Here is an 82,324-nt window from a genome sequence, read left to right on the forward strand (position 1 = left end):
TAATCAGACGAGCCTCGTGAGTAGCAGGTAAATCCCAAGCAAGATTTAATTCCAAACTTAACTGATTTGTGTTATACTGTTTATACATTTTCATGCCTTTCTAGTTGTTTTGTCGTTATTATAATTATAAAGCATGAAATGGAAAACGAGCAACTCCTAATTGGAATTGCTCGTTTTTTTATATGCGAGAAGCTAGTTTTTGCCCAGCCTCTTTTCGTATTATTCTAAAATAAGCTTAGTTTTTATGCCATCCACATCAACAAAGGCTGCGCTATTGTCTAGTCTGTGAAGGTTTAGGTTTGCAGCGATGGCACGATTCAAGGTTGCTTCAAAAGCTTCTGGATTGGAATAGAGGAGCGTATAGTAGGCAAGTCCTGGCATGCCTTCTTGTCTGGTTTTCAGATTTTTTCCTCCCCATTCATTGACAGCCAGGTGGTGATGGTAGTCGCCAGAAGCTAACCAGGCTGCAGATGGAACGGAAAATTTATCCTCGATAGCTAGGACCTCTTGGTAAAAACGGCTAGAAGCTGCGCTTTCTCGGACAGATAGATGGACATGGCCCATGCGACTGCCAACTGGCATCTGATAGGTTGCGTCAGCCTTTTTTCCTAAAGCATAGATCGTTTCAGTATCCATTGGCTCAGATTTTCCAACAATTTGACCGTCAGCTCGAACATCCCATGCATCTTGTGGCAGGTCACGGTAAACTTCGATGCCATTGCCTTCGGTGTCGGCTAGGTAAATGGCTTCGCTGTAACCGTGGTCGCTGGCGCCTTGGAGGGGAATCTTATTGTCGATAAAGTGACGGAAAATGGTGCCCAAGTCCTCACGGCTAGGTAGGACAATAGCCAAGTGGTAGAGACCGTAGCTGTGGCTGACTTCGCCTTTCTGCTCAGTTTGAATCAGGCGGACAAGGGTGGTTTTTCCAACACCAAGGTCAATCTGGTTCGGGCTTTGGGAGAGGACTTGGAGCCCCAAGACTTGTTGGTAAAAGAGACTTTGGAGTTCAAGATCACGGACGTTGAGGGCAACATGGCCCAGTTCAAATTGGGAATTATACATAGGAATACCTGGCTTTCTAATTTGGCTTGAATAAATTCATAAGGTAAATAAATGATTGTATAATCATTATAACACATACAAACTATTTTACAAGTACGTAATTTTTGGATAGCCACTATCTTATGGTGAAGTTTTGTATCATATCAAGGGAGAATTCGATTGATTTTTAAAAAAACTAGAACCGAAGTTCTAGTTAGTGTTGGTTATTCAATCTTAATTTTGTAAAGAAAGGTTGTGTTAAGCTTCCAACAATGCTTTTGCTTGTGCTTGCAAACCAGCAATAGCTTCCTCTGACAATACCAACTGTCCATTTCCCCATGCTTCTGGATTGACAGTTGTACCTGTAAATTCACCAACCACTTGCATACGAACAAACGGTAGGAGTGCATGGTAGCTAGCGAACATTGGCTCATGTCCAGCATTGGCAACAGATGATACAGTAACAATTTTATCTTGTAGTGCAGATGGGCCACGTGTTTCTGACAAGTCTAGGGCACGGCTGAGCCAGTCAATCAAGTTCTTCACAGTACCTGGAATAGCAAAGTTGTAAACTGGTGAGAAAATCCAGATAGCATCTGCAGCCATAATCGCATCGCGTGCAGCTTGGACAGCTGGCAAGACTGGTGTTTCAAAATCTTGGTTCATAAGCGGGATTTCTTTATAGTTAAGATAAGATACAGTTGCTTGACCTCCTAAGATGCTTTCAGCTTGCTTGGCCATTTGGTGATTGAATGAACCTTCACGTAGTGAACCGACGATAAATAGAATGTTTTTCATGATGTTATACCTCTAACAATTTTTTCTTCCCTGCTCTCGCAGTTTATGGTATTATTGTATCAGGTACTAAAAATAAAACAAGTACGTTTTTTTTGAATAGTCACTATCTTTTTGTGAAGTAATGTGTAGTATCAAGGGAAAATAAAGGAGAATTTATGGCAACTTTCACACAACATACGGTTCCGGAGTGTCCTTATGTGACCACTCAGAGTGTCTTATCTGGGAAATGGAGTATCTTATTACTACATCATATCGAAGAAGGTCCCATTCGGTTTAATGAAATGCACCGTCGATTGACAGGGATTTCCCAAGCAACCCTGACCAAGCAGTTACGTCAATTGGAGGATGATGGTTTAATCATTCGGAAGGTTTATGCACAGGTTCCGCCAAAAGTGGAATATGAACTGAGCGAGATTGGTCAGGAATTTAAGTTGGTTTTGGAGCAAATTGAAGTTTTTGGGGATAAGTACATCGAATTTGTCAAAGCAAAAAAATCTGAATGAGTTAGAATCTCATTCAGATTTTTGTCTTTTATAGTTCGTCATCCTTAACTGCATTTAACCAATCGGCAGCAGCCTTGGCTGTGCTTTCAAGGGCACCTTCTTTGAACGGTGATTGGAGGTTTGCGGCTTCAACCACTTGCAAGAAGGACTTGGTGCCACCCAAATCACAGATGCGGATGTAGTCTGCCCAAGCTGTTTCATCGTGGTCCACCTGCGTGCGTTTCCAGAATTGAAGGGCACAGACTTGAGCCAAGGTATAGTCGATGTAGTAGAATGGGCTGGCAAAAATATGCCCCTGACGGTACCAGAAGATACCACGGTTGAGGGCTTCTGACTCAGAATAATCACGGTCTGGCAAGTAGAGGTCTTGGAGTTTCTTCCAAGTCGCCTTGCGTTCTGCTGGTGTCATCTCGGGGTGTTCATAGACTTCGTGCTGGAAGTGGTCTACCAAGACACCGTAAGGCAAGAAGAGTAGAGTGCCAGCCAAGTGGCTGAATTTATATTTATCAACTTGTTCCTTGAAGAAACGGTCCATCCACGGCCAGGTCATAAATTCCATAGACATGGAATGGATTTCACAGGTTTCGTAGGTTGGCCAGACAACTTCTGGACTTTGAATCCAACGCGAACGATAGACTTGGAAAGCATGACCTGCTTCGTGGGTCAAGACATCAATATCACCGCTGGTACCGTTGAAGTTGGAGAAGATGAATGGGCTCTTGAAATCAGGGATATAGGTGCAGTAGCCACCGCTATCCTTGCCAGTTTTGGCAACTAGATCAAGCAATTCGTGTTCCACCATGAAGTCGAAGAACTCGCCTGTTTCTGCGGACAATTCGCGGTACATGTCTTGGGCTTGGCTGACGATAAAGTCAGGGTCACCTTGAGGAACAGCATTTCCGTCTAAGAACTCAAGATTGAGGTCGTAGTGTTTGAGGCTTGGTACCTGCAAGCGTTTGGCTTGGCGTTGACGAAGATTTTGTACAATCGGTACGATATGTTTGAGGATTTCCTCACGGTAAACTTTGACCATATCACGATTGTAATCAAAACGGTTCATCTTGAGATAGCCGTATTCTACGTAGTCCTTGAAGCCAAGTTTGTGGGCGATTTCCGTGCGGACTTTGACCAATTCATCGTAAACGCGGTCGAAATCAGCTTCCTTGCTTTCAAAGAAGGCAGTTGTAGCAGCAGAAGCAGCCTTGCGGACTTCACGGTCGGTTGATTGACCGAATGGCCCCATTTGTGCCAAGTTGTAAGTCTGTCCTTGGAAATCAATCTCTGCTCCAGCAATCAGTTTGCTGTATTCATCAGATAATTCATTTTCTTTTTGCAGTAATGGAATGACGTCTGATGAGAAGGTTTTGAGCTTGTTCTCAGCCAGCATGAAGAAGGTTTTAGGCAAGATATCTGACAACTCTTCCTTGTAAGGCGTCTGGACGATGACACGGTAGTAGTTGGTGGTCAATTCTTCAAAAAGTGGCGAATATTCATTCCAAAACTTGGTTTCTTCATTGTAGAACTCATCGTTCATATCAATAGAATGGCGAATCATCCAGAGGTTGTACTGAGTGTCGACCAAACTGAGCAGTTTGGTGATGTCTGCTACAAGTGTGCGAGTTGTTTCCAAATCTCTAGCCGCAGCCAACTGGTCTGTCAGGTCAGAAAATTGAGCCTTGATAGCTGCATAATCTGGACGAACGTAGGTATAGTCTGAAAATTTCATATGGTTCTCCTTTTGCATTGTTATCTACTATCTTACTCTTTTTGAAAACGTTTGGCAAATCCTGACCTATCTATGTTCACAAGTCATCAGTTTTGTGGTAAAATGTAGGAGATTATTAGAAAAATGAGGTTGTAGACATGTCTAAATTTTTAGTTTTTGGTCACCAAAATCCTGATACAGATGCCATTGCATCATCATACGGTTGGGCTCACTTGGAGCGTGAAGTGTTTGGTCGTGATGCGGAAGCAGTTGCACTTGGAACGCCAAATGAAGAAACAGCTTTTGCACTTGACTATTTTGGTGTGACTGCACCGCGCGTGGTTGAGTCTGCTAAGGCAGAAGGCGTTAGCCAGGTCATCTTGACAGACCACAATGAATTCCAACAATCAATCGCAGACATCAAAGATGTAGAAGTGGCAGCTGTTATTGACCACCACCGTGTCGCAAACTTTGAAACGGCAAACCCATTGTACATGCGTTTGGAGCCAGTAGGTTCAGCATCATCAATCGTTTACCGTGCCTTCAAAGAAAATGGAGTAACACCTCCAAAAGAAGTGGCTGGTCTTCTCTTGTCAGGTTTGATTTCAGATACCCTCTTGCTCAAATCGCCAACTACTCATGCAACAGATCCACAAGTAGCAGCTGAATTGGCTGAAATTGCTGGTGTGAACTTGGAAGAATACGGCTTGGCACTCTTGAAAGCAGGAACCAACCTTGCCAGCAAGTCAGCAGAAGAATTGATTGACATCGACGCAAAAACCTTTGGTTTGAACGGAAATGACGTACGTGTAGCCCAAGTCAACACTGTGGATATTGCAGAAGTCTTGGAACGCCAAGCAGAAATCGAAGCAGCTATGACAGCAGCATCAGCAGCAAATGGCTACTCTGACTTTGTCCTCATGATTACAGACATCGTTAACTCAAACTCTGAAATCCTTGCGCTCGGTAGCAACATGGACAAGGTAGAAGCAGCCTTCAACTTCAAGTTGGAAAACAACCACGCCTTCCTTGCAGGTGCCGTTTCACGTAAGAAACAAGTGGTACCGCAGTTGACTGACGCTTTCAACGCCTAATGAATTTTTCTATCGACATCGAACTTGAAGTCGGTAGGATGGTCTTACCTAGCACCTTCGGGTGCTTTTTTTCATTATCGTCATTTAGTTTATCTTTTATTACGTCGACGATCGAGGGAAGAAGGATAAGCAAAAAGAGCGAGGAGTAATCCGTCGCTCTTTGTTTTATAATTTTATTTGCGTGTTTGTCTCAATTTAAATTTCTTTTTTAGTCCAACTTGAATCAAACGAAAACCGATAAATCCCGTTGCAGTTGCTAGAACCAAAGCAAGAAAAACAGGTAAACCTACTGATAGATAGACATAGGCAGATATAACTGTAATCAAGCTAAATAGAACAATATTCACAAAGAATAGTAGTTCATTGATGCGTTCTTTTTTTGTATTTTTTACCTGATAGGCTTGAACAGTGGTTTGCTTCTCTTTCGGGATATACTCTTCGTACTGGTATTCGTGGGACTGATAGTGTCTTAATGCCATATCGTCTCCTTTTCTGCTTCTTAAGCATACCATAACATTTATGAAATTTTATGACATTTATATTACAATAAGGTTACAAGAGAAAATGAGAAAAGTCTGAACATTAAAATACCAGAGGTGACTTACCATACAAATCTCTTTTTGATATAATTATCTTTATGGGAAAAATTATCATTACAGCAACAGCTGAAAGTATTGAACAGGTTAAAGAACTGCTAGCTGCAGGCGTTGACCGTATTTATGTTGGTGAAGCGGACCATGCCCTCCGCATCCCGACAAACTTTACCTATGATGAACTTCGGGAAATAGCAGAGCTGGTTCATGGTGCAGGTAAGGAACTGACCGTTGCGGCCAATGCCCTCATGCACCAAGATATGATGGACAACATCAAGCCTTTTATGGAATTGATGAGAGAAATCAAAGTGGATTATCTGGTTGTCGGTGATACAGGTATTTTCTATATCAACAAGCGGGACGGCTATAATTTCAAGTTAATCTACGATACATCTGTCTTTGTCACCTCCAGTCGCCAGATTAATTTCTGGAAAGACCACGGGGCAGTGGAGGCTGTTTTAGCACGGGAAATTCCGTCGGAAGAACTCTTTGATATTGCCAAAAATTTGGAAATTCCTGCGGAAATCTTGGTGTACGGTGCTTCAGTTATCCACCATTCCAAGCGGACCTTGTTGCAAAATTATTATAATTTTACCAAGGCTGACGAAACAGACTTGTCACGTGGACGTGGACTTTTCTTAGCAGAACCGAGTGATCCAGATAGTCACTACTCTATTTTTGAAGACAAGCACGGTACCCACATCTTTATCAACAATGACATTGATATGATGACCAAGTTATCGGAGTTGGATGAGCATGGCTACCATAACTGGAAACTGGATGGTATCTATTGTCCAGGACAAAATTTTGTTGAAATCGCCAAGCTCTTTGTACAAGCTAGAGATTTGATTGAAAAAGGGGAGTTTACCTACGACCAGGCCTTCCTCTTAGATGAGCAAGTTCGCAAGCTCCACCCAGCCGAGCGAGGTTTGGATACAGGTTTCTACGAATTTGATCGTAATAAAGTCAAATAAGTCTCAGTTTAATCATATATTTATTATTATTTTACTTACTCTATCCTGGCAGAGTTAGCTCTGTCACTTACTATGTAAGGTCAGAGCACGAAAACGCCTTTGGGCGATTTTCTAAACTCTGCACTAGGTTTCCACATGAAAAAGTATCGTTTTCACGTGGAAACCGTCGCAAATAGAAAGAAGTTTATTATGTCAAAAACATTAAAGCGTCCCGAGGTCTTGTCACCTGCTGGGACATTGGAAAAATTAAAGGTAGCCATTGATTATGGTGCCGATGCTGTCTTTGTCGGTGGCCAGGCCTACGGTCTGCGTAGCCGAGCTGGTAACTTTACCATGGACGAGATGCGGGAAGGGATTGAGTACGCCCATGCTCGCGGTGCCAAGGTTTATGTAGCTGCCAACATGGTTACCCACGAGGGAAATGAAGAAGGAGCAGGAGCCTGGTTCCGTGAATTGCGGGATATGGGCTTGGATGCCGTTATCGTATCCGACCCAGCCCTCATCGTTATCTGTGCGACAGAAGCACCAGGACTCGAAATCCACCTGTCAACCCAGGCATCATCTACCAACTACGAAACCTTTGAGTTCTGGAAGGAATTGGGCTTGACCCGCGTTGTTCTGGCCCGTGAAGTGACCATGGAAGAAGTGGCTGAAATCCGCAAACGGACAGATGTTGAAATCGAAGCCTTTGTCCACGGTGCTATGTGTATTTCCTACTCAGGCCGCTGCGTCCTCTCCAACCACATGAGCAAACGCGATGCCAACCGCGGTGGTTGCTCTCAGTCTTGTCGCTGGAAGTACAACCTCTACGACCTACCTTTTGGCGAAGAACGCCGTTCGATTAAGGGGGAAATACCAGAGGAGTTCTCCATGTCTGCGGTGGATATGTGTATGATCGACCATATTCCAGACATGATTGAAAACGGGGTCGATAGCCTGAAAATCGAAGGCCGGATGAAATCTGTCCACTACGTATCAACCGTAACCAACTGCTACAAGGCAGCGGTTGATGCCTATCTGGAAAGCCCTGAAAAGTTTGAAGCGATTAAACAAGACCTGATTGATGAAATGTGGAAGGTTGCCCAACGCGAATTGGCAACAGGTTTCTACTACAGCCCACCGAGCGAAAACGAACAGCTCTTCGGTGCCCGCCGTAAAATTCCAGAGTACAAATTCATCGCGGAAGTAGTAGCCTTTGATAAGGAAACCATGACAGCCACCATTCGCCAACGCAATGTTATCAACGAAGGCGACCAAGTAGAATTTTACGGACCAGGTTTCCGCCATTTTGAAACGACTATTCAAGACCTTCGTGATTCAAATGGAGAAAAGATTGAACGTGCCAACAAGCCGATGGAACTTTTAACTATTAAGCTGGACCGAGAAATCTACCCTGGCGACATGATTCGTGCCTGCAAATCGGGCCTCATCAACCTCTACCAAGAAGATGGGCAATCATTAACCATTCGAGCATAAAATAAAAGGCTGGATTTCAGCCTTTTGTTTGTTTTTGGGAGGTTTTTACACTTTCGGGAACCAGGGTGATTTTTTTAATATCTTGAACTTTGATGATACTTGTCACGCGTCGTTTGAAATTTTTCATGATCAGTCGTTGACGCTCGGTATCGTATTTGATAATATCCCCTGTAAAACTGCGGTCCCCATAGATAACATGGATGGCTGCTTTCTTATAGAGGGCAAGCTCCAAATTGTTTTTTATCTCTTCCTTGCTGTCTGGCTCGATGGTCTTAGGAGCTTTGCTATTGCCCAAAAAGATATTGACCTGCTCTAAAATCACTTCCAAAAATCTCTTCATGGCATTATCCTTTCAAACTTGGTATAATTATAGTAACGAATTTTCGCAAAAATGACAAGTTTTTTCGAACAAATAAGTGAAGGAGGTAACAAATGGCAGAATTTACATTTGAAATTGAAGAGAAACTTTTAGTCCTGTCTGAGAATGATAAGGGCTGGACCAAGGAGCTGAATCGTGTATCCTTTAATGGTGCACCAGCCAAGTATGACATCCGAACTTGGAGTCCCGACCATACCAAGATGGGTAAGGGAATCACGCTCAGCAATGAAGAATTCCAAGTGCTCTTGGATGCATTTGCTAATAAATAAAAGAAGCCTAAGCGAAAAAGGCTTCTTTTTTTGTGATGGGTTGGAGGAGGCGGTGGCAGACAGTAACCAAGGCAATTTTTGCCAAATCAGGAAGGATAAAGGGTAGAACCGTCCATGCCAATGTATCTGACCAGCTAGCACCTGAAACAAGCTTAAAGACCAAGAAACCGATAAGGAAACAGACAGCAGTTCCTAGTAGACAGGCTAAGAAAACCGTCACTGGTGAGGAATCTGATCTGGTGAGGGCAGAAGTAAGCGCAGCATAGACTAGGAAGCCCCATAAAAAGCCTGCGGTTGGTCCGACAAGGGCAGCAAAACCACCTGAAAATCCAGCAAAGACAGGAAGTCCGACAGCTCCCAAGGTCAAGTAGAGAGCTACGCCAGCAAGAGCTTCTTTTGGTTTGTAGAGACAGGCGATTAGTCCAATAGCTAAGGTCTGAAGAGTAAAGGGAACAGGGCCGATAGAGAGGCTGATTTGAGACAAGGCAGCAATAAGAGCTGTTCCGATAGCGATGTAAACAAGAGATTTAGTAGAATGGTTTGTCATTTTGTTATCCTTTTTATTTTTCTAGGTTAACAAAATTATAGACATTCTAGCCATGAAAGTCAATGCTTCCACCATCGGCTGTCACAGTGTTATAGTTTTTACTTATAGGTGTAGATAGAAAATTTATATTATGCAGGCTTAGTCATTCATGCTAAAATGATAAAAAAAGAAAGCGAGCCTAACTATGTCAGAACTACTTGAAATTTACCGTACACTTAAATCCAAAACTTGGGTGGATTTGACCCATCAAATCAATGAGCATAGCCCTCATTTTCCAGCCCTTCCAGCCTTGGAGAAAAAGGCTTTATTTACCCATAAAGATGGATTTTTTGTAGAGCAATTTACAGTTGTTGGGCAATATGGTACCCATATCGATCCACCTATTCACTTTGTTGAAGGGGCTCGCTATCTGGATGAGATTGACTTGAAAGATTTACTTCTACCGCTTTATGTGATTGATAAGTCCGAAGCGGTTGCTGCCAATAATGACTATGAGATTAGCAAGCAAGATATTTTGGATTTTGAGGCTGAGCATGGCCCAATTGCACCAGAATCTTTTGTCGCTTTTCGTTCAGATTGGTCAAAACGTTGGCCAAGTCAGGATGCTGTGCGAAACTTGGATGATCAAGGTGTGCAACATACACCAGGTTGGAGCCATGAAGCCCTAGAATATTTGATTGAAGAACGCAAGGTAAAAGCTGTTGGTCATGAAACCTTGGATACGGATTCAGGTCTTTCCGCTGCCAAAAACGGTGGTAGCCTACCAGAAGAATATTATCTCTTGTCCAAAGACATCTACCAGTTGGAAGTCTTGAATAATCTTGATCAGGTGCCAGCAAGTGGAGCCTTGATTTCCATTGCCTTCCCACACTGGGAAAAGGCATCAGGTTCGCCAGTGCGTGCTATTGCTATTTTGCCATAAGGAAAAAAAGACCAGACAGTGTACTTACTTACACAAGTCTGGCTTTTTTCTTATACTCAATGAAAATCAAAAGCAGACTAGGCGACGCAGATGCAGATAGAACTGAAGTTCATCAAATCAAGTCAACAACGTTTGCTTTTGATTTTCGAAGAGTATTAACGCATGGTAACAAATTCTTCCGAGCCAGTTGGATGGATGGCTACAACGGCATCAAATTCTTCTTTGGTTGCTCCCATCTTGATGGCAACAGAAAAGCCTTGAATCATTTCATCAACTCCATAGCCAATTCCGTGTAATCCGACAACCTGTTCATTTTCTCCGACAGTTACCAATTTAAACTTAGCCATTTGGCGATTGCTTGCTAGGGCAGTGTACATAGAAGTAAAGGCTGAAGTATAGACTTTTACATTGTCCTGACCATATTGGGCGATGGCTTCTTCTTCGGTTAGACCGACTGTTCCGATAGCGGGATGAGAAAAGACAACAGTTGGGATGGTTGAATAATCCATTTTGGCAGTTGGTTTGTTGTTGAAGAGGCGTTCAGCCAACAAGCGACCTGCCTTGATGGCTACTGGGGTCAATTCTTTTTCCCCTGTCACATCACCAAGGGCGTAAATGCCTGGGATACCAGTTTCTTGGTATTCATCAACGACGATATGACCAGATGGTGCGAGTTGCACACCAGCGGCTTCAAGGTTGAGTTTGTCCACATTTGGCTTGCGTCCGATAGCCCAGAGAACCTGTTGAGCAGTATGGCTACTTCCATCTTCAAAGTTGATTTGAATGAGGCCATCCTCCGTTTTTTCTAGGCTGACAGGTGTTTTCCCTGTATGGAGAGGGAGGTTGGTACGCTCCATTTCTTCCATCAATGCTTGGATGATGTAGCTATCAAAATTACGAAGGGGGCGATTGCCACGGACAAAGAGGTCAGTTTTGACACCAAGTCCGTGGAGAAGTCCAGCCATTTCGACAGCAATATAGCCAGCCCCGATGACTGCTACAGATGTAGGCAATTCTTCCCAAGCAAAGACATCATCCGATACGATGCCGAGCTCACTACCTGGAATATTTGGCACAGCAGGCTGTGCCCCAGTGGCAATGACAATGTGCTTGGCACGAATGAGTTGCCCATTGACTTCCACCGTTTGGGAATCAACAAAGCGAGCAAAACCCTTGATCACTTCAACTCCGTTATTATGAAAGGTATTCCCATAGGAAGTACGGGAACGTTCAATGTAGGCTTCACGGTTTTTACGCAAGGTAGCAAAATCAAACGTCACTTCCTGGCTGGTAAATCCATACTCTGGACCATAGTGATGAATGGCTTCCGCCACTTGAGAACCGTACCACATGATTTTTTTAGGAACACAGCCAAGATTGACACAGGTACCGCCTAGATTGCTCCCCTCGATAACAGCCGCTTTTGCCCCATACATAGCAGCACGGTTCATGGTAGCAATACCTCCGCTACCTCCCCCAATGGCAATGATATCAAATTCCTTCATGAGTTTTTCCCTTCTAAATAATAACCTATCTTCATTCTACCCTTTTTTTATTTTTCAATCAAAAATCCGCTACGTTGGCTTACAAAATTGTAAGTTGGAAAAATGCCGAACTTTTTATAAAATGTTTAAGAAAACACTTGCAAATATCTGTGTATTCGTGTATTATATAGACAATACAAAATAAATATGTTTTGAATAGAGAAGGAGTATCCATATGTTAAAGACAAAGAAAGCTAAAATTGCTTTGTTTAGTGGTCTTGGTGTTGCGGCTGTCGCCTTAATCGGTGGTGCCTTGGTATTTGGAGGTGTACTGGGCGGTTCGACAACTGGCACAGAACAAGTAGCCCCTAGCTTGACCTACACCCTTGCAAAAGAAGGCTCTATTGCCTCATCAACCTTATTGACAGGAACCATCTCTGCTGCGGAAGAACAGTATGTTTATTATGATGCTTCCAAGGGAGATTTGAGTGAGGTCTTGGTTGAACCAGGTGCCCAGGTAGAAGTTGGTACTCCTTTGGTTAGTTACGATGCAACAGAATTGCAAGCGGCCTTAGATACAGCCGTGCGTGGTCGGGATAAGATTGGGCGTCAGATTTATGACTTGAAAAACAATGGTCAAACTGTTCAAGCAACAGGCGATGCTGCAACGGATGAGGCAGCCACTGCAGCAGCTCAACGTTCAGTGGATTCCCAATTAGCTGACTTGAATGATTCTTATGCAGATGCGCAAGCAGCAGTGGACAAGGCCTATACAGCTTTGACAGAAGCAACTATCTATAGCACGGTCGCAGGTACAGTAGTGGAAGTCAATAAATCGGTTGCCAAAAGTTCGGCGACTAGTCAGACCGTTGTTCATATCGTCAACCAAGGTAGCTTGCAGGTAACAGGTAATTTGACGGAATACGACTTGGCCAATATTGCCGTAGACCAAGAAGTCAAATTGACCAGCAAGGTTTACCCAGATAAGACATGGACTGGTAAGATTACCTATATTTCTAACTATCCATCAACTGAACAAGCAACCAGTGTAGCAACAGGAACTAGTGGTGGTTCAGGTGCCAAGTATCCTTTTAAAGCTGCCTTGACCAGTGAATTGGGCGAATTGAAACAAGGTTTTACTGTCAATATTGAAGTGGTCAATACTACCAACCATATTTTGATTCCTGTAACAGCAGTTGTACCAGAAGGCGATAAAAACTTTGTGTGGACCATTGTTGAAGGAAAGGCTAAAAAAGTAGAGGTCACTCTTGGAAATGCAGATGCTCTCAATCAAGAGGTGACAGCAGGTATTGCAGCAGGGGATCAGGTCATCACCATTCCAACTCCAGACCTTGAAGAAGGAAAAGAGGTTGAAGCCAATGAAGAACCAGCTAATTAGATTAACCAATATCAATAAATCCTATAAAAACGGTGACCAAGAACTTCGTGTCCTTAAAGATATTGATTTAGAAGTGGAAGAAGGGGAATTTCTAGCCATTATGGGTCCTTCGGGTTCAGGGAAATCAACCTTGATGAACATTATCGGTCTTCTTGATCGGTCAACAACAGGAAATTATTGGTTGGAAGGTGAAGAAGTCAGTCAACTGTCTGAGAAGAAATTAGCTTCCGTTCGTAATGACCAAATTGGTTTCGTCTTCCAACAATTCTTCTTGCTTTCCAAACTCAATGCCCTTCAAAATGTTGAATTGCCCTTAATTTATGCAGGAGTTCCAGCCAATCAACGTAAAAAATTAGCCAAGCGTTATTTGGAAAAAGTAGAGTTGGCAGAACGGATGACCCACCTACCGTCAGAATTATCAGGTGGACAAAAACAGCGGGTTGCCATTGCGCGTGCATTGGTCAATACACCAGCTATTATTCTGGCGGATGAGCCTACTGGAGCCTTGGATACAAAGACAGGTGAGCAAATTATGGAACTCTTGACAGAGTTGAATAATGAAGGCAAGACCATTATTATGGTTACACACGAGCCTGAGATTGCAGCCTATGCCAAACGTAAAATAGTCTTGCGTGATGGAATTATTACGGAAGATAGTAGAAGGGAGGAGGTATAGATGGAAAACTGGAAGTTTGCCCTAAAATCTATCCTAGCCCACAAGATGCGTTCCCTCTTGACTATGTTAGGTATTATCATTGGTGTGGCTGCAGTGGTTATCATTGTGGCATTGGGAACAGGGATGTCCAAGAGCATAGAAAAGGCACTGGCAGGTGACCAAAATAATGTTCAGGTCTATTTTACTTCCTATATTGCTCCAGAAGGTGCAGGATCAACTGGAATCTTCGGTGGTATTGTTGGCGGAGAAGTGTCAATGGAAGAAGAACCAGATTTGACAGACTCCATGCTGCAAGGACTCTTAGAGATTGATGGGATTAGTAACTACTATATCAGTAATTCAAATATGGCAGAGGTTTCATTTGGAAACAAAAAGGCTGAAAATGTTAACATAAATGGGGTTAGCCAGTCATACTTTACTGTCAAGGAATTTGAAATCTTAGCAGGTCGTCAATTTACTGCCAATGATTATAGTCGTTTTTCTCGCATCATCATGTTGGATGTTGCCTTGGCTGAAAAATTATTTGGGTCCATCGAGTCTTCTCTAAACCAGACAGTTAGTGTCAATGACAATTCATACCTTGTTGTCGGTGTTTACAAAGATCCAAAAGCGGGTACAGCCCTCTACGGGATGAATTCTGGAGGAAATGCTGTCATGACCAATACGCAGTTGGCTGCTGAAATGGGCATGAAAGAAAATAGTGGTCTGTATGTTCATGTTGATGATGTGAGTCGAGCTGGTGAACTCGGTCAAGCTGCTGCAGATTATTTAACGAGAGTCACTGGCTTGAAAGAGGCAAGATACAACATCTATGATATGTCGGCTATGTTGGATTCCCTTAGGACAGAAATGGCAGGGGTCACCATGTTTATCGGTGCAGTTGCTGGTATTTCGCTTTTAGTCGGTGGTATTGGTGTAATGAACATCATGCTGGTATCTGTGACTGAGCGGACTCGAGAAATCGGTCTCCGTAAAGCTCTTGGAGCAACCCGAGGAAATATCTTGATGCAGTTCTTGATTGAAGCTATGGTATTGACTACTTTGGGCGGAGGAATTGGACTAGCTATCGCTCAAGCTATTGTGTTTACTCTCAACGCTACAAAGGTTATGGGAGAAATGACGGCTGAAATTTCAATTCCAGTTGTTCTGGGAAGTCTGGCATTTTCAGCAGCAGTCGGTATTGTCTTCGGTGTTCTTCCTGCTAATAAGGCATCTAAGTTGGATCCGATTGAAGCATTACGTTACGAATAAGATGTAAAACGATTAGGTTTGCCTAGTCGTTTTATTTTTTGAGCAAATGCCTTGACTGTATCACTAATTAGTAATAAAATAAAACCATCAAATAAGTAATGGATGTAAAGGAGAACACATCATGGTAGAATTAGGTATTTCCACATTTGGCGAAACAACTCCACTAGAAAAAACAGGGAAAACGTACAGCCACGACGAGCGGATCCGTCAGCTAGTCAAAGAAATCGAACTAGCTGATGCGGTGGGGCTTGATGTATATGGGATTGGGGAGCATCACCGAGAAGATTTTGCGGTTTCTGCACCTGAGATTGTGCTGGCAGCTGGTGCCGTCAATACCAAGCATATCAAGCTAACATCAGCAGTTTCAATCCTTTCTTCCATGGACCCTGTACGACTTTATCAGCAGTACACCACCATTGATGCTTTGTCAAATGGCAGAGCGGAAATCATGGCGGGTCGTGGTTCCTTTACGGAGTCATTCCCCTTGTTTGGCTATGATCTCCATGATTATGAAGAACTCTTCGATGAAAAGTTGGATATGCTTCTGGAAATCGATAAGGAAACCAATCTCAAGTGGGATGGGCATTTTACCCAGTCAGTCGATAATAAGCCAGTCTATCCACGTCCTGTCCAAGAAGATTTTCCCATTTGGGTGGCAACTGGGGGCAATGTAGAATCCACTATCAAGATTGCTAAGAAAGGCTTGCCGATTGTGTATGCAGTCATTGGTGCAGGTGCCCATCGCTTTAAACCTTTAGTCGATGCCTATCGCAAGGTTGCCCGCAACTCAGGTCATGATCCAAAGAAAACGAAAGTTGCAGCTCATTCTTGGGGTTGGATTGCAGACGACCATGACAAGGCTGTGGAAGAATACTATCATCCAACCAAAGTAATTACGGACAATATTGCCAAAGACCGTCCACATTGGAGCGAGATGACCAAGGCGCAATATCTCTACTCCCTGACAGACGAAGGGGCAACCATCGTCGGAGATCCAAAACGAGTTGCTGAAAAAATCATCAAGACCATTGAAACACTTGACTTGGACCGTTTCTTCCTCCATCTCCCAATAGGCTCAATGCCGCATGAAGATGTTCTCCGTGCCATCGAACTCTACGGAACAGAAGTCGCGCCAATCGTCCGAGCATATTTTGCTAAGAAAGAAGAGAATCAGTCTCAAGACTGATGAGATAGTTGATAAGATGAGCTATACTATAGTTAATCCTAAATATTTTTCATAATCTCCTTAAAAGCTTGGTCAGTTGACCAGGCTTTTTTGCGTACAAAAATACTCTTGGAATTTCCAAGAGTATGTTCAGTAGCAGTGGTGAAAAAGTTTGTTGTCACCTATTTCATAGTAGGGAACAATAGTACATCCCGAATAGTAGTGGTGTCTGTCAAGAGCATGCAGAGGCGGTCGATACCGATTCCTAAGCCGCCTGTTGGTGGCATACCGTATTCAAGGGCTTCGATATAGTCGTAGTCAACGCCTGTCGCTTCGTCGTCACCGAGTTCTTTAGCCTTAGCTTGGGCTTCGAAGCGTTCCAATTGGTCGATTGGGTCGTTCAATTCTGTAAAGGCGTTTCCGTATTCCTTGGTCATGATGAAGAGCTCAAAGCGGTCTGTGAAGCGTGGGTCTTCATCGTTTTTCTTAGCTAGTGGAGATACGGCTACTGGGTGACCATAGACAAAGGTTGGTTGGATAAGAGTTGCTTCAACGTATTCTTCAAAGAAGCTGTTGATGATTTGACCAACTTCTGTATGGTGTTTTTCCACAGGGACCTTGTGCTCAGCTGCAAGGGCTTTTGCTTCCTCGAAGCTCATCTCTTGCCAGAAGTCCACGCCAGTTTGTTCCTTGATAGCATCGACCATGTGGATACGCTTGAATGGTTCGTGGATGTTAATGATAGTATCCTGATAAGTCACAGGACCATCACCGACAACAGCCTTGGCAGTATGCTGGATAATTCCTTCGGTCAAGTCCATGATGTCCAAGTAATCCGCATAGGCTTGGTAAACCTCAATGGAAGTGAACTCAGGGTTGTGGGTCGCATCCATACCTTCGTTACGGAAGATACGGCCGATTTCATAAACGCGTTCCATACCGCCGACAATCAGGCGTTTGAGGTGGAGTTCTGTCGCGATACGAAGGACCATGTCAATGTTTTGGGCATTGTGGTGGGTGATGAATGGACGAGCTGCAGCACCACCAGCTTCGTTGTGAAGGACAGGTGTTTCCACTTCCAAGAAACCAAGTCCGTCAAGGTAACGGCGGATTTCTGAGATAATTTTTGAGCGGGTCACAAAGCGATCAAAGCTCTCACGGTTGGTAATCAAGTCCAAATAACGCTTGCGGTAGCGGGTCTCGATGTCTGTCAAACCGTGGAATTTTTCTGGCAATGGGCGGAGCGCTTTAGACAGGTGAGTTAATTTGCGAGCGTGGATAGACAACTCACCAACGTTTGTCTTGAAGACATCTCCCTCGACACCGATAAAGTCACCAAGGTCTGCTTTTTTGAAGATTTCATAATTTTCTTCGCCAACATCATCCTTACGAACGTAGATTTGAATCTGGCCTTCGCGGTCTTGAATGTGAGCAAAACCTGCTTTACCCTTACCACGCTTGGTCATAATACGGCCTGCGATGATAGCTGTTTGGCCCAATTCTTCCAAGTCTTCTTTTGATTTGTCTTCGTACTGGGCCTTCAATTCAGCTGAATTTGCAGAACGCTCAAAACGTTTTCCAAATGGGTCAATGCCCTGTTCAGCAAGGGCCGTCATTTTTTCACGACGGACAATCTGTTGGTCATTTAATTCTTCAAAATGTTCAGTTGACATAAAAATTTCATTCCTCCAAAGTCTGTTATTTCTATTTTATCATAGAATAGGCAAAAAATCAGCAAAAAAGAAAGCAAGAAACTGCTTTCTTAGTGAGATTTGTAGCTGGTATCATTCCAAGCTAATTCTGTAAAGTGTTCAAAGTCTGTCGTTTCCAAAATGGAAATGGAGGCATTGTCCAAACCACCTCTGTGACGCAGTTGGGCAGGTGAAAAACCAAGCAGGCGATGGATAGAAGCGGTTAGAAAGGCACCATGGCTGACGATGAGGATTGTTTCCATGTCTTGCCCTTTCAGCGATTGGACAAAGTCCACCATTCGTTGAGTTACCTGGCGAACGCTCTCAGCTTCAAATAGGTCATTATCAAAAAGAGCTAGATTATGTTTGAGAGCCCGTGCTTGCTTGGGATAGATAGAACGAAAAATCGACATCTTGCTTCCTTCCAATTTTCCAAAACTCCATTCCCGTAATTGAGGGCTAGTCTGGACGGTTTGACAATATCGATTGGCTTTGGCAATCTGTTCAGCAGTGATTGTTGCACGTTGTAAATCACTAGAATAAATAGCATCGAAAGGCAGGTCTGCCAAGTGTTTTCCTAGCAATTCCAGCTCTTCAAAAGCTTGTGGCAAGAGAGCCGAATCTCCAGAAGCGCCTTGAAAGCGTCCCTCCAAATTCCATTCGGTTTTACCGTGACGGACAAAGTAGATTTTCAAGTCTAATCTCTCCCTTCAATCAAATCAGAAAAGTCAGCCTTTACAAAATCAGCTAAAACCTGGCTATCGATTTTTATCGAACGACCAATTTCACCTGCTGAGACAATCAAGTGACCGAGTTCAAGGGCAGATTGGTCAATGTAGATTGGGAAATTATGCTTCTGACGAATACCCACGGGATTGTTGGCACCGTGAACATAGCCAGTTGTCTTTTCCAAGTCCTTTTGCGGAATCATGCTGACTTTTTTATTGCCAGAAATCTTGGCTAATTTTTTCTCAGATAGGTGCTCAGTGATTGGCACGATTCCAATGACAGGCCCTGTTTTATCTCCTGTCAATGCCAGTGTTTTGTAAATTTCGTCTTCTTCAATTCCTGGTGGTAGTTGGCCATCGAGGGCATTTAAAACAAGGCTATCATGATCGATCTTAGCCTTGTCTAAAATTTGGTCCACCAAGGTTTTCTTTATTTTAACCTTTTTAGCCATTATTTATATTTTTCCTCAAGTTTACTCATCCAAAGTCCCAACCATGCTCCTAAGACAAATAGCACAAGAGCAGCAATCCATGTCATAAAGTTGGCTCCTGCATAAGAAATTGCCTCTTTATTTCCTGCTTGTGGAATTAAAATCAAGAGAGTTGAAGACGATACAATACCAATAATAAAGTGATAAACACGTGAATGGTATACTTTCAGAGCATGGTCCATGGCTTTTGAAAAGGCAACCATTGCAAGAAGGCCACCGATAGCGATGGGTAGGAAGGTACCGAATAAATCAAGTGATTTGAACCCATTGAGCATTGGCGTGTAAATGCCCAAAATTAGCAAGAGGTTTGACGGGCTAAGTCCAGGGACGAGAATGCCTAGCGCAATCAAGGCACCTGCCAAGACAAAACTTGCAAAGTTTGCTGGAAGAGTTCCTACAAGGCTATTTAAGTTATAGAGCAAGAGCCCAGAAACCACAAAGGTACCAATCAACCAAGCCCAATCAAGGCTATCCCGTTGACTTTTGAGTGTTGACTCTTTGACCAAGCTGGGAATGGTTCCGACGATTGCTCCTGCAAAGGCCCACAAAACTGGAACTTGGAAATGTTGCAAGAGATATTCAACTGGAAATGAAAAGAGTGCTATCCCCAAAATACCACCGATTCCGACAGGTACAAAGAAAAGAAAGTTTTCTTTAAAATCCTTGCGAATATTGGCCAAAAATCCAATTAAGCGTTCGTAAATTCCAAGGATAGCAGCCAGTACTCCCCCAGAAACACCAGGTAAGATAAAGCCAAGGGCGATAATCATACCTTTAATTATTCTTGCAATCCAAGAAGCCATAATGTCCTCCAAATGTATTTATAATGTCCCCATTATAGCACAAACCCTCTGAAAATCTTCAAAAAGAGTGCCTGAAAGACAAAATCTCACAGGCACGATCTATTACATATGATAAAAACTTGGTCTAGCTTTGTAGAGTAAAATGAGTAGGACACAAGCAATGATGGTCGAAGGAAGAATGTAGCTAATATTATAGGTAAAGGAATAGAGCCAGACAGGTGTACCAGCAGGAGCATAGTCAGCATAGAAGATAATTCCAGAGAGGAAGGTGGCAAGCAGTCGAATGCTGCCTCCTAGAAGACTCGCCAGACTAATGACAAGAGTGGCTTGTTTTAGCTCTTTTTGTTTGGTAAGGAAGGGAGCCAAGAATCCTGCTAATCCAATTCCAGCATAGGAGAGGGCATAGTCAAGGAAGACTTGGAAGACATTCAGAAAATAACCGCCATAGAAAAGCTGAGTAGTGCCTACAATCCCACCTGCAAGAATGCCGATACTCCATCCATGACGTAGGGCAAGAAAAAGAATAGGCAACATAACGAGAGAAACAGAGCCGCCTTGTGGCATGGTAAAGAGAGGGAATTTGTCAAAGACAAGGGCGATGGCAGAGAAGATTGCGATTTCGGCTAATAGACGAATGTTTGATTGATACATAAAAAGCTCCTTTGTTTTTAATGAACAAAGGAGCAGGTCTGATACTGTTGATATCAGATACTTACACAATCCCTACGCTAGTCTTAACTAGATCAGGTTCGAGGATTTCGCAAAAGCGATCTCAGCCGAAGCACTCCTTTGTGGTAGATATTTAATTTTATTCAGGGACTGTGAACAGTTTTTGGTAGACCTGATTTGGATCCTTCAGGGTTGTGATAAGGTTAAGGTCTAAATGATTGGCAAAGCCATTGACGTAGCCTCGAGAGGTGTACTGATGAAGGTCGTAATCGAGATCGGTACTTGGCGCGGCGTTATAGTAGCCTGAGTCATCGCCGTAGGTAGGTATCCAGATGGCATCAAACTTATCAACCTTAATGCTGTGATCTTCCATGAAATAGGTTCCGATATAGATACCGATGTTCTTGGCGCCCAAGGTTTCTAGTTCCTTACGGAAGGCTTCGACCCCAGCATTCATATCGTCCATGGTATATTCTTCAACATCTAACCAATAAAATGTAGGATTATATTGGTTGGCAGCCTTATAGAAACTACGAGCCTCTTCTTTCATGTTTTCAATGCTGTTACCTGTCACATAGGCGTAAACTGCAACGGGGACATTTCGAGCTTGAAATTCTTTAATGTGGGTTGCATAGGATTTATCTAGACCATTCTTGTCAGTGGCTGTATTTTCATTTTTTGTATGTGAGCCACTTTGGATACGGACGATAGCACCTGAAATATTTTGACTCAGTGTATCATAGTCAATCTCTGATGGTCTTTGCCAGGCAGAAACATCGATGATTGGTTTCATTTCAAGGGCATTTGTGATATGGTAGCTAGGCTTGGTACCTGTGTTTTTAGAGCTAGCGCTAGTGCTTGATTGGGCTGTTACGGTTTCTTTTTTATTGGCAGCATTTCCAAGAACACCAGTGATGGAAATGAGAATAAAAAAAGATAGGAAAAAACCAATAACAACCATTGGATTCAATTTCTTTCTCATCCCTATTATTTTATCTTAAATAGCAAAAAAAATCAAAAAAATAATATTGAAATGTGTGAAAAGCAGAGGCTCTTGACAGACTGGCTATAATAGGGTAGTCTAAACTTGTATGGATAAATATCATGATAGTGTGAAACGGCTGAGTCGAATTGTCTTATTGGTCGCTCTAGCCATTGTATTACGCCTTGCTTTTGGAGCATTTCCCAATATAAAACCTTTGACAGCCATTTTTCTGGTTGCTCTCTCCTATATGGGTTTGATGGATGCTTGGCTAGTCATGGCTCTGACCATGGTTGTTAGTGGTTTATTATTTGGATTTGGTCCAGTAGTCCTATGGCAAGTGTTGAGTTTTGGTCTTGTTCAGTTGCTTTGGTGGGGCTTGGTCAGACCTTTCCTACATAAGGAGCATTTTGCTATCTGGCTACAGTCCTTGCTAGCTGCTGTCCTGGTCTATGTTTATGGGTTTGTCATCAGCATCTTATCTGCTTGGCAATTTGGCCTAGCACCATTCATTTTTTGGCTCAACGGCTTGTTTTTTGACAGTCTTCATGCTGTTTCGACCTTCTTGTTTTATCCCATCATATACCATATTTTTAGGAGATTTTATAAATGAAACGGATCCTTCTGATTGTTACTTTTTTCTTGACAATGGTTCTGGCTGCCTGTCAAGCAAATCCTGTCGAGCAAGCTGAAACCAAGATTACAGTCACTTTGCAAATTACCAAAGACGGAAAAACAGCCAGCCAGGAAGTAGCGGCTGAGCAAGGTGATAGTGTTATGGATGTTTTGGAAGACAACCATCAAGTAGAAGAAGATAATGGCTTGGTGACAGCTATCGATGGGGTTAGTCAAAATCCAAGCACCAATACCTATTGGATGTATAAGGTCAATGACCAAATGGCTGACAAGGGAGCGGAAGAGCTGAAAGTGGCAGCTGGCGATAAGATTGAATTCTATCTGGAAACATTTGAATAGACAGGGGAAAGGGGCAACCCTTTTTCTTTTTGTCTGGTCAGCAGACTGCAATTCCGAATCTTGTCCCCTACTTTATGGACCATGCTGGGTAATTTAGTGTAAAGTATGCTATAATAGAACCCAGTACTCGAAAGAAGGTTGGATTAGAAATGAAGATTGACAAGCGGCACTTATTGAACTATTCCATTCTCATACCCTATCTCATCTTATCAGTGATAGGCTTGATTATCGTTTATTCAACAACCAGTGCCACGCAAATTATCAATGGGGGTAATCCTTTTAGAACGGTGATTAACCAGTCGCTGTTCTGGGGTGTCAGCCTCTTTGCTATCTATACGATTTACCGTATGAAATTAAGCTTCTTGAGAAGAAAGGCTGTTATTTACTCGGTTATTTTGTTTGAAGTATTTCTCTTAGCCATTTCTCGTTTGTTCCCGCCCATCAATGGTGCACATGGTTGGATTCCCTTACCTGGAGCGGGGAATTTACAGCCTGCCGAATACCTGAAGTTGATTATCATCTGGTATTTGGCCCATGAATTTGCCAAACAGCAGGCGGACATTCGGACCTATGACTACCAGGCCTTAATCAAAGGAAGTTGGATTCCGCGAGAATTTACTGATTGGCGCGTGGTCAGCCTTCTCTTGTTAGCCATGGTAGCGACCTTGCCTGACTTGGGAAATGCTACCATTGTCGCTCTGATTATGGTTGTCATGATTAGTGTCAGCGGTATCGCTTATCGATGGTTTGTGACGGCGGTCTTGAGTATCATCGCTGTATCTGGCTTTGTTTTAGGAACTATATTTATTTTGGGTGTCGAAACAGTTGAGAAAATTCCTCTGTTTGGCTACATCGCCCGTCGTTTTGCAGCCTTTTTTGACCCCTTTGGAAATGCCACAGGTGCAGGCCTGCAGTTGACCCATTCCTTCTATGCCATGAGCAATGGTGGCTGGTTGGGTCGTGGTTTGGGTAACTCTATTGAGAAAAAGGGTTATCTACCAGAAGCCCAGACAGACTTTGTGTTTTCAATCGTTATAGAAGAACTTGGCTTTGTTGGAGCCAGCTTGATATTGGCCCTGCTTTTCTTCCTCATCATTCGCATCATCATTGTTGGTGTACGGGCTCGCAGTCCCTTTAACTCGATGATGGCCTTGGGGGTTGCAGGAATGCTTCTGATTCAGACATTTATCAATATTGGTGGGATTGCTGGTATTATTCCTGCGACGGGAGTTACTTTCCCCTTCTTATCACAAGGAGGGTCTAGCCTACTCATTATTTCGATTGGTATTGCATTTGTCCTTAATATTGATGCTAATGAGAAGAATAAATTGATTGAAGAAGAGCTTGAGCGCACAATCGGCTAAATAAAGGAAAGAGAGTAAATATGTCTATCCAAAAATTAGAAAACTATAATAACAAAGAAACCATTCAAGAAGAAATTGCGATTTTAACCACTATCCTTGAAGAAGTAGCGGCCCAGATGATGCCTCAGGAAACCTTCAAGAAAATCCTTGAATTGTCCCAGCTCTCTCGTGAGGATGATTACCAGGCCTTGATTGAGATTATTGGTCAATTAAATAACGAAGAATTAGCAGTTATTTCTCGTTACTTTGCTGTTCTTCCTCTCCTAATCAATATTTCAGAAGATGTGGATTTGGCCTATGAAATCAACCACCAAAACAACGTTGACCAAGATTACCTGGGGAAAATTTCAACGACGATTGATATGGTGGCCAAGCAGGAAAATGCAGCAGAAATCTTGGAGAAGCTCAATGTTGTTCCCGTCTTGACAGCCCATCCGACCCAGGTTCAACGTCAATCCATGTTGGATTTGACCAAACATATTCATGAATTGCTTCGCCGTTACCGTGATGTGAAAATGGGCTTGCTTAACAAGACCAAGTGGGAAGACCAACTTCGTTGCTACATCGAAATTATCATGCAGACAGATATGATTCGTGAGAAGAAGTTGAAGGTAACCAACGAAATCACCAACGTTATGGAATACTACAACTCTTCCTTTATCAAGGCCGTGACCAAGTTGCAAGGTGAGTATAAGCGATTGGCAGCTGAAAAAGGTATTGTGCTCAACAATCCTCGTCCCATTACCATGGGCATGTGGATTGGTGGTGACCGAGATGGCAATCCCTTCGTAACAGCAGAAACTCTGAAATTGTCAGCCTTGACCCAGTGTCAAGTCATCATGAATTACTATGATGAGCAACTCCATAAACTCTACCGTAATTTCTCTCTCTCGACTTCTATTGTGAAGGTTTCGACAGCTGTAAAAATCTTGGCTGAAAAATCAGAAGATAGTTCAGTTTACCGCGAAAATGAACCATATCGCCGTGCCTTCCATTATATTCAAATGAAATTGGCCAATACGCGCGATTATTTGGTGGATAATAAGCCGTCGGATGTTCGCTACGCCAATGTCACTGAATTTAAAGAAGATTTGCTTGCCATTAAACAGTCCTTGATTGACAATAAGGCAAGCGCCTTGATCAAGGGTGATTTTACAGAATTGCTGGAAGCAGTAGAAGCCTTTGGTTTCTATCTGGCAAGTATTGACATGCGCCAGGATTCTTCTATTCACGAGGCTAGTGTTGCAGAACTTTTGGCGTCGGCCCGCATTGTAGAAAATTATTCTAGTCTGTCTGAAGAAGCCAAATGTCATGTTCTTTTGAAACAGTTGGAAACAGATCCCCGTATTTTATCTGCTACCCATGTTCCCAAATCAGAGCAGTTACAAAAAGAATTGGCTATCTTTGCTGCAGCGCGGGAATTGAAAGATAAGCTGGGTGAGGAAATTATCAAACAGCACATTATCTCGCATTCTGAAAGTGTTTCTGACTTGTTAGAACTGGCCGTGCTCTTGAAAGAAGTTGGGCTGGTCGATATGGACAAGGCGCGTGTGCAGATTGTTCCACTTTTTGAAACCATTGAGGACTTGGATAATGCAGCTGCTACCATGCGCCAGTATCTACAACTTGATTTGGCAAAACGCTGGATTGCAGGCAACAAATACTACCAAGAAATCATGTTGGGCTACTCGGATTCCAATAAGGATGGAGGCTATCTTTCATCTGGTTGGACACTCTATAAGGCCCAGAACGAGTTAACTGAAATTGGTCGAGAATTTGGTGTTCATATTACCTTCTTCCACGGTCGTGGAGGGACAGTTGGCCGAGGTGGAGGTCCATCCTATGATGCCATCACTTCCCAACCATTTGGTTCCATCAAAGATCGCCTTCGTCTAACAGAACAGGGGGAAGTGATTGGTAACAAGTATGGTAACAAAGACGCTGCCTATTACAATTTGGAAATGCTGGTATCGGCAACCCTTGACCGCATGATTACCCAGATGATCACCGATCCGAATGAAATTGACGGCTACCGAGAAACCATGGATGCCATTGTGGCAGACAGTTACTCTATCTATCGTGACTTGGTCTTCAATAATCCGCATTTCTACGATTACTTCTTTGCAGCTAGTCCAATTCGTGAGGTGTCTAGCCTCAATATCGGTTCACGTCCAGCTGCTCGTAAAACCATCACGGAAATCGGTGGGCTCCGTGCTATTCCTTGGGTATTCTCCTGGTCGCAAAACCGTGTCATGTTGCCAGGTTGGTATGGTGTTGGTTCTAGCTTTAAACGCTTTATCGATAAGGAGCCAGGAAACTTGGCAAAATTACAGAAAATGTATGAAAGCTGGCCATTCTTCCGTTCTCTTCTATCGAATGTGGATATGGTCTTGTCCAAATCCAACATGAACATTGCCTTTGAGTATGCGAAAATGTGTGAGAGTGAAGAAGTACGAAATATCTTCCATATTATCTTGGATGAATGGCAGTTGACCAAGGATATTATCTTGGCTATTGAGCAAAATGAGGAGCTACTTGCAGAACTTCCTTTCCTCAAAGCCAGTCTGGACTACCGTATGCCATACTTTAATGTCCTCAACTATATTCAAATTGAACTGATTAACCGTCTTCGTCGTGGTGAACTCAGTAAGGAACAAGAAAACCTCATCCACATCACCATCAACGGTGTGGCGACTGGTTTACGAAATTCTGGTTAATAATAACTCAGCAACTTCTTCGGAGGTTGCTTTTTTAATACGGTAAAGGATATAATATTTAAAAAAATGTAACCAAATAAGTTCTCGTTCGTTTTATTTGTGAAAGGAGGAGATGAGCATCAAATTAGATGAATATGAAAAAGAAGTCATCGGTATTGCCGAGGAAATTTCCTACTACCTGCAAAAATCTGGCGCCACATTTGCTGATAGTCAGGATATAGCCCAGGATATACTAGTGAAAATCTTAGAAGCAGAACTTGTCCTTCCTTTCGACAAATTACGAGCCTGGCTTTATCGTTCGGCAGTTAGAGCCTACATCGATAAATACAGGAGGGACAAGCATTATCACGAAATCTTACAAAGAGAGTTTTTTACCAGTGAGAATGTATTAACTTATGACATAGAAAACTATGAAGAGCTCTATCAGGCGGTTGCAGACTTGCCAACCAAGTATCAGCATGTCATTGACCTTTATTATTTTCAGGATATGAGTGTCAAAGAGATTGCCCATATCTTAGGTTATAGTCAGAGTTTGGTGAAAATCAATCTTTACCGTGGTCGAAAACTTCTAGCAAAAAACTTAAAAGGGAAAGGGTATGAATATGAAAACTTTTGAAATTGCAACCAAGAAAAGTAAGAAAAAACAATTATGGAAAACAGTTGGTATATCTACACTAGGGCTCTTGTTTATAACGGGAGTGACCTTGAAGACCTTGCAGATTTTAACTGCTAATAATGGAGAAAAAATCTATCAAGAACATGAATTATTGTCACAGGTTGCCTATCCAAACATTGAATATTCAACCTACTATTATAAAGCGACCTCTCTATTTGCTGGTGCTGTCCATGCAGATCGCCACAAAGATTTGGCAGGGGTTCCAGTAGCATTTGGTGACTATGAATATCACTATGACTGGATGGGAACGTATTTGGATTTTTCTCAGGATGGTCCATCTTATAAAGGAAATATCGCCTATGATCGCCAAACTTGGTCAAAATTGCCACTCTTCTATAATACGGAGATGATCGACACAGATGACTTTGCAACTGTCCCTAGTCAAGAACTTTCTCTAGTGAAAGAAATGTCCAATCAGCTAGTAGAAGTTGCCATCACTTTTGACAAAAAATATAGTTTAGGCGAGTTGCAGACCATGTTACCCCAAAATTTGAAAAAGAATTGGTACTGGATTGGAACAGCTTCTAAGATGAACGCGGCAGATTTTCGCATGGATCAGTTGTTTGGTTTTCAAGGAGATGACTTAAAGGTTTATAAACCAGATGCTGATTTACCAGCAGAGGCGACTGCATGGAATCCTTTAACACCTATGAAAAAAATGGCTGAACAGTATAATCATTATTTAGGGGAATATGCACTTGTTACAGATATGCAAATCTTTTTAGACAAGTTTGATCATACCGACTTCACCAAACAAGAAGAGATTGACCAATTGGAGTTCGCAGGCATTATCCTAACAGGCAGAGCAGAAGACTTTGCCCAGCTAGAGGGCAAGGACTGGATTTATGCTTCGAGTATCGGAGCTTCTGTCCAAAACCAGCCTTATTATCAGTTAGAAATTCCATAATAGATGAATAACTACCTTGCTTGAATTGCTTTCAGACAAGGTTTTTCATTTATTTGGAAAAATTTTTAAAAAATTTTCTTTTTTCATGACTATTTACGAATAGTATAAGTAAGGGAAAGAATATTACTTTCTCAATACAAATATTACAAAAATGTTACAATTTTCGTTCAAAATATGACATATATAGTTATATTATAGGAGTGAAAAGGATAACAGAAAGGTAGGATATGATTTATGCGCCGCACAAGATTTGGTCAAGAAAAACAAAGTTTCTCTATTCGGAAGTATTCCTTGGGTGCTGCTTCAGTACTGATAGGAACTAGTTTGGTCTTTGGGCTACAGGATGTAAAGGCTGATGAGCAGGTAGGGACAGCTGCATCAAGTAACCTATCGCTGGTACAAGTAGGAGAGAGTAACCAGGCTGTTCAGCTAAAGTCTGAACCAGCTCAGCTTGTAGATGAGACACAAAAGGTTGCTAGCCAGACAGAGGGACAGGCGTCTGGTGTGGAGAGCAGTCATACTCTGACTTCGGAAAGTCAAGTTTCTCCAGTAGCTTCAAGTCAAGAAAAGCCTAGCACTACTACCAGTCAGGAACCCTCCCCACAGGAAACTTCGGTAGTAGAGGCTACTCGAACTTTACCAGTAACAGTTACCAGTCCACCAGCACAGGCAAGTACTCCGACAGGTCAGTTGACAATCCAAAATCAGACAAGTACAGGTTTTGATATCGAGGTTTCTAATGTATCGGATAGCCAGGGAATCAAAGCGGTGAAAGTGCCGGTCTGGTCAGAACAGGAAGGTCAAAATGATATTGTTTGGTATGATGCCGTCCGCCAAGCCAACGGAAATTATAAGGTATCGGTTTCTCTAACTACGCATAAGAATGAACAAGGAGTCTATCACGCTCACCTTTACTATGTAGAAAACGATGGAAAGCTAGTTGGTGTAACCACAACTCAAACCAAAGCATCAGTTGCGGGTTCATCCCAAGCGACACAGGTAGAGAAATTAGCAGACCAAGGAACTTATCATTTTACCAAACAGGTTGCTGTAAAAAATGAAGCTAAGGAAGGTGCAATAACACAGTTCACATTTGAAAAGGGAGAGAAAGTCAATTACGATAAAAAAATAGAATCAGACGGTCATCAGTGGATTTCCTATTTGTCTTATAGTGGTGTTCGACGTTATGTCGATTTGGGAAAACTTTCAAGTTCAGTTCAGTCTGTCGCTGGTCAGCCAGTAACAACACAAACAAGTACTCCGACAGGTCAATTGACAATCCAAAATCAGACAAGTACAGGTTTTGATATCGAGATTTCTAATGTATCGGATAGCCAGGGAATCAAAGCGGTGAAAGTGCCGGTCTGGTCAGAACAGGAAGGTCAAAATGATATTGTTTGGTATGATGCCGTCCGCCAAGCCAACGGAAATTATAAGGTATCGGTTTCTCTAACTACGCATAAGAATGAACAAGGAGTCTATCACGCTCACCTTTACTATGTAGAAAACGATGGAAAGCTAGTTGGTGTAACCACAACTCAAACCAAAGCATCCGTTGCGGGTTCATCCCAAGCGACACAGGTAGAGAAATTAGCAGACCAAGGAACTTATCATTTTACCAAACAGGTTGCTGTAAAAAATGAAGCTAAGGAAGGTGCAATAACGCAGTTCACATTTGAAAAGGGAGAGAAAGTCAATTACGATAAAAAAATAGAATCAGACGGTCATCAGTGGATTTCCTATTTGTCTTATAGTGGTGTTCGTCGTTACGTCAAAATTGATAACTAGAACCAGCTAGTTACTGATATAACTGACTCGTCAGCAGGACTTGCTGGCGAGTTATTGCTGGTCTGGGAAGCTAGAAAAAAGGACTTTCTGGCAATAAATAACAAAAAAGATAGAAAATGCTTGCATTTCTGCTACAATTTGATAGAATAGTAAGGTAAAGTTAGACCGTATTGCCTACTGTCTATCTATAAAATATATTTTATTGGAGGCTTTTACCAAAATGGCAAAAGAAAAATACGATCGTAGTAAACCACACGTTAACATTGGTACAATTGGACACGTTGACCACGGTAAAACTACTTTGACTGCAGCTATCACAACTGTATTGGCACGTCGCTTGCCTTCATCAGTTAACCAACCTAAAGACTATGCGTCTATCGATGCTGCTCCAGAAGAGCGCGAGCGCGGTATCACTATCAACACTGCACACGTTGAGTACGAAACTGAAAAACGCCACTACGCTCACATCGACGCTCCAGGACACGCGGACTACGTTAAAAACATGATCACTGGTGCCGCTCAGATGGACGGTGCTATCCTTGTAGTAGCTTCAACTGACGGTCCAATGCCACAAACTCGTGAGCACATCCTTCTTTCACGTCAGGTTGGTGTTAAACACCTTATCGTCTTCATGAACAAAGTTGACTTGGTTGACGACGAAGAATTGCTTGAGTTGGTTGAAATGGAAATCCGTGACCTTCTTTCAGAATACGATTTCCCAGGTGATGATCTTCCAGTTATCCAAGGTTCAGCTCTTAAAGCTCTTGAAGGTGATGCTAAGTACGAAGACATCGTTATGGAATTGATGAACACTGTTGATGAGTACATTCCAGAACCAGAACGCGACACTGACAAACCATTGTTGCTTCCAGTCGAGGACGTATTCTCAATCACTGGTCGTGGTACTGTAGCTTCAGGACGTATCGACCGTGGTACAGTTCGTGTCAACGACGAAATCGAAATCGTTGGTCTTCAAGAAGAAAAATCTAAAGCAGTTGTTACTGGTGTTGAAATGTTCCGTAAACAACTTGACGAAGGTCTTGCCGGCGATAACGTTGGTGTGCTTCTTCGTGGTGTTCAACGTGATGAAATCGAACGTGGTCAAGTTATCTCTAAACCAGGTTCAATCAACCCACACACTAAATTCAAAGGTGAAGTTTACATCCTTACTAAAGAAGAAGGTGGACGTCACACTCCATTCTTCGACAACTACCGTCCACAGTTCTACTTCCGTACAACTGACGTAACTGGTTCAATCAAATTGCCAGAAGGTACTGAAATGGTAATGCCTGGTGATAACGTTACTATCGACGTTGAATTGATCCACCCAATCGCCGTTGAACAAGGTACTACTTTCTCTATCCGTGAAGGTGGACGTACTGTTGGTTCAGGTATGGTTACAGAAATCGAAGCTTAATTCGATTGAGTTCCCAGAAATAACAATTATAGTCAGACAACTAAATTGTAACTCTCTACTCTCGGGTAGAGGGTTTTTTCTGTAACAAATACCGATACTATTTCTAGCTCCTATCTGTAATACCAGTATAGATCATTCGGTTTTATGTAGATTTTGAGTTCTTAATATACTTAAGAGAGTGCTTCTATGCGCAAGTCGATAAATGTAGATAGATTTATAAAAAATTAGTAGGAAAGGCTTTCGTTATAGATTACTATTTTTCGAAAACATTTCATGATCTATGAGAAGGTATGATACAATAAAGTGAAAGGAGAGATATTATGAGAAAAATACGTTTTTACTTTATGCTATTATTTAGTTTTTGTAGCCTTTCTCTATTTTCTTCCCATATGGTCTTCGCTCTAGATAATCAGTCGGGAACAGCAGGAGAGAGTCATGCTATTTACAGATTATATAATTATGAAAATGGGGAACATCTTTATACAATCGATGCTAACGAAAAAGATGTACTGTATCAGCAACATCATTGGGGCTATGAGGGAGTAGCCTGGTATGCTCCTAGTTCGGGAAATGCTGTTTATCGCTTATATAATCATGGACTGCAAAATCATTTATATACAATGGATTTAAATGAGGTAAGGGTATTGACAACCTATCATGGGTGGCAGTTAGATAATGCTGGGAATCCAGTTTTTTATTCTGGGGGTAGCACACCGATTTATCGTGTTTATAATCCTGCATTACGTGGTTTACATCATTGGACTACTGATTTTAATGAGTATAGTATCTTGCCAAATCATGGTTGGAAACAAGAAGGTGAGGCATTTTTTGCCGAGAGTTTAGGGAATCCGATGCAGACCCAATATGTATCGAATGTCTTATATAATGGTTATTACTATTATGTAAGAGGTAAATATGGGTATGTTCCAATTGTCAACAAAAAATATCCTGTCAACAGTCAATATAGCCCGGGTGAAAACGCTGAGGCAAAGGCAGCTTTCCTAACTCTGACTAATCAAATGCGTCAGCTCGGATTTTCAATAAGTCATTCTTATAGTGGTTTTAGAAGTTATAGTCTACAGGATTCCCTATATAATAATTATGTTGCTCAGGAGGGACGATCGGCAGCGGATCGTTATTCTGCTCGTCCTGGGTATAGTGAGCATCAAACTGGTCTAGCTTTTGATATTTTGAATGGTCAAGGGGAACTTTTGCAGGGAGAAGCAGCTCAATGGTTAGCCAAACACGCTCATGAATATGGTTTTATCATAAGGTATCTTCCTGGAAAAGAAGCGATAACAGGTTATATGCATGAGGAGTGGCATGTTCGATATGTTGGTCAGGAAGCGGCTGATATTTATCATTCAGGTCTAACGCTTGAGGAATATTTTGAGATTACAGGTGGAGATTATCAGTAAACAAGAGTAGAAGTCCGTAGTCTCAGGTTGCTAAATACGGGCTTGGGAATTCCATATTGTACTTTAATCTTTTTTAAAAATATGCTATAATAGGGACTGTAAAAAATTTTAAGAAGAGGTATGTGAAATGTCACGTAAACCAATCATTGCAGGAAACTGGAAAATGAACAAAAATCCTCAGGAAGCACAAGCTTTCGTTGAGGCTATTGCAGGAAAATTGCCTGCTGGCGACAAAATTGAAGCAGCTATCGCAGCACCAGCTGTAGATTTGAACGCTCTCTTGTGGTTCGCTAAAGATTCTGAATTGAAAGTTGCTGCTCAAAACTGCTACTTTGAAGATGCTGGTGCCTTCACTGGTGAAACATCTCCAAAAGTATTGGCTGAAATGGGCGTTAACTACGTTGTTATTGGTCACTCAGAGCGTCGTGATTACTTCCATGAAACTGACGAAGACATCAACAAAAAAGCTCACGCTATCTTCCGCAACGGTTTGACTCCAATCATCTGCTGTGGTGAGTCACTTGAAACCTATGAAGCTGGTAAAGCAGTGGAATTCGTAGGTGCGCAAGTTTCTGCAGCTTTGAAAGACTTGACTGCTGAGCAAGTTGCATCACTTGTTATCGCTTATGAGCCAATCTGGGCAATCGGTACTGGTAAGTCAGCTACTAAAGATGATGCACAAAACATGTGTAAAGCAGTTCGTGACGTTGTTGCAGCTGACTTCGGTCAAGAAGTGGCTGACAAGGTTCGCGTTCAATACGGTGGTTCTGTAAACCCATCAAACGTTGCTGAATACATGGCTTGTCCAGACGTTGACGGTGCGCTTGTTGGTGGAGCTTCACTTGAAGCAGAAAGCTTCTTGGCTTTGTTGAACTTCTAATAAGAGCATAGAAAAAGACATCGGGTGCAACAATCCGATGTCTTTTTTTTGTGACTGTAATAGGTTATTTGAGTACCCATTCTCTGAGAGCATGGGCGACTCCGCTCTCGTCATTGGATTTGGTAATGTATTTGGCAATTTTTTTAAGTTCTGGATTTCCGTTTTCCATGACCACAGGGTTACCGACAACTTCAAGCATGGAACGGTCATTTTCTTGGTCACCGATGGCCATGGTTTGGTCCATGGTCAGCCCCAATTTTTCAGCTAATTGGATGATAGCCTGTCCCTTGTTAACTGTTTTAGGGGTGATTTCCAAATAAAATGGTGCAGATTTGGCAACATTGTATTTGTCAGTTAGGCTAGCAGGCAGTTGTGGGATGGCAGCGTCAAGAATGTCTGCCTCGTCTACCATCATGACCTTAATGATTTCCTTGTCAGCCATCTCCTCTGGAGTTCGGTAGAAGACAGGCGAGCTGACTAGCATGGATTCATAAATGGTATATTTCCCAATATTGCGGTTGGCAGTATACATGCCCTCTTTTGTACTGGCATGCATAGGAAGCTTGAGTTTGCGGGCAGCTAATTCGATGTCCAGATAATCGTCGTAGGACAAGGGATCTTTGACAATATCCTCACCAGTGGCAGCGTCTTGAACAAGACCACCGTTAAAGGTAATAACATAGTCGCCAACCTCATTTAGATGGAGTTCTTCCAAAATTGTACGAACACCAGAGATGGGGCGACCTGTGGCAATGACAATTTTCACACCTGCTTTTTTGGCATCCTGGATGGCTGAAAAGACCTCAGGTGTGATTTCGTGTTGGCTATTTAAGAGGGTACCATCGATGTCGATGGCGACGAGTTTAATTGACATGGTTTTCTCCAGTTGTAAATTGATCGTTGTGAATATGGCTGATAAAATCAGCAGTTTGTGGGCTGAAAATCCCAGTATCTTCCAGCATTTCTTTTGGGAAATAGAAGCGGCTATCACCATGGATGGTTCCAGAAAGAGAGTGGACAATAGGCGATAAGGTGGATAGTTCGACCTTGGTGTCATCCTTGCGATAAATCTCAATCTGCGTCCGTTTCTTTTCAGCATGGGGACGGTAAATATCGTAAGGCAGGTCAAAATTATGATGGATGGCTGTATAATATTCAGGGTCAAAGCCAACATCGGCGACCAAGCTACGAAGTTGATTGAGTTCTTCTTCGTTTTCTACCTTAAAGGTGATGGATTTGAAGACTTTTCGGTTGATGTAGCGCTGGGCCAGGTCGGATAAAATATGATCGGGACCATCAATCCAAGATTGGAAATAGGTATTCATCACTCCGTCATCCAGGGCTAGATAGTCAGACAAGCTGACACGGTGTTCAAAAAAGGGCAGGAGACGGGGAGAGGTTCGAGCAAAAAAGTCTTGCTCGCTCTTATAGAGTAATTTTGCCCGATTGAGCAAGTTCTGTAATAAAACTTCCATAGAACGACTGGCAGGATGGAAGTAGACCTGCATATACATTTGGTAACGGCTAAGGACATAGTCTTCCACAGCGTGCATACCGGATTCCTTGAAGGCAATGCCGTTTTCTGTGGGTCGGATAACACGCAAAATGCGGGTCAAGTCAAATTCGCCATAATTTGCTCCTGTAAAATAGGAGTCTCTCAATAGGTAATCCATACGGTCAACGTCAATTTGACTGGAAATCAGTTGAACCACCTGTTTATTGGGATAGGTGTGGTTGATGACGGAGGCAATTTTATCAGGGAAATCAGGTGCAATCTGTTTCAATAGACTATTGACTTCCGTTTCAGGACTGGTAATAATGGCACAGGTCATTTCTTCGTGGTCGGTATCAAAGAGGCGCTCAAAGGTATGGGAGTAGGCGCCGTGTCCAATATCGTGCAAGAGGGCAGCGACCATGGTTATCAGGCTTTCTGAAGGGTTCCAGAGCTGGGGATACTTCTCTTCAAATTTTTCTGTAATTCGTCGGGCAATTTCATAGGCACCCAGGCAGTGCGAAAAGCGGCTATGCTCGCCACCATGGAAGGTATAGGAAGTGGTTCCTAGTTGCTTGATGCGGCGTAGTCGCTGAAATTCCTTTGTATTGATGAGTTTGTAAATCAGTTCATGGTCAACATGAACATAATTATGGACGGGGTCACGAAAAACTTTTTCTATCATGCTTTTATTATACCAAAAATTGTCAGAATTTCGGATTTTTTCTCATAAAACAAGGATATTGCTATGTACCAAAGACTGTCTTTTGAGTATAATGGAGAAATGACAAATAAACTTATTTTACATGCTATCCAGTTCATCCTTGTGGGGATGATTGCTTGGATGCTTTACTTGATTGTTAGCTATGCTCGGAAGAATAAGATTTCCTTGACGGACAGATTTTGGACAGGCTTTGCCATTGGTTATGTGACAGACTTGTTGGATACCTTGGGGATTGGTACCTTCGCTACAACCACAAGTTTGCTGAAGGCGACAAAATTGATAGATGACGACCGACGGATTCCAGCAACCATGACGACGGCCCATATCATTCCTATCTTGTTGGAAGCATTGCTCTTTATCACCATTGTAGAAGTGGAGATGACAACCCTGATTTCCCTTGCTATCGCGGCCTTTACAGGTGCTTCGGTTGGTGCCCGTGTGACGCAACATTGGGATACACGAAAAGTTCAACGTGTCTTGGGGATTTTGCTAATCATTGCAGCAGGAATTATGGTTTATCGGATGCTGACCAATCCTGGTGCGGATTTGGCTAATGATGTCCGCGGTTTGACAGGTTGGAAGTTGCTAGTCGGGATTGTCTTTGACTTCTTTATCGGTATGCTTTTGAGTATGGGCTTGGGCAACTATGCGCCAGAGCTGATTTTCTTCTCACTGATGGGCATTAGTCCAGCTGTGGCCCTTCCTGTTATGATGTTGAATGCTGCCATGATGTTGTCTGCTGGTGCCAAGCAATTTATCCAGTCTGGTCGGGTCAACTGGCCAGGGGTGCCAGGTATTATTGTAGGTGGTGTTTTAGGGGTTTTAACAGCAGCCTTCTTCCTATCCAACCTAGACATCAATAATTTGAAAATCTTGGTTGTCTTTATCGCAGCCTATACAGGTCTGACCCTACTTCGTTCATCATTCATTACTAATATTAAAAAATAATAGGAGGAGCCATGCAGATTCATCTACGGAATGAAATTGATTTAGATGGACAGTTGGAAGTGATAGACCAGACTTTTCCTGTAGAAGTGAAGGAAAAAGAAGGCAAAGTCTATCTCATTTATCAGAATGATGAGGCTGAAAAGGTTGTCATCAAGTGTGATGAAAACGAACTGATAATGACACGTTTTTCCAATCCCAAGTCTATCATGCGATTTGTGAAGGAACAAGAAGCTATTGTAACCATTCCCACACCTATGGGGATCCAGCATTTTGTCACACAAACCAGCCTATATCAGATGAGTGCTGAACTGCAAGAACTAGCCCTCCATTATGACTTAAAGGGGCTTGAACATCAGCAGAAATTTGCTAGCTATAGGATGATGATTGCTTGGAAATGAAAAACGTTTTCATAGAAAATATTCTTTGAAATTCCCTAGAAATTTGTTATAATAGTTAGCAAATCGAGGGAGTAGCTAACGGATTTTTCCGTGGTAGTGTCGTCATTCCGAAAATCGTTTCCGGCACTATCTTAAATAGCGAGACTTGTTTTAATAAAACAGGTCTCTTTTTTATTGTAAAAGGTAGAGAAGGGGCCGAAAAGGAGAAGGAAATTGTCAAAAGAACAAAAACGCGATTTGTTTTATACACAAAGCGAAGAGCAAGTATTGTCAAGCATGGAGTCTTCTTTAGATGGTTTGTCTAGCAGCGAAGCTAGCAAACGTCTAGCAGACTATGGTCGTAATGAATTGGATGAGGGTGAAAAGCGTACACTCTTGGCAAAATTCTTGGATCAGTTTAAGGACTTGATGATCATCATCTTGATTGCAGCAGCACTCTTGACGGTGATTACAGAAGGTTCGCACGGTTTGACGGATGCTATCATCATCTTAGCGGTGGTTATCCTTAACGCTGCCTTTGGTGTTTACCAAGAAGGTCAAGCAGAAGCAGCTATTGAAGCGCTGAAGAACATGTCAAGTCCTGTCGCACGTGCCCTTCGTGATAGTCACGTTGTTGAGGTTGATTCGAAAGACTTGGTTCCAGGTGATATCGTCTTGCTTGAGGCAGGTGACGTTGTTCCAGCGGATATGCGCTTGCTAGAAGCCAACTCCCTCAAAATCGAAGAAGCGGCCCTTACAGGTGAATCTGTACCGGTTGATAAGGATTTGTCAGCAGTTTTGGCTGAAGATGCACCAATCGGTGACCGTGTCAACATGGCCTACCAAAACTCAAACGTGACTTACGGACGTGGTCTTGGTGTGGTTACAAACACAGGTATGTACACGGAAGTTGGTCACATCGCAGGCATGCTTGCCAATGCAGATGAGACAGACACACCATTGAAACAAAACTTACACCAGTTGTCTAAGGTCTTGACCTATGCAGTATTGGTGATCGCTGTGATTACAATGGCTGTTTCAGTATTTGTACGTGGTGAAGGTATCTTGCCTGCCCTTATGACATCTGTAGCCCTTGCGGTTGCGGCTATTCCAGAAGGTTTGCCAGCAATCGTAACAGTTGTCCTTTCTCTTGGTACACAGGTCTTGGCTAAGCGTAACTCCATCATCCGTAAGTTACCAGCGGTTGAAACACTTGGTTCAACTGAAATCATTGCATCAGATAAAACTGGTACTTTGACTATGAACCAGATGACTGTTGAGAAAGTCTATACAAACGGTCAATTAGTGGATGCTAAAGAAGCTTTGGACGCAAGCAATACAACGCTTCGTGTTATGAACTTTGCCAACGATACTAAGGTTGACCCAACTGGTAAATTGATTGGTGACCCAACTGAAACAGCACTTGTTCAATTTGGTTTGGATCAAAACTTTGACGTTCGTGAAGTCTTGGTTTCTGAGCCTCGTGTGGCAGAGTTGCCATTTGACTCAACACGTAAATTGATGTCAACTGTTCATCAGCAAGCTGCTGGAAACTTCTTCGTAGCTGTTAAGGGTGCTCCAGACCAGTTGCTCAAACGTGTAACGCAAATTGAAGAAAACGGCACAATTCGTCCGATTACAGATGCGGATAAGCAAGCTATCCTTGCAACCAACAAGGAATTAGCTAAACAAGCTCTTCGTGTCTTGATGATGGCTTACAAGTATGTGGATGCTATTCCTGAATTGGAATCTGAAGTCCTTGAAAATGACCTAGTATTCTCAGGCTTGGTTGGTATGATTGACCCTGAGCGTCCTGAAGCAGCAGAAGCTGTTCGTGTCGCTAAGGAAGCGGGTATCCGTCCAATCATGATTACAGGTGACCACCAGGATACAGCTGAGGCGATTGCAAAACGTCTTGGTATCATCGATCCAAACGATACAGAAGACCATGTATTTACTGGTGCAGAGCTCAATGAATTGACAGATGAAGAATTCCAAAAAGTCTTCAAGCAATATTCTGTATATGCGCGTGTATCTCCAGAACACAAGGTTCGTATCGTTAAGGCTTGGCAAAATGATGGTAAGGTTGTTGCCATGACTGGTGACGGTGTAAACGATGCACCATCATTGAAGACAGCCGACATCGGTATCGGTATGGGTATCACAGGTACGGAGGTTTCTAAAGGTGCCTCTGATATGGTCCTTGCAGATGACAACTTTGCAACTATCATTGTGGCGGTGGAAGAAGGACGTAAGGTCTTCTCAAACATCCAAAAAACCATCCAATATCTCTTGTCAGCTAACACAGCTGAAGTATTGTGTATCTTCCTTGCAACCCTCTTTGGTTGGGACGTATTGGAGCCAGTTCATCTTCTTTGGATTAACTTGGTAACAGATACACTGCCAGCGATTGCCCTTGGTGTTGAGCCTGCTGAGCCAGGTGTTATGCACCACAAACCTCGTGGACGTAACTCAAGCTTCTTCTCAGGTGGTGTATTGAGTTCTATCGTTTACCAAGGTATCCTTCAAACCGCTCTTGTTTTGGGTGTTTATGGCTTTGCCCTTCTTTATCCAGAGCATGCGGGTGACGATCACGCTATCCACGCAGATGCTTTGACCATGGCTTACTTGACGCTTGGTTTGATCCAGTTGGTGCATGCCTTCAACGTTAAGTCTGTATACCAATCTATCTTTACCGTTGGTCCATTTAAGAATAAACTCTTTAACTGGTCTATCGTAGCTGCCTTCTTGCTCTTGATGGCAACCTTGGTAATTCCAGGATTCAATACCTTCTTCAAGGTTTCAATCTTGACTCCAACTCAATGGTTGGTAGCCATTATTGGTTCAGGCCTCATGGTTGTCGTTGTTGAAATTGTCAAATTTGTGCAACGTAAGTTGGGCTTAGATGAAAAAGCTATCTAATATAGTTATTCAGTTTATCTTTTATTACTTCGTTAACTCGCCTTGCCGTACTTCAGTACAGCCTGCGACTCGTTGCCTTGTACTAAAAGCAAACTGAAGACTATATCATTTGAAAAAGCTCAGATTTAGTGGTCTGAGCTTTTTTCTGTACTGATAAGGTATTTTGGGAAGATTACTTGTCCCAACAAAGTGATGACTAGTGCCAGGATGAGGAGCGTAGTTTTGACAAGTGTTGGTATGTTAAATAATATGGTGATTGGTAAGATAGCCAAGCTGAAATAGTAGAGAATGAAGTATTTACTATTTTCCTTGATTTGAACTCTGTCATTTTCTTTTACTTGAATGGCTGACTTTTTATCTCCTCCTACACTGATTGTAGCTGTTGGATGTTGAAGGGGTAGGCTGAGAATTTTTCCTTGGGTAAGGGTTCCAGCGATCTTTCCATCCATTAGAATGGGAAGTTTGTTAGTAGCAGCTTGTTTGGGATTTTTTGGATAAGAAATCGTTACACGCATAGGACACCTCTTTTCAGTTTCTATGTTTATTGTAGCAAAATGACGGTTTCTTGTAAACGATTTCTAAGCTGAAAAATTGGTCGGTGCTTGCCTGTTCACCAAGAAACTGCTATAATTTTTTAAGAGGTGAGATGGATATGAATTATCTGCAAAATTATGTATTTAGTAAGAGTAGTTATTTACCCTCTGACAAGTTGATTCTTCTTCAGAAAGAATTAGAGGATTTAGACGAGGGAGCTTTGAACGCACTGATGATGGTTGAGTTGCGCCAACCCCTAATAGCCCTTATCTTAGCCATCTTTTTTGGAGAGTTCGGTGTAGACCGTTTCTATATAGGGGACAAACGTTTGGGTTCGGTCAAGTTGATTATCTTTGGAGTAGCCTTTATTACCCTTTTTATTCTGGTGGGGATACTCTTGTTTATGGGTTTGTATCTATGGAAATTCATTGACTGCTTTTTGATTATGAAGGCTTGTAAGGAAGCGAATTACCAACGGCTTATGGCTCAGATTCAGCAATTCAAAGCCTTTCAGTATGGCAATCGAACATTTTCTTAATAGAATGAGGAAGGAGGTTTGTTAGACCTTCTTTTTCTATCCTTGCTTGAAGAGCTACAGACAAGGAATTGAGGTGCAGGTTGCCATAGTAACTTGTCCTTTTCTTAATTCAAACCACCATAATTCAAATGACTATATTTGGGGCTGGCTTGTAAAGTGCCTGTAACATGGTGTGGGCTTTGTCATAAAAGTGTTATTTTTTAAGCTAGCTTTTATGGTATAATGGTAAAATATGCTGGAGAGGAGGTTTTTTATGCAGACTAGAAAAATCAGTATGTTTTTATTTTTAACCTACCTCCTTTTACTGACCTGGATGATTGTCTTTAAGATGGACTTGTCCATCCTAGCTGGTCGCTACACTACTGCTCAGATAAATCTGATACCACTGGCTGGAACAGCTGTCTATGATGGAGTATTAAATTTTCCAGAAATTCTCTTTAACGTTGTCAGTTTTATTCCCTTTGGCATTTATATGGAAATACTATTTCGTAAGGCTTCTTGGACAGTAAATTTACTTGTTATTCTACTTGTTAGTTTGGCCTTTGAAGTTGTACAGTATATTCTGTTGCTGGGGATTGCAGATATAACGGATTTACTGGCAAATGGTTTGGGCGGTGCCATCGGCATCAATATCATGTATGTATTGACAAGTATTTGGCATGAGAAAACTTACGCCCGCATGAATGTTTTTTCTTTGGTTCTTACAATCTTTGTTATATTAACAACTTATTTTCTTGTGTAATCCTTGCCAAAGATGAGAATGTTTTGTTAAAATTAAGAAAATGAATATCAAAGAAGAGATTATTAAACTATCTCAGGAAATAGGGATTTCCAAGATTGGCTTTACCACGGCGGATGATTTCGATTACTTGGAGAAATCCCTTCGGGCTAGTCAGGAAGAGGGGCGTTCGTCAGGCTTCGAACACAAGAATATCGAAGAACGCATTCGACCCAAATTGTCCTTGGCATCTGCAAAGACCATTATTTCCATAGCAGTAGCCTATCCTCGCCACCTGCCCACCAAACCGCAGAAGACCCAATTCAAACGTGGAAAAATTACACCTAGCTCTTGGGGGTTAGACTACCACTATATCTTGCAAGATAAGATGGAGCGTTTGGCACGGGGGATTGAAAAGCTGACGGATGGCTTGGAATACAAGGCCATGGTGGATACGGGTGCCTTGGTGGATACTGCTGTTGCCAGACGAGCAGGCATTGGCTTTATCGGTAAGAATGGCCTGGTCATTTCTAAGGAATTTGGTTCCTATATGTTTTTGGGCGAGTTGGTGACCAACCTTGAGATTGAGCCTGATCAGCCAGTGGACTACGACTGTGGTGATTGCAATCGTTGTGTTGCGGCCTGCCCAACCTCCTGTTTGCTAGGGGATACGACCATGAATGCCCGTCGTTGTCTATCCTTTCAGACACAGGACAAGGGCATGATGGACTTGGAATTCCGTAAGAAAATCAAGACGGTTATTTACGGTTGTGATATTTGTCAGATTTGTTGTCCTTATAACAAGGGGATTTCCAGTCCTCCTGTGGTAGACATTGATCCAGATTTGGCTGAGCCTGAGCTAATTCCCTTTTTGGACTTATCAAATGGGCAGTTCAAGGAAAAATTTGGCATGATTGCAGGCTCTTGGCGGGGGAAAAATATTCTCCAGCGCAATGCCATCATAGCCTTGGCTAATAGTAATGACCGCTCCGCCATTCCCAAACTCCTAGAAATCATCGATAAGAAGCAAAATCCCGTCCACATGGCGACGGCTATCTGGGCTTTGGGACAGTTAGTGAAAGAGCCTAATGATGAGATGATAGATTTTATCGCAGGCATTCAATCAGATAACGCAGATGTCATAGCGGAGCAGACAGCATTTCTCAACTTGGTAAATAGACTACAAATGTGATATAATACAAAGATAAATAAAAAATGAGGTGTATATGGATACAGCAGAAATTCGCCAAAAGATTGAAGAACTTGGCAAAAAATTAACTTCTTTTAGGGGGTCTCTTTGACTTAGAAGGTCTGGAAGAAGAGATTGCCATTCTTGAGAACAAGATGACGGAGCCAGATTTTTGGAATGATAATTTGGCAGCCCAGAAGACGTCTCAGGAGTTGAATGAATTAAAAAATACCTATGGAAATTTCCATCAGATGTTGGATTTATTTGATGAATCTGAAATTCTTTTGGATTTCTTAGCAGAAGATGAGTCCGTACGAGAAGAGTTGGTTGAAAAGTTGGCAGACTTGGACAAGTCCATGACGGCTTATGAGATGACCCTGCTCTTGTCAGAGCCTTATGATCACAATAATGCCATCTTGGAAATCCATCCAGGTTCGGGTGGTACAGAGGCTCAGGACTGGGGAGAAATGCTTCTACGGATGTATCAGCGTTTTGGAAATGCCAAAGGCTTTGCGGTAGAAACCTTGGATTATCAGGCTGGGGATGAGGCTGGAATTAAGTCTGTAACCCTTAGCTTCACAGGTCCAAATGCCTATGGTTTGCTCAAGTCAGAAATGGGAGTTCACCGGTTGGTACGTATCTCACCATTTGACTCAGCTAAGCGTCGTCATACTTCCTTTACTTCGGTAGAGGTCATGCCTGAATTGGATGACACCATTGAGATTGAAATCCGAGATGATGAGGTGAAAATGGATACCTTCCGCTCAGGTGGTGCCGGTGGTCAGAACGTCAACAAGGTATCGACTGGTGTTCGTTTGACCCACATTCCAACAGGTATTGTCACCCAGTCAACTGTTGACCGAACCCAGTATGGCAACCGAGATCGTGCCATGAAACTCTTGCAGGCTAAATTGTATCAATTAGAGCAGGAGAAGAAGGCGGCAGAAGTGGACTCACTCAAGGGAGATAAGAAAGAGATTACTTGGGGAAGCCAGATTCGTTCTTACGTCTTTACGCCTTATACCATGGTCAAAGACCACCGTACTGGTCACGAGGTGGCCCAAGTCGATAAGGTGATGGATGGAGATTTGGACGGCTTTATCGATGCCTATCTAAAATGGAGAATTAGCTAAGAACCGATATGTACAAATGAAGTACTGGTATATAAGAGATGTTTTTTCGCTCATCAAGGAAGTTTTTTGAGAAAATACTGACTGTATTTTGAAAAAACGAAGGATGAGTAGTTGAAAACTAGCCTTAGATGCAAGTGCTGAACTGTGAATACAGGTTCTCAAATCTAAAGAAAGGACTGTCTGAGACAGAAAATCCTATGAGAATTATTGAAATGAAGAACGTTTCCAAGAAATATGGAAACGGAACGACGGCCCTTCGAGGAGTATCCGTCAATGTTGAGGCCGGAGAATTTGCCTATATTGTTGGCCCTTCAGGTGCGGGTAAGTCAACCTTTATCAAACTTTTGTATCGCGAAGAAAAGCTTGATAAGGGGAGTTTGACAGTTGGAAAGTTTGACCTGGCTAAGATTAAGAAAAGGGATGTTCCTCTCTTGCGTCGTAGTGTAGGTGTGGTCTTCCAGGACTACAAACTTCTTCCTAAAAAGACTGTGTTTGAAAATATTGCCTATGCTATGGAAGTTATTGGTGAGAAACCGCGTAATATTAAAAAACGTGTGATGGAAGTATTGGACTTGGTTGGTCTGAAACATAAAATCCGTTCCTTCCCAAATGAACTTTCGGGTGGTGAGCAGCAGCGTATCGCCATTGCCCGTGCGATTGTCAACAATCCGAAAGTATTGATTGCCGATGAGCCGACTGGTAACTTGGACCCAGAAAATTCCTGGGAAATCATGAACCTCTTGGAGCGTATCAATTTGCAAGGGACAACAGTTTTGATGGCAACCCACAATAGTCAGATTGTAAATACCCTCCGCCACCGCGTTATAGCGATCGAAGACGGTCGAGTGGTACGGGATGAAGAACAAGGAGAGTATGGATACGATGATTAGACGATTTTTTAGACACTTTATTGAGTCGCTCAAGAGTTTGAAGCGCAATGGCTGGATGACGGTTGCGGCTATTTCCTCTGTAACCATTACACTGGCCATGGTTGGTTTATTTGCTTCAGTTATTCTCAATACTGCTAAACTGGCTTCTGATTTGGAACACAATGTTCGTATCAATGTTTACTTACGGGCCAATTCAACAGATCAGGCTGAAACGATTGTCAATGAGGCTGGTGAAACAGTAGCCAACCCTGATTTTAATAAGGTTTACAACCAAATCACAGCCCTTCCAAATGTGCAAACCGTTACTTACTCAAGTAAGGATGAACAGTTGAAAAAGCTGACCGACACTCTTGGTGAAACCTGGAATCTCTTCCAAGGAGATGCTAACCCGCTTTACGATGCCTATATCATTGATACGACTGAGCCTCAGTACGTAAAATCGGTTGCGGCAGAAGTTGCAAAAATTGACGGTGTTACAGAAGTCCGTGATGGCGAGGTGGAAACGGAGCGTATCTTCAAATTGGCATCAATGGTGCGCACTTGGGGACTAGCAGCAACTGGCTTGCTCTTGTTTACAGCTATATTCTTGATTTCTAATACCATTCGTATTACGATCATTTCTCGTAGCCGTGAAATTCAGATTATGCGCTTGGTTGGTGCAAAGAACAGCTATATCCGTGGTCCCTTTCTTTGGGAAGGTGCTTGGGTAGGCTTGCTTGGTGCGATTTTACCATCTGCCTTGGTTTATTTCTTGTATCAGATGTTTTATAATTCAGTTAATGCTAGTCTTGCTAGCCAGGACTTGTCCTTGATTAGTCTAGATATTTTCATTCCAAGCATGGTTGGAGCCCTATTTGTTATCGGCATCCTCATCGGTTCACTCGGTTCAGTTATTTCCATGAATCGTTACTTGAAAATTTAAAAAATGAAAAGGTCCGCACTGATGCTAGTGACGGACCTTTTGTATTGATTATGAGTGAGAATGATGGGACTTGTCGTCCATATTTTGCTTAATGGCACAGTCACAGGAACATTCTCCACAGGAACTTTTTCCTTTTACTAGGCTGCGAACGGCTAGAATAAATAGAACTGCAATGATAAGAAAGAGGATAAGTGTTGGCATTAGTATTCTCCCTTTTCAAGTTTTTTTAGGGTAACAATGGGTAGAAGAGAGGCAGGTTTTTTCAGCAAGCTATAGATGGCTGCTAGTAGCAAGATAAGAGCGATAAAAGTCCAAGCTGTTGGAGTTTGTCCATCAATTAGTACGAGCCCCAACTGGTAGATAATTAGGCTGGTTGCATAGGCCAGACCCGTCTGGAATCCGATAGCAATCCAGGTCCATTTGGCCTCTCCCATTTCACGATGAATAGCACCGATTGCTGCGAAGCAGGGGGCACAGAGGAGGTTGAAGACCAAGAAGGAATAGGCTGACAAGGCAGTGTAGTCTTGTTGTAGCAGTCCCCAGAGTTCAGGATTTTCTTCAGTAGTCTCTCCTAATCGGTAGAGAATACCAAAGGTGGCAATGACGGTTTCCTTGGCTAGTAGTCCTGTGATGGCCGCAACAGTTGCCCGCCAATTGCCAAATCCAACCGGCTGGAAGAAGAGGGAGAAACTGCGTCCAATAGAAGCCAGAATGCTCTCCTCTGTTTCAACCATCTGCAAACCCCAGTTATAGGAACTAGCAAACCAGATGACGATATTGGTTACAAAAATGATGGTACCAGCCCGTTTAATAAAGCTCAGAGCCTTGTCGAAGGCATAGCGACCGACAGTTTTAATTTCTGGTAGATGATAGGATGGTAATTCCATGATAAAGGGGCTAGCTACTCCGCCCAGTTGCTTGGTCTTTTTAAGGGCCATGCCAGATAGAACAATGGTTCCCATGCCGACAAAATAGGCACTTGGAGCAATCCAGGGATTGTCTGGGAAGAAGGCTCCGGCAACTAAAGAAATGATGGGAAGTTTGGCAGAGCAGGGCATAAAAGTAGCTGTCATGATGGTGATTTTTCGGTCTTGTTCATTTTCAATGGTCCTGCTGGCCATGACTCCTGGAACACCACAGCCAGTGGAAATCAGCATGGGAATGAAAGATTTTCCAGATAAGCCAAAGCGTCTAAAAATCCTGTCCATGACAAAGGCAATGCGGCTCATGTAGCCAATGTCTTCTAAAATTCCAAGACAGAAAAAGAGAACAAAAATTTGTGGAACAAAGCCGAGTATGGCTCCACAGCCGGCTACAATTCCATCGAGCACCAGAGATTGAAGCCAATCAGCAATGTCAAAAACATGCAGATAATGTTGGATATAGTTTGGAACTAGCTCTCCGAATAAGACCTCATTGACCCAGTCTGTTCCCATGGTTCCAACAGTTTGGATAGAAAGGAAGTAGGTCAGCCACATGACAATGGCAAAGATTGGTAGGGCAAGAAAGCGGTTGGTGACAACCTGATCGATTTTGTCAGAGAGGTTAAATCTTGTATCGCTCTCTTTGGTGACTAGCTCAGCGATATTCTCAATCAATTGGTAGCGTTGATTGACGATGATGGCTTCCATATCGTCTGCGTATATTTTTTCTAAAATCGTAATAATTTCCTGTAAATCGAGTAGGGATTGTTGATCTAAAGGACATTGCTCCAAGATAATCGGATCTTGTTCTAGCAACTTAATAGCATAGAAGCGTTTTTGATGGTCTGGGACGGAGTCGGGCAAGAGGTCAAATACTTGTGACAAAGCAGCTTCGAATTGCTTGTCATACTGAGGAAAGATTGGTTCGATGTGCTGATGGCTACATTTTTCAACCTCGTGAAGGAGTTGGGGAATGCCTAGTTTCTTTAAGGCACTGATTGGCTGAACTGAAACACCTAGTTGATAGGCGAGTTGTTCACTGTTAATGGATTTTCCCTGGTTTTTCAGACTATCAGTCATATTGAGAGCGATTACAGTTGGAAGACCCATTTCTAATAATTGCAGGGTTAGATAGAGGTTGCGTTCCAAATTTGTCGCATCAACGACATTAAGAATAGCAGCAGGCTGGTCAGTCATCAGATAATCTCTGGCAACAGCTTCCTCAGTTGTGTAGGGTGATAGGGAGTAGATTCCTGGTAAATCCTGTAGAACTAGATGTTTGCGATTTTTTATCAGACCTGATTTTTTCTCAACCGTCACTCCTGGCCAGTTTCCGACACGCTGGTTGGTACCTGTCAAGAGGTTAAAAAGGGTTGTTTTTCCACTGTTGGGATTACCTACAAGAGCGATTTGGCTTATCATTTTACTTCCTCCGTCAGACGGACCTGCACCATTTGTGCCTCGGATTTACGCAAAGTCAGTTCATAGCCACGCAAGGTGATTTCGATAGGGTCACCGAGGGGGGCAACTTTTTTGAGAAATAGCTGCGTGTTCTTGGTAAGACCCATGGCCATCAAGCGACGGCGAAGGGCACCAGTTGCGCAGATTTCTAGAACCTTGGCAGAGCTTCCAATCGGTAATTGATCGAGGGAGAGTGTCTCATGCTTATCTGAAATTTCCTCAAGGACTAAACTTTCAATGACTGCCTGGTCCAGTGCCAAACGACTGGCCTTAATCTGAATAATAGCATTGGTCTTAGTCTTTGAAATCAAGCGGATTTCTTGCCCCTCTTTCAAACCCAGATGGGCTAGATGTCGTCGAATATCTTCATGGGCCAGACATTCGATAATGGTATAGGTCTGTCCAATGTGGAGTTCTTCAAGCTTCATAATCTATCCTTTGTGATTTTTATAACAATAGTATAACATATTTGTTTAAAAAAGTCAGACAATTCTAGGAAGAATATTACTTTTTTAAATAAGTGTTGACAAATAGATAAAATATGGTAAACTAATAAAGTACTGCTGGTTTAGCTCAGTCGGTAGAGCGCATCCATGGTAAGGATGAGGTCGCCGGTTCAATCCCGGCAACTAGCATAAAATAAGCTGAAAAACCCTTGAAACACAAGGGTTTTTGTTATGTCTGCCTCAAATTCTCCCCTGATATCAAAAAAATCTTGACTTGTCAGTTTATTATGTTAGAATAGGGCTTAGAAAAAAGAAAGGAGTAAAACAAATGAACACACAACTTGTCCTTCAGCAAGCTATTTTTTATCATACACTCCTTTCTAAGCAGGAAAACAGGGCTCATTGAACGACTGTTGAAGTTTTTCGTGGGGCATACTCTGGAATAGTGGGAAAGTCAAGCATGTCTTATCATGGTCAGGTGGGCTTTGTCATGGCTATTCGGGAGTTGGTCTATTTTTGTGGACTGAGCTATGCCTAGGTGGAGTGATAGACACCTGGGCTTTTTTGTGCTTAGAAAGGGATAAGTATATACAAAAAGGAGATATATGTTTCGATTGATTTTTGACTATGTCAAGCAACACAAGTGGCTCTACTTGGTAGTTGTTGTGACTTTGATTATTTATGATGTCACCCTCTTGATACCGACGCAGATTATTCAGAGGATGGTGGATACGCTGACTAAGAATGGACTGACTGAGCAGGTTTTACTTCAAGAAATGGGCCTTTTGCTCTTAGTAACCTTTCTCAACTATGGGATGGGCTTTATTTGGCATTTGAAACTTTTTCAGGCTTCTGTCAATTTCAAATTTGATATGCAACAGCGGGCCTTTAAAAAGATGGTCACCATGCGGACGCCCTTTTATGAAAAATTTCGGTCTGGTGATGTCATGACCCGCTTTTCAACGGATGTTGATGGTCTGATGGAGATGGTTGGCTACGGGCTGATGATTGTGGTCTATGCAGGTGGAATGTTAGCTTTTATTATTCCGACCATGTTTTTCATTGACTGGAAGATTTCCTTCCTGGCTATCTTACCGATGATTTTTATGGCAGTTGCTTTCTTTTTCATTGGTCGCAAGCAGGATTTGGCTATTGATGCCAACCGTGAGGCAGTTGCACAGCTCAATAATGAGGTCTTGGAAGTTGTCGAGGGTATTCGTGTAACCCGAGCCTATAGCAAAAAGGTAACTCAAAAGGGGCAGTTTCAGGCTCGAACCAAGGAATTGGCGGATGGTGGGGACCGGATTACTACCCTACAATCCCTTTATAACCCGTTGGCTACGGTCGGTCTGGGTTTGTCGACTATCCTGGTCTTGGTACTTGGAGCAGGGGCAGTCAAGTCTGGTCAGCTCAGTCTGGGGCAGGTCATCGCCCTGCAACTCTATGTCAGTTCCCTCCTGGAGCCTTTCTGGACCCTGGCGGATTTCATACTAGTTTATCAGACAGGTAAGACTTCATTTGAAAAACTGCAGGAGCTGATTGAAACAGGAGATGACTTGGAAGTGGATGGCTCGGTAGAAATAGCCGAGCTAGATAGTATTTCTTTCAAGAACTACAGCTTTAGCTATCCTCAGTCGGACCGTCCGAGTTTGCAGGAGATTAACTGGACCTTGAAAGCCGGTCAGACAGTCGGGATTGTTGGAAAAACGGGTTCCGGAAAGACCAGCTTGGTTAGACAATTGTTACGTCAGTATCCAGTTGGGCAGGGTGAGTTTCTTGTTAATCATCAGTCTGTCCTTGACTTCAAACGCTCTAGCCTAGAGCGTAAAATCGGCTATGTTCCCCAAGAACACATTCTCTTTTCAAAATCTGTTGGGGAAAATATTGCCTTTGGTAAGCGTGACAGTAGTTTGGAAGAAATTGAAGCGGCTATCGCAACCGCAGCCTTTAGCCAGGACTTGGAGCGGATGAGTCATGGACTGGACACCATGATTGGCGAGCGGGGTGTGTCTATTTCTGGCGGTCAGAAACAACGGATTTCTATTGCGCGTGCCTTTTTACGAGAGCCAGACTTGCTCATTTTAGATGATTCCCTGTCAGCAGTTGATGCTCGAACAGAAGGTCAGATTATCCAAAATATCCAGAAAGAACGTGCTGGTAAGACCAATGTCATTGTGACCCACCGCCTGTCTGCTGTCAACCATGCGGACTGGGTACTGGTCTTGGATGAAGGTCGCATTGTAGAAGAAGGCCGACCGGCAGACCTGCTAGCCCAAGAAGGCTGGTACTATGAACAATACCAGCGCCAACAAAGTCAGGAAGGAGGAGAATAATGAAGGTTTTAGGATTTTTATTGAAGCAAATTGGTCGCGTCAAGTGGCTCTTTACGTTTGCTGTTATCTGTTACTTAGCAGCTTCTAGTCTTTTGCGATTTGCCCCTCTCATTATTCAAAAAGCCATCGATGGACCTTTACGGGCCTTGAGTGAAGGCCAACCCTTCCAAGAAGCCCTTTTCTTGCAGATGGCAAGTCAATATGTGGCCATGATTTTCTTGGGTGCACTTGGCTATTACCTTTCCATGCGGATCTTGATGCACTCGGCCAATAGGATCGCAGAGTATTTGCGCAACCAGGCCTATGATGTTATGCAGCACCTGCCCATTTCCTATTTTGATGACAAACCTGCCGGGAAGATTGCCACTCGTATTGTTAACGATACTGAAACCTTGCGCAATCAGTTTTACGGTACTCTTGTTAATGTCTTTAATAGTTTTATTCGCTTGCTTCTTACCTACGGGATTGTTTTCTACATCAATCCTAGTCTAGGTTTTGCTCTCTTGCTACTAATTCCAGTCTTTATCGGTATTCAATTTGTCTATAAAAAAATGACAGATAAGCCGATGAAAGATTTCTATGATGCTCGTAGTGAGGTCAATACGCAGGTCAATGAGACCATGAACGGAGCTAGCCTTATCCAACTTTACGGACAGGAAGAGAACATGTTGGCAGAGTTTGAAGCGACTGCTGATAAAATGCGGCGGGCTGACAATCAAATTATTTGGGCTCAATCCAGTGCAACTTGGACCTTGCTAGAGTTTCTGAAATTCTTGGTTTTGACGGGGATTTTGACGATTGTCGGTTATCAATTTTTACAAGGCCAATCTAGTCTATCACCGGGTAAGTTATTTGTGTATATTGATTACATTGAAGGGATTTTCGTTTCACTAGGGGCCTTGGTCAAGCAGTTTCCCAATCTCCTTCGGTCGATTGAAACAGGTAAGAGGTTGATGGGCTTGCTGGAAGAAGAAACGGAGCCCGATAGTAGTGCTGAATTGACGGTGACAGACGGTCAGGTGGTCTTTAACCAAGTGACCTTTGCCTACGAAGTTGGCAAGCCTATTCTCAAGGACATCTCCATTCAGGCTGACAAGGGAGAAACCATAGCTCTGGTGGGCCACACAGGCTCAGGCAAGTCCTCCATTATGAACCTCCTCTACCGTTTCTATGATCCTCAGGAGGGTCAGGTTTTGATTGATGTGAAAAACATCCGTGAATATTCCCGTGAGAGCCTGCGCAGTCACATGGGGATTGTCCTTCAGGATCCCTATCTCTTCACTGGGACCATCGCTAGCAACGTGGCTATGGATAGGGAGAAGATGGATAGACCGGCAATTATAGAAGCCCTGGAAAAAGTTGGAGCAGGTCCAATGCTTGCTCGCCTGGAACAAGGTATCGATGAACCAGTATTTGAAAAGGGGTCAACCTTCTCAAGCGGTGAACGTCAATTGATTGCCTTTGCCCGCACCCTTTACTCCAATCCCAAAATCTTGATTTTGGATGAGGCGACTTCACATATCGATACGGAAACGGAAGAAATTATCCAGCACGCTATGGAAGTGGTCAAGGAAGGTCGCACCACCTTTATCATTGCCCATCGCCTGTCCACCATTCAAAATGCAGACCAGATTTTAGTCCTGGACCAAGGTCGGATTATTGAACGTGGCAAACATGAGGAACTGCTTGCCTTTGGCGGTGTTTATGCACAGATGCATGAGATACAGGCTAGGGTGTAGGAGAAGGGGGAGTATAGTCATTTTTTATAGGATGGATAAATAATATATATTAGTAAGGATCTTCTTTTTCTGATAGGATAGGGGTAACTCGTTTAAACTTGTTACAATCAGTCATCATATCCATCACGGAGGTCCAATATGAAAAGAAGTTTAGTCCAAGTCCCCCTAGCCCTTTCAGGTCTGCTACTGGCTCTGGTAGCTTTGGCCAATCTATTAGCTCCAGTTCATCCCCTTATCAAACCCAGTCTGCAAGCCTTAGTCTTGCTGGGCTATGGTCTGCTGTTTTCCAGAATTTTTGCTGTCTGGTCAAAAACTAGGACTGAGCTAGGTCAGCCCATTGTTGCTTCTTGTTTTGCTACGCTTTTTATGGGCTTGTTATTGCTGATAGCCAGCCTTCCTCCTCTACCTTTGGGAATTGGTAAAGGAATTTGGCTAACTCTGGTTTTGCTTTACGGTGCCTATATCGTCTATTTCTCTATTCGTTTTATCAGTCAAAGGAAGTTGGAGTTAGTTTTTCCAAGCTGGTTTATCGTCTATGTAGGTTTTGCCATGGTTGGGGTGACTGCGCCAGTCTATCAAGCTTTTAGACTGGGATGGTTTTCTCTGATTTTTGCGGGAATTTCCTTTGCTATCTTGTTGCCAGTTGTAGTGTATCGTTTGCTACATGTCAAATTGGTTCAGGCTCAATTTCCCCTGCTAGCTATCTTTGCAGCTCCGACTGCCCTGCTCTTAACTGCCTATCTTCAATTGGCAGAGCAGGTAGATTTGCGCTTGCTTGTGTTTTTGTTAGTCTTGTCCCAATCCTTCTATCTAACAGTGGTTCTCTCGCTCAGACGATTGACCAAAAATGGTTTTAGTCCTCTCTTTGCAGCCTTTACTTTTCCGTTTGTCAGCTCTGCTATTTCCCTAAAACTGACCCTAGGGAAGTTGGTGGGACTTCAATCCCTCCTGTCATTTGTTTTGCAAGTGGAGATCATCCTGGCGACGCTTGTGATTGCGGGAGTAGCTTTTCTGTATGTCAATCACCTGTCAAGAGAGTTAGTCAGTGTTTGGTCCTCGGCTGAGGAGAGTGTGTAGGTCTATGGAGGGTTCTGGCAATGATTCAAAGTAGAAAATCTAGTCAAGAGGCTAGGTTTTTTGTTATAATCAAACCATGAAAGCAGTGATTTTTGATTTAGATGATACCTTATACGACCAAATCCAGCCCTTCAAAAAGGCTTTGGATAGGCATTTGCAGGTGGATGATGAGCTAGTCGGTCCCCTTTATCTAGCCTTTCGTCATCATGCGGATCAGGTATTTGAAGCAGCAGCGACTGGCAAGATGAGTTTAAAGGACAGCCATATCTATCGGATGAAAGCAGCCCTAGCTGATTTTGGATTTCAGGTATCGGATGCTCTAGCTTTGACCATTCAGATTGATTATGATTATTTCCAAGGACAGTTGGAGCTTAGTCCTATGTTTCCAGCGATTTTTTCACATTGTAAAGAAAGGGGACTTGCGCTTGGGATCATAACCAACGGTCCTCATCGCCACCAATTGCGGAAGATACGCACTTTGGGCCTTTTGGAATGGTTTGATCAAGATCTAATTCTTATTTCAGGTCAGCTTGGGGTTGCAAAACCGAATTCGCAGATTTTTCAGGTTATGGAACAGCGTTTGGGACTTTCCTCCGATGAGATTTGCTATGTGGGCGATTCTTTTGAGAATGATGTCATAGGGGCCAAGGCTTGTGGTTGGCAGGCTGTTTGGTTTAATCATCGCTTGCGTCCAGCCCCTGAAACAAGTGTTAGTCCTGATAGGATAGTGAACAGGTGGGAGGATTTAGCAGAGGCAATCATCCAGATGGCTTAGCCATTATTTATGGGTGTGATAGATAAAATATATTAGCAAGTTCAATCGTATTATGATAGGATGATACTATATCATATGGGTCTTTTTTAGACCTGTCTATGAAATATCATGAAATGGAGTATCCTATGACACAAGCATTTTTCCCTATTCATACCTTGGACACGGTTAGACCTGATTTGAGAGAAAATCTGGAAACGGTCAAGAAAAATAACGGTGGCTACATTCCCAACCTGATTGGTCTTTTAGCCAACTCTCCAACTGCCTTGGAAACCTATCAGACAGTCGGTGGTATCAATCGCCGCAACAGCCTGACACCTACTGAGCGAGAAGTGGTGCAGATTACAGCAGCAGTTGCCAATGGCTGTGGTTTCTGTGTCGCAGGTCATACCGCCATCTCCATCAAGCAGGTCAAGATGCCAGATGAGATTTTGCAGGCCCTCCGTCAGGGAACACCGATTGAGGCGGATGCAAAATTGGATAGCCTAGCCCGCTTTACGCTGGCAGTTATTCATGAAAAAGGCAAGGTCGGCGACCAGTTGTTGGAAGAATTTTTCCAAGCTGGCTATACAGCAGAAAATGCCCTAGATGTCGTCTTGGGAGTTAGTCTTGCGACCCTCTGTAATTATGCCAATAACCTCATCAACACCCCAATCAATCCCGAATTACAGCCCTATGCTTTGGAGGATTAAAAAATAGAGAGAACCAGTCGGAATAGTCGGCTGGTTTTTCAGTTGGAGCAAGTATCGTCATTTAGTTTTTCTTTTATTACTTCGACGTACGAGGAAACTTCGTTTCCTTATTTCCAGCTTCAAACACTCCACAGGAGTATTTGAACTCGCCTTGCCTGATTTTGTAAAAGTGACTTGCTTTGCAAGTATTATCTCCAACCTTGCACAGTCCATTGACTGTGCAAGCAGTCTGGGGGATACGAATAGTCCGGTGGACTATTCGTACCTGAGCCTGAAAACAAAAAAGCGAAGTACATCAGCTGGTCACCTATAAATAAGAAAGCATTGAGTTATGCCTGCGGCTTTTGACGTGAACATCGTTCACTTTATCCCCAGCCTCCAACTATCTCCCAGATAGTTGGAGCGAGTACTAAAAGTAAACTAAAAGACTATAAAACTATTTTTATAAAAAAGTTAGAAAATTGAAAGTAGTTTCAGAAACACGTGATTTCTTTCTCAGGATAGAAATTAAAATTTAAATGTTAAAGTCTATTGAAAAGATGTCAATATATTGTATAATGATAATGTAAGCGCTAACTCGGATCCGGTAATAGAAAGGAGATATTGATGGTTCACATCAGTAAAGACGTTTTAAAAGAACAGATTAAAGATGGCATTATTATTTCCTGTCAAGCTTTACCAGGAGAGCCTTTATATAGAGAAGAGGGTGGGGTTATGCCCCTTCTGGTCAAAGCCGCTCAGGAGGCAGGTGCTGTAGGTATTCGAGCAAACAGTGTTCGAGATATTAAAGAAATCAAGGAAGTAACCGATTTACCAATTATCGGAATTATCAAGAGAGACTATCCTCCTCAAGAACCCTTCATTACAGCAACGATGAGAGAGGTTGACGAGCTAGCAGCCCTAGACATTGCAGTTATCGCTTTGGATTGTACCAAACGCGAGCGCTACGATGGTCTGGCCATAGCTGACTTCATCAAGCAAATCAAGGAAAAATATCCACAGCAGCTCTTCATGGCAGATATTTCTACCTATGAAGAAGGTGTGGCAGCCCACGAGGCAGGTATTGATTTTGTTGGGACAACTCTTTCCGGCTACACTTCTTATAGCAGACAGGAAGATGGTCCAGATATTGAGCTGGTTGACCGCCTCTGTCGGGCAGGGATAGATGTGATTGCAGAAGGTAAAATCCATTACCCAGATCAGGCTAAAACCATTCACGATTTAGGTGTAGCAGGGATTGTCGTCGGCGGTGCCATTACTCGTCCAAAGGAAATAGCAGAGCGATTTATCAAGGCTTTGCAAACATAATAGTTATATTGTCCAAGAAAACTCCCAATGGGATAAAAAAATAAAGGAGAAGAATGATGAAGAAAATCATACATTCATTGTTAGCTGGTGTGGCAGTTTTGTCACTCGCAGCATGTAGTGGTGGTAGCAGTAATACAACTGCTGAAAAAACAGCTGAATCAAGTGCTTCTGGTAAGACAGAAATCACTTGGTGGGCCTTCCCAGTATTCACACAAGAGAATACAGAAGACGGTGTTGGTACCTATGAGCAAAAAATTATTGCTGCTTTTGAGGAAGCTAACCCAGACATTACTGTCAAACTGGAAACCATTGACTTTACATCTGGTCCAGAAAAAATCACGACTGCTATCGAAGCAGGTACTGCTCCAGACGTTCTCTTCGATGCACCAGGTCGTATCATTACCTACGGAAAAAATGGTAAATTGGCTGAATTGAATGATCTCTTCACAGATGAATTTGTCAAAGATGTGAACAACGATAACATCATTCAAGCATCTAAGGCTGGTGATACTGCCTACATGTACCCACTCAGCTCTGCTCCATTCTATATGGCCTTCAACAAAGCGATGTTGAAAGATGCTGGTGTTCTTGACCTTGTAAAAGATGGCTGGACAACTGACGACTTTGAAAAAGTCATCAAGGCTTTGAAAGACAAGGGTTACAACCCTGGTTCCCTCTTCTCTAACGGTCAAGGTGGTGACCAAGGTACTCGTGCCTTCTTGGCAAACCTCTACAGCGGTAGCATCACTGATGAAGGCGTAACCAAATATACAACTGATTCTGAACAAATGATCAAGGCTTTGGATAAGGCAGCTGGTTGGATTAAAGACGGCTACATGATGAACGGCTCTCAATACGCAGGTGGCGATGACATCCAAAACTTTGCAAATGGTCAAACTTCTTACACTATCCTTTGGGGACCTGCTCAAAATGGTATCCAAGGACAATTGTTAGAAGCATCTAAAGTAGAAGTTCTTGAAGTACCATTCCCATCTGAAGATGGTAAAGCAGCTCTTGAATACCTTGTAAACGGCTTTGCAGTCTTCAACAATGGCGACGAAGCTCGTGTAGCAGCGTCTAAGAAATTCATCCAGTTCATCGCAGATGACAAAGAATGGGGTCCTAAGAACGTTGTTCGTACAGGTGCCTTCCCAGTTCGTACATCATTTGGTGCTCTCTATGATGACGAACGTATGGCTACTATTGACAAGTGGACTGGTTACTACTCACCATACTACAACACAATTGATGGATTTGCTGAAATGAGAACTCTTTGGTTCCCAATGCTTCAAGCTGTATCAAATGGCGAAAAAGAAGCAGAGGCTGCTTTGAAAGAATTCACTGAGCAAGCAAACGCAACCATTAAATAAATGAATTGAATGAGGCTCCTTTTCTCTGTTAGCTATTCAATAGATATGGAAAAGGAGCCATTCCTTTCATGCTTTGTGAAAATCAAGAATTATTTTTTCAGTAGGTATTTTGATTTTCATAAAGAATGATTACGAATAGAATTGAGGTGTTCTAAGTGCAGATAAATAAGATTAGAATGCGGGAAACCATTGTATCCTATACCTTCTTGGCTCCTATTCTCATTTTCTTCACCATTTTTGTACTCGCTCCAATGATCATGGGATTTGTCACCAGTTTCTTTAACTATACCATGACAGATTTCACCTTTGTTGGACTGGATAATTATGTACGGATGTTTAATGATCCGATCTTTATCAAATCTCTGATTAACACATTGATTATCGTGGTTGGTTCAGTGCCAGTAGTTGTTTTCTTTTCAGTCTTTGTCGCTTCGCAGACCTATGAAAAGAATGTCATCGCTCGCTCTTTCTACCGTGCAGTTTTCTTCCTGCCTGTTGTAACGGGTTCCGTTGCTGTAACGGTTGTTTGGAAATGGATTTACGATCCCCTGTCAGGTATCTTGAACTTCGTTTTGAAATCTGGCGGCCTTATTGAACAAAATATCAGTTGGTTAGGGGATAAACAGTGGGCCTTGTTAGCCATCATCATTATCCTCTTAACAACTTCAGTTGGTCAGCCGATTATTCTTTACATTGCAGCTCTTGGAAATATTGATAATTCCTTGGTAGAAGCAGCGCGTGTGGACGGTGCCAATGAGCATCAGGTTTTCTGGCAAATCAAATGGCCAAGCCTCTTACCAACCACTCTTTATATCGCAGTTATTACTACCATTAACTCCTTCCAGTGTTTTGCCCTTATTCAGCTCTTGACCTCAGGTGGACCTAACTATTCAACATCCACCCTCATGTACTACTTGTACGAAAAAGCCTTCAAGCTGTCTGAGTATGGATATGCAAACACCATGGGTGTTTTCCTAGCAGTCATGATTGCACTGATTTCCTTTGCCCAATTCAAGATTTTGGGTAACGATGTGGAATACTAGAAAGGAGGAAACTATGAAAAAGAAAACCATTACACCCTTTGGTGTTATTTCAACGATTATCTTGCTTTTGTTGACCATCCTTTTCATATTCCCTTTCTATTGGATTATGACAGGTGCCTTTAAGTCACAGCCGCATACCATTGTCATCCCCCCTCAGTGGTGGCCAACCCAGCCAACGCTAGAAAACTTTACCAAGTTGACGGTTCAAAACCCAGCCTTACAGTGGCTATGGAACTCAGTCTTTATCTCCTTGGCGACCATGATTTTGGTTTGTATGACCTCTTCTCTAGCTGGTTATGTCTTGGCTAAGAAACGGTTCTACGGACAGCGGATTTTGTTCTCAATCTTCATCGCTGCCATGGCTCTTCCTAAGCAGGTTGTGCTTGTGCCTCTGGTACGGATTATCAACTTTATGGGAATTCATGATACGCTAGCGGCAGTTATTCTACCCTTAGTTGGCTGGCCATTCGGGGTTTTCTTGATGAAGCAATTCTCAGAAAATATTCCGACAGAATTGTTGGAATCTGCTAAAATTGATGGTTGTGGAGAAGTGTCTACCTTCTGGAATGTTGCCTTTCCAATTGTCAAACCAGGTTTTGCAGCCTTGGCTATCTTTACCTTCATCAACTCTTGGAATGACTACTTCATGCAGTTGGTTATGTTGACTTCTCGTCAGAATTTGACTATTTCGCTAGGTGTTGCAACCATGCAGGCTGAAATGGCAACCAACTATGGTGTCATCATGGCGGGGGCGGCTATGGCTGCAGTACCAATCGTTACTGTCTTCCTTGTCTTCCAAAAATCCTTTACTCAAGGTATCACCATGGGAGCGGTTAAAGGCTAAGAATTCGGATAGTTGGTGGAGAAAGATACATGATTTATGATCATATTGACAATTGTTCACAATATAAGGGACTACATCCCAATTTGGATCTTGCCTTGGCTGTTTTGGAAAAGGGTGATTTTCGCGAGCAGGACCTAGGCAGGTATGAAATCGCTGGTCAGGCTGTCTATTACTTCCTTCAGGAAAATACTCTTTCAGAAGAGTTCAAGGAGGAATTCGAATACCATCGTTCCTACGCAGATATCCATTTTGTTATCAGTGGACAGGAACAAATTTCTTACGGTTGTCGTCTGGTTGGAGAAGATACTGGTTTTGATCCAGCAAGTGATATCGGTTTTGTTCCGAGTGAAAAATGGGTGGATAGTCTACTTGATGGGAATTACTTTGCCATTTTCCTACCTGGTGAGGTTCATCAGCCAAACCAATGGGCAGGTGGACAAAAGACTGTCCGCAAGTTTGTCATTAAAGTCTTACTAGACGATTAGTTCTCAACTACAATAGAAAGGGGAAGATGTAAATGAAAGGAAAGGGTGGTAGAACACTGGTTCAGTCCTTGTTTGATGTTAATCATCCAGCATGGCAACTGGTAGAAAAACTCTTTGATCTCATGCTCTTAAATGGCTTAACTGTTTTGGCAAGTCTTCCTCTTTTTACCTTGGGAATTGCCAAACTAGCTCTCCAAGCGAGTTTATGGGACATGAATGAAGAAGGGAAGGTCAAGGTCTGGTCGACCTACTGGGGTCATTTTGGTCGCCAGTGGAAACAGGGCTTGGTCTTGTCACTGGTAGAAATTGGGTTAACGACATTTTGCCTCTTGGATCTATATCTGATTTGGGGACAGGTTGGTCTGGTATTTGACAGTTTTCGTGCAAGCTGTATTGCCATCCTGCTCTTTAGTCAGCTACTTTGGGTCTATATCTACCCGTTAGCCAGTCGATTTGATTTGCAGTTGAAAGACTTATTCCTAAAAGGAATTTTATGCCTGGGGAATATGTTGTCCTTGACTGCTATGGTTGGTCTGGTCTTTCTACTTGTAGCTACTATCCTCTTTTATTCAGACCTGACATTTTTAATCGGTCTGGTTTGTCTGCTATTTTTTGCCTACGCTGGCCTATCCTTTCTATTTATTAGAGAATTTGGGTCAAGAATAAAAACAGTTAAAAGGAATTAGAATGAAAGATTTATCGAAATATCATGGAATTATCCCAGCCTTCTATGCCTGTTATGACGAGGCTGGTGAGATTAGTTCAGAACGTGTAAAAGCCCTGGTTCAGTATTTCATTGACAAGGGTGTTCAAGGGCTTTATGTCAACGGTTCGTCTGGTGAATGCATTTACCAAAGTGTGGCAGACCGCAAGCAAATTCTTGAAGCGGTCATGGAAGTTGCCAAGGGTAAATTGACCATCATTAACCATGTTGCCTGCAATAATTTGAAGGACAGTGTGGAGCTAGCGCGCCATTCGGAAGAATTGGGTGTTGATGCTATTGCAGCCATCCCACCGATTTACTTCCGTTTGCCAGAGTACAGCATTGCTGCTTACTGGAACGGTATTAGTGCAGCTGCACCAAACACCGATTTCATTATCTACAATATTCCGCAACTGGCAGGTGTGTCCTTGACACCAAGTCTTTATAAGGAAATGTTGAAAAATCCACGAGTGGTCGGGGTGAAAAATTCCTCTATGCCAGTTCAGGATATTGATACCTTTGTCAGTCTAGGCGGTGAAGACTATGTGGTCTTCAATGGTCCAGATGAGCAATTTCTCGGTGGTCGCCTCATGGGCGCTAAGGGTGGAATTGGGGGTACCTATGGTGCTATGCCAGAACTCTTCCTGCGTTTGAACCAATTGATTGCGGACAAGGACTTGGAAACAGCCCGTCAATTGCAGGCGACTATCAATACTATTATTGGTAAACTGGTTTCCGGTCATGGTCATATGTACGCTGTCATCAAGGAAGTCATCCGTATCAATGATGGCTTGGATATTGGTTCTGTTCGTGAACCTCTGACAGCCTTGACGGAAGCAGACTTGATCATTGCCCAAGAAGCAGCTCAGGTCATTCGTGATGCTAAGGAAAGATTTGGTGCCTAGGAGGTGTCTATGAAAACCTATCTTGCTATTGATATTGGCGGAACTCAGATTAAATATGGTCGTCTGGATGAAGCAGGTCAGATTCTTGAAAGTTACAAGATGGACACGGAAGCCCACAAGGGCGGCCCCCATATCCTAGCGACAGTCAAAAAACTTGTGGCAGATTTCCATGCCCAAGCCCCCCTTTCAGGTGTAGCTATTTCATCAGCTGGGATGGTTGACCCTAACAAGGGAGAGATTTTCTATTCAGGGCCACAAATTCCAAACTATGCTGGTACCCAGTTTAAGTCTGAAATTGAAACAAGTTTCGGACTTCCTTGTGAGATTGAAAATGATGTAAACTGTGCGGGCCTAGCAGAAGGTATTTCAGGTGCTGGTCAGGGCAGTCAGATTTCCATTTGCTTGACCATTGGCACGGGCATTGGAGGTTGCTTGCTAGTGGATGGTCAAATCTTCCATGGCTTTAGTAATTCAGCCTGTGAGGTCGGCTATCTCCACCTTTCAGATGGTGCTTTCCAAGACCTTGCTTCAACGACGGCTCTTGTCCAAGAGGTGGCTCGCTTACATGATCAGGATCCAGCAGACTGGAACGGCTATAAGATTTTCCAGGAAGCCAAGGCAGGAGATGCTCACTGTATTGCTGCCATTGACCGAATGGTCAACTATCTTGGTCAAGGTATTGCCAATATCTGCTATGTAGCCAATCCAGAAGTGGTCATTCTTGGCGGTGGTATTATGGCGCAAAAAGATTATCTTTATGAGAAAATCCAAGCAGCTCTTAAGGCAAACCTGGTTTCAAGTCTAGCAGACAAGACCAAGCTGGCCTTTGCTGAGCATGAGAATGCTGCTGGTATGCTGGGAGCCTTCTATCACTTCCAACAGAAGCAGGGGCTACTATAATATACGATAAGATGGAGAGCTTCCTTCCCTTTCTCTTCTCCTTTAGATTTGGAAGCTTTCCGTCTTTTTTCTAGTTGTAGAGAGGTTGAATGATGATTGATAATATGACCTTGCAGGATATGCTGACCTATCGTGGTCGGCAGGAAGTCCCTGCAGATTTTGATGCTTTCTGGCAGAATGAAAAAAATCAGTTGACTGGTCTAGCAGACCATGTATTACTTGAAAAAGAATGTGGCTTGCCTCATGTAGCTTGCTACGAACTGACCTTTACGGGTACAAATGGCTCCAAGGTTTTTGCCAAGTGCCTCTTTCCAAAGAGTGAGCAAGCTGTTCCAGTCCTCTTTTATTTCCATGGTTACCAAGGTCAAGGACCTGACTGGTCTGAGAACTTGAAATTTTTAGCAGCTGGTTATGGGGTAGTAGTTATGGATGTCCGTGGTCAGGCGGGGCGTTCTCAGGATTTGGGGCAATTTGATGGTCTCACTGTTAAGGGGCAGGTTATTCGAGGGATGCTTCAAGGACCAGACCACTTGTTTTATAAGGATGTCTATCTGGATGTCTATCAGCTGATTGAGATTATTGCCAGCTTGGACTTTGTTGACCAGAAGCGCCTGGTGTCTTACGGTGCCTCACAGGGAGGGGCCTTGGCCTTGGTGGCTGCTGCTCTCAGTCCCCACATCAGTAAAACGGTAGCCATCTATCCTTTCCTATCTGACTTTAAACGGGTCTTGGAACTTGGCAACAACAGTGAAGCCTACGACGAATTGTTTCGTTATTTCAAATTTTCAGATCCGTTTCATGAAAGGGAAGAGGAGGTTCTTCGAACCCTATCCTATATTGATGTAAAAAATCTGGCTCACTTGATTTCATGCCCGGTAGCTATGGTGACGGGCTTAGAAGATGGAGTTTGTCCTCCATCAACCCAATTTGCTATCTACAATCGACTGGAAGTTGAAAAAGAAATGAAAATCTTACCAGAATATGCTCACGATGCCATGCATGTAAAGGTTAATGACTATGTCTATGATTATTTAATCGGGACACGTTTTTTGGCTAACTAATTAAAGGCAATACTTGAAATACAGTAGTGCCTTTTCTGCTTATTCCTTGATGGTTTGTTTGAAAATACTTTCTTTTCTGTCCTTGTCGATGGATAAAAAATAGGCGTAGATAACATCAAGCATGATGAGGAGGGGAATTTGAGGGGAAATGCGGTTGCCATAGTTGAGATGGCGGACAGAGGCGACTGGAATGACTTGGTCAAAGGGGGATTGAGAAGGTGTCTTTGTGGTCAGAAGGGCAGTTGTGCTCCCTTTCTGAGCAGCCAAGTGTAAGTGTTCGATGACTTCTTCTGTCTGACCGGACAAGGAGAGTCCAATGACCAAGCAGGTCTGATCTAGGATATTGGTTGTCCAAATGAGGTTGTTTTTATCTGTAATGGCATCACAAACGACACCCAGTCGCATAAAACGGGATTTGATTTCCATGGCCACTAAGCCAGAACTGCCTATACCATAGAAGTAGACACGTTTGCTACTGTCAATGAGCTTGGCAATTTCTTCCAATTTTTCTTCATCCACTAAATTGTTGGTGGCAGTCAAGATTTCTTCGTAGTCGATCAAGACTTTTTTCGTCAGGCTGCGCTGCAATTTCTCAAAATGCTTATCCAAATACTGCTGGTTATTTTGAAAGGCGAAAACAAATTCCCTGTAGCCAGAAAATCCACATTTTTTAGCAAACCTGGTCAGAGCAGATGGGGAAATATGCAGGGTTTGGGTGGTGTTTTCAAGGCTGAGATCAGCACTGGCAGGGTCCAATTGGGTAAAGTAGCTGGCTATTTGCTTTTCAAGCCTTGTCATTTGGTCCAAATGAGCTTCGATAATTGCTGTAATATGTTTCGGTGTTTGTAACATTTTCCATTCCTTTGATAGCTTCTGAGGATATTATACCACTAAAAACTCCTCATTGATAGGTTTTGTGTTATAATGGAACTGTAAAGGGAACGTAGTGTTATGTATATTGAAATGATTGATGAAACGGGGCAGGTTTCTGCTCAGATGCAGGAGCAGATTACGGATTTGCTCCAGTTTGCTGCCGAAAAAATTGGCAAGCAGAATAAGGAAATGGCTGTGACCTTTGTGGACAATAAGCGTGTCCATGAAGTGAACTTGGAGTACCGTGGGATTGACCGTCCTACAGATGTCGTTAGCCTAGAGTATAAGCCAGAAAACGAGATTTTCTTCGATGAGGAAGACTTGCAGGACAATCCTGAATTGGCTGAAATGATGGAAGATTTTGATGCCTATATTGGTGAGTTGTATATTTCTATCGAAAAGGCGCGTGAGCAAGCTGAAGATTACGGACACAGCTACGAGCGCGAAATGGGCTTTTTAGCTGTACACGGTTTTCTGCATATCAATGGCTATGATCATTATAGACCAGAAGATGAGGCAGAAATGTTTGGTTTACAAGAAGAAATTTTGACAGCTTATGGACTTACAAGAGAATAATTCAAAAAATCGGTGGAAAAATAGGGAATTGATGGCCAGCTTGGACTTTGCTATGTCGGGGCTTTTGACGGCTTTCAAGGAAGAACGCAATATGAAGAAGCACCTTGCTTCTGCTATTCTTGTTGTACTCGCAGGACTGATTTTCCAAGTATCTGTGACGGAATGGCTCTTCCTCTTGCTCAGTATCAGCCTGGTTATTGCTTTTGAAATTATGAACTCAGCTATCGAGAGTGTAGTGGATTTGGCGTCAGACTATCATTTCCATCTATTAGCCAAGAATGCAAAAGATATGGCAGCAGGGGCAGTCTTGTTCGTTTCAGGTTTTGCCCTGTTGACAGGACTGATTATCTTTGTGCCGAAAATTTGGGACTTTATTTTTTAGAAGTTAAGGAGAATACATGACATTTAAGTCAGGTTTTGTGGCGATTTTAGGTCGTCCAAACGTTGGGAAATCAACCTTTCTCAACTATGTAATGGGGCAAAAAATTGCCATCATGAGCGATAAGGCTCAAACCACCCGTAATAAGATTATGGGGATTTATACAACAGAAGAAGAGCAGATTGTCTTCATTGACACACCAGGAATTCACAAGCCCAAGACAGCTTTGGGTGACTTTATGGTGGAGTCTGCTTACAGCACTCTTCGTGAAGTGGATACGGTGCTCTTTATGGTGCCAGCCGATGAAAAACGAGGCAAGGGTGATGACATGATTATGGAGCGGCTCAAACAGGCCAAGGTTCCAGTTATTCTCGTTGTTAACAAGATTGACAAGGTTCATCCAGACCAGTTGCTTGAGCAGATTGATGACTTCCGTCATCAGATGGACTTCAAGGAAATTGTACCCATTTCTGCTACCCAAGGGAACAATGTCAACCGCCTTATGGAAATTCTCAAGGAAAACTTGGATGAAGGCTTCCAGTATTTCCCTGCGGACCAAATCACTGACCACCCAGAACGCTTCTTGGTGTCTGAGATGATTCGGGAGAAGGTTCTACACCTGACCCGTGAAGAAATTCCGCACTCTGTGGCCGTTGTCATCGAGTCCATGAAACGTGATGAATTTACCGACAAGGTCCATATCCGAGCGACGATTATGGTGGAGCGGGATAGCCAGAAAGGTATCATCATCGGCAAGCAAGGAGCCATGCTCAAGAAAATCGGTTCCATGGCCCGTCGTGATATTGAATTGATGTTGGGCGACAAAGTCTTTCTCGAAACCTGGGTCAAGGTCAAGAAAAACTGGCGCGACAAAAAACTCGACCTCGCCGATTTTGGCTATAATGAGAAAGAGTATTAGAGCCTGGGGATAGGCTCTAATAGCCCGCCGACCTAAAAACAAGAAAGAGGCGGTACAGTGTCCAGTGGACGTTTTTAACCCGAGCCAAGAAATTGAAAAGCGAGGTAGTCCGGGGGAGTGAAACAGTCTGGGAATAGACTGTTTCAGCTGGTCACCTAGAAATGAGAAAGTGACCATTTGAAAAACCGAGCCTAGAAATTGGAGAGCGAGGAAGTTCGGGGACTTTCTTCAACAGAATAGAATGAATTAATTTCAAGCGTGAAGCACCACTTTTGTGGTGTTTTCCGTAGTTACGGTGAGATATTATGACGATTAGAGCAGTTAATGAACAGACTCTTTCTATCTGGGCTTCTTTTGCAAGTCAGGTTTGGCAGACAAAAGAGCAAGTTTTGATAGAAGAATTTTCAAATAATGAGTTTCCTTTTGAATTTTTGTATTACTCTCAAAGTGAGGAGCCGATAGCGTGGATTAGTTTGTCGCTTCGCCACGACTATGTAGAAGGATGCCAGGCGAGTCCAGTTGCCTATTTAGAAGGGATTTTTATTAGCCCGAATTACCGTAGTCAAGGGATTGCGAAAGAACTGTTGAATTTTGCTGAGCATTGGGCTAAAAGTCAAGGGATATGCCAACTAGGATCTGATGCGGAACTGGATAATCTACTGAGCCAGAATTTTCATATCAAACATGGCTTCCGAGAAGTTAGCCGAAACGTTCACTATGTTCGAGATTTGAATAGTGAATAAAAGTATGTTTATCAAAAATTTAGTTAAGAAAGGAAAGCCGATTAGGCGTTGTCTTGAATTCGCCTAGGCCTCTTTGAAAATCACAACTGTGACCTAGGTTCCGAAGCACCATCGGTCAGGTTCCTATTTTTCTTTTATTTTGTAATTTTATTAGAAAGGACGAGTGTTTGCGTACTTGAAGCCGAGCTAAAAGCTCGGAAAATAGATAGAGCTTCTTGTGTGCAAGTCACACAGCGTCGCTCTCCTTTTGTCTTGTTATCATTATTTAGAAAGGAAAGCCGATTAGGTGATGGAATTGAACACGCCTACGACCCTTTGAAAAAAGACAACCGTGACCTAGGTGTCGACGCACCGTCGGTCAGGTTTCTATTTTTCTTTGCGTCGCTTAACGGCTTAGTATCTTAGTATGCCCGAATTACCTGAGGTTGAGACGGTTCGTCGTGGTTTGAATCGGTTGGTCAAGGGAAAGGTCATCAAGAAGGTAGAGGTGACCTACGCTCCTATGATTAAGACTGGTGTGGATGCCTTCTGTCAGGACTTGATTGGTCAGGAGATTTTAGATGTGAGACGTCGCGGCAAGTATCTCTTGATTTACCTGACGGATCATGTCCTCATTTCCCACTTGCGGATGGAAGGTAAATACAATTTCTTTCCTGATCAGGTGCCTGCCAACAAGCATTTTCATGCCTTTTTTACTTTTTCAGATGGCTCGACCTTGGTTTATCAGGATGTCCGTAAGTTTGGGACCATGGAACTGCTGGGCAAGGCAGCTGTGGAAGTCTATTTTATCAGTCGCAAAATTGGTCCTGAGCCGACGGAGGAAGATTTTGTCCTAGAAGAATTTGCACTCAAGTTAGCTAAGTCGAGAAAGCCCATTAAGTCGCATCTTTTGGACCAGTCTTTAGTGGCTGGTTTGGGAAATATTTATGTCGATGAGGTCTTATTCAAGGCCCAAGTTCATCCTGCTCAAGCAAGTAATCAGCTATCGGCAGAGCAGGTGGCGGACCTCCGTCAAGCCACCATTGAAGTCCTGCAACTGGGAATTGAAAAAGGTGGTTCAACCATTCGAACCTATAAAAATGCCTTGGGCATGGATGGAACCATGCAGGATTATTTACAAGTTTACGGAAAGACAGGGCAGGCCTGTCCCCGTTGCCAGACAGAGATTGTCAAAATCCAGTTGGGCGGACGGGGAACACATTTCTGTCCCAAGTGTCAGGTGAAAAATGGCTAAAGTTATCGGTCTAACAGGTGGCATTGCCTCTGGAAAATCAACCGTTACAGCTTTTCTGAGAGAACAAGGTTATCCAGTCATCGATGCGGATGCGGTCGTGCATGAATTGCAGGCCAAGGGGGGAAAACTCTATCAGGTCTTACTTGCTGAGTTTGGGGAAGCTATCTTGTCAGCTGATGGCAGTCTAGATAGGGCTAAGCTAGGTCAGGCTGTTTTTGCGGATAGCAAACTGCGGGCTCGTCTGTCTGAACTGCAGGACCAGATTATCAGGCAGGAGCTGTTGACCAGAAGGGATGCCCTCAAGCAGACCGTTCCAGTGGTTTTCATGGATATCCCCCTGCTCTACGAGGCGGATTATAGCGGAGAGGTGGATGAAGTCTGGCTGGTCTATGTCGATAGAGCGCAGCAGTTGGAACGGCTGATGAAGCGCAACGGTTATTCAGCTCAAGATGCGGAAAATCGTCTGGCAGCTCAGCTTTCTTTAGAGGAAAAACGGGGCAAAGCCCAAGTGGTGATTGATAATAGGGGAGCAGTGGAGTCGACCTTGATGCAGGTTGCTCGGCTTTTGGAGGAGTTATAGGATGGAAGAAGGTAGTAGTTACTGGCAGCGAAATATGAAAGTGGCCTGGCTAGGGAATTTTTTAGCTGGAGCTAGTTTTACCTTGGTCATGCCCTTTATCTCGGTCTTCGTGGAGGAGTTGGGAGTGGCTGCTGGTCAGGTAGAATACTATGCGGGGCTGGCGGTTTCGGCCAATGCCTTTGCGGCGGCAGTAATGGCTCCTATCTGGGGTAGTCTGGCAGATCGTTACGGTCGCAAGCCCATGATGGTACGGGCGGCCTTTGCCATGATTTTTACCATGGGAGGTATGGCCTTTGTGCCCAATGTTTTTTGGCTGATTGTCCTGCGGGTCTTGAATGGTATTTTTACTGGCTATATTCCCAATGCGACAGCCTTGATTGCTAGCCAGGTGCCAAAGGACAAAACAGGTTATGCACTGGGAACCCTGTCAACGGGTGCGGTTGCTGGAAACTTGATTGGACCAACGCTGGGCGGTATTCTAGCGGAGATGTTTGGTGTCCACAATGTCTTCTTGCTGGTTGGTTTGCTTTATGCCTTGGTTGTCGTGCTAACCGTTTTTTACATTCGGGAGGATTTTGTTCCTGTTAAGAAGGAGGATGCCTTGTCTATCCGACAAGTTTTTGAGCAGGTCAAAGATAGGCAGATGTTGGTAGGGCTTTTTGTAACTTCTATGATTATCATCGCGGCTGCTCAGGCGGTGGTGCCGATTTTGACCCTCTATGTTCGGCATTTGGGTCAGATGGACAACCTGCTCTTTGTGGCTGGCTTTATCATCTCCCTACCTGGAATGGCCTCTTTAGTGACTTCAGGATATTTAGGAAAGTTGGGTGATAAGATTGGTAACCACAGGCTTCTCTTGATGGCTTTGACCTATAGCCTGCTGATCAACGTTCTCTGTGTCTTTGCCCAAAATCCATTTCAGCTTGGACTTTTACGTTTCCTATATGGCTTTGGAACAGGAGCCCTCTTGCCGTCAGTCAATTCGCTCTTGACCAAGCTGACGCCCAAGGAAGGGATTTCCAGGATTTTTTCTTATAACCAGATTTTTAACAATCTAGGTTCTGTTGTGGGGCCAATGATGGGGTCAGCGGTGGCTGCTCAACTGGGCTATGACTGGGTATTTTACTTATCTAGTGGTCTGGTCTTGTTCAATTTACTTTGGTCCTTGACCAATTTTAGAAATTACTTGAAAGTAAGGGATGTTTCGTGAGAGTTAAAATCAATTTGCAGTGTTCAGAATGCGGGAGTAAAAACTATCTGACTAGTAAGAATGCCAAGACCCATCCAGATAAGATCGAGGTTTTGAAATACTGTCCAAAAGAGAGAAAAGTAACCCTTCACCTTGAAACCAAATAGGTATTGTGGTATAATATGCTAAGTTATTGTAGAAAGTGAAATCATATGTATCAACTATTATTAACCATTCTTTTGATTTTATCTGTTATTTTGATTGCGGTGATTTTTATCCAACCAGCCAAGAACCAGTCTAGCAACGTCTTTGATTCAACGAGCGGAGCCTTGTTTGAGCGTACTAAGGCGCGTGGTTTTGAGGCTGTGATGCAACGTATTACGGCTATTCTGATTTTCCTATGGATGTTGGATGCGCTAGCACTTGTTATCATTTCAAGTAAATAGATAAATCAGACTGGGACTTGTTCTTGGTCTATTTTTTTAGGAGTAGACCGAACTGTTCAAGGGTAAGATGCTAGGAAGGGTTGAAAGTTGGAAATATGGAAATGCAGACATGCAGTTTCTTCTCTTGTCTAACCAATAAAAGAAAAACTAAGCAACATTAAGAGAAATTGTGCTAGGCTTGAGCCCAGCACTTGGTAAACATTAAAATGAAAAACGATATTATTAACTATATTAAAGAAGTTGGTCCTGTGACCATGGACCAGCTGGCTGATCAGTTTGGAGCTAGCTTTGCTAAGAGTTTTACAGACTTGGTCAAGCTGGTTTCCAGCATGGAAGGTAGCCGTCAGCTTGTCTTTGACAATGCTGGCCGGATTGCTCTGCCAGCACCCAAAGTATCCAAAAACAAGGTGACCTTGCAGGGTATTTTCCGTGCCCACAAGTCAGGCTTTGGTTTTGTGACCATTGATGAAGAGGAAGATGACCTCTTTGTCAGCCGTGATGATGTCAACTTCGCTATCGAGGGCGACCGAGTGGAAGTGGCCATTAAGAAAGTGGCGGACAGGCTCAAGGGAACGGCTGCGGAAGCGGAAGTCATTGATATTTTGGAACATAGCCTGAAAACAGCGGTGGGCTTGATTGTTTTTGACGAAGATAAGCCAGAGTATGCAGGCTACATCAAGTCTAAAAACCAGAAAATCGCTCAGAAGATTTACATCAAGAAGTCACCTCTGGTATTGACCGGAACGGAAATTCTCAAAGTTGACATTGAAGCCTATCCAAACAAGAAACGGGACCACTTTATTGCGACCATTCGGGACGTGGTGGGCCACAAGGACGATGTGGGGATCGATGTCTTGGAAGTTTTGGAGTCCATGGACATCGTGTCGGAATTTCCAGATGAAGTCTTGGCGGAGGCCAATCGAGTGCCAGAAAGTCCTTCAGAACAGGACTTTGAAGGACGCTTGGACCTGCGGGATGAAATCATCTTCACCATTGACGGTGCGGATGCTAAGGACTTGGACGATGCGGTCCATATCAAGCAACTCAAGAACGGTAATCTGGAACTGGGTGTCCATATCGCCGATGTCAGCTACTATGTGACCGAAGGCTCTGCCTTGGACCAGGAAGCTGTCAAGCGTGGGACCTCTGTCTATGTGACGGACCGTGTGGTGCCAATGCTACCAGAACGCTTGTCAAACGGCATTTGTTCCCTTAATCCAAACGTGGATCGCCTGACCCAGTCGGCTATTATGGAAATAGACCGCAAGGGAAAGGTTGTCAAGCACTGGATTGGCCAAACGGTTATCAAAACCACCTTCCGTATGACCTATTCCGATGTCAATGACATGATTGCAGGAAATCAGGAAAAGCTTGCTACATACAAGGCAATCGTACCGAGTGTGGACCTTATGGTTAAGCTCCATGAAACCCTGGAAACCATGCGCTACAAGCGTGGGGCTCTCAACTTTGACACGACTGAAGCCAAAATCATCGTCAACAAGGACGGTCTGCCCGTCGATATCCAGCTGCGTCAGCGGGGCATTGCCGAGCGGATGATTGAGTCCTTCATGCTGGCTGCCAATGAGTGCGTTGCTGAGCATTTTGCCAAGCTGGACTTGCCTTTCATCTATCGGATCCACGAGGAGCCCAAGTCGGACAAGCTGCAGAAGTTCATCGACTATGCGACTAGCTTTGGTCTGACGGTCTATGGTACGGCCAGCTCTATCAGTCAGGACGCCCTTCAGGACCTCATGGAGAGGGTCAAGGATGAACCCTATGCGGATGTCCTCAACATGATGTTGCTTCGCTCCATGCAGCAGGCACGCTATTCGGAGCACAACCACGGCCACTACGGACTGGGTGCGGAGTTCTACACCCACTTCACCAGTCCTATCCGCCGCTATCCCGACTTGCTGGTTCACCGCATGGTGCGGGAATATGGTCACAATCCTGCGGAAAAAGCAGAGCATTTTGAGCAGGTTATTCCTGAGCTTGCCAAGTCTTCGTCCAGTTTAGAACGCCGTGCTATTGAGGCAGAGCGGGAAGTCGAAGCCATGAAGAAGGCAGAGTTCATGCAAGAATTTGTCGGGCAAGAGTTTGATGGTGTTGTGTCTAGCGTGGTTAAGTTTGGTCTCTTTGTTGAGTTACCAAACACGGTTGAAGGTCTGATTCACATCACCAATCTCAACGAATACTACCAGTTCCACGAACGGACTCTGACCTTGCAGGGGGAAAAATCCGGTCGTGTCTTCCGTGTCGGTCAGCCAATCCGAATTAAGCTAACACGGGCGGACAAGATGACAGGGGAGATTGATTTTGCCCACGTGCCGTCCGAGCTGGATATTGTGGAAAAAGCTCTGAAAGCCAAGCGGAGAACGGCCAGTCACTCCAACCGTGACCGTGATGATCGGTCAGGGCGAGGACGGGGCAAGCACCACAAACAAGAAGTTGCTGGTCGCGACAGCGGACGTCACAAGTCTGGGAAAGACCACAAGTCAAAAAGTGGCAAAAAAGACAAGAAAAAGAAACCATTTTACAAAGAAATGGCTAAAAAGAACAAGAAGAAAAGGAGATAGGCATGGCCAAGGGTGAGGGCAATGTGATTGCACAGAATAAAAAAGCCCGCCACGACTATACCATTGTCGATACAGTGGAGGCGGGGATGGTCCTGACGGGGACGGAGATTAAGTCTATTCGTGCGGGGCGGATCAACCTCAAGGACGGCTTTGCCCAGATCAAGCAGGGCGAGGCTTGGCTGGTCAATGTCCATATCGCTCCCTACGATGAGGGCAATATCTGGAACCAGGAGCCAACGCGGACACGCAAACTTCTCTTGCGGAAGAAGCAAATCGAGTCCTTGGGTAATGAGGTCAAGGGAACAGGGATGACCCTGGTGCCCCTCAAGGTCTATATCAAGGACGGCTTTGCCAAGGTCCTGATAGGGCTTGCTAAAGGGAAGCACGACTACGACAAGCGGGAGTCCATCAAACGCCGTGAGCAAGACCGTGATATTAAACGGACCATGAAGGCGATCAATAGTCGCTAAGACTGGGAGAAATCCCAATGTGGTTAAGTATAAGGGCTCTAGTTCTCAAAGAGAGCTAGGGCTTTTTAAAAAATATTCTTAGAATGATGAAGTTGAATCAATTTGATGGTTGAAAGGCTCCAGTTGAGCTTTTAAATTTCTTGTCTTGATATCGCATAGATACAGAGTTCTATTTATATTTTGATTGTCTAGCCTGAGTTTCGGGGTTTTTATTGGAAAATATGTTAGAACCTGTATTCACAGTTCAGCACTTCCATCTAAGGCTAGTTTTCAGCTACTCATCGTTAGCTTTTTTTCAAAATACAGTCAGTATTTCCCTAAAAAACTGCCTTGATTAGCAAAAAACTATCTCTTACATACAAGCACTTCACATGTGAATGCAGGTTCTTAGTTATTAGAGAGGTAAAATAGTGAGGAGTAGAGATTGATGAAGAGTTTATTGAAAAATATTGCGGTATTGTTGCTATTTTTACTATTGACTGCGATATATTTCTATAGTTTTTTTGGAACGAGAGGCTTGATGACAGGTCATGACCTATTTTTTCATGCAGCGCGTGCACAGAGTATGACCAATATTTGGTCTAGTCCGGTTAATTTTAAATCCTTTATAGGCGGTATACCTATTGCTCAGTTTTATCCAGGCTTGACCTTTTTTCCTATGTCAATTTTGCTATTGTTTCAGGGAATTATTGGTTTTTTGAATACATTTAAAATCTATTTATTTGTCTTAACACTTCTAACCCTCTATAGTTGTTATTTTGTAGGGAAACGTTTGAAGAATGAGATGACTGGGTTTATTTTTGCATTTTTATATACATTTTCTACATATCGTACTATAAACATACTTGTTAGAATGGGGATTGGAGAATTGATAGCAATGTCAATTTTGCCTCTTGTAATATATGGTTTTTACGAACTATTCTATGGTGATAAGAAAAAGTGGTATATTCTAGCTATTTCAGTTTCCCTACTTAGCTATACCCATCTTTTGATAACCTTTGCCACTCTAATTTTTCTAACAATATTCTTCGTGATATATGTGTGTCAGGCAAGGTTGGAAGATATTAGGGAACGCTTTGGTGCGCTCTTATATGCGGTAGGTGTCAGTTTTTTACTCTCTTCAGCGTTTATCATTCCATTTATTGAGCAGTTACTATTTCAAGAAATATACACAACTTACGCCTGGCTTCCTCAAGGGGAACAAATTACAACCTTGCTTGGAGGGATTCTTTTAAATCGTCTAGAAATCTTTACACCAGGAATAATTGTTTTTTTACTGTTGATTTATTTGGCTGTCTGTTACCGGGGATTATCTAGATGGCAAAAATATTTATTTATAACAGGGCTGGTATGCTTTTTCATGACGACCAATCTTTTTCCTTGGGAATTCTTTAATAAAACCCCTTTAAAAAACTTTCAATTTGCTTGGCGCTTCAATACTTTTGTCACTTTATTTTTGACTTTCTCTTTTGCTCTATACATCAGTGGGACCAAGTGGGCAAAGATAAGTCTCTGTTTTCTATTGCCACTGACGTTTGTATTTCATATACATGGCTGGAATTATTTTAGGAATAATCTTCCTAGCCATTATCCTGTTTGGGAAATGCAATCAGATTCGGAGTTGCCAGTCGTTAATGGAAGTGCATTCTATTATGATTATACCAATATTCATGTAAGTCAAGAAAGTCAGGATATTGTTCGGGAACATAGATATTTTTTGAATGGTGAACAAGTTCAGGTTGGAGAAGAAATAACTCAGGATCAGGTACATATCTGGTTGCTAAATCATCAAGAAGGAGCGATACTGCAACTTCCATTGTTCAGATACAAGGGACAAGTAGTACTTGTTAATGGTCAAGAGATAGAGGCGACCGTTTCAGAAAAGGGACTAACACAAGTTAGAATTCCTGCAGGGAATTTGGATATTCTTGTTAAATATCGCTATACTTTTTCAGCGATTAGTTCAGCTATAGTTAGCCTATTCGCAACTCTCATACTGATACTCCATATTCTAAAATCTTCTAAGAAGGACGATAGCTTTAACAGAAGGAGAAGATATCGTAAGAGAGTAAAGACTATGTAAGACAAGTAAATTTAGCAAGTGAGTATCTTAAGTTTGTAGGGGTTGGTTAACACTTGAAAAGTAGCAATTGAGTTTTATTGAGAGGATTTAGGTCTGTACTGAACAGGACTAAATCCTTTCAATAATATTTTTGGTCTAACTTTTTGGGGTCAGTACATTAACCTTGTCTAGATTTTTTTGTAGCATTTGGTGCAAATTGTAGAGTACTCTATTTTCAAAAATACCCCAGACGTTTTCGAAACTGTCTGGGGTTTATCATTCCTTCTAATCTACCGTCACCATGGCTTTAATCGTTTTACGGTTGGCCATGTCTTTGTAGGCTTGGTCGATATTGTCCAGGCTGTAAGTTTGGGTGAATACACGACCTGGATTGATCTGTCCTTTGAGGACGGCATCGAGCAGAATGTCTTTGACATAGGTTGTGACAGAAGCCGCACCGCCTCCGATGATAATGTTGGTGGAGAAGGTGGATCCAAGGGCATGGTTGCTATAGTGTGGTACGCCAACAAAACCGATGCGACCGCCATTGTGAAGGACACCGAGGGCTTGGTCAATAGAGGCTTCTGTTCCAACACATTCGAGGGCAGCATCCGCTCCACCACCTAGGATTTCACGAACTTTGGCAATGCCTTCCTCGCCACGTTCTGCCACAACAGCAGTTGCACCTGATTCCAAAGCCATTTGCTGACGGTCAGCATGGCGGCTCATCATGATAATCTGAGAAGCTCCGCGCATTTTTGCAGCAATGACGGCACATTGACCCACTGCACCATCACCGATGACAACAACCTTGTCGCCTGGTTTGACATCGGCTACGCGGGCTGCGTGGTAACCTGTTGGCATAACATCAGCTAATGTCAAAAGGGATTTAATCATGCCTTCCGAGTAGTCACTTGGCTGACCAGGAACTTTGACCAAAGCCCAGTTTCCATAGTGGAAACGGATGTACTGTGATTGGTAGTTGTTGCCCCAGTTGGTGTAGCCTGGGTGGTTGTCACAAGTACCGTCAAAGCCAGCACGGCAGGCATCACAGTGTCCGCAACCATGTGTAAATGGAACAATCACAAAGTCACCAGGAACAAGTGTTGTAATGTCTTCGCCTACCTCTTCAACGATACCGATGGCTTCATGACCAGAGTTTGTGTCACCGTGGTCATGGTGAATATCCTCACCGTAGCCCCAAAGGTCTGACCCACAGACACAGGCCCGCACGACCTTGATAATGACATCATCCTTAGCTTGAAGGCTTGGTTTTTCGATTTCTGCAACGGTCATCTTACCGGCTTTTTCATAAATAGCTGCTTTCATATTTATCCCACATTTACTGTACAAGTAAATGTCCTTTCTGATTGATAAGAACTATTATACACCTTAGAGTCAACTCCAAGTCAAGTAAAAAATGGGTTTGAATTCCAATTTTCTTTATGATAGACTAGAATTACTATTGACCAAAAGGAGAAATAATGACAGTTTTAGTTCCTTACAAACGCATGCCCATTTGGAATCAGGAGACGGTTCCCCAGCATTTTTTGACCAAGCATAATACCAAGGTGGGGACTTGGGCCAAAATCAAGGTCTTGAAGGGTCAACTCAAATTTGAGCCCATTTCAGATGATAATGAGATTTTGGGAGAATACATCTATGGTCCGACAGACGATATTCCTTTTGTGGAGCCACAGGCTTGGCATCGGGTGACCTTGTTGACAGAGGATACAGAGTTTTTCTTGGAATTTTTCTGTCAGCCAGAGGATTATTTTGCTAAAAAATATGACTATACACGGACACATTCAGAAGTCTTGGAGGCCTTGAAAATCATCGAGCCCTGTAAGGTTTTGGATTTGGGTTGTGGACATGGCAGGAACAGTCTTTATTTGGCCCAGCAGGGTTTTGAGGTAACGGCGGTTGACAAGCACGTGCCGAGTATTCAGACACTCTTGCAGGTCAAGGAAGCAGAGGATTTGGATCTGCAAGCTGGGACCTATGATATCAATTCAGCCAGTCTGGAGCAGGACTATGACTGGATTATCTCAACCGTAGTCTTTATGTTCTTGGAGCGGGATCGGGTGCCAGCCATTATCCGCAATATGCAGGAGAAGACGCGGCCAGGTGGCTATAACTTGATCGTGGCGGCCATGGATACGGAGGATGCACCCTGTCCTATGAATTTCTCCTTTACTTTTGGAGCAGGTGAGTTGAAGGAATACTACCGTGACTGGGAACTGGTCAAGTACAATGAAGATTTTGGTCAGCTCCATAAGCGTGATGAACATGGCAATTTCCTCAAAATGCGATTTGCTACCATGTTGGCTAGGAAGAAGTAGAGGGCAACCTCTCTTTTTTGAAACAATTTTGTTTACAAATGTAGTCGTTTTGTGTATAATGTGATTACAAATGTAGTCAAAGGAGAAGGATATGAAACAAGCTACCTATCCCGTTACAGGCATGACCTGTGCCTCTTGTGCCATGACAGTTGAAAAGGCTGTTGGTAAATTAGCAGGAGTAGAAGAAGCTAGTGTCAACCTAGCAACTGAAAAATTGAGTGTTAACTACGATGAAAAGCTGTTGGGACTAGAGGATATTCGTCAGGCAGTTGAAAAGGCGGGTTATCAGTTAGTCGATAACTTGGTGACAGAGTCTTATGATATTTCAGGCATGACCTGTGCTTCTTGTGCCATGACGGTTGAAAAAGCTCTGGGCAAACTAGAGGGTGTAGAAGAAGTCTCTGTCAATCTGGCAACAGAAAAGGCGACTATCCGTTATAGCCGTGATATGCAAAATCCAGCTAGTCTTGAAAAAGCAGTTGAGCAGGCAGGCTATCAACTGATCAGACCTGAAGATGTAGAAGAGATGGTGGACAAGGGACCAAGTAAGGAAGACAGTCTTTGGAGACGATTTGTCTGGTCAGCAGCATTTACCCTTCCCTTGCTCTATATTGCTATGGGGCCTATGTTGCCCTGGGGTGGGTTCCCATTACCAGCCTTGCTCCATCAACCGCTAGTCTATGCGGTCAGTCAAGTCCTCCTGCTCATCCCTGTCCTTTATTTGGGACGCAGTTTTTTCCAAAAGGGCTTTAAAACCCTCTTGCAAGGCCATCCCAATATGGATTCCCTAATCGCTGTTGGGACTGGGGCAGCCTTGGTTCAGGGGCTTTTGATGATTGCTTTTCTTCTGATGAGTAAAGAGGTAGCCATGCACGGTCACCATCCAGAACTGTATTTTGAATCAGCCGCCGTTATCTTGACCTTGATTACCCTGGGAAAATATTTTGAAGCAAGGTCCAAAGGTCAAACTTCTGAGGCCATTAAGAAATTGATGGATCTTGCTCCCAAGACGGCTCAGGTCCTACGAAATGGGCAGGAAATGCAAGTACCGATTGAAGATGTGGTAGTCGGTGACCAGGTCATTGTTCGCCCAGGTCAACAGATTCCTGTTGACGGTCAAGTTCTAGAAGGCCAGACACGTGTCGATGAATCCATGCTGACGGGTGAGAGCCTACCAGTGAAGAAGGCACTAGGCGACAATGTTTTTGGCGGTACCCTTAACCAGCAAGGTGCCATTACCATGCAGGCTACCAAGGTTGGTCGTGATACGACTCTGGCACAGATCATTCGTTTGGTGGAAGAGGCTCAAGGGTCTAAGGCACCCATTGCCAAACTGGCTGATCAAGTATCTGCCGTCTTTGTGCCAGTTGTCATGGGCTTGGCATTCCTGTCTGGGCTGGCCTGGTACTTCTTGGGGCAAGAATCCTGGATTTTTTCACTAAGTATTATCATCGCCGTCTTGGTCATCGCCTGCCCTTGTGCTTTAGGTCTAGCAACTCCGACGGCTATCATGGTTGGGACTGGAAAAGGGGCAGAAAACGGTCTTTTGTTCAAGTCTGGTCAAGCTATTGAAACCCTGCAAGGTGTGAACACCATTGTTTTCGACAAGACTGGGACCATCACTGAGGGCAAACCCCAGGTGACAGACATTCATCTCTTGTCTACTAAAAATCGTGAGCAGGTCCTCCAGCTGGCAGCAAGTAGTGAGCAATTTTCCGAGCATCCCTTGGCTCAGGCTCTCCTGCAAGCTGCTCAGACAGAAAAGATTGCTCTCTTGCCCGCCACCGATTTTCAGGCTCTTTCAGGTCGTGGTCTTTCGGTGACAATAGCAGAGCAGACCATCTATCTGGGCAATGAACGGTTGATGCGGGAACAGGGAATTGATGTTTCCCAAGGGCGTGCAGTTGCGGAGGCATTTGCCCATCAAGCCAAGACGCCTGTTTTCCTAGCAACCCAGCAAGAATTACTAGCAGTCATTGCCATTGCTGATAAAGTAAAAGAGACCAGCCGTCAGGCTGTCCAGGCTCTGCAAACCATGGGATTAGAAGTGGTCATGCTGACAGGGGACAATGAAAAAACTGCCCAAGCCATTGCCAAGGAAGTCGGCATTGAGCAGGTGGTCAGTCAGGTCCTGCCAGATGACAAGGCCAACCAAGTCAAGCTATTACAAGAACAGGGCAAGACAGTCGCTATGGTGGGGGATGGCATCAACGATGCCCCAGCCCTTGCTCAAGCCCATGTGGGTCTGGCCATTGGTTCTGGGACTGATATTGCCATTGAGTCTGCCGATATTGTTCTCATGCATAGTGATATTTTAGATGTGGTCAAGGCTGTCAAACTCAGCCAGGCAACCATGCGAACCATCAAACAAAATCTCTTCTGGGCCTTTGCTTATAATGTGATTGGCATTCCAATCGCCATGGGTCTCTTACATGTATTTGGTGGACCTCTGCTCAATCCTATGTTTGCAGGTGCAGCCATGGCCCTCAGCTCAGTGTCCGTCGTCTTGAACGCTCTGCGATTGAAAAGGGTGAAAATGTAGAAAAAAGATTTAAGAGAAATATCTGACAAAAAAATGGATAGTCTGTTAGTTATTTGTGTAACATGGGACAATCCTCATAGAATATTTCCTTAATATTATAATACTAAAAATAAAAGTCCTTAGAAACCTAATTCTATGGACTTTTTCTTTGGTCTGACAGTTTTAATTTTTGAGTACAAATCAAGTATTATCCAATTCCTTCAAATAATTTTCTATCTTCATTAACATCAAAGGATTGTTATAAATCTTGCATAGTTCTTTCGCTTCTATGTAATAATTTTTAACCTGTTCCTTGTCTAGAAATTGTGCCCCAGCATTTCCGACGAGAATAAGAAGGGGAGCCAGTTGGTAGCTTGTTTGTTTTTCTTTACAGAGTTCAATTGTTTCAAGAGCTTCTTGGATGGCTTCGTTATATTTTTTCTTTGATACTAAATAGTGAGCGTAGTTGTGGCGGACTCTGATGTAACCAAATAAAAACTCTTGATGATCTAGATTTTTTGTCTGATACAACTCCATTAAATGAGAGTAGTTTGCTTCATATTCTTGTTCACGGCCAACAAGGGAGTAGAAATTAGATAGTGTATTCAATACCTTTAAGTAAATTAAAGTAGTTGAGGATACTTTTGATAATATATTTTCCAAGTAGGAGATAGCCTCAAACTGAAGGTTATATTGATAGAAGTCAATAATAGCTTTAATCCATTCAAGGTAAGTTCGATCTTCTAGTGTTAGAAAAGTACTTCGGTCAACCTCTATTTTATAAAGATATTCTAAATCGTCATAATTTCTATCGTCTAGTAGACGAGAAGATAGGTGCTTGAAGTTGGACAGGTTAGATTTAACTTCAATTTGTTCATTGAAAAAGTAATCTAGTGGGACTTCAAGTCGTTGAGAGAGTTTGAACAAAAGGTCTGCGGAAGGGATGAAATGCCCCCTTTCAATTTTACTAATCTGACTTTGTTCACAAATTCCTTCAGCAAGAGTTTGCTGGGATAGTCCTAGTTCTTTTCTTTTTAATCTGAATTTCTCGGAGAGTATATTCATAAAAGATAACAGTCCTTTCTATTTATTCAACTTAATTATATTTCTTTTAGTTCAAAATGGCAAGTTACAAGAATAAAAAATTACATATTGTGATAAAAAAAAAAAAAAGTTAAAAAAA

At 43.1% G+C, this 82,324-nt stretch carries 79 protein-coding genes, 1 tRNA gene and 1 riboswitch; of the genes, 58 read left to right on the top strand and 22 right to left on the bottom strand.

What is annotated here, in order from left to right:
* Positions 1–219 precede the first annotated feature (219 nt).
* The gene (locus C1E58_RS06295) at positions 220–1,062 is read right to left on the bottom strand and encodes a VOC family protein (protein WP_105209760.1); all 843 of its coding nucleotides are present in this window, start codon (positions 1,060–1,062) and stop codon (positions 220–222) included.
* A gap of 237 nt (positions 1,063–1,299) precedes the next feature.
* On the bottom strand, positions 1,300–1,839 hold the full coding sequence (locus C1E58_RS06300; RefSeq protein ID WP_105209761.1) for an NADPH-dependent FMN reductase: 540 nt from the start codon (positions 1,837–1,839) through the stop codon (positions 1,300–1,302).
* Between the two features lie 155 nt (positions 1,840–1,994).
* Between C1E58_RS06300 and C1E58_RS06305 the strand changes: the two genes are divergently transcribed.
* Complete coding sequence (locus C1E58_RS06305) at positions 1,995–2,342, top strand: winged helix-turn-helix transcriptional regulator (RefSeq protein WP_105209762.1); 348 nt, start codon at positions 1,995–1,997, stop codon at positions 2,340–2,342.
* A 28-nt stretch (positions 2,343–2,370) separates the two neighbouring features.
* On the opposite strand, the gene C1E58_RS06310 is transcribed toward C1E58_RS06305, so the two are convergent.
* Entirely contained in the window at positions 2,371–4,068 is a 1,698-nt protein-coding gene (locus C1E58_RS06310; protein ID WP_105209763.1) for a M3 family oligoendopeptidase, read from the bottom strand.
* A gap of 137 nt (positions 4,069–4,205) precedes the next feature.
* Between C1E58_RS06310 and C1E58_RS06315 the strand changes: the two genes are divergently transcribed.
* On the top strand, positions 4,206–5,141 hold the full coding sequence (locus C1E58_RS06315; RefSeq protein WP_024384619.1) for a manganese-dependent inorganic pyrophosphatase: 936 nt from the start codon (positions 4,206–4,208) through the stop codon (positions 5,139–5,141).
* A 173-nt stretch (positions 5,142–5,314) separates the two neighbouring features.
* Here the strand turns inward: C1E58_RS06315 and C1E58_RS06320 are convergent, their stop codons facing one another.
* On the bottom strand, positions 5,315–5,620 hold the full coding sequence (locus C1E58_RS06320; protein WP_105209764.1) for a DUF3270 domain-containing protein: 306 nt from the start codon (positions 5,618–5,620) through the stop codon (positions 5,315–5,317).
* Positions 5,621–5,778: 158 nt separating this feature from the next.
* Between C1E58_RS06320 and C1E58_RS06325 the strand changes: the two genes are divergently transcribed.
* Together C1E58_RS06325 and C1E58_RS06330 are read left to right on the top strand one after the other, a co-directional pair.
* Positions 5,779–6,708: a peptidase U32 family protein gene (locus tag C1E58_RS06325; RefSeq protein ID WP_105144757.1), complete on the top strand. Its 930-nt coding sequence runs from the start codon at positions 5,779–5,781 to the stop codon at positions 6,706–6,708.
* Positions 6,709–6,897: 189 nt separating this feature from the next.
* Positions 6,898–8,184: a peptidase U32 family protein gene (locus tag C1E58_RS06330; RefSeq protein WP_024381544.1), complete on the top strand. Its 1,287-nt coding sequence runs from the start codon at positions 6,898–6,900 to the stop codon at positions 8,182–8,184.
* Between the two features lie 16 nt (positions 8,185–8,200).
* On the opposite strand, the gene C1E58_RS06335 is transcribed toward C1E58_RS06330, so the two are convergent.
* Positions 8,201–8,524: a hypothetical protein gene (locus C1E58_RS06335; RefSeq protein WP_105209765.1), complete on the bottom strand. Its 324-nt coding sequence runs from the start codon at positions 8,522–8,524 to the stop codon at positions 8,201–8,203.
* 92 nt (positions 8,525–8,616) lie between these two features.
* On the opposite strand from C1E58_RS06335, the gene C1E58_RS06340 reads away from it, so the two are divergent.
* Entirely contained in the window at positions 8,617–8,832 is a 216-nt protein-coding gene (locus C1E58_RS06340) for a YdbC family protein (RefSeq protein ID WP_004194749.1), read from the top strand.
* A 7-nt stretch (positions 8,833–8,839) separates the two neighbouring features.
* Here C1E58_RS06340 and C1E58_RS06345 read toward each other — a convergent pair whose 3' ends face one another.
* Positions 8,840–9,379: a biotin transporter BioY gene (locus C1E58_RS06345; protein ID WP_105209766.1), complete on the bottom strand. Its 540-nt coding sequence runs from the start codon at positions 9,377–9,379 to the stop codon at positions 8,840–8,842.
* A gap of 184 nt (positions 9,380–9,563) precedes the next feature.
* Between C1E58_RS06345 and C1E58_RS06350 the strand changes: the two genes are divergently transcribed.
* Positions 9,564–10,301, top strand: a complete 738-nt coding sequence (locus C1E58_RS06350; protein ID WP_105209767.1) for a cyclase family protein — start codon at positions 9,564–9,566, stop codon at positions 10,299–10,301.
* Between the two features lie 155 nt (positions 10,302–10,456).
* Here the strand turns inward: C1E58_RS06350 and gorA are convergent, their stop codons facing one another.
* Complete coding sequence (gene gorA, locus C1E58_RS06360; RefSeq protein ID WP_105209768.1) at positions 10,457–11,806, bottom strand: glutathione-disulfide reductase; 1,350 nt, start codon at positions 11,804–11,806, stop codon at positions 10,457–10,459.
* 214 nt (positions 11,807–12,020) lie between these two features.
* Between gorA and C1E58_RS06365 the strand changes: the two genes are divergently transcribed.
* From C1E58_RS06365 to C1E58_RS06380, 4 genes are all read left to right on the top strand, one after another.
* Entirely contained in the window at positions 12,021–13,184 is a 1,164-nt protein-coding gene (locus C1E58_RS06365; RefSeq protein ID WP_105209769.1) for an efflux RND transporter periplasmic adaptor subunit, read from the top strand.
* Positions 13,165–13,860 (top strand): ABC transporter ATP-binding protein, encoded by a 696-nt coding sequence (locus C1E58_RS06370; protein ID WP_024419523.1) that lies wholly within the window; start codon positions 13,165–13,167, stop codon positions 13,858–13,860. Before C1E58_RS06365 ends, C1E58_RS06370 begins: the two co-directional genes overlap by 20 nt.
* Positions 13,861–15,111, top strand: coding sequence for an ABC transporter permease (locus C1E58_RS06375; protein ID WP_105107375.1), 1,251 nt, complete (start codon positions 13,861–13,863; stop codon positions 15,109–15,111).
* Between the two features lie 121 nt (positions 15,112–15,232).
* Positions 15,233–16,297 carry an LLM class flavin-dependent oxidoreductase gene (locus C1E58_RS06380; RefSeq protein WP_105209770.1) on the top strand — a complete coding sequence of 355 codons (1,065 nt, stop codon included), beginning with the start codon at positions 15,233–15,235 and terminating at the stop codon, positions 16,295–16,297.
* 161 nt (positions 16,298–16,458) lie between these two features.
* Here C1E58_RS06380 and lysS read toward each other — a convergent pair whose 3' ends face one another.
* From lysS to C1E58_RS06410, 6 genes are all read right to left on the bottom strand, one after another.
* Entirely contained in the window at positions 16,459–17,949 is a 1,491-nt protein-coding gene (gene lysS / locus C1E58_RS06385; RefSeq protein ID WP_105209771.1) for a lysine--tRNA ligase, read from the bottom strand.
* 89 nt (positions 17,950–18,038) lie between these two features.
* The gene (locus C1E58_RS06390) at positions 18,039–18,662 is read right to left on the bottom strand and encodes a histidine phosphatase family protein (RefSeq protein ID WP_105209772.1); all 624 of its coding nucleotides are present in this window, start codon (positions 18,660–18,662) and stop codon (positions 18,039–18,041) included.
* Between the two features lie 2 nt (positions 18,663–18,664).
* Positions 18,665–19,147 carry an aminoacyl-tRNA deacylase gene (locus C1E58_RS06395; RefSeq protein WP_105209773.1) on the bottom strand — a complete coding sequence of 161 codons (483 nt, stop codon included), beginning with the start codon at positions 19,145–19,147 and terminating at the stop codon, positions 18,665–18,667.
* Entirely contained in the window at positions 19,147–19,989 is an 843-nt protein-coding gene (locus tag C1E58_RS06400) for a DUF368 domain-containing protein (protein ID WP_105209774.1), read from the bottom strand. Before C1E58_RS06400 ends, C1E58_RS06395 begins: the two co-directional genes overlap by 1 nt.
* Before the next feature lie 102 nt (positions 19,990–20,091).
* Complete coding sequence (gene thiT, locus C1E58_RS06405) at positions 20,092–20,640, bottom strand: energy-coupled thiamine transporter ThiT (protein ID WP_105209775.1); 549 nt, start codon at positions 20,638–20,640, stop codon at positions 20,092–20,094.
* A 52-nt stretch (positions 20,641–20,692) separates the two neighbouring features.
* Positions 20,693–20,788: riboswitch (TPP riboswitch) on the bottom strand.
* Positions 20,789–20,797: 9 nt separating this feature from the next.
* On the bottom strand, positions 20,798–21,640 hold the full coding sequence (locus C1E58_RS06410) for a glycoside hydrolase family 25 protein (protein WP_105209776.1): 843 nt from the start codon (positions 21,638–21,640) through the stop codon (positions 20,798–20,800).
* Between the two features lie 109 nt (positions 21,641–21,749).
* Here C1E58_RS06410 and C1E58_RS06415 point away from each other — a divergent pair, with 109 nt between their 5' ends.
* From C1E58_RS06415 to tpiA, 10 genes are all read left to right on the top strand, one after another.
* Positions 21,750–22,253, top strand: a complete 504-nt coding sequence (locus tag C1E58_RS06415; RefSeq protein WP_105209777.1) for an ECF transporter S component — start codon at positions 21,750–21,752, stop codon at positions 22,251–22,253.
* The gene (locus C1E58_RS06420; RefSeq protein WP_105209778.1) at positions 22,250–22,615 is read left to right on the top strand and encodes a DUF4430 domain-containing protein; all 366 of its coding nucleotides are present in this window, start codon (positions 22,250–22,252) and stop codon (positions 22,613–22,615) included. The genes C1E58_RS06415 and C1E58_RS06420 overlap by 4 nt, the downstream gene beginning before the upstream one ends.
* A 149-nt stretch (positions 22,616–22,764) precedes the next feature.
* Positions 22,765–23,979, top strand: a complete 1,215-nt coding sequence (ftsW, locus tag C1E58_RS06425; RefSeq protein WP_105114285.1) for a cell division peptidoglycan polymerase FtsW — start codon at positions 22,765–22,767, stop codon at positions 23,977–23,979.
* 20 nt (positions 23,980–23,999) lie between these two features.
* Positions 24,000–26,696: a phosphoenolpyruvate carboxylase gene (ppc, locus tag C1E58_RS06430; RefSeq protein ID WP_105124679.1), complete on the top strand. Its 2,697-nt coding sequence runs from the start codon at positions 24,000–24,002 to the stop codon at positions 26,694–26,696.
* Positions 26,697–26,808: 112 nt separating this feature from the next.
* Entirely contained in the window at positions 26,809–27,312 is a 504-nt protein-coding gene (locus C1E58_RS06435) for an RNA polymerase sigma factor (protein WP_105209779.1), read from the top strand.
* Positions 27,293–28,279: an anti sigma factor C-terminal domain-containing protein gene (locus tag C1E58_RS06440; RefSeq protein WP_105209780.1), complete on the top strand. Its 987-nt coding sequence runs from the start codon at positions 27,293–27,295 to the stop codon at positions 28,277–28,279. Before C1E58_RS06435 ends, C1E58_RS06440 begins: the two co-directional genes overlap by 20 nt.
* A 234-nt stretch (positions 28,280–28,513) precedes the next feature.
* Positions 28,514–30,067 carry a GBS Bsp-like repeat-containing protein gene (locus tag C1E58_RS06445; protein ID WP_105209781.1) on the top strand — a complete coding sequence of 518 codons (1,554 nt, stop codon included), beginning with the start codon at positions 28,514–28,516 and terminating at the stop codon, positions 30,065–30,067.
* 220 nt (positions 30,068–30,287) lie between these two features.
* Complete coding sequence (tuf, locus tag C1E58_RS06450) at positions 30,288–31,484, top strand: elongation factor Tu (RefSeq protein ID WP_024531546.1); 1,197 nt, start codon at positions 30,288–30,290, stop codon at positions 31,482–31,484.
* A gap of 320 nt (positions 31,485–31,804) precedes the next feature.
* Entirely contained in the window at positions 31,805–32,902 is a 1,098-nt protein-coding gene (gene ldcB, locus C1E58_RS12615; RefSeq protein WP_269088932.1) for an LD-carboxypeptidase LdcB/DacB, read from the top strand.
* A gap of 127 nt (positions 32,903–33,029) precedes the next feature.
* Entirely contained in the window at positions 33,030–33,782 is a 753-nt protein-coding gene (tpiA, locus tag C1E58_RS06460; protein ID WP_004298713.1) for a triose-phosphate isomerase, read from the top strand.
* Positions 33,783–33,846: 64 nt separating this feature from the next.
* Here tpiA and yidA read toward each other — a convergent pair whose 3' ends face one another.
* On the bottom strand, positions 33,847–34,656 hold the full coding sequence (gene yidA, locus C1E58_RS06465) for a sugar-phosphatase (protein WP_105209782.1): 810 nt from the start codon (positions 34,654–34,656) through the stop codon (positions 33,847–33,849).
* On the bottom strand, positions 34,646–35,959 hold the full coding sequence (locus tag C1E58_RS06470; protein WP_105209783.1) for an HD domain-containing protein: 1,314 nt from the start codon (positions 35,957–35,959) through the stop codon (positions 34,646–34,648). Before C1E58_RS06470 ends, yidA begins: the two co-directional genes overlap by 11 nt.
* A 99-nt stretch (positions 35,960–36,058) precedes the next feature.
* Here C1E58_RS06470 and C1E58_RS06475 point away from each other — a divergent pair, with 99 nt between their 5' ends.
* The 3 genes from C1E58_RS06475 to C1E58_RS06485 all read left to right on the top strand — a co-directional run bounded on the left by C1E58_RS06475 (position 36,059) and on the right by C1E58_RS06485 (position 40,245).
* Positions 36,059–36,946 (top strand): sulfite exporter TauE/SafE family protein, encoded by an 888-nt coding sequence (locus tag C1E58_RS06475; RefSeq protein WP_105209813.1) that lies wholly within the window; start codon positions 36,059–36,061, stop codon positions 36,944–36,946.
* A gap of 11 nt (positions 36,947–36,957) precedes the next feature.
* Entirely contained in the window at positions 36,958–37,344 is a 387-nt protein-coding gene (locus tag C1E58_RS06480) for a DUF1934 domain-containing protein (protein WP_105209784.1), read from the top strand.
* A gap of 213 nt (positions 37,345–37,557) precedes the next feature.
* Entirely contained in the window at positions 37,558–40,245 is a 2,688-nt protein-coding gene (locus C1E58_RS06485) for a cation-translocating P-type ATPase (RefSeq protein WP_105209785.1), read from the top strand.
* Positions 40,246–40,370: 125 nt separating this feature from the next.
* Here the strand turns inward: C1E58_RS06485 and C1E58_RS12215 are convergent, their stop codons facing one another.
* On the bottom strand, positions 40,371–40,760 hold the full coding sequence (locus C1E58_RS12215) for a hypothetical protein (RefSeq protein ID WP_193441738.1): 390 nt from the start codon (positions 40,758–40,760) through the stop codon (positions 40,371–40,373).
* 131 nt (positions 40,761–40,891) lie between these two features.
* Between C1E58_RS12215 and C1E58_RS06500 the strand changes: the two genes are divergently transcribed.
* The 6 genes from C1E58_RS06500 (at position 40,892) to ftsX (ending at position 46,169) form a co-directional block, all read left to right on the top strand.
* The gene (locus C1E58_RS06500) at positions 40,892–41,317 is read left to right on the top strand and encodes a TM2 domain-containing protein (protein ID WP_238142251.1); all 426 of its coding nucleotides are present in this window, start codon (positions 40,892–40,894) and stop codon (positions 41,315–41,317) included.
* A 253-nt stretch (positions 41,318–41,570) separates the two neighbouring features.
* The gene (locus C1E58_RS06505; RefSeq protein WP_105209786.1) at positions 41,571–42,059 is read left to right on the top strand and encodes a VanZ family protein; all 489 of its coding nucleotides are present in this window, start codon (positions 41,571–41,573) and stop codon (positions 42,057–42,059) included.
* A gap of 40 nt (positions 42,060–42,099) precedes the next feature.
* Positions 42,100–43,227: a tRNA epoxyqueuosine(34) reductase QueG gene (gene queG / locus C1E58_RS06510; protein ID WP_105209787.1), complete on the top strand. Its 1,128-nt coding sequence runs from the start codon at positions 42,100–42,102 to the stop codon at positions 43,225–43,227.
* Positions 43,228–43,261: 34 nt separating this feature from the next.
* A protein-coding gene (gene prfB / locus C1E58_RS06515) for a peptide chain release factor 2 (RefSeq protein WP_105209788.1) occupies positions 43,262–44,357 on the top strand; the annotation gives its coding sequence in 2 pieces (ribosomal slippage) (positions 43,262–43,333 and positions 43,335–44,357; 1,095 coding nt in all).
* A 197-nt stretch (positions 44,358–44,554) separates the two neighbouring features.
* The gene (gene ftsE / locus C1E58_RS06520) at positions 44,555–45,247 is read left to right on the top strand and encodes a cell division ATP-binding protein FtsE (protein ID WP_105114296.1); all 693 of its coding nucleotides are present in this window, start codon (positions 44,555–44,557) and stop codon (positions 45,245–45,247) included.
* Positions 45,240–46,169 carry a permease-like cell division protein FtsX gene (ftsX, locus tag C1E58_RS06525; RefSeq protein WP_161951286.1) on the top strand — a complete coding sequence of 310 codons (930 nt, stop codon included), beginning with the start codon at positions 45,240–45,242 and terminating at the stop codon, positions 46,167–46,169. The genes ftsE and ftsX overlap by 8 nt, the downstream gene beginning before the upstream one ends.
* A gap of 48 nt (positions 46,170–46,217) precedes the next feature.
* On the opposite strand, the gene C1E58_RS06530 is transcribed toward ftsX, so the two are convergent.
* Genes C1E58_RS06530 through C1E58_RS06540 form a run of 3 tightly spaced genes read right to left on the bottom strand, consistent with a single transcriptional unit; the run spans position 46,218 to position 48,981 of the window.
* Entirely contained in the window at positions 46,218–46,370 is a 153-nt protein-coding gene (locus tag C1E58_RS06530; RefSeq protein ID WP_105209790.1) for a FeoB-associated Cys-rich membrane protein, read from the bottom strand.
* The gene (feoB, locus tag C1E58_RS06535; RefSeq protein WP_161951287.1) at positions 46,370–48,511 is read right to left on the bottom strand and encodes a ferrous iron transport protein B; all 2,142 of its coding nucleotides are present in this window, start codon (positions 48,509–48,511) and stop codon (positions 46,370–46,372) included. Before feoB ends, C1E58_RS06530 begins: the two co-directional genes overlap by 1 nt.
* The gene (locus tag C1E58_RS06540) at positions 48,511–48,981 is read right to left on the bottom strand and encodes a ferrous iron transport protein A (protein ID WP_105209792.1); all 471 of its coding nucleotides are present in this window, start codon (positions 48,979–48,981) and stop codon (positions 48,511–48,513) included. Before C1E58_RS06540 ends, feoB begins: the two co-directional genes overlap by 1 nt.
* A 134-nt stretch (positions 48,982–49,115) precedes the next feature.
* Here C1E58_RS06540 and C1E58_RS06545 point away from each other — a divergent pair.
* The 15 genes from C1E58_RS06545 to C1E58_RS06620 all read left to right on the top strand — a co-directional run bounded on the left by C1E58_RS06545 (position 49,116) and on the right by C1E58_RS06620 (position 64,231).
* Positions 49,116–49,188, top strand: a tRNA-Thr gene (locus C1E58_RS06545).
* Between the two features lie 416 nt (positions 49,189–49,604).
* Positions 49,605–51,332 (top strand): ABC transporter ATP-binding protein, encoded by a 1,728-nt coding sequence (locus C1E58_RS06550; RefSeq protein ID WP_105209793.1) that lies wholly within the window; start codon positions 49,605–49,607, stop codon positions 51,330–51,332.
* A complete protein-coding gene (locus C1E58_RS06555; protein WP_105209794.1) occupies positions 51,332–53,071 on the top strand; it encodes an ABC transporter ATP-binding protein in 1,740 nt (579 codons plus the stop codon). The genes C1E58_RS06550 and C1E58_RS06555 overlap by 1 nt, the downstream gene beginning before the upstream one ends.
* A 138-nt stretch (positions 53,072–53,209) precedes the next feature.
* Positions 53,210–54,148, top strand: coding sequence for a TDT family transporter (locus C1E58_RS06560; RefSeq protein ID WP_105209795.1), 939 nt, complete (start codon positions 53,210–53,212; stop codon positions 54,146–54,148).
* A 76-nt stretch (positions 54,149–54,224) separates the two neighbouring features.
* A complete protein-coding gene (locus tag C1E58_RS06565; protein ID WP_105209796.1) occupies positions 54,225–54,923 on the top strand; it encodes an HAD family hydrolase in 699 nt (232 codons plus the stop codon).
* 113 nt (positions 54,924–55,036) lie between these two features.
* Positions 55,037–55,612 carry a carboxymuconolactone decarboxylase family protein gene (locus C1E58_RS06570; protein WP_419579958.1) on the top strand — a complete coding sequence of 192 codons (576 nt, stop codon included), beginning with the start codon at positions 55,037–55,039 and terminating at the stop codon, positions 55,610–55,612.
* 606 nt (positions 55,613–56,218) lie between these two features.
* A complete protein-coding gene (locus tag C1E58_RS06580) occupies positions 56,219–56,920 on the top strand; it encodes an N-acetylmannosamine-6-phosphate 2-epimerase (RefSeq protein WP_105209798.1) in 702 nt (233 codons plus the stop codon).
* A 56-nt stretch (positions 56,921–56,976) separates the two neighbouring features.
* On the top strand, positions 56,977–58,290 hold the full coding sequence (locus C1E58_RS06585) for an ABC transporter substrate-binding protein (protein ID WP_105118732.1): 1,314 nt from the start codon (positions 56,977–56,979) through the stop codon (positions 58,288–58,290).
* A gap of 155 nt (positions 58,291–58,445) precedes the next feature.
* Entirely contained in the window at positions 58,446–59,333 is an 888-nt protein-coding gene (locus tag C1E58_RS06590; RefSeq protein ID WP_024380549.1) for a carbohydrate ABC transporter permease, read from the top strand.
* A 13-nt stretch (positions 59,334–59,346) separates the two neighbouring features.
* The gene (locus C1E58_RS06595) at positions 59,347–60,177 is read left to right on the top strand and encodes a carbohydrate ABC transporter permease (protein ID WP_105117225.1); all 831 of its coding nucleotides are present in this window, start codon (positions 59,347–59,349) and stop codon (positions 60,175–60,177) included.
* Between the two features lie 29 nt (positions 60,178–60,206).
* A complete protein-coding gene (locus C1E58_RS06600; RefSeq protein ID WP_105209799.1) occupies positions 60,207–60,662 on the top strand; it encodes a YhcH/YjgK/YiaL family protein in 456 nt (151 codons plus the stop codon).
* Positions 60,663–60,694: 32 nt separating this feature from the next.
* Positions 60,695–61,348 (top strand): YesL family protein, encoded by a 654-nt coding sequence (locus tag C1E58_RS06605; protein ID WP_105209800.1) that lies wholly within the window; start codon positions 60,695–60,697, stop codon positions 61,346–61,348.
* 1 nt (position 61,349) lies between these two features.
* Positions 61,350–62,270 carry a dihydrodipicolinate synthase family protein gene (locus C1E58_RS06610; protein WP_099777131.1) on the top strand — a complete coding sequence of 307 codons (921 nt, stop codon included), beginning with the start codon at positions 61,350–61,352 and terminating at the stop codon, positions 62,268–62,270.
* A 9-nt stretch (positions 62,271–62,279) separates the two neighbouring features.
* Positions 62,280–63,170, top strand: coding sequence for an ROK family protein (locus C1E58_RS06615; protein ID WP_105209801.1), 891 nt, complete (start codon positions 62,280–62,282; stop codon positions 63,168–63,170).
* 92 nt (positions 63,171–63,262) lie between these two features.
* Positions 63,263–64,231 (top strand): alpha/beta fold hydrolase, encoded by a 969-nt coding sequence (locus C1E58_RS06620; RefSeq protein ID WP_105209816.1) that lies wholly within the window; start codon positions 63,263–63,265, stop codon positions 64,229–64,231.
* A gap of 39 nt (positions 64,232–64,270) precedes the next feature.
* Here the strand turns inward: C1E58_RS06620 and C1E58_RS06625 are convergent, their stop codons facing one another.
* Positions 64,271–65,083: a MurR/RpiR family transcriptional regulator gene (locus C1E58_RS06625; RefSeq protein WP_105118735.1), complete on the bottom strand. Its 813-nt coding sequence runs from the start codon at positions 65,081–65,083 to the stop codon at positions 64,271–64,273.
* A gap of 99 nt (positions 65,084–65,182) precedes the next feature.
* On the opposite strand from C1E58_RS06625, the gene ybeY reads away from it, so the two are divergent.
* The 12 genes from ybeY (at position 65,183) to C1E58_RS06685 (ending at position 76,299) form a co-directional block, all read left to right on the top strand.
* Positions 65,183–65,680 carry an rRNA maturation RNase YbeY gene (gene ybeY, locus C1E58_RS06630; RefSeq protein ID WP_105209802.1) on the top strand — a complete coding sequence of 166 codons (498 nt, stop codon included), beginning with the start codon at positions 65,183–65,185 and terminating at the stop codon, positions 65,678–65,680.
* Complete coding sequence (locus C1E58_RS06635; protein WP_105209803.1) at positions 65,661–66,062, top strand: diacylglycerol kinase family protein; 402 nt, start codon at positions 65,661–65,663, stop codon at positions 66,060–66,062. Before ybeY ends, C1E58_RS06635 begins: the two co-directional genes overlap by 20 nt.
* 16 nt (positions 66,063–66,078) lie before the next feature.
* Positions 66,079–66,978 (top strand): GTPase Era, encoded by a 900-nt coding sequence (era, locus tag C1E58_RS06640; RefSeq protein ID WP_014637640.1) that lies wholly within the window; start codon positions 66,079–66,081, stop codon positions 66,976–66,978.
* Positions 66,979–67,283: 305 nt separating this feature from the next.
* A complete protein-coding gene (locus C1E58_RS06645; protein ID WP_105105288.1) occupies positions 67,284–67,721 on the top strand; it encodes a GNAT family N-acetyltransferase in 438 nt (145 codons plus the stop codon).
* A 406-nt stretch (positions 67,722–68,127) separates the two neighbouring features.
* Positions 68,128–68,955 carry a DNA-formamidopyrimidine glycosylase gene (mutM, locus tag C1E58_RS06650; protein ID WP_105209804.1) on the top strand — a complete coding sequence of 276 codons (828 nt, stop codon included), beginning with the start codon at positions 68,128–68,130 and terminating at the stop codon, positions 68,953–68,955.
* Positions 68,948–69,535 carry a dephospho-CoA kinase gene (coaE, locus tag C1E58_RS06655; RefSeq protein ID WP_105209805.1) on the top strand — a complete coding sequence of 196 codons (588 nt, stop codon included), beginning with the start codon at positions 68,948–68,950 and terminating at the stop codon, positions 69,533–69,535. Before mutM ends, coaE begins: the two co-directional genes overlap by 8 nt.
* 1 nt (position 69,536) lies before the next feature.
* A complete protein-coding gene (locus C1E58_RS06660) occupies positions 69,537–70,745 on the top strand; it encodes a multidrug efflux MFS transporter (protein ID WP_105209806.1) in 1,209 nt (402 codons plus the stop codon).
* Positions 70,742–70,891 carry a 50S ribosomal protein L33 gene (rpmG, locus tag C1E58_RS06665; RefSeq protein ID WP_012775228.1) on the top strand — a complete coding sequence of 50 codons (150 nt, stop codon included), beginning with the start codon at positions 70,742–70,744 and terminating at the stop codon, positions 70,889–70,891. The genes C1E58_RS06660 and rpmG overlap by 4 nt, the downstream gene beginning before the upstream one ends.
* Positions 70,892–70,936: 45 nt before the next feature.
* Positions 70,937–71,170, top strand: a complete 234-nt coding sequence (secG, locus tag C1E58_RS06670; protein ID WP_029943597.1) for a preprotein translocase subunit SecG — start codon at positions 70,937–70,939, stop codon at positions 71,168–71,170.
* A 206-nt stretch (positions 71,171–71,376) separates the two neighbouring features.
* Positions 71,377–73,746: a ribonuclease R gene (gene rnr, locus C1E58_RS06675; protein WP_105209807.1), complete on the top strand. Its 2,370-nt coding sequence runs from the start codon at positions 71,377–71,379 to the stop codon at positions 73,744–73,746.
* Between the two features lie 2 nt (positions 73,747–73,748).
* Positions 73,749–74,216, top strand: a complete 468-nt coding sequence (smpB, locus tag C1E58_RS06680) for an SsrA-binding protein SmpB (protein WP_002935771.1) — start codon at positions 73,749–73,751, stop codon at positions 74,214–74,216.
* A 427-nt stretch (positions 74,217–74,643) separates the two neighbouring features.
* A complete protein-coding gene (locus tag C1E58_RS06685) occupies positions 74,644–76,299 on the top strand; it encodes a 6-pyruvoyl-tetrahydropterin synthase-related protein (protein WP_105209808.1) in 1,656 nt (551 codons plus the stop codon).
* Between the two features lie 264 nt (positions 76,300–76,563).
* Here C1E58_RS06685 and C1E58_RS06690 read toward each other — a convergent pair whose 3' ends face one another.
* Positions 76,564–77,607 (bottom strand): zinc-binding dehydrogenase, encoded by a 1,044-nt coding sequence (locus C1E58_RS06690; RefSeq protein ID WP_105209809.1) that lies wholly within the window; start codon positions 77,605–77,607, stop codon positions 76,564–76,566.
* Positions 77,608–77,762: 155 nt separating this feature from the next.
* Between C1E58_RS06690 and tehB the strand changes: the two genes are divergently transcribed.
* Entirely contained in the window at positions 77,763–78,620 is an 858-nt protein-coding gene (gene tehB, locus C1E58_RS06695) for an SAM-dependent methyltransferase TehB (RefSeq protein WP_105209810.1), read from the top strand.
* A 91-nt stretch (positions 78,621–78,711) separates the two neighbouring features.
* On the top strand, positions 78,712–81,162 hold the full coding sequence (locus C1E58_RS06700; RefSeq protein WP_105209811.1) for a heavy metal translocating P-type ATPase: 2,451 nt from the start codon (positions 78,712–78,714) through the stop codon (positions 81,160–81,162).
* A 180-nt stretch (positions 81,163–81,342) separates the two neighbouring features.
* Here C1E58_RS06700 and C1E58_RS06705 read toward each other — a convergent pair whose 3' ends face one another.
* Positions 81,343–82,206: a helix-turn-helix domain-containing protein gene (locus tag C1E58_RS06705; protein ID WP_105124708.1), complete on the bottom strand. Its 864-nt coding sequence runs from the start codon at positions 82,204–82,206 to the stop codon at positions 81,343–81,345.
* Positions 82,207–82,324 lie beyond the last annotated feature (118 nt).

The sequence above is a fragment of the Streptococcus suis genome (assembly GCF_002964575.1).
Lineage (GTDB): Bacteria > Bacillota > Bacilli > Lactobacillales > Streptococcaceae > Streptococcus > Streptococcus suis_R.

Coding starts and splice junctions, on each gene's coding strand:
- C1E58_RS06295 (WP_105209760.1), bottom strand. CDS start 1,062: ATGTATAATTCCCAATTTGAACTGGGCCATGTTGCCCTCAACGTCCGT.
- C1E58_RS06300 (WP_105209761.1), bottom strand. CDS start 1,839: ATGAAAAACATTCTATTTATCGTCGGTTCACTACGTGAAGGTTCATTC.
- C1E58_RS06305 (WP_105209762.1), top strand. CDS start 1,995: ATGGCAACTTTCACACAACATACGGTTCCGGAGTGTCCTTATGTGACC.
- C1E58_RS06310 (WP_105209763.1), bottom strand. CDS start 4,068: ATGAAATTTTCAGACTATACCTACGTTCGTCCAGATTATGCAGCTATC.
- C1E58_RS06315 (WP_024384619.1), top strand. CDS start 4,206: ATGTCTAAATTTTTAGTTTTTGGTCACCAAAATCCTGATACAGATGCC.
- C1E58_RS06320 (WP_105209764.1), bottom strand. CDS start 5,620: ATGGCATTAAGACACTATCAGTCCCACGAATACCAGTACGAAGAGTAT.
- C1E58_RS06325 (WP_105144757.1), top strand. CDS start 5,779: ATGGGAAAAATTATCATTACAGCAACAGCTGAAAGTATTGAACAGGTT.
- C1E58_RS06330 (WP_024381544.1), top strand. CDS start 6,898: ATGTCAAAAACATTAAAGCGTCCCGAGGTCTTGTCACCTGCTGGGACA.
- C1E58_RS06335 (WP_105209765.1), bottom strand. CDS start 8,524: ATGAAGAGATTTTTGGAAGTGATTTTAGAGCAGGTCAATATCTTTTTG.
- C1E58_RS06340 (WP_004194749.1), top strand. CDS start 8,617: ATGGCAGAATTTACATTTGAAATTGAAGAGAAACTTTTAGTCCTGTCT.
- C1E58_RS06345 (WP_105209766.1), bottom strand. CDS start 9,379: ATGACAAACCATTCTACTAAATCTCTTGTTTACATCGCTATCGGAACA.
- C1E58_RS06350 (WP_105209767.1), top strand. CDS start 9,564: ATGTCAGAACTACTTGAAATTTACCGTACACTTAAATCCAAAACTTGG.
- gorA (WP_105209768.1), bottom strand. CDS start 11,806: ATGAAGGAATTTGATATCATTGCCATTGGGGGAGGTAGCGGAGGTATT.
- C1E58_RS06365 (WP_105209769.1), top strand. CDS start 12,021: ATGTTAAAGACAAAGAAAGCTAAAATTGCTTTGTTTAGTGGTCTTGGT.
- C1E58_RS06370 (WP_024419523.1), top strand. CDS start 13,165: ATGAAGAACCAGCTAATTAGATTAACCAATATCAATAAATCCTATAAA.
- C1E58_RS06375 (WP_105107375.1), top strand. CDS start 13,861: ATGGAAAACTGGAAGTTTGCCCTAAAATCTATCCTAGCCCACAAGATG.
- C1E58_RS06380 (WP_105209770.1), top strand. CDS start 15,233: ATGGTAGAATTAGGTATTTCCACATTTGGCGAAACAACTCCACTAGAA.
- lysS (WP_105209771.1), bottom strand. CDS start 17,949: ATGTCAACTGAACATTTTGAAGAATTAAATGACCAACAGATTGTCCGT.
- C1E58_RS06395 (WP_105209773.1), bottom strand. CDS start 19,147: ATGGCTAAAAAGGTTAAAATAAAGAAAACCTTGGTGGACCAAATTTTA.
- C1E58_RS06400 (WP_105209774.1), bottom strand. CDS start 19,989: ATGGCTTCTTGGATTGCAAGAATAATTAAAGGTATGATTATCGCCCTT.
- thiT (WP_105209775.1), bottom strand. CDS start 20,640: ATGTATCAATCAAACATTCGTCTATTAGCCGAAATCGCAATCTTCTCT.
- C1E58_RS06410 (WP_105209776.1), bottom strand. CDS start 21,640: ATGAGAAAGAAATTGAATCCAATGGTTGTTATTGGTTTTTTCCTATCT.
- C1E58_RS06415 (WP_105209777.1), top strand. CDS start 21,750: ATGGATAAATATCATGATAGTGTGAAACGGCTGAGTCGAATTGTCTTA.
- C1E58_RS06420 (WP_105209778.1), top strand. CDS start 22,250: ATGAAACGGATCCTTCTGATTGTTACTTTTTTCTTGACAATGGTTCTG.
- ftsW (WP_105114285.1), top strand. CDS start 22,765: ATGAAGATTGACAAGCGGCACTTATTGAACTATTCCATTCTCATACCC.
- ppc (WP_105124679.1), top strand. CDS start 24,000: ATGTCTATCCAAAAATTAGAAAACTATAATAACAAAGAAACCATTCAA.
- C1E58_RS06435 (WP_105209779.1), top strand. CDS start 26,809: ATGAGCATCAAATTAGATGAATATGAAAAAGAAGTCATCGGTATTGCC.
- C1E58_RS06440 (WP_105209780.1), top strand. CDS start 27,293: ATGAATATGAAAACTTTTGAAATTGCAACCAAGAAAAGTAAGAAAAAA.
- C1E58_RS06445 (WP_105209781.1), top strand. CDS start 28,514: ATGCGCCGCACAAGATTTGGTCAAGAAAAACAAAGTTTCTCTATTCGG.
- tuf (WP_024531546.1), top strand. CDS start 30,288: ATGGCAAAAGAAAAATACGATCGTAGTAAACCACACGTTAACATTGGT.
- ldcB (WP_269088932.1), top strand. CDS start 31,805: ATGAGAAAAATACGTTTTTACTTTATGCTATTATTTAGTTTTTGTAGC.
- tpiA (WP_004298713.1), top strand. CDS start 33,030: ATGTCACGTAAACCAATCATTGCAGGAAACTGGAAAATGAACAAAAAT.
- yidA (WP_105209782.1), bottom strand. CDS start 34,656: ATGTCAATTAAACTCGTCGCCATCGACATCGATGGTACCCTCTTAAAT.
- C1E58_RS06470 (WP_105209783.1), bottom strand. CDS start 35,959: ATGATAGAAAAAGTTTTTCGTGACCCCGTCCATAATTATGTTCATGTT.
- C1E58_RS06475 (WP_105209813.1), top strand. CDS start 36,059: ATGACAAATAAACTTATTTTACATGCTATCCAGTTCATCCTTGTGGGG.
- C1E58_RS06480 (WP_105209784.1), top strand. CDS start 36,958: ATGCAGATTCATCTACGGAATGAAATTGATTTAGATGGACAGTTGGAA.
- C1E58_RS12215 (WP_193441738.1), bottom strand. CDS start 40,760: ATGCGTGTAACGATTTCTTATCCAAAAAATCCCAAACAAGCTGCTACT.
- C1E58_RS06500 (WP_238142251.1), top strand. CDS start 40,892: ATGGATATGAATTATCTGCAAAATTATGTATTTAGTAAGAGTAGTTAT.
- C1E58_RS06505 (WP_105209786.1), top strand. CDS start 41,571: ATGCAGACTAGAAAAATCAGTATGTTTTTATTTTTAACCTACCTCCTT.
- queG (WP_105209787.1), top strand. CDS start 42,100: ATGAATATCAAAGAAGAGATTATTAAACTATCTCAGGAAATAGGGATT.
- ftsE (WP_105114296.1), top strand. CDS start 44,555: ATGAGAATTATTGAAATGAAGAACGTTTCCAAGAAATATGGAAACGGA.
- ftsX (WP_161951286.1), top strand. CDS start 45,240: ATGATTAGACGATTTTTTAGACACTTTATTGAGTCGCTCAAGAGTTTG.
- C1E58_RS06530 (WP_105209790.1), bottom strand. CDS start 46,370: ATGCCAACACTTATCCTCTTTCTTATCATTGCAGTTCTATTTATTCTA.
- C1E58_RS06540 (WP_105209792.1), bottom strand. CDS start 48,981: ATGAAGCTTGAAGAACTCCACATTGGACAGACCTATACCATTATCGAA.
- C1E58_RS06550 (WP_105209793.1), top strand. CDS start 49,605: ATGTTTCGATTGATTTTTGACTATGTCAAGCAACACAAGTGGCTCTAC.
- C1E58_RS06555 (WP_105209794.1), top strand. CDS start 51,332: ATGAAGGTTTTAGGATTTTTATTGAAGCAAATTGGTCGCGTCAAGTGG.
- C1E58_RS06560 (WP_105209795.1), top strand. CDS start 53,210: ATGAAAAGAAGTTTAGTCCAAGTCCCCCTAGCCCTTTCAGGTCTGCTA.
- C1E58_RS06565 (WP_105209796.1), top strand. CDS start 54,225: ATGAAAGCAGTGATTTTTGATTTAGATGATACCTTATACGACCAAATC.
- C1E58_RS06570 (WP_419579958.1), top strand. CDS start 55,037: ATGGAGTATCCTATGACACAAGCATTTTTCCCTATTCATACCTTGGAC.
- C1E58_RS06580 (WP_105209798.1), top strand. CDS start 56,219: ATGGTTCACATCAGTAAAGACGTTTTAAAAGAACAGATTAAAGATGGC.
- C1E58_RS06585 (WP_105118732.1), top strand. CDS start 56,977: ATGAAGAAAATCATACATTCATTGTTAGCTGGTGTGGCAGTTTTGTCA.
- C1E58_RS06595 (WP_105117225.1), top strand. CDS start 59,347: ATGAAAAAGAAAACCATTACACCCTTTGGTGTTATTTCAACGATTATC.
- C1E58_RS06600 (WP_105209799.1), top strand. CDS start 60,207: ATGATTTATGATCATATTGACAATTGTTCACAATATAAGGGACTACAT.
- C1E58_RS06605 (WP_105209800.1), top strand. CDS start 60,695: ATGAAAGGAAAGGGTGGTAGAACACTGGTTCAGTCCTTGTTTGATGTT.
- C1E58_RS06610 (WP_099777131.1), top strand. CDS start 61,350: ATGAAAGATTTATCGAAATATCATGGAATTATCCCAGCCTTCTATGCC.
- C1E58_RS06615 (WP_105209801.1), top strand. CDS start 62,280: ATGAAAACCTATCTTGCTATTGATATTGGCGGAACTCAGATTAAATAT.
- C1E58_RS06620 (WP_105209816.1), top strand. CDS start 63,263: ATGATTGATAATATGACCTTGCAGGATATGCTGACCTATCGTGGTCGG.
- C1E58_RS06625 (WP_105118735.1), bottom strand. CDS start 65,083: ATGTTACAAACACCGAAACATATTACAGCAATTATCGAAGCTCATTTG.
- ybeY (WP_105209802.1), top strand. CDS start 65,183: ATGTATATTGAAATGATTGATGAAACGGGGCAGGTTTCTGCTCAGATG.
- C1E58_RS06635 (WP_105209803.1), top strand. CDS start 65,661: ATGGACTTACAAGAGAATAATTCAAAAAATCGGTGGAAAAATAGGGAA.
- era (WP_014637640.1), top strand. CDS start 66,079: ATGACATTTAAGTCAGGTTTTGTGGCGATTTTAGGTCGTCCAAACGTT.
- C1E58_RS06645 (WP_105105288.1), top strand. CDS start 67,284: ATGACGATTAGAGCAGTTAATGAACAGACTCTTTCTATCTGGGCTTCT.
- mutM (WP_105209804.1), top strand. CDS start 68,128: ATGCCCGAATTACCTGAGGTTGAGACGGTTCGTCGTGGTTTGAATCGG.
- coaE (WP_105209805.1), top strand. CDS start 68,948: ATGGCTAAAGTTATCGGTCTAACAGGTGGCATTGCCTCTGGAAAATCA.
- C1E58_RS06660 (WP_105209806.1), top strand. CDS start 69,537: ATGGAAGAAGGTAGTAGTTACTGGCAGCGAAATATGAAAGTGGCCTGG.
- secG (WP_029943597.1), top strand. CDS start 70,937: ATGTATCAACTATTATTAACCATTCTTTTGATTTTATCTGTTATTTTG.
- rnr (WP_105209807.1), top strand. CDS start 71,377: ATGAAAAACGATATTATTAACTATATTAAAGAAGTTGGTCCTGTGACC.
- smpB (WP_002935771.1), top strand. CDS start 73,749: ATGGCCAAGGGTGAGGGCAATGTGATTGCACAGAATAAAAAAGCCCGC.
- C1E58_RS06685 (WP_105209808.1), top strand. CDS start 74,644: ATGAAGAGTTTATTGAAAAATATTGCGGTATTGTTGCTATTTTTACTA.
- C1E58_RS06690 (WP_105209809.1), bottom strand. CDS start 77,607: ATGAAAGCAGCTATTTATGAAAAAGCCGGTAAGATGACCGTTGCAGAA.
- tehB (WP_105209810.1), top strand. CDS start 77,763: ATGACAGTTTTAGTTCCTTACAAACGCATGCCCATTTGGAATCAGGAG.
- C1E58_RS06700 (WP_105209811.1), top strand. CDS start 78,712: ATGAAACAAGCTACCTATCCCGTTACAGGCATGACCTGTGCCTCTTGT.
- C1E58_RS06705 (WP_105124708.1), bottom strand. CDS start 82,206: ATGAATATACTCTCCGAGAAATTCAGATTAAAAAGAAAAGAACTAGGA.